Consider the following 115343-nt stretch of genomic DNA (forward strand, 5'->3'; position numbering starts at 1 on the left):
ACGAAAGAAGTGGTAGCGGGGGTTTCATTTGTGTGCGCGATGCGCTCCTGAAGTCGAGCTGCTGGCAGACAAGCTGATCTGATACGCTTTCCACACCGGCTGATCGGATCGAAAAGAGACGATTATGCACCACAATTCTGGGTACATCCATTCCTGTCGATCGCGCAAGGAAGGAACCGCTTCCGCAGTCGGATGGGAATGCACCAAGGCGAGCGGCACCATTTTGCGCGCCTGTGTCTTCGCCAGCGCATCGAGCCACTCTTGTGGGTGGACTCGATAGCTGACCTTCGGCCGTTCCGCCACGTTTTGCAACGGCAACCAGTCGAGCACATCAGCTTCTCTGCCGATCCACAGACCGACTCCCTCAAACGGCAATCGCTGTTGCAAGTCGGAAATGGTCTGTTCGATGATCGAGTCGGATACGCTCAACATCGACCGCTATTCGACAAAATCGAACTCGTACTCGCCGATACGAATCGTGTCTCCGTCTTGCGCCCCTTTTTTCCGCAGCGCTGCATCGACACCTTTTTGTTTCATGATCCGCTGGAAGCGTTTGACTGAATCGTACTGAGTGAAGTTGGTCATCACGCAGAGCTTTTCGATCCACTCGCCGTTGACCACATACACCTCGTTATCTCGGGTGATCCAAAACTTGTCCGAATCCTCTTCCAAGCGGTATACTTTCCGGTCGGGCGTCTCCTCGACTTCCTCCAGCTGCGGTTCGATCACCGGAGCTCGATCTAACGTATCGGCCACTGCGAAAACGAGTTCACGCAGCCCTTCGCGCGTCGCGCTGGAGATCGGGAAGATCGGATAGTTATCGCCCACCTGCTCGCGGAATCGCTTCAAATTCTCCTCCGCTTCTGGGACGTCCATCTTGTTCGCAGCGATCAGCATCGGTCGAGCGGCCAAGCGCTCATTGTACAGCTCCAATTCACGGTTGATCGTCACAAAGTCTTCATAGGGGTCTCTGCCTTCTGTCCCCCCCATGTCCAACACATGGACGATGACGCGCGTACGCTCAATGTGGCGCAGGAACTGATGACCCAGCCCACTGCCTTGACTTGCTCCCTCGATCAAACCTGGCAGGTCAGCCATGACAAAGTTGCGGTCATCCCCCACATCGACGACGCCAAGGTTGGGCGTGATCGTCGTAAAGTGGTAGGCGGCGATCTTCGGCTTGGCTGCCGACACAGAGGAGATCAGCGTCGACTTGCCAACGCTTGGGAACCCGACCAACCCGACATCTGCCAACAGCTTCAGCTCCAAGTTGATGTAGCGCTCTTGGCCTGGTTCGCCCTTTTCGGCGATCTCCGGCGCTTTGTTGTACATCGTCGCAAACCGCGTATTGCCACGGCCGCCGCGACCGCCGTGCGCGATGATCAACTTTTGACCATGTTCGACCAGTTCGCCGAGAAATTCATTCGTATCCTCATCGGTCACCACCGTACCTGGCGGGACTTTTATGTACATGTTCTCCGCGTTGGCACCATGCTTGTTGCTCGTCTTCCCATACTCGCCTCGCTCCGCTTTAAAGTGACGCTTGTATTTAAAGTCGAGCAGCGTGCGCAACCCTTCATCAACTACCAATACTACATCGCCGCCCTTGCCGCCATCACCGCCGGCAGGACCGCCTTCTGGAACGTATTTTTCACGCCGGAAGGAGACGATCCCGTTTCCTCCGTCGCCACCTTTTACATATACTCGCGCTGTATCTACAAACATCTCGGTCACCTCAGCCTATTCTTGCACTTGAAAGCGAATCGAATATTCGATTCCCGCTTCCTCCTGATGCTGTTTCATCACGATTCCTTGCGGAGCCCAAGCTTCTCCCCAGCGAGAAAAGTCTGGAACATCCTCAATATGTTCGGACCTGTCATAGTGCCAGCCGATCTCGAACGCTTGTCCCCACAGGACGATCGAAAGGTCGAGTCTCAGTGGTTCGAATTGTCGCATCGAATGTTGTCCAACCATATTGAGGAGGTCAAACAGCAACTCCGCCGCTTTGCTTTCGATCGACAGCGTAGGCAGTTCGGCCTGTTCACACGTCGCATGCACCTGCAACATCGGGTAGCAAATATCGCGAGACAATACGACATATGAGATCATCGAGCTTGCGATCGCCGACATTTCGGTGTGCCGCCTCGCTTCGGCGATCAAGTTCTGAATCGGCCCCTGCAGACGATCATACTTTTTCATCTGTGAATAGGAGTGGATCAACTGAACCTGATTCATCAGATCGTGGCGGTATGTTCGCAACACCTCAAGGCTGTCTTCCATCAAACTGCGAAGTTCCAGCATTTTAGTTTGCTCCGAAGGAAGTTTTTGATTCATGATCAATTCCTTTCCTCACCGTAGTTCCAACTGTGCTTCTTACACTTCGACAACCGGTAAAGAATTCCTTTGGATCGTCCTATAAAAAAAGCGACTCTCCACGAGGGAGAATCGCTTTTCGCAAAAGCTCTTACGCTTCGACAGCTTCTGCAACCACGACCGGGTATACGCTCACTTTCTTCTTGTCGCGACCCATGCGCTCGAAAGCAACACGGCCCTCAACTTTTGCGAAGAGCGTATCATCGCCGCCCTTGCCGACGTTCAGACCCGGGTAGATTTTGGTGCCGCGTTGGCGAACCAAGATCGAACCAGCGGTGACCACTTGACCGTCTGCACGCTTAACGCCCAGACGCTTCGAGATCGAGTCACGTCCGTTCTTGGAGGAACCTACCCCCTTCTTAGACGCGAACAGCTGAAGGTTCAATTTAATCATGTGTTCCACCTCCGATACTGTGGACTGTGCCCTTAACGGGACTTTTCGGTTAATTTCACAAAGTCTGGATATGCATCCGCGACTTGACGAATTCCGTAGACCATAGATTCCATAAGCAATTGGAGCTTTTCCTGCTCCACGCCTTGCAAAACAGGTACCTCGCACACGACATCGCCAGGGGCGATCTCGTCATCTGTTGCAACAACCACGCCGAGCAGATGCTCCGACGAGTTGATCGCATTCGTGACCAAGATCGAGACGGCCGCACACACGATATCATAACCGGGGTCGGCAGCTCCCGCATGTCCACGCACAGAAAACTTGGCAATCCTGCGTTGTTCGTCACGCCAAATCACCGAGGAGATCATGCGAATTACGCGTTGATCTTTTCGATTTGAACTTGGGTATACGGTTGGCGATGACCTTGCTTACGACGGTAGTTCTTCTTGGACTTGTACTTGTAAACGAGGATCTTCTTCGCTTTACCATGCTTCAGGACTTTCGCAGTAACGGTCGCGCCAGCAACAGCCGGGGAACCAACTACCACGCCGCCTTCTTTGGAAACGAGGAGAACTTCGTCAAAAGTAACAGCTTCGCCTTCAACGTTGAGCTTCTCAACGAAGATCACATCGCCCTCTGCTACTTTGTACTGCTTGCCACCAGTCTTCACGATTGCGTACATTGTGTGCACCTCCTATTACTCAGACTCACTACTCCCTAGGTAGCCATGATCGGCATTTCAACCCGGGCTATGTGGTTACAGCGTGCACGAACTATAAAACTACAGAACATCACGCTACTAGCGTATAGTATCATAGTAGGCAAGATGATGTCAACGAATGTATCACCGAGGATTGTCGATCAAGATCGCTTTGGCGTACGTGCGGAACACCTGCGAAATTTTGACCAGCACCGTCTCTCCCACATGCATGCCACCATCTTGCACATCGAGCACATAGCCCTCAAAGCGAGCGATTCCATCGCGACCGTGATGGGCATGCGGCTCATCGATCTTCGCTTCCAGCAGTTGTCCGATCTGCACCGGAAGCGCTCTCATCTCAACTTCCGCCACTGTGCCCGCCCAAAGGATGCGGTGCTCCGCGATATGCAGGCTCTCCCGCCCTTTGATAAAGATGCGCTTCTTCGTTTCTCGCTCCAACCGCTGCAGGTTGTGCCCGCTCGGACCGATCAACTGCGCTGCCACCGATGGGTGCGATTCGATCAACACCGCATCATGCTCATGCGAAGCGAGGTAGCTGATCAGCTCTCGCTCGATCCGGGCGGCGATCGTCTCTTCCGCCAATACTTTGCCCCTGCCCTCACAGTGGTGACAAGGGCGCATCAGCACTTCATCGAGCGACTGGCGCACTTTTTTGCGGGTCATTTCAATCAGTCCGAGCTGCGTCATCCCGAGCACATGCGCGCGCGTGCGATCTTTCTTCAATTGAGCTTCAAGCTCGGCCAGCACCAGCTGCTTGTTCGCCTGATCGCGCATGTCGATAAAGTCGATGATGATGATCCCGCCGATATCGCGCAACCTGATCTGGCGCACCAGCTCGCGCGCCGCTTCGAGGTTGGTTTTGAGCACCGTCTCCTCAAGCGAGGTGGAGCCGACAAATTTGCCTGTGTTGATGTCGATCGCCGTCAGCGCCTCCGTATAGTCGATCACCATAAAGCCGCCCGACTTGAGCCAGACTTTGCGCTTGAGCGCCTTCTCCAGATCCTGATCAACGCGGTAGAGGGCAAACAGGTCCTCCTTGCCATGATACAGCTTGACACGCTCCTGCAGCTGAGCGGAACCACCTTGAAGCAATTCTCGAACAGCTTCGTACGCATCGAGGCTGTCCACCCAGAACTCTTCGACATCTGCCGTAAAAAAGTCGCGCACCGAGCGGCTGATCAGATCGAGATCACGGTAGATGATCCCCGGCACTTTTACCGTCTTCGCCTGTTTTTGCACCCGCTGCCACTGGGCGTGTAAAAAGGAGTAATCGTTCAGGAACTCCGCTTCATCAGCGCCCTCTGCAGCAGTGCGGACGATCACGCCGGTGCTGTCATCGCGAATGCGCTCCGCGATAACTTTGATCCGCTCGCGCTCCGCTTCCTTCTCGATGCGACGAGAGACGCCCACATAGGGAGCGCCCGGCATCATCACCAGGATGCGCCCGGGGAGCGTCAAGTTGGTCGTCACGCGCGCCCCTTTGCTTCCGACCGCCTCTTTGCTCACCTGTACGATGATCTCCTGCCCTTCGCGCAGGAGTTCACCGATCTTTGGCTTGCGCTCAGGTGCCTGTTCACCAGGCGAGAGCGAGAGGGCATCATCTATGTATAGAAACGCGTTTTTCTCAATGCCAATATCGACAAACGCAGCTTGCATGCCAGGCAGGACGTTCGCAACGCGACCTTTGTAGATGTTTCCGACCACGCCTTCCCCATGGCTGCGCTCCAAATAATACTCAACTGTGCGACCGTCCTCCAAGATGGCCACGCGCAACTCACGTTGATCGGTTGAGACTAGGATTTGCTTGCGCATCTGCACATCCTCCTTTTCGCACCGGTTCCTTCATCGCCTACACTTCGACAGCATTTCCCGATTTCCTCTTCGCCTCAGTTGCGCTCAAGTATAGCGCCGCTCCGCCAACTGACGCAATGTGATCCGCATTCCGTTCTCTTCAAAGACACTATTCACCAAATCATCTTCCATTAAAACCACCGTCACCTTTTTTTGCTCGTTCAGCACATAGATCATGTGATAAGCGTCAGGAGCAAATCGTTCGATCACATCGCGCACTCGCATCGACTCAGGAGCTGCGAGCGTCCGCACCTCTTGGGAGCGCATCCGCTTGTCCCGCCGTTTCGCATCGAGAAATCGAATAACATCCACATGCATCTGTTTGCGAAGCTCCCAGGCGGACAGGAGCAGAAACGCGCCGAGCATCAGGAAACCGATGTTAAAATACCCCACCCACAGCGAGACGAGCCCGATGATGATGAGCAACGCTGCCATTGCATAGGACATGCGAATCGACACCTCCGTAGCTGCGCGAAACCCCCGCGCTTTTGATGCGGCTGCGCGAAGAATCCGCCCGCCATCGAGCGGCAGTGCGGGGAGCAGATTGAAAAAGCCGATCATCAGGTTGCCTTTGATAAAAAATTGGGTCAGCCACTCCGACCAAAGCCCTGCGCTGTGCAGCAAAGCGGCCACCATGATCATCAACAGGTTGTTCAGCGGGCCTGCGATCGCGATCGCCACTTCATGCGTCGGGTTCCACCCCATCGCACCATGCTCAAGCTTTGCCACCCCGCCAAATGGCAGCAGGACCATCTCGCGGATCTTGTAACCGTAGGAGATGGCGACCCACACGTGCCCCAGCTCATGGATGATGATGATCGTAAACAGCACGAGCATCTCGACAGCCAAGCCGGCTGCGATCGACAGGACGCAAAGCAGCAGGAACAGGGGATGGATTTTTACTTTCATGCCGAACGGTCGAAACATGCGCAGATTCATGATTGCACCTGCGACCTAGTTTACTTCTGGAAGCTTCAAGATGTCAGCCGGGTTGAGGAATTTATCTTCCACCTGGTAGGCAAAGAACAGCTCGCCATGCTCGCCTTTTTGGGACAAGCCGCCAATTTTTTGACCGCCCTCCACCCACGCATCTTGCTTCACATCGACGGTGACCAGATGACGGTAGATCGTCTTGCCTGTCGTTCCGTGTGAGATGGTGACCGAATAGTCTTCGCTTCCTTCCTTTTCCACCTTTTCGACCACACCTTTTGCTACCGCGCTCACGTCCGCGCCCAATGCGGTCGTAAAAGTGACGCCTTGCTGTTCGTTGCCATCGTACGGCAGCTTGACCTCTCCTGTCACCGGCAGCACAAACTTCAGTTCAAAGTCTTTCGGTCCGGTGCTGGCAGGAAGCGCCGTATCTTTCGTCACATTTTCTTGCCACCAAGCGGAAAGCGCGGAGATGTCGGTGTCTTCTGATAGCGCTTGCGTTGTAAACGTCTGCACCTTGTTGGCGAGCGGTGACTCACTTTGAAAGGTAAAATAGAGCACAGTGGTCAGGGCAACCGCACCGAGCAGTTGCATCGCACGGTGTGTGGACAGCTTCGGCTCGTCCCCGACCCCTGCGAACATTCGACGCCCGCTCACCGAATAGCTGTTGGACGGGGCAGTGTCATATAGTTTCGAGTGGTGTCCGCGAGCGCGCAAAAAATCTTCGTAGCTGCGAGGGTTGTTGCTCGGCTGTGAAGAAAATTCCGGCTTGGCGGTCATCACATCCCAATCATCATCCCCTGCCGAAAAGAGCGAAGACCGGGTGGTGTCCGCATATCGATCGATTCCTGGTTGACGCCAAGGCACCGATGTCACCTCATCAGACTGCCGTCTGCTTTTTTTCCAAAAATCCCATTTGATCATCGTTCCTCGTACCCCCTCGTCCACATGACGTTCTCTCCCATCATATGAGCGGGCACAGAAGTTTATGAGATCGAAAAACGAGCCTGCCACTTGGCAGACTCGCTCTCTTGATCCTCATTCGCTATTTTCCAAGTCCGATCATTCGCTTGACTTTGCCGAAAAATCCGGGTTGATCTTGCAGGTTGAGCAGGGGTACCGAGTCGCCCAAGATTCGGCGGGCGATGTTTCGATAGGCCATCCCCGCTTTCGCATTCGGGTTCATCACGACCGGATCACCGGCGTTTGCCCCTTTGATCACACCATCATCATCCGGCACAACCCCGAGCAGGTCGATCGCCAGCAACGAGACGATCTCATCGAGATCGAGCATCGAGCCATCTTGCACCATATGCGGTCGAATGCGGTTGACGATCAACTTCGGCTGGTTGATCTTCGCCGATTCGAGCAAGCCGATCACGCGATCCGCATCGCGCACAGCAGCCGCTTCCGGATTGGTCACCACGATCGCCTTATCCGCACCGGAGATCGCGATCTTAAAGCCCTGTTCAATGCCTGCCGGGCAATCGATGATCACATAATCAAACTGCTCTTTTAACGCTTCGATCACAACTTTGACCGCATTCGGTGTCAGCGCGGACTTATCTTTGGTCTGCGAAGCGGGCAACAGGAAAAGGTGGTCGAAACGCTTGTCTTTGATCAACGCTTGCTCAAGGCGGCACTGTTTGGAAACCACATCGACGATATCAAAGATGATTCGATTTTCCAGCCCCATCACGACATCCAAGTTGCGCAGCCCGATGTCCGTATCGACCATGCATACTTTTTTGCCAGACAGTGCGAGCGCTGTACCGATGTTCGCAGAGGACGTTGTCTTACCTACACCGCCTTTGCCCGAAGTAACTACGATTGCCTCTCCCACTTTGTTCGTTCCCTCCTCTACAAATCACGGGACCTAATGCTATATAGATGGCTGAGCTTATCAACCGCCATTTGTCGTTCGCGCAAATAGGCAAATTCCATCTCCGTCTCCAAAGGTTGCGCTTCACCCGTATCGGGAGCCCGAGAGATCACATCATGGATTCGCAATTGTGAGGGTTGAAAGAAAACGGCTGCGATGATGGCGTTCTCATCACCGGCGCTTCCTGCATGCGCCATACCGCGCAGCGTTCCCATCACAAAAATATCACCTGTTGCCAACACCTGACCCCCAGGGTTGATATCACCGATGATCACAATATCGCCGTCATGCTCGATAAGCTGTCCCGACCTTACCGTCCCGTAATAGACGCGCTGCGATCGCCTCTTTTCCAGAAGCATCGCATCCAAGACAGATTGAAACTCTTGGATGAGCAGGTTGCCGTGAGCGGAGAGCTTTTTGCGAATCAACTCTTCCTGTTCAGAGGAAAACTTGCGCGCTCCAGTCTGAACGGTCACTTTTATGATCGGTCCGACCAGCAGTTGACGGTGAGTGCCGTTCATCTTCTCTTCCAGATCCACAAGGATCTCATCCATAGAACACTCATCATGTAAGATGAAGACCAGTCCATCACGGATGCCCTTGATCGTCACGGGCGTTCTGGTTCGTAGCGCATCACATCCCGTTTGATGTCCCATGCCGATCCTCCTGTTAAAAACACTCGCCTTGCACCCTAACTACTTCGTGAAATCTTTCTATTTTCCTTCACTTATCGTCAGTTGTTTCTGTTCTTTCAAAGTGAAGAAGGCGTCGAACATCTTTTGAGCGATCGGACCGACACTATCATATGAGTGTGAGTTCGCTTTGTTATCCGGAATGATGATGGCGATTGCCACTTGCGGGTTGTCGTAGGGCGCGTAGCCGACAAACAGGGAGTTCTCCGTCCCGCGCCCAGTCTCTGCCGTACCTGTCTTGCCGGCGACCGGATAGCGGAAGTTGTGCAGAACCGAGTAGAACGTGCCGTACGGCTTCTCGACCACATCTCTCATCCCGCGCTTGACGAGGTTGATCTGCTCTTGCGTATAGGGCAGCTCATTGAGCACTTTTGGTTCGATCTTTTGGACCGACTTGTTATCCGGACCGATGATCTCGCTGACGATGTGCGGCTCCATGCGCTTGCCGTCGTTTGCGATCGTCGAAACGTATTGGGCGAGTTGCATCAGCGTGTAATGTTCCGACTGGCCGATCGAGGCGTAGGCCAGATCGGCCGGGTTTTTTTCTTCGGTGACCGAGCCTTCCACCTCGTAGGGCAGGTCGAGCCCAGTCTTCACCTTTCCCAAGCCAAACTCAGCATGGTAGGCCAAGATCTTCTTCATCGATTCTGGCAAGTAGGAGCTCAAGAAGGTGTTGACTTCCGAGTTGTTCATAAAGTCGTTGTATTTACCAAGTTTTTTAAAGATATCGATCATGAAGACGTTCGATGAGACGGCGAGCGCTTTCACCGGGTCTACATAGCCGAGCGCTTGCCAAGAGGAGATCATGTTCGGCTTCCCTCCGGTCGTCCACCCGACCTGAATGGCGCCCGAGTCGGTCAGCCCGCTGTATGGGGAGATCACGCCCTCTTTTAGCCCGATCAGCACGGACGACATCTTGATCGTCGAACCTGGCTGATAGGTCTGCTGGATCGCGCGGTTCATAATCCCCGGCAGGATCTGCTCGTTGTACTCTTTCGTGCTGAACCCTTTGATGTACAGATTGGGATCGAAGTCCGGATAGCTCGCCATCGCCAAGATCTCCCCCGTCTTCGGGTCCATGGCGATCGCCGCTCCGTGTTCCACCGTATTCACCGATCGTTTGAGCTCCACCAGCTGTTCCTTCAGCGCCTGCTCGGTCGCCGTTTGCAGATCTTTGTCGATCGTCAGGATCAGGTCATGCCCTTTGACCGGCTCTTCTGTGCGCTTTTCTTGGAGCGGTTGGTAATAGCGGTTGACCTCGACTTTCAGCGTGCCGTTGCTGCCGTGGAGGTACTCCTCATACTGCTTCTCCACGCCGGCCCAGCCGACGATCTCGTTTTGTTCATACCCTTTGTCTTTAAATGCTGCCCAGTCATCCTCGGCGATGTTGTTCAGATAGCCGAGCACATGGGATGAGGAGTTGCTATATCGATAGTTGCGGATCGGTTCTACGACCACGTTGATGCCCGGCAGCTCATTCGCATGCTCTCTGACATATGCCACCTGGTACGGCTTCGCATCGGAGATGATCTTCCGAGCGATCGTCAGACTGTATTTTTCCGCTTTCGGGTCCATCTTTTCATACATCTCTTCCGGGGTCATCTCAAAGATCTGGTACAGCTCCCCGATCAAATCCATATGATTTTGCCCAACGCCATTTAGCACCTGGTAGGTGATCGTGAACGCTGGCTTATTTCCGACAAGCTCGACCTTATCCCGGTCATAGATGCTACCGCGAGGCGCTGGAATCGACAGGTTGATAAAACGGTTGGTCTCCGCGCTCGCCAAAAACTTCTCTCCTTTGGAGAGCTGGATAAAGCTCAGTCGAAAGATCAAGACGGCGAGCGAAAAAAAGATGATCACAAACAGCAAGCTCATTCGCTTCGACGTTCCGGAAAGCTTCTCTTTGTCTTGATTGGTCACGCCATATCCTCCTCCCCCACAACATTAGCGAAAAGAGCCACGAAGGCAGCGCAAAACTTGACGTTTCGCTGTTCCACGTGGCTGATAGACAACTACAACGATTCTTCTGGCAGCTTTCGACTGCGCTCCGTTCCGAGCAGACGCAAGGACGGAACATACAGCAGCAGGGCGAGTATTCCGTTCCATATCATGATGCGAACCGTATGCGTCACCGCCGCCAACAGGTCGACATGCGCATATCCGAACAGGCGGCTCAAGCCATACGCGGCCAGATCGGCGACGAAGGAATAGCCGAGCATGATCAGGACGGCCATCACCAGTTGACGCGACCAGTAGGTGCGGAATGTCATGCCAGCAAAATAACCGACCGACGCGTACGTGTACGCATACAGTCCGAGATAGCTGCCGAACAGGATATCCTGGATCAGACCGATCACAAGCCCCGAGTAGAGCGCAACAAGCGACCCGCGCAACATGGCGACATAGAGCAACAAGACCATGACGAGGTTCGGGGCAACAAAGGAGAACGGTTGCACCTGCAGGACGGTAGACTGGATGATCAGCGCTACCATCATGGTGAGCAAAATCAGCACCAGATGCATCGACTCACCTACCTCGCATCAGACTTAGACTTTTTCACAACATAGAGATACTCCAGGCTCCCGAGGTTGGCAGCCGGTTGAATCTCCGCCGTCTGAGTCAGTCCGAGCTTGTCTTCTTGTACGCTCGCGATCTTGCCGATGTAAAGGTTCGCCGGGAAGATGGTGTAAGCGAGGCCGGATGTGACGACATTCTGGCCCTTCTCAACCTTCGTATCGAGCGTGATGCCCGTCATCTCGACCAAAATTTTATCCGTATGCGAGAGGTCGTTGGTCGCGCCGCTGACGATGCCGTAGGCGATGTTTTTCTCGTCGTTGTTCAGCACCTTTGCAGATATCCCCATCCGCTCTTTATCGGTGAGCAATAACACTTTGGAGTGATAGGGCGTCACTTCGTAAACGCGACCGACCAGACCTTTGTTGGCAGTGATGACAGCCATGTCTTTCTCGACGCCGTCCTTACTCCCCGCGTCGATGGTGATCTCTTTGTTCCAAGAGGAGGGGCTTCGTCCGACCACATTTGCCGACACCAGTTCGAACTCGCCGGAGATGTCCTTCAGCTGAAAGAGATCCTGTTTTAGTTTTTTGTTCTCTCGCTCCAACACATCGATCTGAACGGCCATCGAAGAATGTTCGTTCAGATTGGCTTTGAGCTTGGCGTTCTCCTCGTAGAGCACCTTGATGTTCTTCACATCCTCAAAGAAGTCGGCGACATGATGCACCGGTGCGTAGATGATGCCTTGCACCCAGCCGAACGCATCGATGAGGAAAGCTTCCGGCCAAGTGGGTTTCTCCCTCTCCCGCAACGTAAGTCCTACCAACGCGGCGAGCAAGATGAAACTGGCGAGGAGCGCCATCATTCTCTTGCTTGTAAAAAATCGGGTCACCCGTTACCCACATCCTTTGTAACGCCTAGTTGGGCAGGATTAGCGAACACGCCGCTTTTTGGAGTCGTTGCTCTTGAAGAGATGGCTGTAATCAAGAGACTTGCCCGTACCGATCGCCACGCAATCGAGCGGGTTCTCCGCCACGAGCACAGGCATCCCCGTTTCGCGGGAGAGCAGTCGATCGAGGTTGCTCAGGAGCGCACCGCCACCGGTGAGCACAATCCCGCGATCCATAATGTCGGCAGCCAGTTCGGGCGGCGACTTCTCCAGGGTGATCTTCACCGCTTCTACGATCGAGTTGACCGTATCGGCCAGAGCTTCTGCAATCTCCGTCGATGTGATGGTCAGCGTCTTCGGCAGGCCGGTGACAAGGTCGCGACCGCGCACGTCGATCGTCTCCTCCTTGTCGGACGGAATAGCAGAGCCGATCGTCATCTTCAGCTCTTCTGATGTGCGATCCCCGATCATCAGGTTGTACGCCTTTTTGATGTATTGAATGATCGCTTCGTCCATCTCATCGCCTGCGACGCGAATCGAACGGGAGGTGACGATGCCGCCGAGCGAGATGATCGCAACTTCTGTCGTACCGCCACCGATGTCGACGACCATGCTGCCGGTCGGCTCGCCAACTGGCAGACCCGCTCCGATCGCAGCTGCCATCGGCTCTTCGATCGTCTGCGGATCGCGTGCGCCCGCCTCGCGAGCCGCATCTTCCACAGCGCGCTTCTCCACAGCGGTGATTCCAGACGGAACGCAGATGACGACTCGCGGCTGTGAAAAGAACAGACCTTTGTTTTTCGCGGTCGCTTGGCGAATGAAGTGGCGAAGCATGGTGGCTGTCGTTTCGAAGTCGGCGATCACCCCATCCTTCATCGGGCGCTCGGCGCGAATGTTGCTCGGCGTCCGGCCGATCATCTGTTTCGCTTCTTCCCCGACCGCTTTGATCTCACCCGTGTCTGTGCGCGTCGCGACAACAGACGGCTCGCGGATGATGATTCCTTTTCCTTTTACATATACGAGGGTATTCGCCGTGCCCAGGTCGATACCCATATCTCTTGAGAACCTGTTAAACATTTTGATTACTCCTTCCCGCTACCTGAGAGGGCAAGTTATGTGAAAAACCGATTATTATACAGCATGCAAAACGGCAGTGCTCAGCTCAGAGCCAGCCCTTTTCTTGCATGCTTATGTAGCAATTTTCGCCGATGATGATGTGATCGAGCAACTCGATCCCCAAAATCTGTCCGGCTTCCACCAGACGTCTGGTCACTTTGACATCGTCAATACTGGGCGTCGGGTCACCGCTTGGGTGGTTGTGCAGGCAGATGATCGAAGCGGCACTGCGCTTCAGTGCGGTCTTGAAGATTTCGCGCGGATGAGCAATTGAGGAGTTCAGAGAGCCGATCGACACGATCTCCTCCCCGATCAAGCGATTTTTCGTGTCGAGATGAAGCACCACGAAATGCTCTTTCAGGTGGAAACGCAGACGATCCATCATGTAGTCGGCCGCATCTGCGGGCGATTCGAACGTCGGTCGCGATTCAGCTCTTACACGCACGACCCGACGCCCGATCTCGATCGCCGCCTTCAGCTCGGTCGCTTTGGCAGGACCGATCCCCGGCAAGGCGGTCAACTCATTCAGATCTGCGTCGATCAGATTGCGGATGCCGCCAAGGCGCTTTAAGATCTGTTCAGCCAGATCGACGGCCGAACAGCCGCGGGAGCCAGTGCGGAGCAAAATTGCGAGCAGCTCCGCATTGCTGAGCGAATCTGCGCCATGGAGCATCATGCGTTCACGAGGACGGTCTTCCTTGGGTATCTCGCGCACCAACACCGGCCGATGAGCATGCACCATAGCGCTCATGCTCGTCACCTGCCCTGTGGCGTTGCGAAGATCTGATACCCGAATTCGATTAAATGATCCGCTACCAACGAGACCGGCAGTCCTACCACATTAAAGTAGTCGCCATGAATCTCGGGGATGAACGTGGCAGCCGCACCTTGAATGCCATAGGCGCCCGCCTTGTCCATCGGGTCACCCGTAGCGACATAGCGTGCAATCAGCTCAGGGGACAGTTCCTTCATGCATACCTCGGTGCCGCGCACGTCCAGCGCTTCGCGCCCGCCGCCCGCTTCCACAAAGGCAACCCCTGTATACACCATATGCGCTCGTCCAGACAACTTGGACAGCATTCGTTTCGCATCTTCCTCATCGACCGGCTTGCCGAGGATCAGCCCATCGCACACGACGATCGTATCCGCACCGATGACAAGCCCGTGAGATAAAGAATTCGCAACTGCTTTCGCTTTTCTGTACGCCAATGCTTGCACGACCTCTCGCGGGTCGATACCCGGTTCGATCGTTTCATCCACATCGCTTACGATCACTTCAAATGACAATCCCAGACCCGCCAGAAGCTCTTTCCTCCGCGGAGATCCGGATGCCAGCACCAATCGCTTTTCTTGCATAGCGGCCTTCGCCTCCATGTTTTGTTTTCCCAAGCACGACTTGAAAGATCGTTTCTGACAACTCTGGAGTTATAGTCTGCCCTGGAAAAGAAAAGCTATGTCCATGCTAATATACTCTTTATCTTGTTGACTGTCCAGAACAGAACACGACCAGAACTTGGTACCAGTTTGACAAAAACATAAGAAAAACCCGCCTCTTCAGGCGGATCTTTCTGATCTACTATCATTCACCAAACAGGAGCTTACTTCCTGCAATGCCTGGAGATGTCATTTCGAATGGGTTTAAGATCACGTCGAGCTCCTCTTCGGTGAGGATGCCGCGCTCCAAGCAGATCTCGCGAACGGAGCGACCGGTCTGAATCGCTTCTTTCGCCACCAGCGTCGCCGTCTCATATCCGACATGCGGGTTGATCGCGGTGACAACCCCCACGCTCTTCTCCACCAGCTCCCGGCACCGCTCGATGTTCGCTGTCAGCCCATCGATCAAGCGCTCGCGGAAGACGACGAGCACATTTTGCAAGATGGAGAGCGATTGCAGCAGGTTGAAGACGAGAACTGGCTCCATCACGTTCAGCTCCAGCTGACCCGCCTCGGACGCGAGCGAGATCGTGTGGTCGTTGCCGATGATCTGAAACGCCACCTGATTGACGACTTCTGCCATCACCGGGTTGACCTTTCCTGGCATGATCGAGGAGCCGGGCTGTCTGGCTGGCAAGTTCAGCTCGCCAAGTCCGGTGCGGGGACCAGATGCCATCAACCTGATGTCGTTGCACATCTTCGAGAGGTTGACCGCGCAGATCTTCAGCGCGCTGGACACTTCGGTGTACGCGTCTGTGTTTTGCGTCGCGTCCACCAGATCTTCAGCTCGCTTCAGGTCGAGGCCGGTGATCGCCCGCAGGTGTTCAGCAACCTTGACGATATAGCGCGGATCGGCGTTGAGGCCGGTGCCGACCGCCGTGGCTCCCATGTTGATCTCCCGCAGGTTTTCAAGCGACCGCAACACCCGATCGTGGTCGCGCGAGATCACGCGCGCGTACGCTGCAAACTCTTGACCCAAGCGGATCGGCACCGCATCTTGTAAGTGGGTGCGGCCCATCTTGATCACCTGATCAAACTCGGTCGCTTTCTCGCGCAGCGCTTGGCGCAGCTTGTCCAGCTGTTCGATCACACCGCCAGCCAGATTGAGGGATGCGATGCGGATCGCCGTCGGAAACACATCGTTTGTCGACTGCGCCATGTTGACATGCGTGTTCGGCGAGCAGTGCAGGTATTCGCCCTTCTCACCTCCGAGCAGTTCGACCGCTCGGTTGGCGATCACCTCGTTCGCGTTCATGTTCATCGAGGTACCAGCGCCGCCTTGAATCGAGTCGACGATAAACTGATCGTAAAACTTGCCATCCAACACTTCGTCAGACGCCTGAGCGATCGCTTCCCCGATCTTTTTCTTCAGCACGCCGACTTCCATGTTCGCAAGCGCCGCCGCCTTTTTTACGGCTGCCAGCGCCCGAATCATCTCCACGTGCGGGGTGATCCCGGTGATCGGGAAGTTCTCGACCGCACGCAGGGTCTGAATCCCATAATATGCATCCTTCGGCACCTCTTTAGTACCGATCAGGTCTTTTTCAATGCGAAATTCTGTCTTCATGATGGGCAACTCCTTTTATGATCCTAGCTTTTCCTCATCGTACCATACTTTAGTTTTTTATCAATTAGAGTTCATCATAACTTTTCTTGATCACTTGACCGATAAAGCCCAGCTTGCTGTTGAGACTTAGGTAGTTGGTCTTCTGCTTGCCGGTCAGACCGACTTCGACGGTGAGCACAGTCAACCCTTGCTCTCGCTTCAAGGCGGTCAGTTCTTTCATTCGATTTTGGCTCCACCGATCCTTATTGACCACCTGCGGATCGAAATCCTCCCAGAGGATTGCGTCGAGGTAGGGAGCGGTACGGTCCTTCAGCTCGGTCAGCCCCCAGTTCTGAACGATCGTCCGCTCTGGGTAGCGGTCGCGCAGAGCTGCCACGAACGCCACCGCTCCGTCGCGCTGACGATCCGAAATGTCGGCCGGCCAGATCTGGTCATCCACATTGCCCATCGTATCGAGGAAGACACCGTGCAACCCTTTCTCCGCGATGTGCGCCGCATAGTCTTTCATCAGCAGTTCTCGATAGTGGTTGCTGTTGATGTCCATCGACCAGCTTTTCCACTCGGTGCGAAAATCGCGCGCTCCCGCAACCTTCAAATAATCTGCATCTGTCGCGCTTTTGAGCAGCTCAGCATCCTGATACTGTTCCAGCACGCTCAGGTATCCGATGACCTTGATCCCTTTTTGCTTCAGCACATCCACCTGCTCCTTCGTCCAGAGGCGGGGCTCGATCACGACCAGATCGTAGGCGGATAGCTTCTCCAGAGCGGCAGGCTTGGGCGTTCCATAAAAAATAGTATACGATTCGATGCTCGAAAGTGAGCTTGGCTTATGTACATCAACCTGAGCGGTCGCCGCACAGGCGACATTTGTCGCAGCAAAGCCCGTCACCAGCGTGACGGAGAGACAAAGGTACGAGAGGTTGCGCATCATGCTGTTCATCAGTTCTACACCCCTTGCTAGTAAATAACGCCCTCTCCAGAAAGAAAAGGGCGTTTCCATCATCCTGTACCGAAACGATCGCCAGCAACAGAGTGTGACAGAATAAGGTCTGCCCCTGCAACCTGGCGATCTTTGACGAACAATCGTCCGAAGACCCATGGCTTTGCGTCCTTGCCTTTCGACAAGTTTGCCCTTTACCGTGTGAGGTTACCCCTATTGTAATGGGGGGCTGACGCTTTGTCTACACGCTTTTCAGCAATTTGGAGACGAGCGATTCATAGCCGAGATAAAAGGCGGTCACTTTGACTTGCACAGCAAACATACCCGTTTCCGCTTTCAGCGCATCGATCGCTTCTGCCAGCGAGCGATGCATGTTTTCCAAGATCGCCTTCTCCTCGCCGCGCTTCCCTTTGTCGAGGATGTTCAAGACGTTTTTCCGCTCCGCCTCAAGTTTGCTGAACGCTTCTTGGATCGAGCTTTTCTGCTCAGCATTTATTGAAGGAAGTACGGAGAGCTGCATCGCACTCGTCGCCACTTGCAGCTCCTGCTTCAGCCCCTCGGTGACCGCTTTGGCGCCCGCCTCCCCCACGCCGATCATGCGACCGGAGCGAGCAGGGATGAGAAACTCTTTCGCATAGTGTTGAATCTCCAGCTTTTTCAGCTCCGCTTCTAGCGGCTGCGCAGCCGCCTTGTCTGCGGTGACAGCGGTGAACACTTGAAACGGGTCCTCGCCGCGGACGACAGTACCAACTCCTTTGTCGGCGACAGCAGCTTGAAGTGCTTCCGCGCGGGCACGCTCCTTGAAAACGCCGATCTGCATGGCGAATAGCGAAACGCCAGGAAGCTCTGCCTCGGCGCTCACCAGCTCCTGCTCACCGCTCTCGGCCGCCGGAGAATTGGCCGAGACGATCGACGCTGACGGTTGAACTTTAAACAAAAACAGCAAGCAGACTCCGAGCAAGGTTCCGGTCAGCGCTGCGAGCAGGAAGGGAAACACGATTTTCTCCTTGCCGAAGACGCCGCTTGACGCGCCGCTCTGTAAGCGAGACGGCAACCTCCTCGTCAACTGAGAGGTGCCAGAGTTTTTGTGATCGATGTTGCCAGCGTTCTGAGGTTTCTCCACGCACACCACTCCTCTTCATTCGAGGGAACCTCTGCAGAGGTTCCCGTCTACTTGATAGAGTCTATGAAGAGCTGTGGTAGGCTATGACAAACGATAGAGCAAAAAATAAAAAAGACACCGATTGGCGTGAAACCAATCGGTGTCTTCGTACGTCTTTATTGATAGAAGATTAATTCAGGATGTGCACTTTGACCGACCGAACTCCAAATTGAAGCGCCTGTTCGCGAGTATCAAAATGAATGTCGATGCGATTGCCAACGATCGCTCCTCCGACATCGCTTGCCACCCCATAGCCATACCCCTCGATATACAATTTCGTTCCGAGCGGAATCACTCTAGGATCGACAGCGATCGTCCCTCTGCCTGCCACCGAGCCGGTTGCAGTCCGTGAGCCAGGCATCGAGTATGCCGAAGCAGCCATCATCATCACGCGCGTACCTGTCAAGTTTTCCCCGCCACGGCTCGCCACCACGACCGGACGCTGTTGCGTCCCGTAGACGACCACCTGGTTGACCGGTTCGCTGACGACTGCACGCTCTTTTGAACGATCGACTTCTTTGCCATTTTCGATCACAATTTTCGTCGTGATCGTGGCTTTCCCTTCCACACCGGATGTCAGCACTTTCTCAGTGCCCGTGTACAAGTTGGCATCTGGCTGGCGTTCGGTCTGAAAAGGTATAGATTCTTCTGCGACTTGCACTTCTTCAGATCTGCGGATAATCGAAAGCTTTTGTCCGTTTTCAATCGAGGTTTTCAGTTCCAAGTTGGTCTTATCGCTTGCGCTCAATTCGATGCCGAGCTCTTTGATCAGCTCTTCGATCGTGCCGGCTTGCGTCTTTACTTGGATCGCTTCTTTGGTGCCGTCAAGCACCTCTACTGACTTTGCATGCTTTACTGTGATCGTAGTCCCATCTGCAAGTGCGTCTGTTATTGCTGGTTGCACCAAGTCTCCTGTTCCGATCAAAACACCCTGATCGTTCAACAGTTCTCCTACCGTTCCCACGCGGAACCCGGAGATTTCCTGCTTCTGTCCGTCCACTTCCAAGTCGATTGTCTTGTAAGTAGCGGATGCTGTTGCCGCACCTCCCAAAAGCAGTGCAACAGCTGCTGCAGATAAGCAGTAGACAGACTTTCGGTTGACCTTTAGCACTCAACCACCTCTTTTTTTGTAATTTCCCGACTGGAAACTACCCCCATTTACCTAGCGGACAAGAACTGGATACAGTATACCTTGCACTTTCATTTCTGACAATGGGTGCAAATGGAAATGACAGAATTCTTTCTTCACAGAAAAATTCGACAGCTTTTACATGTTTCTCCCTGAGAATATGCGCAAGCTCGCACGACGAGAACCTACAATCGATCGCTTGTGCCGTTTCAAAGACCTACGATACAGCTTGAACATACTGCAAAACGAGCTCCTCGCCACCGCCCCAGGCGCTCAGCGTTCCGAGCAGGATGAACGGCCCGAACGGTATTTGTTGACGAGGCTTGATCACCCCGCTCCATCTGAGCGGCAACCCGATCAGCGATCCCCACAGACAGGCGAAAAAGAGGACGAGCAGCACGCCTGGGATGCCCAACACCATGCCGATCACCGCAAACAGCTTGATATCTCCCCCACCCATCCCGTTTGCGATCAGCCCGAGCAGAGTGACGATCAGCCCTCCGCAGATAAAACCGAGCGGATATTGCCACCACGGTTCTGGATGGATGAACAGGCGCATGCTGAACAGGATCAAGCTTCCCGGGTACAAGATGCGATTCGGAATCGTCATCGAGCGCAAGTCGGTGATCGTCAAGATCAACAGCAGGCCGCACAAACTGCAGCGGACGATCGCATCTCCGCTGACTCCAACCGCCAAGAGCAGCAGCGGCAACAGCGCGACCGCGAAGAGCAAGCAGAGCGATTCGCCTATGCGAGTACCCGCTTTGCGCTCTCGTTTCAACCTCGTCCCCTTGCGAACACCTTCTCGTGTAGGTTCTGATGCTCCCATCTCTTCCTCCCCTTTCTCTGCTGGCGAACCTCTCGGTTCACTCCTTGTTCCCGATCATCTTCACCTGCGACTCGAACGCTTGCTCATCGATCACCCCTGCCCGCAACAGCTCCACCAAGTGCATCCTAAACGTCTGCATGCCAATCGATCTTCCCGTCTGCATCGCGGTGCGGAGTTGATGTGCTTTTTCTGTGCGGATCAGGTTCGCCACTGCTTGCGTGTTGATCAAAATCTCTTGGACTGCCACGCGACCACCCCCATCCGCTCGCGGCAACAAGCGCTGTGAAACCACACCGAGCAGCGCGGAGGCTAGCTGCGCGCGAATCTGCCGCTGCCCTTGCGCTGGAAAGGCGTCGAGCATGCGATCGACCGTCTGCGGCGCATCGGAAGTGTGCAGCGTGGAGAGGACGAGGTGACCCGTCTCGGCGGCGGTGATCGCCGTCGCAATCGTCTCTTGGTCGCGCATCTCCCCGAGGAGAATCACATCCGGATCTTGCCGCAGCGCCGATCGCAACCCTGATGAAAAAGATGCGGTATCGCGCCCCACCTCCCGCTGATCGATCAAGCTTCGCCGATGTTCATACACATATTCGATCGGATCTTCCAGCGTGATAATCCGACGAGCATACCGCTCGTTGATCTGCTGAAGCAGACAGGCAAGCGTCGTCGATTTCCCGCTCCCCGTCGGCCCTGTGACGAGAAACAGACCTTGGCGTCGCTCCATCAGGCTGGTCAGGGATGCGGAAAGACCTAACTGTTCTGGAGTGGGCACTCGACTCGGGATGACGCGGATGGCGAGCGCCAGATGTCCCATTCGCTGAAACGCCTGCACCCGAAATCGTATCCCGTCAGGCGATTGACAGGAAAAGTCGCTCTCCCCGCCTCCCTTCCATCCACTCGATCGCTCCTTGTCGAGCAGCGCCTCTACGAGCTGTGCTGTTTCCTCCGCCCGAAGCGGCTCGCTCCCTCGGATCGGTCGCAAATCGCCCTCCACCCGCAACATCGGAGGTGCTCCTACCGTCAAATGAACATCGGAAGCTCCCTGTCTGACCCCTTCGCGCAAAAAGTCCCAAATCTCCACGTCGATCTCTCCTCCTCCCGACGAAAGAAGGACCCTCGCAGGGGTCCTTCTTTCGCGTGCATTTAATTAGGAAAAAACAGCGCTCGTGCTTCGGAAATCATGTACAGCGAGCCCGTGCAGACGAGCGGACAACCGAGTTCTTCCGCCTGTTGTGCAGCCAGTCGAAACGCCTCCGCCACCGATTGCGCAGTGAGCACCGGAAGTTCCGAATCGAGCGACTTGACCATCTTCGCCACCTGGTCGACCTGTGCGGAGCGCGGCATGTTCGCCCGGGTGACCACGACAGCAGCGGACAGGGGAACGAGCGGTGCCAGCACCTCTGGAATCGCCTTGTCTGCCATCACGCCGACGATCAACACCACTTTTCGCTGCGGGAGCAACTCGCGAAGTGCTGCGCCAAGCGCTTGTGCGCCCTCTGGGTTGTGCGCCCCATCGAGCACCGTCAGCGGATCTTGGGCGACCACTTCGAAGCGCCCAGCCCAAGCGGTGCTCGCAAGGCCTGCTCGCACACTCGCTTCATCGATCGGATAGCCGAGTTCTTGCAACGCTTGGCAGGCGGCAACAGCAAGCGAAGCGTTGACCGTCTGATGTTCCCCGAGCATTTTGATCTGCAGCTGGGAAAGCTCCCCCTCAAAGCCTCGCCAATCGAACGTCTGCCCTTCCCAGCCGAATCTGGAGCGCTCACTGGCAAAGTCGTCACCAAACGTCAAACAGCGCGATCCATTTTGCGCGGCAGTTCGTTTGATCACCTCAAGCGCTACCCCATGTGCAGTCGTCAAGACAGGCACGCCAGGTTTGATGATTCCCGCCTTTTCGGCTGCGATCTGCTCAAGCGTATCACCTAAGATCGCCTGATGGTCCAGCCCGACGTTGGTGATCAACGAGAGCAGTGGCGTGACCACATTGGTCGAATCGAGTCGACCGCCAAGCCCAGTCTCCCAGACGACAAAATCGACCTCTTGCCGAGCGTAGTGCAAGATCGACAGCACGCTCAGCACCTCAAACTCTGTCGGGCATCCCACCTCGGTCGCCGCCACTTCCTCCACCACCGGTCGCAGCTCTGCGACGATCTGATCCAATTCTTGATCTGTGATATTCACACCGCCAACTGACATTCGGTCATGAAATTGCGTCAGATAGGGTGACGTATACAGTCCAACCTGATAGCCGACATGTTGCAGGATGTTGGCCAAATAGGAGCAGGTTGAACCTTTGCCGTTCGTACCGGCCACATGCAGAAACTTCAGTTGCTCGTGCGGGCGACCGAGTCGTTCGAGCATCGCCTGCATTCGCTCCAAACCTGGCTTGATACCGCCTCGCCCATCGAAACGGTCGAAGCTGTGAATCCACTCGATGGCTGTCACGTATTCGGTACTCCTTTAGCCGCGCAATTCGTTGATGCGGGCGCGTACTTTTTCACGCTTCTCTGCATAGTCTGCCAGTTTTGCCTTCTCCGTCTCGATCACGTCGGCCGGAGCTTTGGCAACAAATCCTTGGTTGTTCAGTTTTTTCTCGATGCGCTCTACCTCGCCGTCCAATTTCTTCTCTTCCTTTTTCAGACGCGCGATCTCAGCGTCAAGGTCGATCAGCCCTGCGAGCGGCATGAACAGCTCTGCGCCGGTGACGACGTTCGACACCGCCTTGTCAGGTGCTGCGATGTCTGTGCCGATCGTCAATTGATCAGGGTTGCAGAATCGGCGAATGTACGATTCCCCTCTGTGCAAGATCTGTTCGACCTCCGCATCTTTCGCCTTGATCTGCAAGGTGATCGGACGAGACGGCGGCACGTTCATCTCCGCACGCGTGTTGCGAACAGAGCGGATCAGGTCGATCAGCAAGTTCATCTCTTTCTCCGCTTGCGCATCTGCCAGATCGGCGTTGTACTCCGGATAGGCGGCACGCATGATCGACTCGCCAGACGCGTGAACGGGCAGGTGCTGCCAGATCTCTTCCGTCTGATACGGCATGAACGGATGCAGCAGGCGGAGCGCTTGGTCGAGCGCATAGATCAGCACGTTTTTCGTTGTGTTCTTCGCCGCTTCGTCGTCGCCGTTGAGCGGCATTTTCGCCAGTTCGATGTACCAGTCGCAATACTCGTTCCACAAGAACTCGTAGATGGCCGAACCCGCGCCGCCAAAGTCGTAATTTTCCAGGCGAGCGTTCACATCCTGTACCGTTTCGTTCAAACGATGCAAGATCCACTTGTCTGCCGTGCCGAGGTTGGTCGCACCGGCCAGACCTGCATAGTGGAAGTCTTCGCCAAGATTCATCATCACAAAGCGCGATGCGTTCCAAATTTTGTTCGCGAAGTTGCGCGCCGATTCGACCTTTTCCCAGAAGAAGCGCAAGTCGTTGCCGGGCGATGCGTTGGTCATCAGCATGAAGCGCAACGCGTCCGCACCATACTTCTCGATCACTTCGAGCGGATCGACCCCATTGCCGAGCGACTTGGACATTTTGCGTCCTTCTGAGTCGCGGATCAAGCCGTGGATCAGCACGTCTTGGAACGGCTTTGTTTCTGTAAATTCGAGCGAGGTGAAAATCATTCGCGCGATCCAGAAGAAGATGATGTCATAGCCGGTCACCAATACATTGCCCGGGTAATAACGCTTCAGATCTTCCGTCTCTTCCGGCCAGCCCATCGTCGAGAACGGCCACAGCCCGGAGGAGAACCAAGTGTCGAGCACATCTTCATCCTGGCGCAGATGATCGTGTCCGCATTTGGAGCAAGAGGTCGGCTCTTCCATCGTGACGATCGTCTCGCCACAGTGGTCACAGTACCAAGCTGGGATGCGATGGCCCCACCAGAGCTGACGCGAGATGCACCAGTCGCGAATGTTTTCGATCCAGTGCAGATAGGTTCGCTCAAAGCGCTCTGGAACGAAGCGCACCTTATCTTCCGACTTTTGCAGTTTGATCGCTTCATCTGCCAGCGGTTGCATCTTGACAAACCATTGAGTGGAGAGGAACGGCTCAACCACCGCACCGGATCGCTCCGAGTGGCCGACCGAGTGCAGATGCTCCTCGATCTTGAAGAGAACGCCGAGCTCCTGCAGGTCTGCCACGATCTTCTTGCGGCAATCGAAGCGATCGAGACCTGCATATGGGCCAGCATTTTCGTTCATCTGCCCCGCCTCATCCATCACGATGATCTGTTCGAGCTGATGACGCTGGCCGATCTCAAAGTCGTTCGGATCATGTGCAGGGGTGATCTTGACACAGCCGGTACCAAACTCTTGGTCAACATAGTCGTCGGCGACGATCGGGATCGTGCGCCCGGTGATCGGATGGGCGAGCATCTTCCCGATCATGCCTTGATAGCGCTCATCGCTCGGATGGACCGCTACTGCCGTATCGCCGAGCATCGTCTCCGGTCGCGTGGTCGCGACGACGATCTCACCCGTTCCGTCTTCGAGCGGGTAGCGCATGTGGTAGAGCGCGCCCTGAACATCCTTGTACTCCACCTCGATGTCTGACAGAGCGGTCCGAGCGGCCGGGTCCCAGTTGATGATTCGCTTGCCGCGGTAGATCAGGCCTTTTTCATACAGCTTGACAAACACGAGGCGAACCGCCTTCGACAACCCTTCGTCCATCGTGAAGCGCTCGCGAGAGTAGTCGAGCGAGAAGCCCATCTTGCTCCATTGGTTGCGAATCGTGTCGGCGTACTGCTCTTTCCACTCCCACACTTTCTCCAAGAACTTTTCGCGACCGATGTCGTAGCGGGAGATTCCCTCTTCGCGCAGCTTCCCTTCCACTTTCGCTTGGGTCGCGATGCCCGCATGGTCAGTTCCCGGCAGCCACAGCGCGTCATACCCTTGCATGCGCTTGCGGCGGATCAGCACGTCTTGCAGCGTGAAGTCGAGCGCATGGCCCATGTGCAGCACGCCGGTGACGTTTGGCGGTGGAATCACGATCGCATACGGTTCTTTCTCCGGCTCGCCGTTCGCTTTGAACAGCTCGTTTTCAATCCACCATCTGTACAGGCGGTCTTCTACCGCCTTGGGATCATACACTTTCGGAATGTTTTGCTCTTCCATAACCATCCGCCTCCTGTAGAAAATAAAAAAGTCTCCCTCGTCCTCAAAAAAGGACGAAAGAGACGCTGTTTCCGCGGTACCACCTTTTGTTCGCAAGACGGACGTCTTGCGCACTCGGGAAGATAACGGGTTCACCGGTCTTCCTTACTGGACGCGCCCATGGTGCGCGCGTTCGGGAAGACAACTCCGGGACGACGTTCGGTTCCTTCCGTCTAGGCGGCCTCTCAGCGCATCAGCCACCCTCTCTGAAGACTTTCACAACCTACTCTTTCCCTTCACAGTCAATCATTATGAAATGTTGTTTGATTCATAGTATACAACATCGTCATTTCTTGTCAAAGCAAAATCAAAGCAAAAGCACTACTTTTTCTTTTTCGTATTGCGGTAGTGTTTCTTGGTGGCATGCGGAACATACGCCTTGTTGGCGCGCCCTCTGCGCACATTGGTTGCGCGACCGCCCTTATCTCCCTTATCGCCCTTTTTCTCGCCCTGCTTCTGCTGCACTTTCGCTTCCATCTGCGCGCGCTTGCGCTCCGTCCACTCATGCGTTTTGACGAAGACCCAAGATCCGGCGATCGAGATGATCAGCACCAACAGCGGCAAGTTGAGCAGCGCGGTCTTCAAGTTGGCCGTCGCAATCTCCGCATCGAGCGTCGCATACTGATAGATGAAGAACGAGATCAACGCGATCAGAGCGGTTGCAAGCGTCACAAGGATGGCGCTCGCCAACTTGCGCTCCTTGACCCTCGGCACGATGAAGAACGATGCGAACATCATCGCGATCGGCAATGTCGTAAACAGATATTGATCGCCTAAAAATGCTGGCAACAGGCCGCTTAACAGACCCAACACGCCAGAAGTAATCAAAAGAAAACGATAGTTCAAACCTTTCACTCCACCATCACTCCATCCCGAATCGATACCACGCGGTGCGCCCGCTTCGCCAACATCTTGTCGTGCGTCACCATCACCACAGTCTTGCCCGCAGCGTTCGCCCGGTGCAGCAGCTCGATCATCTCGGACGCTGTCCGCTCATCGAGGGCACCGGTCGGCTCATCGGCGAGCAACAGCATCGGGTCGTTGATCAGCGCGCGGGCCAACGCCACGCGCCTCTGCTCCCCTCCGCTGAGCGCAAACGACCGATCCTCACCGCGATCCCCCAGTCCAACCGAAGCGAGCAACTCATCCGCCCGCCTTCGATCTGCTGTGGTGACTGCACCGCTTAATAATTTTGGCAATACTACATTTTCTCGCACATTGAGCGTTGAGACAAGACTAGGAAATTGAAAAACGAATCCGATCTGTGCAGACCTCAGCTTCGTGCGCTCCCGCTCGCCAAGCCCGCTCGTCTCCCGCCCGTCGATCAACATCGACCCTTTGGTCGGCACGCTGAGCAGTCCGATGATCGAAAGCAGTGTCGACTTCCCACTGCCAGAAGGCCCCATCACCGCGATAAACTCTCCATCTGCGATCTCCAGATCGATCCCGCGAAGCGCCCGAATGAACCCTTGAGGGCTCTTGTATGTTTTCTTCACGCCTGCAAGCTTTAGCACGCTACTCCCCCTCTCGGATCGCATCATAGGGATCTTGACGCAAGATCGACCGGATCGGCACGGCAGCTGCGATCATGCCGATCAGCGAGGTCAACAGGATCGCCATCAGCGCAAGTCCCACAGATGGCAAAAACTCTGGGAAGAGCAGCGGCAGTTGGAACAGCTTGGCGATCACCGCCTGATTGTCGGCGAGAAAGGCCGCGACGACAAACACGCCGACAGTCCCGCCGACGACGCTCGACAAGAGCGATTCGGTGAGCAAGAGCCGGTAGACAGTCCACTTTCCCGCCCCGAGCGCTCGAAACATGCCGATCTCGCGCATCCGCTCATGAACCAGCGCCGAAAACAAGGTCATCCCTTGCACCGCCGCCATCAGCAGCACCACTCCGATCATCGAGTAGGACAGCAGCCGCAGCGGGAGCAGCTGCCGTTCGATCGTCTCGCGCAACTGGCTGCCCGTGACGGCAGAAGCTTCCGGAACTTTGCGCTCGATCTGTCGCTTGACAAACTCTTCATCGCCAAGAGCCGTTTTCAAGAGCACGACCGATATGCTGTCTGGCGGAAACTGCAGCTGGTTGCGACCTGATACTCGCAGTTCTCGCGCAGCATCGAGCGTCATGAAGATCGTCTTGTCAGCCCCGGTTCCTGTGGGAAAGAGCACCCGCGCCACTTCAAAATCGCGCCCAAACAGGGTGAGGCGCTCTTGGTATGCTTTGTAGCGCAGATGGTAGATCGCATTTTTCCCACCGGCATCGCTGCCGACGATCACCTTCTCCTTCGTCAGCTCCCTGCCAGTTCCGCTGAGAAATCCGCGCAGCGTAAAATCGCGGTTCGGATCGAAGGCGATCACCGGAAATTCCCCTTCCACCTGACAGCAGGTGCCAGAAAACGTCTCCAAAAAGAGTTGCGGTGCCATCTGCTCGATCTCCGGAATCTCCCGCAGCTTGTCCAGCACAGAGGCGGGCATATAAAACGGGCTCACCTCACCGGAGATCATCAACTGCTCCGCCACTTTGCCATAGTTTTTTGGCACGACCATCACGTCGGCGCCAAATCGCGCTTCGCTTGCGGTCAGGCTCTGCTGCACAGACATCAGGAAGAAGTAGCTCAGGAACAGGATCGCCGAAGTGATCGCTGTCGAGGTGAGCAGAAGCGAGCTCCTCAGCGGTTTGCGCCACAGGTTGCGCCAAGCCCACCGAATGCGTTGCCACATCGGCTACACCTCTCCCGGCTCATCATCGACAGAAGGCCCATCGTCAAACGGGTCGTGTTTTCGCAAGATGAATACCGTAATTATTGTACCAAGCAGCAACAACGCGAACCAGATCAAATTGAAAAAAATCTCAGCCGCACCGAACATTCTGCTCCCTCCGCTCGTTCGCTCTTCTCTACGTAGTATGGGCATGAAAGCCAAAAACATCCAAGAGGGGAGCAAATGCCCCTGTTGGATGTTCTGTCGCGAGGGAGTCGCGCCTTAAAAACTGCTAGTCGACCAAGCGCTTTGCCGCTGCGATCAGCCGGCTCACATCCTCCGATTCTCGCGCTTCCGCATAGATGCGCAACAGCGGCTCTGTCCCGCTCGCCCGGAACAGGATCCATCTGCCGTCCGAAAGCTTGTATTTGACGCCGTCGAGCGTCTGCACCTCTTCGATCTGATCGCCGGCAAACGTGATCGGCTGCTGGACGAGCGATCGGAAGAGCGACTCCTTTTTCGCTTGGGCGAGCGGCAGGTCGATGCGGTCATACGCGTGATATCCGGCGAGAAACATCAGCTGATCGATCGCATCTGACAACTGCTGGCCGGAGAGCAGCAGATGCTCGATCAACAGCATCCCAGAAAAAATCCCGTCCCGCTCCGGCATGTGCAGCGGGATGCCGATGCCACCGCTTTCCTCGCCGCCGATCAGCACATCTTCCGCCTGCATCAGGCCGCAGATGTGTTTAAATCCGATCGGCACTTCATGCATCTGTACCTCGTACAGATCGGCGATTCGGTCGATCAGCCAAGTGGTGGAAAACGTTTTGACCACCGACCCCGACCATTTGCGGTCGCGCAGCAGATGCAGCGTGAGCAGGGCGAACAAGATCTGTGGCGACACATAATTGCCTTGCGCATCGACCGCCCCGAGCCGATCGCCATCCCCGTCGGTGGCGAGGCCGAGATCTGCCCCAACCTCCAGCACTTTTTCCATCAGCACGCCAAGATTTTTGGGGATCGGCTCCGGGTTGACGCCGCCAAACGTAGGATCTGGATCTGATCGAACCTGTGTGACCTGACAGCCGAGCGCCTCCAGCGCGCGGCTAAAATAGGCGCCCGCCGCACCGTGCATCGCATCGACGACAACGTGCAGCCGCAGCTCTCGATCGAGCGTCGGGGAGAGAAAGCGAAGCAGTTGATCAAAATACGGCTGATCGAGGTTGATCAGCTCGATCATTCCCAACCGCTTCGCACTGTCAAACGGGATGCTCTTCGCAGCCGTCTTGCCGAGGCGTGCGGCGATCTGCGCGATCTCTTCCTCGTTGGCCGGGCCGGCATGCGGCCCTTTCCATTTCACGCCATTCCATACGGCCGGATTGTGGCTGGCGGTGATCATCAGACCGCCGGCCGCGCCGAGATGACGAACCGCGAACGAGAGCAGCGGTGTCGGCGTGACCGAGTCGAACAGATAGACAGGGATGCTGTTCGCAGCTAAAACTTGTGCGCATTCCCGCGCAAAAACATCGGAGAGAAAACGAGTATCATATCCGACGACCACCCCGCTTTCCTGCACCTGTTTCGCGTGCAGTTCGTCGGCGATCGCTTGGCAAACCAGTCTCAGATTGCCGGTCGTAAAGGTGTCGGCGATCTGTCCGCGCCAACCTTCCGTTCCAAATTGAATGTCCATGCGGGCTGTCCCCCCTGCAACCTTGTTGTCAGTGTCTTGTAGCGTATGCAGAACCCTGGGCATTCGTCACGGACTGCGCACATCGGGCGGGCAGGAGCACATACACTGTCAAGGAAAGGATTTGGAAACGGGGGACTGACCGATGTACTTCCTGCTCTTGCGCACCGTCAAGATCCTGCTTGGCGGCGCGATCGCGATCGTGTTTCTCCGAGCGCTGTTCTTCCCGAACGTGCTCGATGTCTTCTTGTTGCTCCTGCTCTTTTTGATCATGGTCGCCATGTTTGTCGGCGCCTGATCTGCGACACCACCCGACCTGTCCGGGTGGTGTTTTTGCGCAAGCGATGCCCTTTTCCAGCCATTCCCGTCTTGTTCCTGCATCTGCCCCATGTTAGCATGAAATGCAAATATGCCGAATCTTGTCGAAAGTCAGGACAAGTACGGGGGACGCTTTACTTTGGGGTGAATGTTCTTCAACTTGGAACAAGGGAAATCCTCTTCCCGAACCCGTCAACTAACCTCGGAGGCGCTTGAGGAGGCAATGCAATAAAATGAAATCGTGGGGCACAAAGTTGGCCATCAGCGCAATTGCGATGGTCGGAATTTTTTGTCAAGTACAAGGTGATGCAGAGGCTGCCGATTCTTCGATCTACAAAGTCCAGCTGAACGACAAGCTGATCTCGTTCCCAGACGCGAAACCGTTTGTGGACGGATCGAGCCGGATGCAGGTGCCGATCCGATTTTTGACCGAGTCGATGGGCTACAAAGTCGACTGGAAGCAGGAAGGCACGCAAGTTTCTGTCACGCTGTCGAAAGGAAACGACACCGTCCAGCTAAAGACTGGGGACGCGCGGATCTTGATCAACGGACAGGCAGAGTGGATGGATACGAAGCCGGTCTTGAAGTCTGATCGCACGTTCGTGCCGATCCGCTTCGCCACAGAAGCTCTGGATGCGAACGTCAGTTGGCACGCACCGTCGCTCTCGGCGATCATCGCGACAGATGGACGGGCTCACCAAGCGCTTGCACCCACCTATGTACCGCCGAGCGAGAAGATCATCCAATCGGCAAAATCCTATCTTGGCGTGCCATACCTCTGGGGGGGCATGACGCCGAGCGGATTCGATTGCTCTGGCTTCACGCAGTATGTGTTTGCGAAAAACGGCCTTTCCTTGCCGCGCGTTTCCCGCGACCAGTACACGGTGGGTCAGTCGGTCGCCAAAAGCAATCTGAAAGCGGGAGATCTCGTCTTCTTCTCGCTCAGTCAGCCTGGCGTCGTCGGCCATGTGGGGATCTACCTCGGCAACGGAGAGTTTATATCTGCCGCCAGTTCCCGCGGTGTCAGCATCGCCAACATCAACGACCCCTATTATTGGGGCTCCCGCTACATCGGAGCGAAGCGAACTTTCTAGCACTTGTACCCAGAGATGAAAAAGACACCGCAGCTGTGGTGTCTTTTTCATCTCTTTTCGGCAGGTCACGCTTTCGCTTTGGCCAGCTTTCTCTGCTTCATCTTATTGATATAGGCGGTCGCATCTGGTGTTTTACAGGCGGTCTCCCCATGATCGACCTTCACTTTCCCAATCGCCGCCGCAAGTTGTAGCGCTTTCGCCTCCAGCAGATCGTTGCGCGACCCGATGGCGATCAGCGCCGTGTTCATCGCCTCTTTGATCCGGTTTTTGCTCTGATGGATGCCTGTCCCGATCTTTTCGAGAAAGGGTTCAAAAAACTCGTCCGGCAGCGGCTCCTTTCCGAGCGCGAGCTGCGTGAGCATCTGCCAGCCTGCCCTGCCCACCCATTCCTCTTCTGAGCGAATCCACGCTACCATCAACGCTTGGGCAAATGGGGTCTTGCTCGCCAGATTGCTCGTCAGCACATCGGTCAGCGTGTGGTCGGTCAGGCACTCCACCCAGGTGTGAAGCTGCGCTTCCTCGATCAGCTTCGGATCGGCGATCATCGTCGCAACCACTCGCGCCTCCCAATTTCCCGTCTCCCACAGCTGCTCAGTCAACCGCTGATCTTTTTTGATCTCCTTGGCCAACTTCTTCATCTCCGCAAAGGACACACCGAACATGTTGACGCCGATCCCATGTCGCCCATACACTTTTCGGTTCTGTTCCGTCCCCATCGCTTCCAGTTTGGCAAGCACTTCTGCCAGCTCCATCAGATCACCACCCTCTCGGTCAGTTCCTCTCATTATATACGATCACCTTCATCCAGCCTACGCATCGCCTGTTCCCTGACTGCCAAAGAACAGCAAAAGAGCTGCCCCTCCTGAACGGCAGCTCTGGCAGCGTTAGTTCGCTTATCGCCCCGGACGCCATGGTCCCGGCTTCTGCTTGCGGCGCGGCTTGATTCGTGGAGCAGCATCTGGCAGAACGGAGCGACTGTCCGTGCGCCGTTCCTCCAGCCCTTTTTCATGGCTGGCCAGCCGAACCTCAGACGATTCTTCCCGCTCGTGTATCGAAGCGCTTTCGGACAGATCGACCGCATGCGCTTCTGGCGCCTCCCACCCATCCGCACGGCTTTCCACCGACGAGGACTCCATCGCTTCCAGATCGTCATACGATTCCAGCCCTTCCAAATGGGGGGCGAAGGACGGGGCGGACAAGTTCAGCCCGTAGCGGGCGATCAGATCCTGTACGAACATCTCCCTGCCCTCATCGAGCGCTAACTGTTTGCGGAATCTGCTGGAAAAGCGCTCAGCATCCCAATCCCGCTTGCGCTCAAAGTACGCTTCGACCACCTCTAGCGTGCGCTTGGGAAAGGAAAGGTAGGCGGCGAGCACCGTCATCTCCTCCGCGCTGATCTCCCGCACCGCTCTGTAGACGTCGAGAATGGAGAACCCGATCGACGCTTCCCACTTAAATCGCGGCATATAACGGGTGAGCAGAGCGCCGAGGTCGTGCAGCGGGTGGCCAAAATGACAGTGATCAAAATCGACGACCGCCATCCGCTCTTTCTCCACGATCAAGTTTTGCCGCGAAAAGGAACCGTGGCAGATCGTCCTGTTTTCTCGCGCCCATTCGATGATCTGCGGGTAGGGAGAACGCGCCAGCTGCTCCGAAGCATGGTCGATCATCTTCACCAGTTCCTCGCGGTGCTGGCGATAGGAATCATCCATCCCTGTCTGTTCCCGAAGCTCTTCCAGATTCGCATCATAGCTGCTGAGCTTCGCCCGGAACTTCCCCCACTGCGCGGAGAAATCCTCGCGGGTTTCCTGCCCAAATCCGCCCCCTGCAAACCCGATGCCCGCGTTGTGCAGCTTAGCCATCGTCTCTGCCGCCAAGAAGATGTTCTTCGTCTTTTTCAGATCTGCTTCCTTGCCCGGCCTCCAATCGGTCAGGTAGTAGATCCCCGTCGAATGCACCACATAGGGATCGCCGTACTTTGTGCGAATAAAGCGCGGCGCATCGTGAAAGCCTTTGTTCGCCAGATGATCGATCACCTGTTGCACAAAGCGCACTCGACCTTCGGCGACGTTCACCTTCTTCAGCGCACGCGTTCCGACCGCCGTCTTGATTCTCAACACGCCTCGAACCTGCCTGACCTTCTCGACCTCCAGATCCCACTCGCGCAAAACGTCCGGATCGGCGCCGTAAGAATCGAACACGTCTAGCAGTTCCTTCTCCTCTTTCCTCTTCGCCATGCGCTTCCTCCCCCTTACAGAAACTCTCGCAAGTTTCGTTTTTCGATCCGCCTGACCAGATCTTTGATCTCTTGGTCGCGCTCTTTGTCAGCGACGAGGATCGCGCGGTCAGATTGCACGATCAACAGATCCCGGACGCCGATCGTCGCGATCAGCAGATCTTCGCTCTCGATGATCGAGCGGGATGTGTCGATGCCAACGTGCAACCCGTTGACAATATTGCCCGCGTTGTCGTGGCTCAAAAATCGCTCGACCGATCGCCAGGACCCCACATCATCCCAAGCAAAGTCGGCGGGGATCACCGCGACGTTTTCCGCCTTTTCCATGATCGCGTAGTCGACCGACAGCTTTTGCATCTTGGCGTACGTCTCGCGGATGACCTCCTGCTCCTCGGCGCTGCCGAGGATCTCATAGATCTGCGCCAGATGCTGATACATGTCGGGCATGTGCCGACGATACGCCTGCAAGATCTCCTGCGCCCGCCAGACAAACATCCCGGAGTTCCACAAGTATTTGCCAGCTTGCAGAAAGCGGAGCGCGCGCTCAAAATCTGGTTTCTCTGTGAACTCCGCCACGTGATACGCCCGCCTGCCGTTGTCATTGACCAGCAGGCGATCCATCTTGATATAGCCGTACCCGGTCTTCGGCTCGGTCGGACGAATGCCGAATGTCACCAGCATCTTATGATTGCGCGCAAACTCGGCTGCCCACGACAGGCAGCGCCTAAAATCTTGCTCCGAGCCGATAAAGTGATCGGATGGCAAGACGGCCATCACCGCCTGCGGATCGCGCCGAGCGAGTTTGACCGCCGCAAGTCCAATCCCAGCTGCCGTCTCCCTCGCCTCCGGCTCGATGATCAAATTTTCCGGCGGCAGCTCAGGCAGCTGTTCGCGAATCTTGTCAAAATACCGATCGTTCGTCACCACATAGATACAATCTTGACGGATCAAGGGGCGTACCCTGCCTGCTGTCGTCTGGAGCAAGCTCTTGTCCCCAAAGATTTGCAAAAACTGCTTTGGGTTTGCAGCCGAGCTTTTCGGCCAAAACCGACTCCCCACACCTCCAGCCAGGATCACCGCATACAGCATCAGGTTCGCCCTCCTCTCCCACCGAGTTGCATCGAGTTACATCCACCTCGCTCCATCCGCACCGTATACGATCGGCTTGCGGGCTCGCCCCACCTCGACCGCCCGCTCAAAACGCTCAGCAAACAGGTCGTCTCCTCGCTTCATCGTGCGGAACTGTGTCAGGTGGCGGTAAGCAGTATGTGGAAATGCCAGATAGGCATCGAGCACGATCAGCTGTTGCTCGCTCATCCCGGCCTCCTCGCCATACGCATCGAGAAATTCCCGAGCCAGCTCCTGCTCCCCCCGCTCCAAGAGCAGATGAGCGAACCGCGCCGCATCGTACAGCGGCAGATCGGAGATCGCATCATCGACGTGCAGGATGGCAACCCGTCCCGCCTCTCCGATCCGCAGTTCGCGCAGGCGATAGTCCCCGATCGCGAATTCGCATTCTGCCTCGGAGCGCCGCGAAAGGTCCTGATACTTGCCAGCAGACAGCCCTTCCACAGCCCGCGCGATCTGCTCGGCAAGCCACTCATAATGCGTGAGAAATCGCTCCTGCAACCGATTTTTCTGCCGCAGTTCCGACCAGGCGCAGTAGCGCGAGTGAAGCTCATCGCCCGCTTGGGCAAACCGCTCCATCCAGGTGCCGTGGCGCATGGGGAGTTTGATCGGCTCGTTGAGCTGCAGCCCTTTCGCCGCTCGGTGCAGCTCCGCCAGATGGCGACCACAATGGCGCACATCGTGCGGATCGAGGTCTGGCACCCTCCCTTCCCACAGATCGCTGACCGTATAAAAATGGCCCCCCTGCACGACGAACGCATCTCCGTACAGCGTGCGAATGTGGCGCGGAATGCGACGAACCCCCCGTTTTGCAAAGTGTTCCCACAGCGCGTGCCGCCGCTCCACCTTCTGTTCGTCCGTATCGATGCGGAGCACTTTCATCCCGCGATTTGTATCTAACAGCAAGGAGCGCTCATCGAGCGGCGACACGCCTGACACGCCCAAACCATAGCGGGGTACCACCGACTCGACGATCACCTCCAGCAGATCGTTGACCATACGACTCCCCTCCCTCGACTCTTGATTTCAGCCTATGCGTTCGTACCAAAGAGTAGACGAAAAACAGGCGGACGCATTCGTCTGCCTGTTTTTCCAGTCATGAGCGTCTGGTCGATGGGATGTAGAGGATCTGCCCGATATCCAGATCATGATCTTGCAAGTTGTTTGCCCGGAGCAGTTCGCTGACCGAAGTTTGGTAGCGTTCCGCAAGATCTGGCAGCGAGTCTTCTACCTGCACGACTTTAAACTTCATCGTCACCTTGCTCTCCGGCTGGCCGACCAACATCTCGCTCCAGAAGGAGTCATCGTCGAACGACTTTGTGGTGATCCCCAGAGGATGCGTTGAGGATTCGCGATCGGCAAACGAGTCGCTCTGGATTTCCAGCGCTTCCAACACTTCCGGTTCGACTGACAACGACTCCGCAATCGAATGAGTCGCACCGTGAAGTGAAGAAGATTCGCGGTCTGCAACCGAGGAGACCTCGACTTGGTGAGAGGAAGATGATTCGCGGTTGACAACCGATTGCTCCACCGCCTGATGCGTTGAGGACTCGCGCTTAGCAACCGACTCAGATGTGCTCTCCGACGCTTCTGGTGCTCCCGCTTGGACTGATGACGACTCAGGAATCTTTGCAGAGGAGGAGCTCTCACGCTCCTCCTCGCGCGACTTTGAATCGCCGAGGAGCGAGGAGAGTTTGACCGGCCAAGCGGCTCCATTTTCTCCATGCTTCGCGCCGACCGAAAGCTTCGGTGAACCGGGGGGAGTTGACTCTACCGCTTCGGTCGCCTGCCCCTGCATCGCAGCTTCAGGATCGAACACTTCGTCTTCAAACTGATACTCCGCCTCATAGGGACGATCTTCAAGCGTTTCGGCCGCTTGCGGGTAAGCTTCCGCGATTACACTTTCCTGCGCCACCGCATCCGATTCTGCTCCCTGCTGATCGCCGCTGTCCGCAGCGATGCTCCGCTCCTCCGCGCGAGCTTCTTCCACCACAAAAGCGAATTCATCCGCTTCCGCTCCACCCGCTTGCGCTTCCTCCCGTCGCGGTGGTGTCATCGAGGCGGACGGCTGCTGCTCTGCTGGTGCCTGATTGCTAAAAGCGTTCGAATCGGCAGGACCTTCCGCTTCCGTGTAATAGGAAGGGTTGACCACATGGGGACGCACGGTCTGCCTGCCATACCCAAACTCATAACTCGGCGGTGCATACGGATGAGGAGCTGACGTCCGATCGAATCCGAAGCGCACACTCGGCTGCTGCTCATCGTTCGATCGATCGGGCTCAGCGCTCGCCTGCTGCTCCTGTCTGGGCTGCCCTTGCCCGAACTGCTCCTGTCTGAACTGCACCTGCCCAAACTGCCCTTGCTCGTACTGCACCTGCCCGAACTGCTCTTGCCCAAACTGCTCCTGCCCGAACTGCTCCTGCCCGAACTGCTCCTGTCTGAACTGCTCCTGCCCGAACTGCACCAGCCCAAACTGCTCCTGTCCGAACTGCCCTTGCCCGTACTGCTCCTGTTCAGACTGGTCATGAGCGATTGAATCGTCGCGCTCTTCCAAGCGGCGCGCCCACTCCGTCCCCGGCTCGGGCATCGGGAAGACGAGGCTTGGATCGGGCGTAAAGATGATGTCCGACTCTTCCTCTTCCCCCGCCGCTTCAGCCTTCCGCGCAAAGGATGCTTCCTGCTCCTTCGCGGTGGCAGCCGGAGATTCGATCAGCCAGTCATCCTCCTCTGCCGCTTCCGGCTCGATGGCGGTGTCCGCACTGAGCCGTGCCGCCTGCTCCAGGCTCCAAATCTGATCAAACGGAGGCTCGAACTCCCCGTCAGGCTGCCCTTGCAACCGCTCAAACGAGAGCGGCTCCTCGTGGTCGAGCAGTTGATCCAGCTTGGGTGCAAAAGCGCCCTCCTCTTGTGTGCCACAGCGAAACACGTACCCTTCTCCGCCAGACAGCCCTGCGATCACCAACTCGGCCCGCAGATGCACCGTCTTTTCGCCGAGCACATGCGCATTCCACTGTCCGATCTTCGGGTTGACATCGAGAATGCCATGCTGGCGCTGATAGTCCTGCTGAGCGGCCATCGGCACCTGCAGCACGAACGGGATGCGGTGGTGCAAAGGCATCACCTGCGCCTCGGCGATCTCCGTCTGCGCGTCAAAAACGTCGCCCGCTTCCCATCCCTCTTCCTGTTCTGCTGGCAGGGATGACCGGTCCTCCCGCCGCAAAAATCCGGTAAATGACAAAGCGCCTTTTAGCACATAGGCGTCATCCTCTACATCAAACCCGGTTATCTCCGTCGCCAGGGTCGCATCTTCTACCTCTTCGCTGCCGCTCACCTCGTCGATCGTCAGCTGTTGATCTACATGAATGCGAATCGATGGAGTCATGTCCGCATCGTTCATTCGAAGTCCCTCCTTCATCGTTCGATCATAGTGCGACACTCTCAAATTTATGAGAATGCCTGTACGATTATGACTTAACAAAAAAGGGGTCGACCCGTCCGTTCGGTCGACCCGCCGCTTGCTCACGATCGTTCATCCGTTAGCCAGACTGCGATTTGGTGCGCGCATACAGCTGTTCATAAGCGGCCAGCGTCTCTTGCGCACAGCGTTTCCAAGAGAATTGATCAGCTTGTCGCAATCCGTCTTCGCTCATCTGCTCCCGCAGCGCTTGCGATCCCAGCACCCGCTTCATCTGTTCAGCCAACTCGAACAGATCGTGCGGATTGACCAACAATGCTGCATCCCCGGTCACCTCGGGGATGGAAGAAGCGTTGGAGGCGATCGTCGGCACCCCGCAAGCCATCGCCTCAAGCGGCGGCAGGCCAAATCCCTCGTAATAGGAAGGGTAGACGCACAGATCGGCCGCATTGTAGAGGTGTGGCAACTCCTGCACGGCAGCAAACCCGGTGAAGATCACCCGTTTTTGCAAGCGCAACGCCTCCACCAGCATCACCGTATCATCATAATCTCGCGCCTCTTTGCCGACGAGAACGAGCGCGTAGTTCGGATCGATCTCATCTTGAATCTCATAAAAAGCGTTGATCAGCCCTCTGACATTCTTTCGTGGGGAGAAGCCCCCGATATAGATCACATACGGTCGGTCGATGCCAAATCGATCTTTGACAAACCGCTTGGCAACTTGTCGATCGATCGGCCGGTACACGCTCTCCGGCGCTTCAGGAGTGACGACGATCTTCTCCTCCGGGATCTGAAAGATGCGCTGGATGTCCCGTTTCGAATGTTGGGACACGGTGATGATCAGATCGGACTGCTCCATGATCCGCGGCATCTCCTGCAGAAAGATCTTCAGATACCCTTTGCCAACCGTCTCCGGATAGAGATAGGGGATGAGGTCGTGCACCGTCACCACGTTGGGACAGCTTTTTTTCAGAGGAAGCCCGATGCCGTTTTGCGGTACATGATACAGATCGATCTTCTCCTGTTCCACGCTCATCGGAATGTGAACTTCTTCCCAAAATTTATCTTTGCTTCGCTCGATCGAGTTGAAGATTTCATCCACCGTCGGGTCAAGATTTTTATATTCATCTCCCGGCCAAAAAAAGCGGTACTCGTTCTCTTTGTCGTGCACGTACAAATTTTTGATCAGTTGATACGTATAGGTTCCGATACCCGTTCCGCGATACCAGATAGCACCGCGTGCGTCCAGACCGATCTTCATCCTGTCACCCCTTCACCCGAACGTGCTACCTGATCTTTCCATATTTAAATACATAGCGCGCACCAGCTTCAAACTCGTTCATAAAGCGCTCGCGCCTCGCTTTCTGTCCGATCCACTTGCGCAGTTTACCTTCCAAAAACTCGTTCGGTCTGTTTTTGGTCACATAGTGGAAGTAGCCCGCCTCATAAAAATCTTGCGGAAACCGCATCATCGCATGGAGCAATCGCTCTTCCCCTTCCTGTGGTTCCGCCAGCTCAAAATAGGATTTGACGATAAAATAGGCTGTTCGACTGTCCCATTTCACGCTCTTCATATTCCGCAAGATCAACGACGCAAGATCGTGTGCGCGGATGTCGCAGAGCGCATAATCAAAATCGATCAGCGACACGTGCTGATCGCCCGAGATCAGCACGTTGTGATGCGCATAATCATGATGGCAAAATCCCATCCGCTCGCGCTCTTCCTTGGTGATCTCCTCATAGCGCGAAGAAAAGAGCAATTCCACAGATCGCGACGCTTCTTGGATACAATATGCTGCCTCTTCGGCGAACATGCGGTCGAACACAGTCCCTCCAAGCTCCGCCAACACCATCCAATTGCGCAGCTCTTCGATCCGCTCCAGAAAGTGTCCCGTCCAAGTTCCCCATTGCTCTTTCCCCGCACAGAGCGGAGGCCAAAACCCTTGCGAAGCATCATGAAACTTTGCGAGACCGCGAGAGGCGATCGCCAGGTCGAGCGCATGATCGTACTTGCTCTCGCGCCCGGTCATCCACTCCATCACAAAATAATAGCCCTCGTCCCCTTTGACAAACGATTCCCCAGCGGAAGTGGTGAGCACTCTTGGCACCGGAAAGCCTTTCTCTCGCACATGCCGCATCGCCGCCAAGGAGAAGCTCAGCTCATCGGCCGACAGTTTAAATTTTTTCAACGCGTATTCGCCCTTTGGCGTCAGGAGACGAACCACCTTGCGAACTGGGATCGCCTGCGTGACCTCAAGTGGATACGCCTCCAACACTTCGGGGGAAAATCCGCACAGATCGAGCACCTGTGCGGTCGTCAATTCTTCCATCGCGGCTCCCCTCTTCTCCCTTAGAGTCGAGTTGGAAACGAATCGAGGAAACGCTTCCAGTTATCAAGCCGCGCCACTTCTTGGCGCATTTTTTTGATCGATCCTTCAGGGGTGTAGCGCAGAGAGAGGAACCCGCGCTCCACAGCGCGCCAGTAACGCTGCGGGAAGAACAGCACGGCGCGAAGCACTTGCAATTCATCTTCATACAGATGATCGACCTCGTGATAGGTGCGCAAGATCAGATTGCCCGTATCGACAGACCAATCGGTGCGTCGAAGCATCTTGCGCATGAAGCGAGCGAAATCATGGGCGCGCAGTTCGTGGGCGCAATAGTCAAAATCGATCACCATCATCTCGTCGTCTGGCGTCTGAATGAAATTGTGGTATGTGAAGTCGCCATGCACAAACCCTCTCAGGTTGCGCTCGCGGCGCAGCACCTCGCGATATGGCGATGCTTTTAGCTCCCGCACGCCGGTCTCCGCCATCTCAAGCATCGGTTCGACCGTCGCGAGGAACACCTCCTCCAGCTCCGATTGCGGCTGTTGACCTCGGAAGCGCTTATACGTGTCCGCAATGTCGGCCAACTCCTCTTCGAAGCGCTCGATCCACCCTGCCCATCTGGTTTTGATGTGCGCTTCCACCGATGGCTGAAACCCTCTGGATGCACGGTGCAGCTCAGCTTGTAGGCGAACGATCTGCTTCAATTGCACAAGGTCGTTGACGTTGCTTTCCTTTCCCTCGATCCAATTGCTCAGAAAGATCAGGCCGTCCTCAACTTCGATGAACGGTCGACCATCCCCCGTCTTGACAAAGCGTGGCAACTTTTGAAAGCCGTTGTTCCATAGGTGCTCTTGCGCTTCGCAAATAAACTGAAGCTTTTCCGGTTTGTGACCCACTTTTTTCAAGGCGAACGTGCCGCGATCCGTCTCGATCTTGACCACTGCGCGCACCTGATTGGCATTCAAAATCTTCAACCCGTAAGCGTCTTCTAAGTCAACGCCAGGCGCAAAATCCCTCAACTCATCGGTCAACTCTTTTTCTTTTGCCAACGCTTTCGTCCCTCCTCAACCAGTGACAGTTCACCCTCAGATTATGTAGGCGATGGCGGAATGGTGAAGGAATTTGGACAGGTTTGACGAATCAGAAATATGTATTTACATCTTTAAATAATAAAACAAGGAGGTCATTGAAATGAAGAAAGTGATGACAGCTTTGGTCGCAACCGCTTTTCTGGCGTCGCTCACTCCGACTGCCAGCGCCGAAACTTCGAAGGGCGAACCCGATTTCGCACAAGACCGCGTGCTTGTGAAGATGAAGCCGGGGAAAGATGAGAAGGACTTAACGAATCGCTACGATGTGGAAAAAGTGCTGGACTTACAGGAGTGGAAAGTGCTCAAAGTAAAGGCTGGCGATGCCAAAACGATGAAAGAAAAGCTGATCGGCGAGTGGGATGTGGCAGATGTGGAGCTCGATTACGTCGTGCATTCGGCGACCTATTGGTCGGATGATCGGTGCCCAACCCCTCCCCCCAAGCCGTTTCCAGGACCGCGCCCTCCCTATTTCGACAAGCTCAACCTGTTGAAAGCATGGGAGAAAACGCTCGGATCGAAGGAGCGGACGATCGGCCTCTTCGACACTGGTGTGGACCTAGAGCACAAGGGTTTGATCGACAAGCTGGTGTCCGGCTACGACTTTGTTGAGCGAAGCTCGAACCCGATCGATCAGAACGGCCACGGCACCTATGTGGCCGGCATCATGGCAGGAGCGGCCAACGAGGAGTTGGGTTCATCAGGCATTGACCCGAGCGCAATGATCATGCCGTTGAGAGTGCTCGATAAAGAAGGGGTCGGTTATACTTCAAACGTGCTTGAGGCGATGTATTACGCGGTCGAAAAGGGAGTGAACGTCTTTAACCTGTCACTCGCGGGCGGTGAGTACTCCGATGCGTTCCAAGACACGATCAACTACTCGTTTGAAAAAGGCGTCGTGATCGTAGCAGCCGCCGGCGACGATGGCGGGGAAAAAGCGGTGTTCCCCGCCGCGTATGAAAACGTGCTCTCGGTGGGCGCGGTCGATCAGGAGTTCAAACCAGCCGACTTTTCGAACTATGGAGGATGGGTCAGCCTCGCCGCACCTGGCGTAGGCATGGAGACTACCGCCCGAAGCGGTGGCATCGTCACCGATCTGAAGGGCTCTTCCTACTCGGCAGCGTTCGTCTCCGGGCTCACCACGCTCACTTGGTCGACCAACTTGCAGATGAGCAACAAGGAAGTAATCGAGCGATTGTTGAATACAGCCAAGCAGATCGAGGGAACTGAAAAGTACACGAAATACGGGTTGATCAATCCGTACGATGCGATCTTCTACTAGTCGGTGAAGTACCTCTCACGTTGAGAGGTACTTTTTTTGAAGATGATCGCCAGCATGTTTCTCTCCGCTATCAGGTAACATTGACCTGCCATTGGCTGATACTAGAGGGGATGAAGAGGAATGGAGGTAGACTTGGAAGATGAGCATCCGCTATTGTTCATTTCGGATCGGAGAGCTTTACGAGGCGATCGGATCGGGCGATCCGATCCTGCTGACCAAGACACAGCCTTTGCTTTCGCGCGACCCTGAGCTGTACACGGTCATTCGAGCGATCGTCCAAGATGGTCTGCTCTATCATCAGGCGTTTAGCGACGATCTGTACAATGAGGGGATTCGGAAAATCGTGCAACTGCTCCCCGCTTCCGCTCCCCCCGATCTGGACGCAAAAGACTACCAAGTGGATTATCATGACGCGTGGCGAGCGCTTCCTGAACGAAGCTTGCTCCGCCACTACTTCAACTATCTCACACACGGTCGCTATCTGTTCGACCACCCGATTCGCCCGACCACTTTGCTGCGCTATGGTTTTTTGTTGCAGGAGGAGCTGCCGCAGTTTCTCCAACTTGCCGAACAGGAGCGCTTGAGCGGCAGTCTGCCCTGGTATTTTGTACAAAATACGATCCGCCTGATTCAACATACGTGCGAGTCTGGTGACGACCTCTTCGTCTCGATCGCCATTCGCGGACGCCGTTATCGCCTGCTGCGGTCGAAGCGAAACGGGGAGAGCTAGTCCTTGCGATGAATGGAACAGGCATCTGTGCACTCTGGAACATCGCTTCCCAACCATTTTGACAGGCGAAAGCGATTTCGTGCCACATATTCGTACATTCGCTCTGCTAACCATCCGATCGGTGGCAGGTAGTAGAGCCAGACGATCAGGCGGTACCCGCGGTGCAGCTGCAGGATGCGCACCATCGCCTCCGCTCCGCCGTAGAGCTTCTCACCGTCGAGCAGGTGCATGCGCGCTTTGCAGCTCTCCTCGCGCAGCTCCGGATGGATCTGCTCCGGTGGCACCGAGCGAAAATCGACGGGGCTGACTCGCTCGCCAAGCATCGCCTGAATCCTCTTCATCGATGCGCGACATAGCGCACAATGCCCATCATAGATCACCTGAAGCGGCTCTGAATCTCTCATTCTGACTCCCTCCTTTTCTTCATCTTACGCTAAAAAAGTCGAAACCGCATCAGGGTTTCGACTTTTTTAGCTTCCCTACCAAAAGAGGTTGCGAGCTGATGATCAGCAGCACTCAGGCTCGCAAACCTCCAGTTTCAAACAATCGATCTTGCCGCGCTTCATCTTGAGATCATCGATTGTCATACAATCGCACTTCAACTTTTCGATGCGCAGGTGTTCAAAGCAGACCTCATCAAGATACACGCAGTTTGTATGACCTGCGAGCATCTCGCGCAGTTGTGCGCGAGCTTCCGCATCCAGTATCAGGGCAATCTTCATCTTTTTGATTTTCGTTTTATCAGACATGGGTTCTCCTGCTCCTCTCGTTGTGTCTCGCTGTAGGCTCTGTTTTTACCGCCCACCACACTGTACGCTCCCAAGCGCTAGGCGGTTCACCCATGACGAGCCCATATTTTGCGGATCGAGCTTGATTTGCTAAAATGATACATGTTGTTAACATGAAGAAAGTGGTGTCATCCCCATGCACTTTGCCAAAAATGGCCCGTGGCTCGAAATGCGCGTCACCAAGCGACAAGCGGGCATGTCGGTGCTCGATCTGTTGCGAGCGGAAGCAGGTCTGCCAGAAAAAATTGTGCAAGAGCTGTTCAAAACGCACAGCGTGATGATCGGGAAGGAAGAAGCACAGCCCATCGCTACCGTCGGGGCAGGAGATCGCGTGCGCTGCGTGCTGTTTCCCGAAGAGCCTTATGGCGTCGAGATTTCAACCGATCTGCTCGATGTGCTCTATGAGGACGATCACCTGCTGATCGTCAACAAAGCGGTCGGGATGAAAGTGCATCCCAACTCGGCAGCAGAAGCGGATACTCTGCTCAACGCCCTCGCCTTCCACTACCAGCTGCAAGGGGTGCAAACGCGCTGTCGGGTGCTGCACCGACTGGATCAGGAGACGTCAGGCGCTCTGCTGATTCCCAAGCATGAGATCGCCCACATCCTGCTGGACAAGCTGCTGACCGAGCGGCAGATCTCACGAGTTTATTATGCGCTGGTCGCAGGCCGGGTGCGAACAGACAAGGGATTGATCGATCAGCCGATCGGCCGTGATCGCAACCACCCGACCAGACGACGTGTTTCCAAGACAGGTAAGCCTGCCCAGACCGAGTATCAGGTGATTCGGCGCTTTTCCGATGCGACGCTCATCCAAGCAAAATTGCGAACAGGTCGGACCCACCAGATTCGCGTGCATCTGGCATGGCTTGGACACCCTTTGCTCGGTGACGAGCTCTACAGTGGGCCGACAGACCGCATCGCCAGACAGGCGCTGCACGCTCGCTATCTCAGCCTATCTCACCCGATCACAGGCGAGCTGCTGGAAGTGGAGGCTCCCTACCCGGACGATTTCGCAAATTTGATACAAAGTTTGAACTGACTCCTGTGCTATGATGAGGAATGAGGTGAACGTTTCGCCATGAAAAAATTACTGATCTTGCTAGCCCTAGCTTTGATTCCCCTTTACCTCCTGCCATTCGGCTATCACAACAAAGGCGTCCTCGAAGATCTACCCTCCTCCTATACGACGGTGAAAGTCGCGCTGGTCAACCCGGGGACGATCTTGATTCTCGGTGCGATCGTCACGCTGATCATGCAGCACCGCCGCTCGATGTGGTGGGCGATGCTCGTCACCTTCGTGTATTCCTATCTGGGTCTCGGGCTGATCTGGGGCGGTTTTGCCGGCCCGTTTGAAACAGGATTGCTCAACTATGCTGCTCTGTTTGCGGTGATCGGCTTTGTCGGCTCCCTGTTCGTCTTTATCTTTTTGACCATCTTCCGCAAGCTGATCGAAGCGAACAAAAATCCGGAGAAATTTAAAAAAGATTGGAAGAAGCCCCAATAGGCTCTCATCAGCAGATGAGAGTTTTTTTTGTGCTCAAAATCGTAAACATTCTTATTTACAAGCAGAGATTCTCGATGTATAGTAATTCGTAATCATTACGTTTTACATAAGAGGAGGATTTCTGATGAAAAAATGGTTGGGCGTTGCACTTGCAGCCAGTCTGATGCTGGCCGCTTGCAACACAGATGAGCGACCGGTCGCACAGACGGCAAGCGATAGACTGCAGGTGGTCACCACTTTCTATCCGATGTACGAGTTTACGAAACGGGTGGCCGGTGATCATGCAAACGTCACGGCGCTGGTGCCGATCGGCGTCGAACCGCACGATTGGGAACCGACAGCGAAAGACATGAGCTCTTTGGCACAGGCTGATCTTTTCGTTTTCAACGGCGCGGGGATGGAAAGCTGGACGGAGGAAGCGCTGAAAGGGATCGAGAACAGCAAGCTGATCGTCGTCGAAGCGACGGCGGGCATTGAACTGCTCGAAGGCGAGGGGCACGATCACAACCATGATGACCATGAGCATGCACAAAGTGAGCATGACAAACATGAGCACGGGGAGGACGAACATCACGAGCAGGAGGAGGGTCACCACCTCGACCCGCACGTCTGGCTCGACCCGGTGCTCGCTCAACAGCAGGTGGAGTCGATCAAACGTGCGCTGATCATGGCGGACCCCGATCATCGGAGCGACTACGAGCGAAACGCGACCGCCTATCTCGCTGAGCTCCAAGAGCTCGATCAGGAGTTTCGAACTGCTGTCCAAAACGGGAAGCGCAAAGAGTTTGTCACCCAGCATGCTGCCTTCAGCTATCTGGCGAAACGGTACGGTCTGAAGCAGGTGCCGATCTCCGGGCTCTCCCCCGAAGTGGAACCGTCAGCAGCTCAGATGGCAGAGATCGTCGCCTTCGCCAAAGAACATCAGGTCAAAACGATCTACTTCGAAACGCTGGTCTCGCCGAAGATTGCGGAGCGAGTCGCCAAGGAGATCGGGGCGCAGACGGCGGTGCTCAACCCGTTAGAAGGGCTGACCAAAGAAGAGCAAGCAAGCGGGCACGACTACATTTCGATCATGAAGCAAAACTTGAGCGAGCTGAAAAAATCTCTCGATCAGGAGTAAGGATCGATCATGCGATGATGCGGCGTTCGGGTAGCAGACGCTTCGCACGGGGGATGATCTAATTCTCCTTCCCTGACAGGCTGATCAAATTGCCCTGACTGGCGGCGTGCAGAAGCGAGTCGCGGAGCACAATCTGCTGCACGAACAGAAAAAAGCGACTCTGTGCGAGTCGCTTTTTTTGCATGATCAACGTTTAAAAGGCAGATGGCGATTCTCTTTCGCGCAAAGCGGATCAGGAGACTCGCAGACTTACGATGTAGACGACCGCCAGCGCCAGCACGGCGAAACTGGAAAGCGTGACAGAAAAGCGGGTGACCAGTTTGGAAAACTGGTTTCCTTGCGCGCCATCCGCGCCTTTCAACCGCTTGTGCGCTCTGTTGCACATCCACGTCATGATGATCAGGAAGAGCAGGATGATCATGCCTCCACCTCGTTCCATCAGCGTGATCCAAAGCGGTTTTTCGATCTCATGATAGCCGAGGCTTTGGATCAACCCACCTCCTGATGCGAGCACGACCAGCGCCGCGCCGTTCATCAGCCATTTGACCAGGCTGATCATCATCTGAAGCAAAGATTTCCCGTTCGACCGATCCTCCATGCGACCGATCTTCACCAACAGCCACACAGACACCACCATCGAGCCGATCCAGATTGCCAAACCGGCCAGATGAAGAAAATACAAGCTGGTCTCAAGCATTATCGTTCTCCCCCTATCCCATGCGTGATCGTATTCATTTTGCGCGATGATGCGGTCGGCCACCAGTTGAATCGTCCGAGCAGCACCATGATCGAAGGCATCAGCAGGGCGCGAACGAGGAACGTATCGATCAGCACGCCGAGCGCGACGACAAATCCGAACATGAACAGCTCAAGCAGTGGCTGTGTCATCAACACTGCGAATGTGGCGACGAGGATCAACCCGGCAGACGAGATCGTCTTGCCCGTCAAGGCGACGGCACGAGCGATCGCTTGCGGCAGCTCATGCTTCTGCGCTTCTTCGCGGACCCGAGACAGCAACAAGATGTTGTAGTCCACCCCGAGCGCCACGAGGAAGACGAACGAATAGAGCGGAATCCGGTAGCTGATCGCCTCATACCCGAGCAGTTCGTGAAAGATCAGCCAGCCGAGACCGAGTGCCGTCCCATAGGTCAAGAGGATCGTTCCGATCATGTACAGCGGCGCGATCAGCGAACGCGATTGGAAGATCAGCAACAGCGTGATCACGGCGATCACGACGGTGACGACGAGAAGCGTGTCCCGATCGTTGATGTCACGAGTATCCACCATCTGCGGGGTCTGCCCGGCAAAATGCAGCCGATAGCTAGACAGTTCCAATCCGCTGTCCGTGATGATCTGTTCCGCTTGCTGTCGCAACGTCTCGATCGTTTGCATCGCCTCTGTCCCGTACGGGTCATCTGCGAGCACCATCTGGAGCTGTATCGCCTGGCGATCTTCAGACAGCACGCCTTTTGGCAGTTGGCGCCCCGTCTCTTGCTGGTTGTCTGCCGTCAGATCGGGCGTGACCGACTCGACGCCTTGCACGCTCGCCAACTGCGCAGCGATCTTGCCGAGCGCGTTGTACAGTCGCTGATCAGGCTGGATCTCCTGCGTTGACTCGACGACCGCCGTGACCGGGGCGAGCGACCCTTTGGGGAACTGTCGCTCCAACGTTTCAAATCCGATCCGCGAAGAGGAGTCCTCTGGGAATGATTGCAACAGGTTGAACGAGTATTTGATGTCTGTGGTGAACAGCGAAGCTCCCACCAAGAGCAGCATGAGCACCGCCACGATCGTGCGCGGTTTGCGAATGTTGAAGCGTCCGAGCTTCGCCCAGAAGCTTCTGCCCTCCTGCTTCGTCTCCCCAACCTTCGGCACAAACGGCCAGAACGCTTTGCGACCAAGCAAAGTGAAGACAGCGGGGATCAAGGTCAGCCCGCTGAGCAAGATCACGATCAACGCGGTTGCAAACACCGGAGCAAAATGTTGATAGGGCTTGAACAGTGCAGCAGCTAACGTCAAGACGGAGACGAAGATCGTGCTGCTGCTGAAGAAGATCGGCTCGCCGACATAGTTCATCGCCACGCGCATCGCCTCAAACTGAGACGCACAGTTGCGCAGTTCCTCCCGATAGCGAGAGAACACAAACAGACAGTAGTCGGTGAGCACCGCGAACAGCAAGATCATCATGATCGACAGCGCCTGGCTGTCGACGACAAACCAATCGTTTTTGCCCGCCAAGCCGAGCAGTCGGTCGACGACCGCATAGGAAAGCCCAGCGACAAGCAGCGGAACGATCGCCAAGAGCGGCGAGCGGTAGAGCACGATCATCAGCACGAGAATCAGTGCGACGGTCGACAGCATCAGCACCAGGTCTGCATTTTGAAACACGGCGAGCGCATCTGATGCGATCCCCGCAGGGCCGGTGATCGAGATGTGCAGCTGTTCACGCAGCGCATCCGCTCGCTGATCGATCGCTTTCACCGCATCGCGAACCTGATGCGAATCGAGCCCTTTGTCAAGGTGTACAGGGAGCATCAACGTGGTGTGATCTGCTGAGAAAAACGGCTCCCAACTGCTGGGCGGCATCTGGTGGATCGGAAGCGATTGCTCCACACCCTCCGGTTTATCCTCGACCAGCCCACGGCTGAAATTGACGATCTGTTGCTGTTGATCGTCCGACAATGGCCGATCATCATGAAACACCAGCAGCGCAGTCAGCCCGCCGTCTGCTGGAAAATGCTGATCGATCGCCTGGCGCGCGAGCTCTGAAGGAACGTCTGCCGGCAGATCGGAAGCGTTCGAATTGACAGCGAACATCTTGCTCGTCGGCGCAAAAGCGGAGAGGATCAGCACGAGCGCGATCCAAAGCGCGAGCATGATGATCGCGCCTTTCTTCCTGCTTGAAAATGCGGTCACCGCCCGAAGTAACTGTGTCATCTGGTGCGACCTCCTCATCATTTCGTTTTCATAGGCTCATTCTATGGAACGAAGATGAACGAAAGATGAACGACAGATTACAGTCGAGGCAGGATGATCGTGAACGCGGTGCCGACGCCGAGCTCGCTTTTCACCTCGATCGTGCCGCGGTGCAGCGAGATGATCTTTTTTACGATCGCAAGCCCCAGCCCGCTTCCGCTGCGATCTGTGCGGTCGCGCGATGGATCGGCGATGTAGAAGCGCTCAAACACACGGGCCAGCTGATGCGGTGCGATGCCGATCCCATCGTCAGCGACTGTCGCTTTGACCTCAAACCCGTCATCTTCCAGCTGCAGAGCGATCGTCCCGCCTTCGGGCGTGAACTTGATCGCGTTGGTCAACAGATTGACCCACACCAGATGCAAAAAATTCGAATCGGCGTCAAGCGTAACTTTCGGCAACTGGAGATCGAGCTGCAAGTTTTTCTCGCGCCACTGCCATTCGAGCATCAGCACGACTTCGCGAATTTGCTCATCGAGGCGAAAGGAGGACTTTCTCACCAGCGCGCCGCCCTTGTCCAGCGCAGACAAGGTGAGCAGCTGTTGGCTGAGCGAGGAGAGGCGACGGCTTTCCTCCTCGATGATCGCCAAATGAGCATCTCGCTCTTCCAACGACATCTCCTCGGTGCGCAGCGCTTGGGAAAAACCTTGGATCGAGGTCAATGGGGATTGAATTTCGTGGGAGACGTTGGAGACGAACTCCTGCCGCATCTCCTCCAGCTTCTTTAGCTCGCTGGCCATCTTGGAAAAATGTTTCGCCAACTCCCCGATCTCATCCCCGCGCGCCACTTCGAGATCGATGTCAAACTCCCCTTCGGCGATCTGCTGGGTGGCTGCGGTCAGGCGCTTGATCGGCGACACGATGAAGCGGGTGAAGATGACGAGAAAGAGCAAGGAGATCACAAAGGTCAGCATCAGCAGCATCGCCAACAAGATCCGCACTTCGCCGAGCATCCCCTCGATGTTCGGGCGCAGAAACAGCGCATAGTTGGTGCCGTTCGCATGCAGTGGAACCCCGATGCTGTTGGCCAGCGTGTTTTCAAAAAAGCCGGTGATGAACGGCCCATGTTGACTTTCCATCACTCCGGGGTAAGGCTTACCCGCCAAGACGCTCGGCACGATCGAAGGATCAAGCTCCATCTCTTTAAAGGGCGCCCCAAACATCGTGCCCGTCCCCGTCGCATCGACAAGGTACAATTGGTAATTCAGATCGGCGACGCCGGTCAGATATTCGTGTAAGTCGATCGCAGGAAACTGCTCGTACTTTTGCACCACATCTGTCGCGATCCCCATCAGCTTCTGTTCATTGTACTGTTTGAGCTGTCCTTGGTAGTAAAAATTGCACAACAGAAAGGAAAGCACGCCGCTGCCGAGCACGATCAGGATCGTCATCAGCACGATGCGAACATAGAGCGTCTTCATCTGTCGCGCACCTCAAGCTTATAGCCGAGCCCGCGCACGGTGACGATCGAGAGATCATCCGCCGCGGCGAGCCGCTCGCGCAGTCGTTTGATGTGCACATCGACCGTCCGGCTATCCCCTTGGTAATCGACGCCCCAGATGCGGTTGATCAGCTGGTCGCGGGTCAGGATGCGGCCCGAGTTGCTCGCGAGCAGCGCCAACAGCTCAAACTCCTTGCGCGGGATCGGAAAGATATCCTCTCCGATCCGCACTTCGAAGTTGCGCAGGTCGATGACCGTCTGCTGAAAGCGGATCAGCTCCTCTGCGACCACCTGGTAGCGACGAAGCAGCGCTTTGATCCGAAACATCAGCTCGCGAGGCTCGAACGGCTTGACCAGATAGTCGTCCGTACCCGACAGGAAGCCGCGCTCCTTGTCCTCCACCTCGCGCTTGGCGGTCAATAAGATGACCGGCACATCATAGACGTCGCGGATCTCGCGGCACAGTTCCAGTCCGTCTTTACCTGGCATCATCACATCGACGACAGCCAGGTGCACCCGCTCCTGTTCCATGATCTGCGAAGCTTCCACGCCGTCTTTCGCCTGGAGCACCGCATAGCCCTCTTTTTGCAGATAAAAACGCAACAGCGTACGGATATGCGGATCATCATCAGCAATCAAGATATGTATCCTCATCACACACCTCTTGGAGAGGTGCGGCGTCCAGTCGACCGCTCGCCACACCCGGATGTACAGCATGTTCTGCAACAGCGCTTCGCTTCCCCAACTCGCCTTCATGCAACGAAAGTGTCAATCCTTTTGCGCTTGCCGAAACACGACGTGCTCCAGCAGCAAGCAGACGATCAGCCCGACGAGCAGACCGTTCGCCATCATGTTGCGCAGCCACGGCGCGAGCGATGACAGCGCGTCAGACGGCAAGAACATGATGCCGACGCCGACCATCAGCGAGATGCCGATGACGAGCAGGTTGCGGTTGTTTCCTTCCACGCCCATCAGATCGCGAACACCGAAGCCGATCATCTGGGCGAACGGGGTAAACAGAGCCGCATAAGCCACTTCTGACGGCAGCGTGGAGAAAAAATGGCCGATAAACGGAAACAGACCGCTCACCCCGACCAACACCGCTCCGAGCACAAAGGGCAGTCGCGCGCGCAATCCGGTCGTCATGATAAAACCTGCCGATACGGAGAGCGGCACCAAGCCGACGATCGACAGCGGGCCTGACAGGAGCGAGCTTACCCCGTTGCCGAGCAAACCGCGGCGATAGGTCGCAGGTTCAGCCTCTATGCCGAGCGTGTTGGCCATGACGACGATCGAGGCGATCACATTTGAGATCAAGATCACGCCGGTCAGCACAGAGGTCAGCACCATGCCGAAATCCCAGACTGGCGGCCCCCATGCGAACAGCTCCGGCCAAGCAAACCAAGCGCTTCCCGTGTCGGCCAACGCTTCCTGATCGTTCAATCCAAGCGCCGAGAACAAGACCCAGCCGAGCACGATCCCGACCAGCGGCCCCATGCTGCGCAGAATCCCTTTGCTCTTCAGCGAGATGGTCAGCACGACGACCACCACGAGCAGGGAGAGTGTCGCGATCGTCCCGTCCACATGTCCGAAGCGAGCCACGCCGAGCATTCCCTTGAAGAACGAATTGCACAGCGACAGGCATAGCAAGATCAGATAGACGCCCGTCACGATCGGCGTGAACAGCTGCCGCACTTTGCCGATGATCGGCAGCAGGCCTAAGATCACCAGCACCGCACCGGAGACGATCAAGCCCATCTCCAACTGCTGAAGCACCAATCCCTTCTCCCCCGGGATCGCCATCCCGCCCATGATCATAAACAGCGCCCACCACATGCCTGCCGCCCCTTCGATCAGCGGCAGTCGGTGGCCGAAGTAGATCTGGATCAGCGTCGCGATCCCGGTCGCCAGCAGCATCCGCTGGACGAAGGAGGAGATCTCCACAGCAGACAGATCAAAAATAGCGCCGACCACGATCGGGACGGCGATCACGTTCGCCAAGATAAAGACCATCCATTGTACACTTTGCATCCACAAGAGCGCTCCACGCGGCTGCAAGGGTGTTGTGTTTTTTACGCTCATCCGCGTTCCCTCCTGTTTGGAAAAAGCAAGCCACCTGTTCAAGACAGCTGAACAGGCGGCATCGATTGCTCTACAATTGCTTCATCGACTGATAGGACGCTTCCAGCGTGCGGTCGATGTCTTCATCCGAGTGTACCAGCGACAGGAATCCTGCCTCCAGCTGCGACGGCGCCAAATAGACGCCGCGCTTGAGCATCTCGTGAAAATAGGTCGCGTATCTTTCAAGGTCGCACAGCTTGGCCGTGTCGTAGTCGACCACTTCACGCTCCGAAAAGAACATGCCCATCATGCCGCCCACATAGGTGCCGGTCACAGGAATGCCCAGCTCTTTCCCGCTGGCGAGGAAGCCTTCGACAAGCCGTTTGCCCATCGCTTCCAGTCGGTCATACGCCCCCGGCTCGCCCAGCTTCTTCAAGGTGACATAGCCTGCGATCATCGCCAGCGGGTTGCCGGACAGCGTGCCCGCTTGATAGATCGGGCCTGCCGGTGCGATCAGCTCCATGATCTCTCGCTTCCCGCCGTATGCGCCGACCGGGAGGCCGCCGCCGATCACTTTGCCGAGCGTGGTCAGGTCAGGATCGATGTTGTATCGAGCCTGCACACCGCCATAGGCCGCCCGGAATCCGGTCATCACCTCATCGAAGATCAACAGCGATCCGTACTGCTTGGTGATCGCCCGCACTTGCTCCAAATAGCCAGGCAATGGCAACACGCAACCCATGTTCCCCGCGATCGGCTCCAAGATCACCGCCGCGATGTCTTCGCCAAACTTTTCAAACGCCAGCTTCAAGCTGTCGATGTCGTTGTAGGGCACGGTCAGCGTGTTGGCTGCGATCGACTCGGGAACGCCCGGCGAATCGGGCAGCCCGAGCGTCGCAACGCCGGAGCCAGCCTTGATCAGCAGCGAATCGGCATGCCCGTGATAGCATCCCTCAAACTTGATGATCTTGTTTCGCTTCGTATACCCGCGCGCCAACCGCAGCGCGGACATCGTCGCTTCGGTGCCCGAGTTGACCATCCGCACCACTTCGACAGACGGCATGATCGATGTGACCAGCTTGGCCATCTCCGTCTCCAGCTCGGTCGGTGCGCCAAACGAGGTGCCTTTCGCCGCCATCTCCTGCACGGCACCGATCACATCCGGATGCGCGTGGCCTAAGATCAACGGCCCCCACGACAGGCAGTAGTCGATATACGCGTTGCCGTCGATGTCGTACATCTTCGAACCCTGACCGCGCTCGACAAACACCGGGTCGCCTTTTACACCGCGAAACGCGCGCACCGGCGAGTTGACGCCACCTGGGATGATCTTTTTCGCTTCTGCGAATGCTGCTTTCGAACGTTCGTAGCCTTTATGCATCAGAAACACCTCCGGTGACTAGTAGCCTGCTTTCAGATAGCGCGCGATATCCTTCGAAAAATAGGTCAGGATCAGATCGGCACCTGCGCGTTTAAATCCGGTCATCGTCTCCATCACGACCGCTCGCTCGTCGATCCAGCCGTTTTGGGCGGCCGCTTTCACCATCGCATATTCGGCAGATACGTTGTAGGCGACGATCGGCAGGTCGTAGCGATCGCGCAGTTGGCGGATGATATCCATATAGGCGAGCGCCGGCTTGACCATCAGCATGTCGGCGCCTTCCATCACATCAGACTCCGCTTCGCGCATCGCCTCACGACCGTTTGCCGGGTCCATCTGGTAGGTCTTGCGATCGCCAAACGATGGTGCCGAATGAGCCGCATCGCGGAAGGGACCGTAAAACGCCGAAGCGTATTTGACCGCATAGGAGAGCACCGGGATGTTTTGGTATCCGTTCTGATCGAGCGTATGTCTGATCGCTGCGATCCGCCCGTCCATCATGTCGGAAGGTGCGATCAGATCGGCGCCCGCCTGTGCGTGGGACAGCGCCGTCTTCGCCAGCAACTCCAAGGAAGGATCGTTGACGATCTCCCCGTTTTCGACGATGCCGCAATGGCCTGCCGGGTTGTATTGGCAGAGGCAGACGTCTGTGGTGATCACCAGATCGGGGTTTTCCTCTTTGGCCGCACGGATCGCCTGTTGCACGATTCCTTCCTCCGCATATGCCTGCGAGGAGCAATCGTCTTTGTGATCGGGAATCCCAAACAGGATGATCGAAGGAATGCCGAGTTCCGACACCTCATTCACTTCGCGGCGGAACTGGTCGAGCGAGAAGTGAAACACGCCCGGCATCGACGGGATCTCCCGCTTCACATCGTTCCCTTCCACGACGAAGAGCGGATGGATCAGATCGTTGGTCGAAACATAGTTCTCGCGCACCATCGCGCGCATGCCTGCCGAATTGCGCAGTCGGCGATGTCGTTGAAATTCTAGCTGTTGCATCTGTGGGTCCCCCTATCGCTTGGTGGTGAAATGTTGGACGAGCGTCTCGACCAACCCTTGAATCGTATATGTATCTGCCATCAGCTCGATCTGTAGGCCGTGCCCCTGCGCCGTCTCTTTCGTCACCGGCCCGATGGCAGCGAGCACGACGTCGCCGAGCAGCGTTTTGACGTCAGAGCCGGACAGCGCCGCCACAAAGTTGTTCACCGTCGAAGAGGAGGTGAACGTGACCGCATCGATCTCTCGCGCTGCCAAGCGAGCGATCAGCTCGCTCGCCTCCCCGACGACCGGAAGCGTCCGATACGCATCGACATCTGTCACCAGACATCCTCGTTCCCGCAGCGCATCGGGCAACAGCTTGCGCGCGATGTTTGAGCGTGGGAGCAACACCTGCTGCCCCGGCGCCACCTGATCTCCCAGCGAGCGAAGCAGCCCTTCCGCAACATACTCCTCGGCGGTGACCGCCACCGTCACACCCTGTCGCTCCAGCGCAGCTTGCGTCTTGCTTCCGACCGCTGCGAACTTCGCGCGCAGGCCTGCTGGCAGAGTGCCGATCAACTGCTCGATCCGCGCAAAGAACATCTCGACGCCTGTGACGCTGGTCAGGATGATCCAGTCGTAGTCGGCAAGCTGTGCAATCGCTCGATCGAGCGGCTGAAGATCGGACGGAAAGTCGGTGCGAATGACCGGAAACTCAAACGGCACTCCTCCGAGCGCTTCGATCTGGCGACAGAGCTCGCTCGCCTGACTGCGGGAGCGGGTGACGACGATTCGCTTGCCCTGAAGCGGCTTTTGCTCGACCTCTGTCACTGATTGATCTCCTCGCGCACCTTCTCCAAGATCTCGCCTGCGCCCTTCTCGATCAGCCTTTCTGCTACCGCCTGTCCAAGCGCGACCGGATCGGTGCCGGTCGCCGTCTCTTTGAGCAGGGTGAGCCCGTCAGCAGAGCCGACGATCCCCGTCAGCTTCAGCTCTCCATCGACCGTCTCCGCATAGGCGCCGATCGGAATCTGACAGCCGCCGTTGAGCTGCCCGAGCACCGTGCGCTCCGCGGTCACGATGCGGCGCGTCTGCTCATTGTCAAGAACGGAGAGGATCTCCCGAATCTCCTGATCATCAGATCGGCACTGAATCGCCAGCGCCCCTTGGCCGACCGCCGGAATGCACAGCTCAGGCGCCAAGCGCTCTGAGATCTTGTCCGCCCAGCCCATCCGCTCAAGGCCGGCCGCAGCCAAGACGATCGCATCGAGCTCCAGCTCCTCCAGCTTGGCGAGGCGGGTGTTGATGTTCCCGCGCACCGAGACGATCTTGATGTCCGGACGCGCATGGCACAGCTGTGCAGCACGGCGCAAAGAGGAGGTCCCCACCTTCGCACCGATCGGCAAATCGGAAAAAGTCCCGCCGTTTCGAGTGATCACCACATCGCGCGGGTCTTCGCGCTCGGTGATCGCCGCCAGCATCAGACCGTCTGGCATCTCTGTGGGCATATCCTTTAAGGAGTGCACCGCAAAATCGATCTGTTTGTCGTACATCGCCTGCTCGATCTCTTTGATAAACAATCCCTTCCCGCCGACCTTCGACAAGGTGACATCCAGGATGCGATCACCTTTGGTGACGATCTTTTCCATGCCGACCTCAAGCCCTGGATGGTGCTCTTTCAGCCTTTCGATCACCCACTCGGTCTGTGTTAGCGCCAACGGACTTTTTCGGGTCCCCACTACGATTCGCTTCATTCTTCAAGTCCCTCCAATATGCGTTCCAACAACTGTTCCGCATCTTCATGCTCGCCTTGACGCATCATCGACAGCAGTTCAGAATTGACCAATTTTCTCAGCAGCAAAGTCCTTCGCTCCACCTCGGGCACTTCGGCCAACAGGCGTTTGCGCACCTCGGCGACCTTGTCCAAAAACAGCTCGATCTCCGGTCCGAGAAACGACTCCAGCTCCTCGCGCAGCTTTTTTGCCACGACGGGCGCCGCCCCTGAGGTGGAGATCGCGACCGACAGCGCACCTCGCCTGATCACAGCAGGGACGGTAAAGTTGCCGAGTGCCTGATCGTTGACCACATTGACCAAGCGGCCATTCGCCTCGCCTTCTTCATAGACCTGTCGATTGACCTCGACCGAATCGGTCGCTGCGATGATCAGTGAAAAGGGGGTGGCGTCGCCCGACTGAAACGGACGTGCCTCCCACCTTATTGTACCATCTTCCGCCCGCTTTACGATGAAATCGGTTCCTTGCGGCGCGATCACCGTCACATCTGCACCGCACTCAAGCAGGCTGATCACTTTGCGCTCCGCAACCGGCCCCCCGCCGACGACAAGGCAGCTGCGCCCCTTCAGCCGTAAAAATGCTCCGTACATCCGCTCGCCTTTCATGCTGACCTACCAGTTGTGGAACCCAGAGAAATAGGTCCCGACAAACAGATGGTTGATGATCAACAGCCCAAAAGACGCGACGTTCCACCAAGCGAGCTTTCTTCCTGACCAGTCGCTCGCCCGGCGCAGATAGAGCCAGACGACGTAAAACCCGAGCACCAGCACCGAGACGACCGGCTTGGCGTCGAGGATCAGGATGACGCCATATTGCTTGTAATACCAGTTGACGCCGAGGATCATCGCAAGCAAGAGCAAGGGGAAGCCGACCATGATCAGGCGATAGGTAAACGCGTCGAGCTTGTCGAGCGCAGGCATCCGGCGAAACATGTTGTTCCAACGCTTCTCCTTGAGCATCTTCGATTGGATCAGGTACATGATCGAAAAGATGAAGGAGATCGAGAAGGCCGCATAGCTCAAGAAGGCGAGCGTGATATGCAGCACGAGCAGATCTCCCTGCAGATTCTCCCCCACCTTGGCCGCCCCTTCACCTGCAAACAGGTGAAAGACGACGATCGTAAACCCGATCACGTTGGTAAAAAAAGCGAATAGATCGATCTTATAGAAAAAGTTAATCACCAATGAAAATGAGATCAATAACCAAGAGAAAAATAGGGTGGTCTCAAAAGGTGTCACCAGCGGTACATAGCCGACCTCCACCATGCGCGTGAAGAAAAAAGAGGTCTGCAAGCCCCACACGACGGCGAGCAAACCGAACGCAACTCGATTGAGCGTCCTGCGGTGGGCAAGGAAATCGAGAAAATACAACACGACAACAGCCGCATAGAGAAAGACCATAAAGTCGTACATCAACAGACTTCTCGTCACGATGAACACCTCCTTCTTAGCAAGCTACCTCGCTGATCACGATCCTGATCGAGTGAGCAGAATGCGCGAGGCTCCCACCGCTGCTTCTTCCTGTCGAGTCTGTTCGATCTGCCTGGCAGCAGATGCGATCACCGCCGTCATCTGGCGCACTTCTGTCTGCACCCGCTCAGGCTCCTGCTGCTCCTCTTCCAAGCCGAAGATGCGCGAGAACGCTTCCAGATACAGATCGGCCTCTTGCTCTCCCGCCATCTCCTTGACCTGCTTGATCGGCTCGTGGATCAGCTGGTTGATCATCGCATTGGTCAACTTATTGACCGTGTGCAGCTCTTTCTCGGAGAGGTTGGGCACTTTGTTGACCAAGCTTTGCATCAGGCTGGACTGCGCTTCCATCGCCTTCTCCCGCAGCTTTTGAATCAGCGGAATCGCCTCTTGCTGGTTCAGCCACATCTTGAAAGCGCCAAGCTCTTCCCCGATGATCACGCCGACCTTTTCCGCCTCCTTCTGCCGCTCTTGGAGATTGACTGCGATCACGCCTTCCAGATCGTCAATATCGTAGAGAAACACGTTGTCAAGCTTGCCCATCTCCGGGTCGAGGTCGCGCGGAACGGCGATGTCGATCAGGAACAGCGGGCGATGGCGCCTTTGCTTCATCGTCGCCTGCACATGCTCTTTGGTCACCACATATCCTTCGGCGCCTGTGGAGGAGACGACGATGTCCGCTTCCTTCAAAGCGAGATCGAGAGAATTGAGATCGAGCGCCTTGCCCTCGAACTTGTCTGCCAGCTCCTTCGCTCGTTCGTAGGTGCGGTTGACGACGAGCACGCGGGTCGCCCCGTTTGCGTTCAGGTGTTTCGCCGTCAGCTCGCTCATCTTCCCAGCCCCGATCAGCAGGACCGTCTTCTGATCGAGCGATTCGAATATTTTCTTCGCCAGCTCCACCGCCGCGTACGACACGGAGACGGCGTTCTCACCGATCTTCGTCTCCGCATGCGCTCGCTTCGCCACCGTGACGGCGCGACGAAACAGATTGTTAAAGATCGGACCGGTCGCTTGCGCACCTTGGGCAAACAAAAACGCTTGGCGAACTTGTCCCAAAATTTGTGTCTCGCCAAGCACCATCGAGTCGAGCCCGGATGCCACTCTGAACAGATGGCGAACCGCCTCTCCTTCGCCAAACTGATACAGGTGGGGCAAGAACATCTGGCGCGACACGCCGGACATCTTGCTCAGAAATGTGAATATCTCATCCTGCCCGACCACCCGTTCTTCAACCACAGCATAGATTTCGGTGCGGTTGCACGTTGAGACCAGCACAACTTCGGAAATTCTTCCGCTGCGCTTCAAGCCTTCGATCGCTTCCCCGAGATCACCAGCCGGGAGGGCGAATCGCTCGCGTATCTCAACAGGAGCCGACCGATAGTTCAGCCCCACGACCATGATGTACATTCTCTCTCACTCCCTCATCTATCTCAAAAGCCGCATGCTTCGTACATTTGAGCCCCGTCCCATAATAAACATCCTCATTATATCACAGCTCTTCGCGAACTCGCGGAGGAAATATGACATCTTTTTGTCCCTTTCAACATCCTTCGCGCGATCGCCAAGACAGACACCTGTGCACCCGCCCAATCATAGACTGTCTATCAACTTCAACGCAGATGGAGGTATTCATTTGATGAGACGTTCGATTCAGATGGTGGCGCTCTCCACGATTGCCGCCTTGTTTGCACTGACCGCCTGCGCCCCGAGCGACAACAGCGCGAGCGAAGAGAAGTTGACACAGGTGCGCGTGTCAGAAGTCATCCGCTCGATCTTTTATGCGCCGCAATATGTGGCGATCGAGCAGGGATATTTCAAAAGCGAAGGCCTCGACATCCAGCTGGACACCGCTTGGGGTGGCGACAAAGCGATGACGCGGCTGTTGGCCGATCAGGCGGACATCGCCCTGATCGGTGCGGAGACGACCGTCTATGTGGGCCAGCAAGGCGCGTCCGACAAGGTGGTCAACTTCGCACAGGTCACGCAGCGCGATGGCTCCTTTCTCGTCGCTCGCAACAAGATCGACAACTGGGATTGGTCGATGCTCAAAGGGAAATCGCTGGTCGGGTCGCGCAAAGGCTCGATGCCCGAGATGGTGTCAGAATACGTGCTGAAGCAAAATGGGGTCACGCCTTTTTCCGATGTGAACATCATTCAAAACATCACGTTTGACAACCAAGCGACCGCCTTCGCCTCCGGAACGGGCGATTTTTTGCAAGCGTTCGAGCCGAGCGGTGCGATCTTGGAACAGGCAGGGCAGGGGTATGTGGTCGCCTCTTTCGGGCAGGACTCTGGAAAGCTGCCCTATACGGTGTTCATGGCTAAAGCCAGCACGATCAAGTCTGAGCCTACAACCATCCAGAAATTCACAAATGCGGTGCAAAAGGCACAAAACTTTATCCATTCATCAACTCCCGAAGAGGTGGCAAAAGTGATCCAGCCCTATTTTGAGGGAGTGGAATCGAAAGTCCTCACCGCGGTGATCAAACGCTATCAGGATGGTGATGCTTGGGCGAAAGATGCGGTGATCGACCAGGAGGAGTTCAGCAACATGTTGGCGATCATGAAAGAGGCGGGCGAACTGAATGCGGATGTGAGCTATCAGGATCTGGTCAACACCGAATTTGCAGAAAAGGCGAAGCGGCAGTGAAGCTCGATCGGCCGCGCTCCACCTGTGTGAGCAGGAGCTGATGAGCGAGTATCGAGTTCGATCGCCCAGCACAGAGCCGTATCTCATAAAAAAGAGCCTCTTCAGCTTCGAAGAGGCTATCAAGAAAAGGAGAGGAGAAATATGGGTTTCCTCCCTATCTTCTCCGTTTGCGCACCGTTTATACATCATCGGAGGTGAAAATCGAAGTGGTCGCCATCTCGCTTGAACAGATTTCTCACAAGTATTTGACCGACTCTGGTGAAACGACGGCGCTTACAGACATCTCTTTCACGATCGAACAAGGGGAGTTTGTCGGGCTCGTCGGCCCCAGCGGGTGTGGCAAAAGCACGATTCTCTCGCTGATCGCTGGGCTGCTCTTCCCTTCTGCTGGCAAGGTCACCCTCTTCGGTGAAGCGGTCGTGCGCCCCACCCATCAGCTCGGGTACATGTTTCAACAAGATTATCTGCTGCCTTGGCGAACGATCGAGCAGAACGTTTTGCTCGGCCTTGAGATCACCGGCAGGCTGAGCCAAGCGAAGCGCGAGCGGGCGCTTCGCTTGCTCGACGAGATGGGCCTGCTGGGGACTGCCGATCGGTATCCCCATCAGCTCTCCGGTGGAATGCGCCAGCGCGCAGCACTCGTGCGCACGTTGGCGTCAGAACCGCAGGTCGTCCTGCTCGATGAACCTTTCTCGGCGCTCGATTACCAGATCAAGCTCCAGTTGGAGGCGCTGATCGCCCAAACGCTCAGCTCGCATCGACTGACCGGATTGCTCGTCACGCACGACCTCGGCGAAGCGATCGCGATGTGCGATCGAATCATCGTGATGGCCGGAAGACCGGGGCGCATCCTGCGCATCCTGCGCGTGCCCGACACCATTCGCGCGCTCTCGCCGCTGGAAGCGCGCGAATCTGCCGAATTTCATGGACTTTTCCGCCAAGTCTGGAGGGACTTTCAGGATGAAGCATAACCTGTTGACCCGCGGTGCAAAATCGCCAGACCATGCGCAGTTCCTGCGCAAAAAGCGATTGCGCTCAGTCGGAATCCTCACCGCCCAACTGCTGATCGCCGTCGCCTTCCTGCTGCTCTGGGAAATCGGAGCGAGAGAGGGCGTTATCAACTCCTTTCTCTTCTCCCAGCCTTCGAAGATCGGCGAGCAGTTGATCAGCATGCTCGCGAGCGGAACGCTGTTGCCCCACATGTGGATCACCATCTGGGAGACGATCGTCGGTTTCCTGCTCGGGACGGCAGCTGGCACGCTGCTGGCGATCCTGATCTGGGCCTCGCCGGTGCTCGGTCGCATTCTCGATCCGTACATCGTCCTCTTCAACGCGATGCCGAAAGTTGCGCTCGGCCCGATCTTCATCGTCGCGTTCGGCCAAGGGTTTCTCTCGATCGTGATGATGGCGGTGGCCATCTCGGTCGTGGTCACCACCATCGTCGTCTACACATCGTTTCGCGATGTGGATGCCAACATGATCAAGCTCGTTCAAACGTTTGGCGGCAACAAATGGCACGTGTTTCAAAAGGTCGTTTTTCCCGCCGCCTTGCCGACGATCCTCTCCACGCTGAAAGTGAATGTCGGGCTCTCCTTCGTCGGGGTGATCGTCGGGGAGTTTCTCGTCGCCAAAGCGGGCTTGGGCTACCTGATCATCTATGGCTTCCAAGTGTTCAACCTGACGCTCGTCATGCTCGCCCTGTTTCTGATCCTGTTCGTCTCCGCGCTGATGTATCATGCGGTCGCCTTCTTGGAGCGCCGCCTGCTCAACTGGCGCAACTGAGCGACCGGTTGGCTATTGACTGTCTCTCGCGTTCTATGGAAGAATGATTCTGTATCTTTGCAGGATCATTCTTTCATTTTCCCAGCTTGGAGGCACAGCATCGATGAGAAGAACCTGGTTGGCCGACCTCGTGTTGCTCGGAGTGACATTTTCATGGGGGGCCACTTTTGTCATGGTCAAGGAAGCGGTGGACAAAATGCCGCCCTTCACCTTCCTTGGCGTTCGATTTTTGATTGCAGCACTGATCTTAGGTCTGTTGATGATCCTCTTTTTCCGCAATGCCCTATCGAGCATGAACAAGCAGATCTGGTTGGTCGGCAGCGGCATCGGGCTGCTGCTCTTTGCCGGCTACGCGTTCCAAACGTTCGGATTGATTTACACCACTCCCTCAAACGCCGGATTTCTCACCGGGCTGTCGGTGGTGATCGTACCATTGTTCGCCTTATGGATCTTAGGTCAGCGCATCAAGCGCAACGCGATCTATGGCGTGATCCTGGCGGCGATCGGCTTGGCGATGCTGACCTTGAACGGCTTTCAGATCAACATTGGCGACGCGCTCGTCTTCATCTGCGCGATCTGCTATGCGCTGCACATCACCTATGTCGGCAAATATACGAGCGGATTTCATGCGCTGCCGTTCGCCTTCGTCCAGATCCTCTCCTGCGGCATCTTCAACATGATCGGCGCTCTGCTGTTCGAAGATGTATCCGCCTCCATGTCCAGCGAGGTTCTGCTCGACTACTCGGTGCTCTCCGCGCTGATCATCTGTTCGGTCATCGCGACCGCTTTCGCCTTCGTGGCACAAAATCAGGTTCAGAAGTTCACCACGCCCGCTCGCACGGCGTTGATCTTCGCGACAGAGCCCGTCTTTGCGGCTGCGACAGGCTATCTGTGGGCGGGGGACCGGCTGACTGCGATCCAAGTGATCGGTTGTCTGTTAATCCTCGGCGGCATGCTGATCGCCGAGCTCGGGGGAAAAAAGAAGCGATCGAAAAAAGAAACCTCTTACGCCTAGTGGCGGCAAGAGGTTTCTTTGCGCTTTATTTCGATTTGACCAGCGAGATCGAGCCGGTGTTGGTCGACAGCGTCACCTGACCTGTGCTCCCATCACCGATCTGCCCTTGAACCGATTTGCTCGGTCCGAGACGGCGCTCGTTGAGCGAGAACTCCGAGTCGAGCGCTCCCACGTTCGTCTTCGCATCGACCTTGAGGTTCTCTTTCTCCGACAGAGCCAACTTCAGCGCGCCCACATTTGAGGTCACCTCGATCGCTTTGACCTCTTTTCCACCTTGGATCGAGATCGCCCCCGTGTTGTTTTTCACATGGAGCGTGCCCTTAAAACCGTCGATGTCGATCTTCGCCACGTTCGCGATCACAGTCAGGTCGCTCTGCAAGCCAGAGGTTGTGATATCACCAACTTTTGTGTCTAACTCGATGGCGATCGCTGGCGGCACGACCAACTCATAGTCGACGCGAAACTGTTTGAGCAACGAGTCGGACAGATAGCGACCCGATTGCACGAGCATCGTCGCCTCTCCCGCTTCATGCACATCGATCGTCACCTGCTTCAGCCGCTCCTGCGCTTCTTGTCGCGGCTCATTCGTGTTGAGCTTTTTGGTGTACTTTAACGTGGCCTGTTTCGCGTTGGCATCGGCAGTCACTTTGATCTGACCGACATTGTTCTCCAGCTTGATCTTCTTGATCTGCTCAAGCTCGATCGTCTGCGACCCCATCTCGATCACCAGATTCCCATCGCTAAATCCTTCTGCCAACTTCTCCATGCTCGCTCCGAAGCGATCCATCTCCTCACCGAATCGCTCCATGTTGCTCCCGATTCGCTCGACGCCAGCCTCCACTTTTGCTGCCACAAGTTCATCGAGATGAATCATTTTGCTGACAGATGATGTGAGCATGACCAGTCCGAAAACGATCAGTGCGTAGCCCCAACTTTTATGCAATCTCATCGATCGATCACTCCTCCGCGAAACTTCTTCTGCCCTTATAGACGATCATTGCGGAGCATACCCTTCATCAACTTTCACTCCATCGACAAAAAACCCTCCGAACGATTATTCGGAGGGTGCGATGATTTCTTCTACGCCAACATACTTGGCGATCAGATCCCAGACTTCCTGCTTGCCCAGCCCAGTCTCTGCGGAGGTGAGGATGATCGGCGTGCCAGGCAATACGCCCAGCGTCTGCCGAATGATCTTCACATGCTTTTGATACTGCCCACGGGCAACCTTGTCCGCCTTGGTCACGATGATCGCATGCGGGCGCGCATAGTGGGCCAAATACTGGTACATCTCCACATCCTCTTTAGAGGGAGCGTGGCGAATATCGACCAGTTGCATGACCAGCTTTAAGTTTTCCCGCTTGTCGAGATAGGTGCCGATCATCTTGCCCCATTGCGCCTTGACATCCTTCGGCACCCGCGCAAAGCCATAACCAGGCAGATCGACAAAGTAGAAATCCTCGTTGAGCAGGTAATAGTTCAGCTGCTGCGTCTTGCCCGGCGTTCCTGACGTGCGAGCAAGGCCGCGACGGTTGAGCAGGCGGTTGATCAAGGATGACTTTCCGACGTTTGAGCGACCTGCCAGCGCAACTTCGGGCAGGTCGCCTTCCGGATACTGCTCCGGTTTCACGGCGGAGATGATAAACTTCGCATCTCTGATAATCATATCGGTCGTACCAGCGCTTCCTTCAACACTTGATCGATCCGTTCCACCAGCACGATCTGCAGCTCTTCACGAACGCTTTCCGGGATGTCTTCAATATCCTTTTTGTTCTCGATCGGGAGCAGCACCTTTTTGATCCCCGCGCGATGCGCCGCCATGCATTTCTCCTTGACGCCGCCGATCGGCAACACGTGGCCGCGCAGGGTGATCTCGCCTGTCATCGCCACTTCGCGCGAGACGGGAACGCCTGTCAGCTGCGAGATGAGCGCGGTGCACATCGAGATGCCGGCAGACGGTCCATCTTTCGGGATCGCGCCTTCGGGAATGTGCAGGTGAATGTCCGTTTTCTCCAAGAAATCAGGGTCTACGCCGAGCGCATCCGAACGGGAGCGGATGTAGGAGAACGCAGCCTGCGCCGACTCTTTCATCACATCGCCCAGCTGTCCGGTCAAGGTCAATTTGCCCTTGCCGGCATAAGTGGTCGCCTCGATCACCAGCGTCTCACCGCCGACTGCCGTCCAAGCGAGCCCAGTCACCACACCGATCTGATCCTCTTTCTCAGCAAGACCGTGGCGGAAGCGCGCGCCTCCGAGGTAGTCGGGCAGGTTTTCAGGTGTGATCTGCACATGCTCCACTTCGCCTGCCACGATCTTTTTCGCCGCTTTGCGGCACAGGGAAGCCAGTTGACGCTCCAAGCTCCGAACGCCCGCCTCGCGGGTATACCCGCGAATGATCTCGTAGATCGTCTCATCGACAATCTCCACCTGCTCAGGCTGTAGACCGTGGTTTTCCAGCTGTTTCTTCAGCAGATGGTCTTTTGCGATATGCAGTTTCTCCACTTCGGTGTAGCCGGACAGGTTGATCACTTCCATCCGGTCCATCAGCGGTTGAGGTATGTTGTGCAACACGTTGGCGGTGGTGATAAACATCACTTTGGACAGGTCATACGGAATTTCTATGTAATGGTCGCTAAACGTGTTGTTCTGTTCCGGGTCGAGCACTTCCAGCAGTGCGGACGAAGGGTCGCCGCGAAAGTCGGACGTCATCTTGTCGATCTCGTCGAGCAGGAACAGCGGGTTGACTTCGCCTGCCGACTTCATGCCCTGGATCACACGGCCTGGCATCGCGCCAACATATGTTCTTCTGTGCCCGCGGATCTCCGCTTCATCGCGCACGCCGCCCAGCGAAACGCGGACAAACTTGCGGTTGAGCGCTTTGGCGATCGAGCGTGCCAGCGAGGTTTTCCCCACGCCGGGCGGCCCTGCGAGGCAGAGGATCGGCCCTTTGAGCTTTTTGACCAGCTTTTGCACGGCGAGATATTCGAGGATGCGCTCCTTGACCTTCTCCAAGCCGTGATGCTCTTCATCGAGCACTTGCTCCGCTTTGAGGATGTCGATCTCTTCGACGCTTTCCTCCGTCCACGGCACAGCCAACAGCCAGTCGATATAGGTGCGAATCACGCTGCCTTCCGCCGAGGAGGTCGGCATCTTCTCCAAGCGGTCGATCTCTTTCTCCACTTTCTCTCGCACATCTTCTGGAAGGTTTTTCTTCGCAGCCAACTCGCGAAGCTCTTCCGCCTCGCCACCGCGACCTTCCTTGTCGCCAAGCTCCTTTTGAATCGCCTTCATCTGTTCGCGCAGGTAGTATTCCTTCTGCGTCTTCTCCATCTGTTTGCGCACGCGCTGGTTGATCTTGCGCTCAAGCTCCAGCACTTCTCGCTCATCAGAAAGGATTTTCAACAAGCGCTCCAAACGCTCTTTCACATCGACCGCTTCCAGAATCTCCTGCTTGTCGGTGATCTTCAGCGTCAGGTGCGAAGCGATCGCATCGGCCAGTCGCCCTGGCTCATCGATGTCTGTCACAGCAGCCAACGTCTCCTGCGTGATCTTCTTCGAAACTTTGATATATTGTTCGAACTGATGGAGTACGGCGCGCATCAGCGCTTCTGCCTCCGAATCGTACTCGGTCGGCTCCGGCAGTTCCTCCACTTCTACAACATAACATTCTTCGCGCTCCACATAGCTTGCAATCGAGGCGCGATGCAATCCCTCGACGATGACGCGCATCGTGCCGTTGGGCAGTTTGAGCATTTGCTTGACCTTGGCGACCGTACCCACTTCAAACAGGTCATCCGGTTCCGGGTCGTCAATCTGGGTCTCTACTTGCGATACGAGGAGGATCAGGTTTTCGCCTACCATCGCCCGTTCCACCGCTTTGACCGAAACTTCGCGCCCGACGTCAAAGTGCATGACCATGGTGGGATAGACAATTAGTCCGCGCAGCGGCAGCAACGGGAGCGTGCGCTTCGTGCTGATTCCCATCGTGTTCACCTCCATCACTTAAAAAGAAAAAAAGTACCTGCTTCTGCTAGTATGCCAATTGTACCGTATGGCATGTTGTTTGTCTAATCTTGACCTTAAAATGAAATTCCGTCCATTGAAACAGGCAAAGGCGGGGAGCCTCTCTCCCCCCGCCAAGCTGCTTTGTATTTTATGACAGTCACTTCGACATGTTGACAGTGGGTACGGGAAGCAGGTTGGACGGAGCTTGTGCTGGTGCCAGACTCTTCTCCGACACCTCCTCCATCAGCGCCAGATCGATCACCTGTTCGATGCGCTCGACAGGGATGATCTCGATTCCTTCGGCCGACTTGAAGATATCTTGCCAGTTGTCCTTCGGAATCACCACTCTTGTGGCGCCTGCCTGCTTGGCCGCCTCCACCTTGGCGATGACCCCGCCGATCGGCTTGACAAACCCTCTGATCGACACCTCCCCGGTCATCGCCACGCGGTTGTCGACCGGAGTTCCCTTGATCGCAGAATAGATGGCGGTCGCCATCGTGATCCCAGCAGACGGCCCATCGACCGGAATCCCGCCTGGGAAATTGACGTGCAGATCGTAATCGAGCGGGTCGACCTGCATCGTGCGGCGCAACACGGTCATCACGTTTTCGACCGACCCTTTCGCCATCGACTTGCGGCGCGTGCTTCTGGCCCCGCCGTTTGTCTGTTCCTCTTCGACGACACCCGTGATGTTCAGCGTGCCCTTGCCCGTCTCTGTCGCTTTGGTCGCCGTCACCTCGATCTCAAGCAGCATGCCCTGATTGGGACCATAGACGGCAAGGCCGTTGACAAATCCGACCTGCGGCAAATCTGGCACGCGCTTTTCCGGACGCGGCGAGATCTGGGAGCAGTTGATCACCCATTCCACATCGGCTGTGGTGATCACCATTCTCGACTCCCCGATCGCAATGCCTGCCGCCGTCTGCACCACATTGACCGCCTCTCGTCCGTTGGTCGCATATTTGGCGATCGTCTGCACAGCACCCGCTTCCATCTCGAACATGATCTTGCTGGCCGCAGTGGCGACGATCGACTTGATCTCCTCCTGCTTGAGCGCGCGGAAGAATATCTCCACACAGCGCGACCGAATCGCCGGCGGAAGTTCATCTGCCGAACGGGTGGTGGCACCGATCATCCGAAAGTCTGCCGGCAGACCGTTTTGAAAAATATCGTGAATGTGACCGGGGATCTGGTTGTCGTCTGCAGAATAATAGGCGCTCTCCAAAAACACTTTTCGATCTTCCAGCACTTTTAACAGCTTGTTCAGTTGAATCGGATGCAGCTCGCCGATCTCATCGATGAACAGCATCCCGCCGTGCGCTTTGGTCACAGCACCTGGCTTGGGCTGAGGAATTCCCGCCATGCCCATCGCGCCCGCCCCCTGATAGATCGGATCGTGCACCGAGCCGATCAACGGGTCGGCGATCCCCCGCTCATCAAAGCGAGCGGTGGTCGCATCGAGTTCAATAAACTTGGCATTTTCACCGAACGGAGAGATCTTGTTCTTTTTCGCTTCTTCAAGCACGAGGCGCGCAGCTGCCGTCTTGCCGACACCTGGCGGGCCATAGATGATCACATGTTGCGGGTTGGGGCCGCAAAGCGCAGCCCGCAGCGCTTTGATGCCATCTTCCTGCCCGACGATCTCTTGGAACGCTGCCGGGCGCGTCTTTTCGGCCAACGGTTCGGTCAGCGCAATCGCCCGCAGCTTGCGGAGTTTCTCCAGCTCTCGTTTCGACTCGCTTTCGATGGCGGAACGGTTGTTTTGTTGGGCTTTCAACTGGTTCCAAAAATAGAGCCCGATGACGACAGCAAAAAAGACTTGCACGAGACTCAAGATCATTGTGAAACTCATCGGATCGCGATACCTCCTCTTCCTTTCACGCGCCTTTGCATTGAAATTAGTATGTCCTCCGGGAAGCCAAGTAAAACCTATCTTGGCACGAAAAAGAACCGACCCCAGAAAGGAGTCGGTTCTCATCTTGCCAACAGGCTTATGCAGTCTCTTCTTGCTTCGATTTTCCGTCTTCGGTGATCAAAGTCGGCGTCTTGCCTTCGGTGATCGCCTCTTGGGTGATCACACATTTGACCACATCTTCGCGAGCAGGCAGATCGAACATCACATCGAGCATCGTCGATTCGATGATCGCTCGCAACCCCCGAGCACCGGTCTTGCGCTTGATCGCCTCTTTAGCGATCTCTTCCAGCGCCTCTTCGGTGAACTCAAGCTCCACATTGTCCATCTGGAGCAAGCGGTTGTACTGCTTGACGATCGCGTTTTTCGGCTCGGTCAAAATGCGTTTTAGCGCTTCGACATCGAGCGGCTCCAGCGCAGTCAGCACCGGCAGACGACCGACAAACTCGGGGATCAGCCCGTAGCGCTGCAGGTCTTCCGGCATCAGCTTGGCAAGAACAAACTCTTGCTCTTCCTTCTTCTGACCTTCCTTGCCGAATCCGATCACCTTTTCACCCATCCGGCGCTTGATGATCTGTTCCATGCCATCGAACGCACCGCCGCAGATAAACATGATGTCCTTCGTATCGATCTGGATGAACTCCTGATGCGGATGTTTGCGGCCGCCTTGCGGTGGCACGCTTGCGGTCGTACCTTCCAGGATCTTCAGCAGCGCTTGCTGAACGCCTTCACCCGATACATCGCGCGTGATCGAAGGGTTCTCCGACTTGCGAGCGATCTTGTCGATCTCGTCGATATAGATGATGCCCTTTTGCGCCTTCTCCACATCGTAGTCGGCCGCCTGAATCAGACGAAGCAACACGTTCTCCACATCTTCGCCCACATAACCAGCCTCGGTCAGCGAGGTCGCATCGGCGATCGCGAACGGAACGTTCAGAATCCGCGCCAACGTCTGGGCGAGCAGCGTCTTCCCGCTGCCGGTCGGACCGATCAGCAGGATGTTCGACTTGGAAAGCTCGACATCTTCCGCCTTCGATTGGGTGTTGATGCGCTTGTAGTGGTTGTAGACCGCCACAGCCAGCGCCTTTTTCGCCTGATCCTGACCGATTACATATTGGTCGAGAATCTCCCGAATCTCAGTCGGCTTCGGGATGTCTTTCATCTCAAACTCTTCTTCTTCGCCAAGCTCCTCTTCGACGATCTCGTTGCACAGCTCGATGCATTCGTCACAAATATAGACACCTGGTCCAGCGACCAGTTTGCGCACTTGGTCTTGAGTCTTGCCGCAGAACGAACATTTCAACTGCCCTTTGTCATCATTGAACTTGAACATCGTAGCCCTCCCTTACATAAAGTGCCCGCGACAACCTGCCAACTGCAAAAATCGACTCGCATTATGTATTTTGGAAAAACAAGGCACCTTTTGCAAAGTGCCTTGTCTCCCCTGAACATATTGGAACTCTGTTATGTGAGAACTACTCTACTTTTGCAGACTCGACGAGAACTGCAATCGTTTTGCGAGTTTTGATGTCGTTGTGCAGGTTGGACAGACCCGGATCACGCGCTTCCAAGATCTCTTTCACGCGCTCAACTTCCATTTTCGCAGAAGTTGCGATTTTCTCCAGCTCTGTATTGATTTCGCCTTCGGTCGCTTCGATTCCTTCCGCAGCGGTGACCGCTTCCAGAACCAGACCTGTGCGGACACGGTTGACCGCTTGACCGCGGAACTCATCCTTCAAGCTTTCCACGGAAGAGCCGGTGAACTGAACGTACGCGTCAAACGGGATGCCTTGCTGTTGCAGGCGCTGTTTGAAGTCGTCCATCAGGAACTCGATCTCGTTGTCGATCATCGCTTCCGGAATTTCGATGGTCGCGTTTTCGACAGCTTGCGAGATCACCGATTCCTCGATGTAGACCTTCTCGTCGTTCACCGCTTTTTCTTTCAGCTTATTCTCGATGTCTGCCTTCAATTCATCGAGGGTGTTAAACTCGGAGATATCCTTGACGAACTCATCATCGAGCGCCGGCAGTTGCTTGCGCTTGATCTCGTTCAAGGTGACCTTGAAGACAGCCGGCTGACCAGCCAGCGTCGCAACGTGGTACTGCTCCGGGAAGTTGACGTTGATCTCCTTCTCTTCGCCTTTCTTCACGCCGACGATCTGCTCTTCAAAGCCCGGGATGAAGGTGTTGGAGCCGATCTCCAACTGGTAGTTGTCCGCTTCGCCGCCTTCGAACGCTTCGCCGTTGACGAAGCCTTTGAAGTCGATGATGACGAGATCGCCGTTCTCAACAGCAACCCCATCCTCTGCGACCACGATGTCAGCGTGCGAGCCTTGCAGGTTTTTCAGCTCTGCATCGACCGCATCTGCGCTGACGGTGAAGTCTTTCTTCTCGACAGCCAGACCTTTGTAAGCGCCCAGTTCAACTTCCGGCTTGACGGTGACGGTCGCCTTGATCACAGCAGACTCACCTTTGCCAAATTGAACGATATCGATCTCCGGACGATCGACCGGAACGAGGTTCGCCTCTTGAACAGCCGCTGTGTACGCTTCCGGTAACAGGATGTCCAGCGCGTCTTGATATAATACCTCTACGCCAAAGCGGTTTTCGAAGATCGAACGCGGCACTTTGCCTTTGCGGAACCCTGGCACGGAGACGGTTTTCACCGCTTTTTGGAACGCTTTGTCAAGTGCGGAGTTGACCTCTTCCACGCCCACTTCAAATTCGAGAACGCCAACGTTCTTCTCTATTTTTTCCCATTTTTTAACTTCTACTGCCATCTGAAAATCCTCCCTTGAATCACCGATGCGAAAAACGCTGCCTTTGTATGTAGTACTGTGGCTTGTCCACGCATGTTTCCTATGTAGACTGATAGACCACCACATTATATCACAAATGGAGATAAGTTCAAATACAAAAACACCCTCGTCTTCGCGACGAGGGCATCCATTTTCAGGAATATGGTATTGGCTGGGGAGGAAGGGATCGAACCTTCGCATGACGGAGTCAAAGTCCGTTGCCTTACCGCTTGGCGACTCCCCAATCTTGGGGCGACCGATGGGAATCGAACCCACGAGTGCCAGAGCCACAATCTGGTGCGTTAACCACTTCGCCACGGCCGCCATAAAAGATGGCGTCCCAGGAGGGATTCGAACCCCCGACCGACCGCTTAGAAGGCGGTTGCTCTATCCAACTGAGCTACTGAGACATCGTTTGGAGCGGGTGATGGGAATCGAACCCACGCGACCAGCTTGGAAGGCTGGAGTTCTACCATTGAACTACACCCGCATGATGAAGATGATACACTTGCGTTGCAACGAGAGTTAGTATACAACAAGACGAATCGCTACGTCAACTCTCAAAATGCGGGAAACTGAAAGTGAATCGACCGTCGCCTCCCCTGAGCGCGACGGTCGATCGATGGCGGCAGATCATGACGAAAAGGTGTGCTGAAGCGCAAAGCTTGCGATCTGATGTCCGTCCAACGCGTAGAAAGAAAAGTCGGCGCGCGTCCGCCCTTCCTCGCGCTCAAGCTGCAAGAGCGCGTAGGTGCACACAGTAAATCCGCGTGGGGTGGACAGGCTCCCCGGGTTGAGAAAGACCCGATCCGCTTCGACGAACAGCGTTGGCGTGTGCGTGTGCCCGAAGACGGTCAGCTGCGCACTCTGCTCGATCGCCCGATAGACCAGCGAAAGCGGCGTGCTTTTCACCTGGACCGTATGACCGTGCAGGAGCAGCGTTTTGACGCCGAGCAGATCGATCGTCTTTTCTTCCTCCTCGCAGCCTATTGGATCGCAATTCCCACAGACGGCGATCGCAGGGTCGTACTTCTGCCCGCTCACATCTTGCGCATGATCGCCTGCGTGCAGGAGCAGATCGTAGCCGCCGATCCGCTCGGTGACCTGCTCGATCGCGCGATCGATTCGCTCGGTGCGCCCATGCGTGTCGGAGATGATCAGCACCCGCAGGCGATCACTCATCGCCCGCTTCCATCTTCAACATCTCGATCATGCTGCGCAGCGCGTTCGCCCGATGCGAGAGGCTGTTCTTCTCGGCGAGCGAGATCTCCGCCAGCGTCCGGTTTCTGTCAGCCAGCAAAAACAGCGGATCATAGCCGAACCCTTCTGTCCCGCGCTCGGCAAACAGAATGCTCCCTTCCACCGTGCCGAAGGAGACGAGCGTCTCTCGTCCCGGACGAGCGAGTGCGATCGAGGAGATGAAACGAGCCCCGCGGCTCTCCTCGCCGACATTCGCCAGCTCCGCGAGCAGCTTTTGGTTGTTTTGCTCATCGCTCGCATCTTCGCCTGCGAAGCGCGCCGAATAAACCCCTGGCCGACCGCCGAGCGCATCGACCTCCAAGCCGGAGTCGTCCGCAAGCGCCGGCATGTTGTAATGCTTGGCGATCTCCTCCGCCTTTTTGATCGCGTTTCCAGCAAACGTGTCCCGGTCCTCCACGACGTCTGGCGCCCCTTGCGGCACCGCCTCAACATCCCAGCCGAGCTCGGCGAAAAAATGTTGAAACTCCTTCACCTTGCCTTGGTTTTTCGTGGCAAGCCACAGTTTTGTTCGAATCTCTCCCATGATGATCCTCCGCCTACGCTTCCTATGTAATCTCGTCTCCTATGCGTTTTGCATCGCGCTTTGCGCGATTCGATTGGCAATCTCCGCGCCCAAGACCTCTTTTTGTAGCGCGATCCACTTCTCGGTGCCAACCTTGCCGAGCGAAAGCATCTGGTTGAGCTCATCGCCGGAGAAAGTAGCCTCTTCTCCCGTCCCCTGCAGCTCGACAAAGCGACCCGCGCCGGTCATGACGATGTTCATGTCCACCTTCGCCTTCGAATCCTCTTCGTAGTTCAGATCGAGCACAGGCTGGTCACCGACGATGCCGACTGAGACGGCCGCCAAAAAATCGGTGATCGGCAGCTGTTGGAGCGAACCTTTTTTCACCTGCTCGTTGAGCGCATCAGCCAGTGCGACAAACGCGCCGGTGATCGATGCGGTGCGAGTGCCTCCGTCCGCTTGAATCACGTCGCAGTCCAGCCAGAGCGTCTTCTCCCCGAGCGCCTTCAGATCGACGACCGCTCGCAGCGACCGACCGATCAATCGCTGAATTTCCATCGTGCGGCCACCAACTTTGCCGCGCGACGACTCGCGCTGGTTGCGCGTGCCGGTCGAGCGGGGCAACATTCCATATTCGGCTGTGATCCAACCGGTGCCAGAGTTGCGCAAAAAGGGTGGCACCTTGTCCTCGACCGTCGCCGTGCAGATCACTTTTGTATCCCCGACCGAGATCAAAACTGACCCTTCTGCATGCTTAATATAGTTTCGCACAATCGTAATCGGGCGGGTTTCGTTCGATTGACGTCCATCCACTCGCATCTTTTAAAGACCTCCCCTTGTTCCCATAAGCTACTCTGATAGGATAACCTTAAACTGGCGATTCCACTACCCCAAACTTTTACAGAGAAAAACCAACGGAACAGCCCTCCATCCCGTTGGTCGCTCTCATGCGCCGTGCTACATCTGGTGCTCGTTGATCGTCGGCGGAACTGACACCGGCTTGCTCAAGTCGAGACCGCCACCGGTTGCTGGCGCTTTTTCCCCGACGGTGAACATCACTTTTTCCACGCCAGCGTTTGCCGAAAGCGACAGCACGATCGAGTTGATCACATGCACCGCATCTGCTCCCTCTTTGATCAGTCCCTGTGAAAATTCGAGGTTGGCCACCCGATCGGCAATGCTTGATTTGGCGAGCTTCAAGTCGGGGGAGAGCAGCGGTTCCAGCCCCGCGTTGTTCGGGCCTTTGGCCAGTTCTGCCACCGTCAGCTCCACCCGGTTTTGATCCTTGATCTGCGGGACCATCCGGGTCACCGGCACGAGATAGGAGAACTTCGCGTCGTTGCTCTTGCCGAGGAAATACAAGGTGACCGCAGTCGATTGGCTCGGCGAGACGTTTGACGTCACCTGCAGGTTGATCCCGTTGGCGCGCGAGATCGGCTCGCCGACCGGCGTCCCGTTCTTTAACGTCGGTTGGACATGACCGTCGATCATCAGCTGCACCTTCTTGATCCCATCCAGACCGGTCAAGCTCCAGACGATCCCATCGACCATGCGCTGCTCCGCTAAAGCTGAGTCAAAACTGTTCGCCTGCTTGGTCAGATCGACCTTCGCCACCCCGTCGTTGATCGAGATGCCTCTGATCTCCGTACCTTTCGGAAGCACATTTTGAAAGCCAGAGCTGACCAGTGATGCGTCGCCCGACCCGCCTGTGATCATCTGCTTTAAAGTTCCAAGCGCGATCTGATCTGTTTTCTCAATCTTCACCTGCAAGGGAACGACAAATCCGTTCTGATCTGCTACATAGACTGTCGTCGGCATCACGTTTGCCGTCTGTTCACCTTGGCTTGCCCCGTTTGCCCCCTCCGAGCTCGACGTCGTCTTCGGCGAACATCCTGATGCCAGAGCAATCGACACCGCGAGGACACCGACTAACGCCAGTTTGCCTTTGCGCATGTTTCCCCTGTCCTCCTCCACATCGTTTCATGTTACATGTATACGAGCCCGTGGAGGAGTTATGCTTGTGTTTTGTCCAACCGCTCAATCGTCCAACTTGATTCCGGCCACCTCGATGCTTCGCTTCAACCAGCGCGAACCGACTTCGCAGAAATAGTCAGGGTTGCCCGTCGTGTAAAAGCGGTGCGACGGATGCGGGTTCTGTTCATTGAGCATCTGTTTGACCTGCAGGATCGCGCTCGCTTCACGCGCCGTCTCCTCGGCGGAGGAGATCAGCGTAATCCCCTCCCCCATCACCTCGCCGATCACCGGAGCGAGCAGCGGATAATGGGTGCAGCCGAGGATCAGCGTATCGATCTGCTCTTCGCGAATGGGAGCGAGATAATCCCTGACCAAAAGCCTCGCTTCTGCCGAGTCGGTGCGATCCTCTTCCACCAGCTGGACAAATGGCGGACAGGATCGATTGACCACGTGCAGCTGCGGGTTGATGCGATGGATCTCCCGGCGGTACGAGTCGCTGCGAATCGTCACCTCCGTCCCGATCACACCGATCCGCCCCCGCTGCGTGGCAAAGATCGCAGCGCGGCTTCCAGGCGTGATGACGCCGAGCACAGGGATGTTGTACCGGCTCTTCGCCGCTTCAAGCCCGGCAGCGGTCGCCGTGTTGCAGGCGATGATGATCATTTTCACATCTTGTTCAGCCAAAAAATCCATGATCTGAAACAGGTAGCGCTTCACTTCCTGCGGCTCGCGCGATCCGTAGGGACAGCGGAGGTTATCCCCGACATAGACGATATCTTCCTGCGGCAGTTGCCGAAACACTTCGGACACTACCGTCAGGCCACCAAATCCAGAATCGAGCAAGCCGATCGGTCGTTTTGAAGACATGAAGACTCTTCCTTTCTTTCCCTTCGTACAGTGCGACCAGAAAAGAAAAAGCGCTCTCCAGTCAGAAACTTCCTCTGGAAAACGCTAGGCTTTTATGGTCAATCGCTGATATGAGTATAGATTTCCTTCAGCGAAGCGACGAGCGGTTGCAGATCTTCTACTTGCACAAATTGTAGCGCTTTGCCCACATGTTCACGGCGCTTCACCAATACGCGCTCGATCAGATCGCGACCTTTCTCCATCATATGCAGGCGAACGACGCGACGGTCACTCTTGTCACGTACTCGTTCTACCAGTTGATTGCGCTCCATTCGGTCCACAAGGTCGGTCGTCGTGCTGTATGCCAAATAAAGTTTGGAACTGAGTTCGCCGATCGTCAGGTCGCCGAATTCGTGCAGATAGATCAGCGCATCAAACTGCGGCGGCGTGATGTTAAAATCGGACAAAGTCTCGCGTCCTCTGCGTCGAACCTCTTTCGAAATCATGCGCAGAACAAGCTCGATCTCTTCGACAAGATCGGCATGAATTATTGGCTTAGTCATCTATCAGAGCCTCCTGTGGATACTACTGCCCAACCATTCTACCATAGTTGAAGTTGAAAAAAAACCCTGCGCATTAGCACAAGGTTTAAGAATCGAAGTGACAAACTCCTAAAATGTGACCGTCCGGGTCGCGAAACTCAAACCACTCGACATTCTCGTCGCGCTGAATCGGATCGACATCTACCCCGCCAGCTGTCAGACTTTCGTGCGCTCGCTGCAGGTCAGCTGCAAACAGGTTGAAGACGCAGTGACCAGAAGTTCGCACTTCCACCCCTTTTGCGGCGCGAGCGAGGGTGAGCGGCGTCTCCCCGCTTCCGATGTCGAGCGCCGTATATCCAGCCTCCTCCATCTGCCAGCGCACTTGAAAGCCCAAGTGTTTCACATACCAGTCGGTCGAGCGCTCAAGGTTGCTGACCGTGAGAAAGATCGTATCGATCCTCGCAAACAGTTGTGGCATCTGTTGTTCCTCCGCTTCTCTCGTTTCGGTTCCACTCCGCCCCGCAGATATTCAACATCATCAGCTGAAGCGTTTTTGAAACCGAATCTTTTGTATTTTCACACCATTTTATCCTGCCCATCGACCAGCGTCAAACCTTCCCTTCGGCTCACGCTTCGCTCCCACCGCGCAACGACCCACCGGCCACGAGCGGTCTCCGAAAAAAGGTCGATCAAAGCCTCCAAAACGACCAAAAGAGCGCAGATGAGCCTCCATGAGGTCTGCGCTCTTTTCGCTTTGCTGACGTTTGGCAAAACGGCGTTTCCCGCCCCTGCGCACGCTCGACCAAACGATCATCGAGCTGTGGGAAGACCGTTTGCGCGAATCAGTGTTCAGGTCGGTGATACACATCGAGCACATCTTGCACCAGCGTGACGCCTTGCGACATCGCAGCACCTCCACCAAAGGCGCCGCAGACGCCGATCGTCTCCAACACTTCCTGCTCAGAAGCGCCGGTGGCGAGCGCTGCGTGCGCATGATACATGATGCAATATTCATCCTGCGCACAGATCGCAATGCCGAGCGCGATCAGATGCTTGCTGCTTTCGGAGAGCGCCCCCTCGTGAAAACAGGCGGCTGTGAACTCCAAGTACCTCTCGCCAACATCGGGAAGCTTTTCGCTAAAATCGGCCAGCCCGCGCTTGTACTCGCGGATCGAATCTACAATATAAGAGCTGTACTCCTGTTCATTCATCGATCGCTCACCCTTTCCTCAGATGTCCAGGTTAGTGTGAGCCAAGCTCGATCAAGCTATCCCACCTCGCAACACCGCTCTGAACTGTCCAGCGAGGTTCGTAGCTCAATTCTGAACACCAGCGCAGAAGACGTGCGGCGACCTGCTGATCTGGCACCTCCTCCAGCGTGACGGAGATCTTCGCATAGGTGCCCGCCTGCCGATTGCGATTGACAGCGGTGATCGCATCGTGCGTCCGCTCCATAAAGGCTCGATACGACTCCTGATCGCGCCAGAGGCCAGCGAGGTGCGCTTGCCATCCCTGCTGCTCTTTCTTCCATCCTCCGACCTGCCCGCAAAACCCGTCGACGCCACGCAAGCTCCTCCACCCTTCCTGCGCTTGAGAAAAAGCGGGCCGCATGTCGGGCTCGACCGAGCAGGTGATCCATTTGACGATCATGATATCCCTCCGTTTGCAACATATCTAAGAGGAGGCAGTATGCTCTTTTCCTTTCGCCGCCCCGCCCGTCTTCGGAACGACCAGCATGGCGACCAAACTGATGAACACCGTCCCTGTCCCGGCGATGAGAAAGACGCCGCCAGTTCCCCACCATTCGGCGATCATCGCACCGATCGCCGGCGCGAGAAACATGGACAGGTTTTGAATCGCGTTTGCCGTACCCGTTACACGCCCGATGATGCCAGATGGCGTTTCTTTTTGCAGCACATAACCGTACGGCACGGACGAGCCTGCCCCGATCGCGCCGACCAAGAAAAACAAGGTGGTCCAGAGGATGACGTTGGGTGGCACCCATCCGAATGAACCAAAGCTGAGCAGGATGACTCCCAGCCCGCTGATCGAGGCTGTGATCGACATCATCTGGATCGGCTTGGCGCTCCAGAAGCTCCATTGACCCACCACCACCGTGCCGATGACGGTGCCAAGTCCAACCGCGCCGAGGAAGATGCCGAAATACTCCTCGCCCATCCCGATATCTTTCCCCCAGAGCACGAGCAACCCATCATAGAGAAAGATCAGAAAAAAGCGGACCGCCATCAGGACGATCGCAGTTGCCAAAATGCGATTCTGCCCGATATAGCGCAACCCTTGCTTAAATTGTTGCCAAAATTTAGACTCGTCCGCCATGCCCTCCTCCACATATGTTTCGACCTTCATCTTCGGCAAGCGCGAGATAAAATAGATCGAGAAAAGGAAGAGCGCCGCTTCGAGCAGGAAGACGAGCGAGGGCGACGAGACAGCGATGATCACCCCGCCCAACACCGGCGCGGCAACTTTAGTTACGTTTAAAGACAGTTGCGAAAGCGAGCTGGCCTGCAACAGCACCGCTTCTGGCACCAATGTACGGATCGCCCCTTGACGCGCTGGATCGAACAGGGCGGACAGTGCTTCCTTCAGAAAGACCAGAGGAAGCAGCACGTACAGATTGGGCGCTACGACAAAGCCGAGCACGACGAGCATGCGCAGCAGATCGCAAGCGATCATCATCCCTTTGCGCGGCAGGCGATCGACCCAGACGGAGGCAAAAGGTCCTACGACGACCCAGGGCAAGCCGATCACGATCGTGAGCAAGGCGAGTTCAACAGCGCCTTTGCCCCACGTATAGGCGACCAGCACGGACAAGGCGAGCAAGTCCAACCAAGTACCGAGATCAGAAAAGAGCTGTCCGTAAAACAGCATGCGATACGGGCGATGTTGAAGAGGTGAAAAGATCGATGTACGACTCATATGTACCTCCTGATCTGGCGAAAAAATCTTGCTAACACCTTCAGATTTCTCTAAGAATAAACGCTTTACCGATTATAAGTCAATAAATTTCGAATTTTATTTTACTATTTCCTTAATAAAGAACCCGCACTCTTAGCGTGCGGGTGCCCTTGATTTAAAATACGCTTCGCAACAGATTGAGCACCGCCTCAGGTGGGAGTGACGACATGACCGGCTCCCCCTGCTCATCTTGAAAGGAGAGCACGATGGGAAACTTGCGCCCCTTGATCGTCGAGAAGGGGGAAAGCTCTGTGACCAACGTCCAAGTTCCTTCGCTTTGCTCCTGCTCTTGAAGTTGCACAACGGCAGATTCAAGCGCTGCATACCCGTAGTAGTAGCCGTTCGTGCTCCCGCGAAACGTAAAGCCTGGTGCGCGCCATCTCCGCTCCGTATCTGCCCACATGTAGCCGGGATACCAAAGGTCGTAATACGTGCCGCCGCTGCTTTGCGCCGAGACGAGGTGTACGGCCTCCGGATCGAATTTGCACCTCACCTGCGGAAGCAACCACATCGTGTCGCCGATCGCCTCATTAAAGTCGGGAACGCAGAGCGCTTTCTGCAGATCGCGCTCGACCAGCTCTGCCCCCAGCGCGTAGTGCACCAGCCGCTCGGAGACGACTTCCCGCTTGATCTCGCCCGATTCCACCCGCCGAAGCGAAGCTTCGAATCGCCGAATGCCCTCCTCAACCTCCGATGCTGTTTCCGGGTGCTCGATCAGTTGGAACACCTTTTCAAAACAGCGCTCGTAGATCGTCCCAATATCTTCTTGCTCCGCTTCCAAGCGATCCATGCACAGCGTCAACCCTTGAAACAAGATCTGTGCGGGCCTTTCCCCATAGCCAGCGAAATCACCCATCTCCGCCGCCTTGATCAGCGTATCGCGATGTTTCAGCGCAAATTGTGCGTGTACGAGCGAAAAGACGGACAGCACTCCGTCAACATCGAGATGATTGTTGATCGCCAAATCCCAACCGTCTGTCGAGCGTTCCGCCACAAAGTTTAAGCAGATTTCCGTCGAAGTATCTGCCCGATATTCGATCGGGGTACGATTGGGAATCCAGTGGCTCAGCTCCAGATCGATCCCTTCCCGAAACGTCTTGTCTGCCGAACCGTCGGCAAAGATCGTCCGCCTGCTCGACGGTCGTCCCGCTTTGCTCCCGATAATAAAAAAGTTTGGAATCATCCGAAATCTCCTCCCTCAACATCCTTCCCACTTAGTATATATTCAACTTAGAATATATACAATACATTTTTGTATGTAAAGTTGATTTCCGCTTGCTGTTGATTACCAGATCTCCCCATCAAATCCGACCGAATCGAACCACTGCCCCGCTCTGTAATTGTTGAGCGCTCTTTTGATGTAGGGGACGAGATTGTCAGGCAGATCGCTCCATGCAAACCAGCTCAGGTCGTCACACTTGTCAGGTTCCATGTTGCGCACTTGACCTGTCCAGCGCTTGATTTCGACAAAAAAATCGACTCGCTCCTCATTCGACAGGCGGTGCATCACGCCGACCACCTGCACATCGTCAGGTTGAATCTCCACCCCCGCCTCTTCGCGAGCCTCGCGAATGGCAGCCTGGATCACCGCTTCTTCGCCATCGATATGACCCGCTACCACGCTGTAATTGCCATCCTCATAGCCCGTATTGGCGCGCCTGAGCAGCAACACGCTCTCTCCTTGCACAAAAAAAAGATGAACAGCCGGGATCAATTTGAAACGCTCTGCCATTTTCAATTCCTCCTTGTTACACCTGCTAAAAAGCCTCGCGTAAAAAACCTCGCTCCACTTGCCAACTGTTCGTATCGATCACCGATAGAGCGGGCAAGGGGATCGACTGCCACTCCTTTTGTCCTAAACGACGACCGAGCAGATAGGAATAAAGCACCGTGAGGATTCGGCCATGTGTGACCAGTGCGACCGAGTCCCCTTTTGCCTCCTCCACGATCTCTCGCACGGCGCTCACGATCCGCGCTTGGGCATCGCCGTACGGTTCGAACGCAGGATCATCCTTTCCCAGCAAGTAGGCGCCTACACGCGCCCGAAATTCATGCTGTGGCAAGAACCCTACGTCGGCTGCCAATTCGCGCAGACCTGCGTGCATTCGCACTTCGAGCGATGCGCGCTCAGCGATCACCTGCGCCGTCTGCAGCGCTTTTGGCTCCGGTGAATGCCAGATCTTTTTGACTAGATCAAAGGACTCACTCGCCGCCAACGCTTCGGTCGAGCGAACCCCTGCTTCTGACAAGTTCCACTGCGCAGACGGGACGTTCGGCTCAATTTTCACTTGCGCATGCCGGACGATATACAGCTTGCCCATCTCACCACTCCTTCGCCACAGATGGTTGAAACGTATAGATTCGCCATCTAACACAAAGACCCTGCCCGGAATATCGGGCAGGGTGTCAATCATACAGAGAGCGTCAGATTTGCAGTTCTCCGAGTCGAACCAACTCAACCACCGCTTGTGAACGACCTTTCACATTCAACTTCTTCATCACATTCGAGATATGGTTGCGTACCGTCTTCTCGCTGATAAACAGCTTCTCTGCGATGTCTTTCGTCGTTTTGTCTTGTACCAGCAGTTCAAACACTTCACGCTCACGGGTGGTAAGTAGGGATTTTCCTCGTGCGTCCTTGCCCGCTGTCACTCTCGATCCCTCCTTGCTCGGGTCATGAATACAAGGTCTAGGGATATGGTCAAGTTATCATATGAGCCTTGTCAGAGGTTGGTGCGAGCCGTACGATCGAAATGGATATTCGCCTATGATATGCCTCTGTCTCGAACTATCCTATACAAAAGCGTGTTGTTTGGTGAAACAAACAGCCCCTACTCGATCAATAATTTGATTTCGAGGATGCCGAGCTCTTGCAATTCGAGCGGGACTGTATAGGCGATCTCTTGAATCGGCTGGATGAGTGACTCGCCCATCTGGACTTGGGGTGGTGTGATGTCGATCGACATCCCATTGTTTGACAATTGCATGCAGGCATTCCCACTGATCATGTTCGCCAACTCAGCCACCGCGCTCTTGCTCATCTCGTCAAAATGACTCAACTCGAAACCGCCCATCATCGCCGAGGCGATCTTCATCGCCATCTCAGGCGCCAATCCGAATGCAACTTGTCCATCAACGTCGCCTTTTAGATCAATTCGAATCCATACGTGGTGCAAATGAAGGTCCGGGGCTGCGCTTGCGACCGTTCCCGGAGTTAACGCAACAGCTGTCATCATGGTCAACACTTGCTGCGCAGACTCCAGAAAAGGTACAATGATCTGTCCGTGCATGAATCAATCTCCCCTTTTATACATCTCTCTCTTTTTCTCATCTTCGCCTTTAACATCTCTAATTTTCATTATTATAAACTGTAGGCTCTTTTTCGACAATCCCCGACTGATTTACGACAAAAAAAGACCATCCTCGCGGATGGTCTTTTTTCGTTTAGCGTTTCAGCCAAGACATGATCGCATGGCGGTTGACAGCACCGTTCATCGCGGCGATCGAAGTGGTGAGCGGAATGCCTTTCGGGCAAACCTGCACACAGTTTTGCGAGTTGCCGCACTCATGGATACCGCCTTCGCCCATCAGAGCTTCCAGACGATCTTCCTTATGCATCTCACCGGTCGGATGCGTGTTGAAGAGACGAACTTGCGAGATCGCAAACGGTCCGATAAAGGATGTGCGCTCGTTGACGTTCGGACATGCTTCCACACATGCTCCACAGGTGAAGCATTTCGACAGCTCGTACGCCCATTGACGATCGCGTTCTGCCATGCGCGGGCCTGCGCCCAGATCGTACGTACCGTCGATCGGCACCCATGCTTTTACCTTTTGCAGCGCTTTGAACATGCGGCTTCTGTCGATCACCAAGTCGCGAACGACCGGGAACGTACGTGCCGGCTTCAGGCGAATCGGTTGTTCAAGCTGATCGACCAGAGCGGAGCACGCTTGGCGCGGCTTGCCGTTGATGACCATCATGCACGCGCCGCAGATCTCTTCCAGACAGTTCGATTCCCAAGCGACCGGCGCGCTTTGCTTGCCGTTCATGTCGACCGGATTGCGCTGGATCTCCATCAGACAGGCGATCACGTTCATGTTCGGGCGATACGGAAGGCGGAACTCCTGCGTATACGGCTGGCTGTCCGCACGGTCTTGACGTTCGATAATCACGTGGATTTCTTTCTTGCTCATGCGAGCCTCCCCCTTTCTTGTCGCAGTCCTTAGTTCTTGTCAACCGCGTAGTTGCGCAGACGCGGCTGGATCAACGAAACATCGACATCTTCATAGGAGATTTCCGGGCCGTTCGGCGTCCACGTTGCGATGGTGGTCTTCAAGAACTTCTCATCATCGCGCTCCGGGAAGTCTGGCTTGTAGTGTGCACCGCGAGACTCATCGCGCTTCAGTGCGCCGATGGTCATCACGCGTCCGAGCTCCAGCATGTTCCACAGCTGGCGGGTAAACGGAGCCATCATGTTCTCCCAACGGGACTTATCTGCCATGCCGATGTGATGCCAACGCTCCATCAGCTCTTGAATCTTATCGTCCGTCTTCTGCAAGCGGTCGTTGTAACGAACGACCGTCACGTTGTCGGTCATCCATTGGCCGAGCTCACGATGCAGCGCGTACGGGTTCTCCGTACCTTCCATCTTGAGGATGCTCTCGTACTTCTGCTCTTGCTTCTTCGTCTCCGTCTCGAAGATCGACTGCGCAACATCGGCAGACGATTTTTTGAGACCTTTGATGTAGCGAACTGTGGACGGACCTGCCACCATACCGCCAAAGATCGCAGAGAGCAACGAGTTCGCGCCCAAGCGGTTCGCACCATGATATTGATATTCACATTCCCCTGCTGCGAACAGACCCGGAATGTTTGTCATCTGCTCATAGTCGACCCACATGCCGCCCATCGAGTAGTGAACGGCCGGGAAGATCTTCATCGGAACTTTGCGCGGGTCATCGCCGGCAAACTTCTCGTAGATCTCCATGATACCGCCCAGCTTCACATCGAGCATCTCTTTCGGGATGTGCGAAACGTCGAGATAGACCATGTTCTCGCCGTTGATGCCCAGTCCGAGGTCGACGCATACGTGGAAGATCTCACGCGTCGCGATGTCGCGCGGAACAAGGTTGCCGTACGCCGGATACTTCTCTTCGAGGAAGTACCACGGTTTGCCGTCCTTGTACGTCCAGACTCGACCGCCTTCACCGCGCGCCGATTCGGACATCAGGCGAAGTTTGTCATCGCCCGGGATTGCGGTCGGGTGGATCTGAATGAACTCACCGTTCGCATATTTGACACCTTGTTGATACGCTGCCGATGCAGCAGTACCGGTGTTGATGATCGAGTTGGTGGAACGGCCGAACACGAGGCCCGGGCCGCCGGTAGCCAGGATGACAGCATCGCCGACAAAGGAGTGCATCTCCATCGAGCGCAAGTCTTGCGCCACGATACCGCGGCAAGTGCCCTCATCGTCGAGGATAGCTTGGACAAATTCCCAGCCTTCATATTTTTGAACCAGACCTTGCGATTCAAAACGGCGCACTTGCTCATCGAGCGCATAGAGAAGCTGCTGCCCGGTAGTAGCACCTGCAAACGCGGTGCGGTGATGCTTCGTGCCGCCGAAGCGACGGAAGTCGAGCAGTCCTTCTGCGGTGCGGTTGAACATGACGCCCATGCGGTCCATCAGGTGGATGATCCCAGGCGCCGCATCGCACATCGCCTTAACCGGCGGTTGGTTCGCCAGGAAGTCACCGCCGTAGACGGAGTCATCAAAGTGCTCCCACGGGGAATCCCCTTCGCCTTTTGTGTTGACGGCGCCGTTGATGCCGCCCTGTGCACAGACGGAGTGAGAACGTTTTACAGGTACTAAAGAGAACAGATCGACCGGAATCCCGGACTCGCAAACCTTGATGGTCGCCATCAGGCCCGCAAGGCCGCCGCCGACAACTATAACTCGTTGGTTGCTCATTGCGCTTCCTCCCTTAGGCTTTCATTAGGCAACTGCTGCGCGGAACGCGTTCAGCGCGAATACGCCGACTGCAGACAACACGACGAACAGCCCCATCATCACATACGCGGAAACGCGTTGTGCGCGCGGGCCGACGGTGAGGCCCCAGTGGATGAAGAATCCCCACAGGCCGTTTGCCAGATGGAACACAGCAGAGACGGTACCGATGATCATAAACCAGTAGCCAAACGGGCTGGTGACGATCTGTACGACCATATCAAAAGACGGAGTATCGCCAGAAAAGCGAGTCGTCCAAAGGTGATAGATGATAAAGATAAAGGTGAACACGCCGGTGATGCGCTGCAGGGCGAACATCACGTTGCGTCCCCACGAGTATCTCGATGCGTTGTAACCGGACGTGTACGCTACGTACATACCGTAGATGCCATGATACAACAGCGGCAGGAAGATGAAAACGAATTCAATAAACGGCAAAAAGGGCATACCAGAAATGGTTGCTACCTTGTCATTAAACGCTTCCTCTCCGCGGGTTGCAAACGAGTTGGTGAACAGGTGGAAAAACAAGAACAAAGTGACCGGGATGACACCGAGTAACGAGTGCATCCGGCGAAACAAAAACTCTCGGCTAACTTGCTTGTTGGCCACGTTCGATCCTCCTTCCAAGAATCCCTGTGATAACAGGTCTCACGACGTTTTTTCTGTTGCGACATGCGCAGCTTTCCGCATGCCCTTCTCTCCTAACTCCCCATCCGATGCGATACGGTGCCCCCCTTTTTTCCTTTGACCGTCCCGTCCAATACCCGGAGGGGCTCGGGCGGCCGAATCAATGCAACCTAAATTGTACTGTTTCGATAGAAGTAATGTCAAGAAACTGTCAAGGACGACAAGTTTTGACCCACTTGATCTTTCCTACAGAATTACGTTGCACGATCCGACCGGCTTTTACGCATAGCGGGCGCTTTTTTCGTAACCCGAAGCTTCTGACTCCCATTCTACACCCGGTTCAATTTCACCATCAACGTGCAAAACCAGCGCCGACAGATGCTCAGCGGCGATCTGCGATACATTTTCCACCAATCTGTTCACCTGCGCTTCTGTAACGCCCCCGATAAGCCAAGCTTGATGCAATCGCTCCGCATCTGCCAGCGATTCGTAGCGCGCGACATGCCCGCCCGCTCGCTTCACCTCTCCGACCAGCGCTTCGCAGAGCGGCCGTTCCTGCTCCTGGGAGGCAGACCAGGCGAGATAGAACGCGCCCGCATCCTGCTCGGTACATCGGTGATTCATCGCGCGCTCCCAGTTCGGGCGACGGATGTTTTCACGCTGCGTAAGCAGCGCAGTCAGATCCTCGATCACCGCGCTCGCGGTCGGAAATTCGCCAGCGCCGCGACCGATCAGCGTCAGGTCGCCCACAACGTCTGCTCGCAGCGTGACCGCGTTGAACACATCGTTTACGCGAGCCAGCGGATGCGCGTCGGGCAACAGGTGCGGACGAACGGAGAGCTGAAGCGCTCCTGCCTGCTCCTTGGCGTTGCCGATCAGCTTGATCGCATATCCCATGCGCTCGGCGAGCGCCAGATCGGCACCTGTCAGCTGGGAGATGCCCTGGCGATCGATCGTCGCGATGTCCACGCACGCGTCATAGGCGAGGTTGGTCAGGATCGCCAGCTTGTAGGCTGCGTCAAACCCTTCCACATCGGAGGTGGGGTCCGCTTCCGCATATCCGAGCGCCTGCGCTTCGGCGAGCACCTCGGAGAAGCTTTTGCCCGTCTTGCTCATCTCCGACAAGATGTAGTTGCTCGTGCCGTTCAAGATGCCGCAGATCTCGTGCACGCGGTTGGCTGTCAGATATCCCTGCAGCATATGTATCACCGGAATGCCGCCCGCGACGCTCGCTTCGAACAGCAGATGGACTTCATTTTCTTGAGCCAATCGGAGCAGATCAGCACCGTGTTTGGCCATCAGCTCTTTGTTGGCTGTGATGACATGCCGCTTGCTCCGCAGCGCCTGTTCGATGATTTCCTTGGTCGGATGAATGCCGCCGATCACTTCAATATAAATGTCTATCGTCTCATCCTTGAGCAAGTTCTCCGGCTCAAGGGTCAGCCGTTTCGCATCCACGTCAAACCCGCGCTCCTTCTCCCGATCGCGCACCAGAATGTTGACCACTTCCACTTCACAGCCGGTGCGGGTGAGGATCGTCTCTCTGTTTTTCAACAGGGTTTTGTACACGCCACCGCCGACGGTGCCCAATCCTAACAGCCCTACTCGAACTTGCTTTTTTCCCATCTTCTCCACTCCTCCATCATGATAAAAATTCTCCAACAAATCTGCTCATCTGCTCGCCTTCGATCAAAAAGGCGTCGTGGCCGAACGGTGATTCGATCTCCCGGTAGATCACTCGCTTTCCGCGCTCCGCGATGCGGTTTGCCCAGTCGCGCTGCTCCTGTGCCGGGTAGAGGTGGTCTGTGTTGATCCCAATCCATAGCACATCCGATTCGATCCGATCGAGCGCCGCTTCGATCCCCCCACGGTCGCGTCCGACATCGTGCAGATCCATCGCTTTCAGCAGGCAGAGGTAGCTGTTCGCATCAAAGCGTCCGATCAGCTTCTGACCCATGTGCTCAAGATAGCTTTCGATCTGAAAGACCCGCTCCGCAAGCGGCGCTTCTGGCCGTTTTGACGCTCTGCCAAAACGCTCTTGAAAGAGGTCAAAAGAACGGTAGGTGATCATGCCAATCTTCCGCGCGAGCGCAAGCCCGCTCACCCCATCGCTCTTGATCGCCGTTCGCATCACATGGTTGTAAGCGATGGCGAGCGCAGAGAGCTGACAGGAGGTTGCGATCGGGATGCAGCGCTTGACGAACGAGGGAAAGGTCACCGCCCACTCGATCGCCTGCAAACCTCCCATCGAGCCGCCGATCACCGCATGCAAGCTCGTGACGCCGATGCTTTCCACCAGCCGCCTCTGCGCATGCACCATGTCTCGGATCGTGATCAGCGGAAACGGGTCGCACGACCTCGGTCCTGTCGAGCCGGCGCACCCGCCGAGCACGTTGGAGCAGATCACATAATATCGATCTGTGTCCAGCGTTTTGCCTGGCCCGATCAACGATCCCCACCAAACGCCAGCCTGCGCGTCGCCGGTCAGCGCATGGCAGACGAGAATCGCGTTGTCCCCTCGCGCATTTAACTCCCCATACGTCTCAAAGGCGATCTTCACATCGCGCAGCTGTTCACCGCCCTCAAGGGCGAATCGGTCAAGTCGAAACGTCTGACAGCCCCCCATGACCTTCACACTCCTTCAGACACGCTTTGCAGCCGCTTTGGCTCCATGCCGATCTGCGTGCCATGCCCATCATGAAAGGAGGAGCGAACGATCACCGGAACGCGATGAAGCTTTGCTGTTTCCACTGCCCGAGGATGAAGGACGACTGCGCCGAGCACCGCCATCTCCATCATCTCGTCATAGGTGAGAAATTCGATCTTCTGCGCGCTCGGCACCTCTCGCGGGTCGGCGGTGTACACGCCGTCCACATCTGTACAGATCTCACAGAGCTCTGCTCCGAGCGCGGCTGCCAGCGCCACCGCCGAAGTGTCGGAGCCGCCCCGACCTAGCGTCGTCGGATCGCCTTGCTCGGTCACCCCTTGAAAACCGGTGACGATCGCTACCTTGCCCTGTTGCAATTCGGCATGGATTCGGGCCGGATCGATCTTGCAGATCTGCGCATTGCCATGATCCGCCTCTGTGCGAATGCCTGCGAGCGCGCCTGTCAGCGAGACGCTCGGCACGTCGTGCGCTTGCAGCGCGATGGCAAACAGCGAGGCTGCCACCTGTTCTCCTGTGACCAACAACATGTCGAGTTCGCGTGCAGACGGTCGCTCGCATAGCTCTTCCGCCTGTGCGAGCAACCGATCGGTGGTATGCCCCATCGCCGAGACGACGACCACCACCTGATTGCCCTGTTGCACCGCCTTTTGTACGCGCGATGCTGCACGTCTGATGCGCTCAGGGTCTGCGAGCGAGGTGCCTCCAAATTTCTGTACGATCAATGCCACCCTGTGTTCACTCCGTTTCGTCTGTCAGGGGCATCGATTTGAAGAGACAAATCAAAAACCCCCGCTTCATGTAGAAGAGGGGGTCCCATAAATGGTTCCACACCTCTTATCTTCCAGACCTGTGATGGTCTGCTGGATTTAGCACCTCTTCGCCTGCTCAGTAAATGCAGGCGAGGTTGCCGGGCTTCATAGGGCCAGTCCCTCCGCCGCTCTCGATAAGAGATTCGTAAGTTGCAATCAATATGAAGTTGTTTCTATCTTACTATGCATCGAAAAGGCTGTCAATTCCAGTTATTCGAGCTCGTTTACGCCGGAGACGACCGCTTCCACCGCCCCATCGAGGCCGAAAGAGGTGTGCAAAACCCGCACCGCTTCCAGCGCGCTGCTCTTTTCGACGACACAGGAAACTTTGATCTCCGAAGTGGAAACCATCTTGATCTCGATCTCCGCCTCTGCCAACGCGCCAAACATCTGGGCGGCCACCCCTGGATTGGAGATCATCCCCGCACCGACGATCGAAACTTTTGCCAGCTCTTCTTCTCGTTCGATGAGCGGATCGCCAAACTCGGGCAACAGCGACTCCAACACGGGAAGCGCCACCGACAGATCGCCATGCTCGATCGTAAACGAGATGTCAGACACTCCGTCCTGCACGACCGAGGTGACGATGATGTCGACGTTGACAGACGCTTCTGCCAGCGCTTGGAAGATTCTGTACAGGTTGCCCTTGCGACTTTTCACACCGATCAGCGAGACTTTTACCACATTGAGATCGTGGGCGATCCCACGGACGATCCTTCCTTGTTCCATCTGTGCTTCCTCCTCCACAAGCGTGCCTGTCTTTTCATGGAAACTGGAGCGCACCATCAGCGGCACTCCATGCTGTTTTGCAAACTCCACCGCCCGGGGATGCAACACGCCCGCTCCCAGGTTGGCCAGTTCGAGCATTTCGTCGTAGGAGATGCGGTCCAGCTTCTGCGCCGCTTTCACCACGCGCGGATCGGTGGTGTAGACGCCCTCGACATCCGTATAGATCTCACAGAGGTCCGCCTTTAAGGAAGCTGCCAGCGCCACCGCCGTCGTATCAGAACCACCCCGTCCGAGCGTCGTGATGTCACCGATCTCGCTGATCCCTTGAAAGCCTGCGACGATCACCACCCGATCTACGGCCAACTCGCTCAGGATGCGCCTCGGCACGATGTCGGTGATCCGCGCCTTCCCCGCGATCGGCTCGGTGAGGATCCCCGCCATGCCTCCCGTCAGCGAGATGCTGTCCACACCGAGCGCCTGAACGGCCAGCGCCAGCAGCGCGATCGAAATCTGCTCGCCTGTGCTGAGCAGCATGTCCATCTCCCGAGCGGACGGACGTTCGGTCAGTTGCTCCGCAAGCTCGATCAGATCATCTGTCGTGTCACCCATCGCGGAGACGACGACCACCACCTGATGACCCGCTGCCACAGTCTTCGCGACACGGTTGGCGACACGCTTGATCCGCTCCGGGTTGGCAACGGAGGAGCCACCAAATTTTTGTACGATCAATGCCACAGTTTCTCCACTCCCATCTGCATATCTGTCACCATCGGGACGGAGGGTCACGAAATCAAAAAACAGCCATAGAAGGGTCAGCTTCTATGGCTGTGCATAGTCGTGGTAATCCCTCTCTCCCCAAATGTGAGATAGTTCTCCACACCGAGACGGGGGTCGTCTCGGTGTGACAGTCCTGCACCTGTTCGATGCAGACCCAGCCGTGGACGCTCCGGAAGCTGCCCAGACTTCGGCGATGATCCCTTTCCCCAACGGTTCTAAGAGCTGCTCGGACTCTCCCCGCCGTACTGATGATTCATCGCGCCTCTACTCACCTCGCAAGAGATGAGGTCGTACTATTTAACTGCCGTTGATTTTATCATACCGCTTACACTTGTGCAAGATAGGCGAGGATGTCCTTGGCCAGTTTGTCGCCGATGCCGATTTTGCGAAACTCTTCGACGCTCGCCGCTTTGATCGCCGGCAGCGAGCCAAAGTGCTTCAGCAGCTGCTTGCGACGCTTTTCACCGACGCCCGGAATGTCGTCGAGCAAAGAGCGGATCGCATTCTTCCCATGCTGCTGCCGATGGAAGGTGATCGCAAACCGATGCACCTCTTCCTGCACCCTCGTCAGCAGGTAGAACGCCTGCGACGTGCGGTCGATCTGCACCGGAGTCGGATCGTCGCCTAAGAACAGCTGCGACGTGCGGTGCTTCTCATCCTTGGCCAGCCCACAGACCGGGATGTTGAGACCGAGCTCATCTTCCAGCACTTCAAGCGCCGCGTTGATGTGACCTTTCCCACCGTCGATGACGACCAGATCGGGCAGGCGAGCGTTCTCTTTGAGCAGGCGGGTATAGCGGCGGCGCACCACCTCTTGCATCGAAGCGTAATCATCCGGCCCGACGACCGTCTTGATCTTGTATTTGCGGTATTCTTTCTTGTTCGGGCGGCCGTCATCAAACACGATCATCGCCGCCACCGCATCTGCCCCTTGAATGTTCGAGTTGTCAAACGCCTCGATTCGTCGCGGCGGCTTGATCAGCAGCAGGTCGCCCAGCTCTTCGATCGCTTTGACGGTGCGGCTCTGATCGCGATCCATCAGCTTGAAGCGCTCTTCCAGCGCGATCCTCGCGTTTTCGTTCGCCAGATCGACCAGCTGCTTTTTCGGTCCGCGCTGCGGATAGCGCACTTTGACCGAGGTCAGCCACTGTCCGATCAGCTCAGTGCCTTCCCCTTCGCGCGGCAGCAAGATCTCATCTGGAAGGTCGTGGTTGTCGATGTAAAACTGCGCGACATAGGAGAGAAAGTCTTCCATCTCCTCGCCGTGAAAGTGGAAGATCTCGCTGTCCCGCTCGATCAGCTTGCCCTGGCGCATGTAGAACACTTGCACACACATGTATTCTTTATCCGAATGATAGCTGAAGATGTCGCGATCCACGTTGTCGTGCAGATCCATCTTTTGCTTTTGCATCACCCGATCGATCTGACCGATCTGGTCGCGCAGCTCTTTGGCGCGCTCAAAGTTCAGCGCTTCTGCTTCCTGCATCATCTTCTCCTGCAGGCTCTTCTTGATCTCTTCGTGTCCGCCGTTCAGGAACTTGCTGATCTCTTTGATCATGCTCGCATACGTTTCCTGTTCGACCGGAAATTCACAAGGAGCGACGCACTGGTTGATATGATAGTACAGACAGACCTTGTCTTTTATCGTCTTGCATTTGCGCAGCGGGTACAGGCGGTCGAGCAACTTTTTCGTCTCGGTGGCTGCGCTCGCATTCGGGTAGGGGCCAAAATATTTGCCCTTGTCCTTCAAGACGCGGCGCGTGATCTCCAGTCGCGGATGCTCATCGCCCGTGATCTTGATGTAGGGATATGTCTTGTCATCTTTCCAGTTGATGTTGTAGAGAGGACGATGCTTTTTGATCAAAGTCCCTTCGAGCACCAAAGCTTCCACTTCGGTGTTGGTGACGATATATTCAAAATCGGCGATGTTGGAGACGAGAAGCTGTGTTTTGCCGGAGTGCGCACCGTTGAAGTAGGAACGCACTCTGTTTTTCAACACTTTCGCCTTTCCGACATAGATGATCTCGCCGCTCGTATCTTTCATCAAATAGACGCCCGGATGGTCGGGCAGCAGCTTCAATTTTTCACGAATCTGTTCGCGTTCTGTCATCGCTCTCCCCCCTCCTCCCATTCGATCATACCACAAAAAAAGCACCGCCTGCGCGCGATGCTCAGAGATGCGGTCTGATCAGGTCAAGCAGTGCCTCTTTCGACTGAAAGCCGTGAATTCTCTCGATCGGTCGACCGCCCTGATAGAGCACCAGCAGCGGGATGCTCATCACCTCAAAGCGAACGACGAGCGGACCTGCGACATCCACATCGACTTTGAAGATCTCAAGCCGCCCTGACAGCTCTCGATCCAGCTGTTCGAGAATCGGGGTCAGCATCCTGCAGGGCCCACACCAAGACGCCCCGAACTCGACCAACACCGTTCCTTTGGCGATCAGCTCATCAAAGTTCGAATCGGTGGCGTTTCGAATCAACTATAGCCCTCCCATCTCTACACATCGGCTCTATGTATGCGATGAAGCGCAGATCACCCATACTATATCTGGCCCTCGCACATCGATCGAACCAAGATATATCGGACAGGAGTGATCCTATTGAACCTTGTACCTATTGACGGGATTCGCCATCTCTACCACGATGGAGTGCTTCCCCTGCTGCACAAGCTGATGCCTTACGGGGATCTCGGCCCGCGGGTGGAAGTCCACCAGACAGAAGCGGCGATCGTCGTGACCGCCGAGATCCCCGGCCTGCAACATCCGGAACACATCAAATTGCTCGTGCAAGGGACGACGCTCACAATCCGAGGCGAACTCAGCCGAGAACTGTCGACAGAGGGTGAAAACGAGCTGTTCTACTCGGAGCGAATCTATGGGAAGTTCTCGCGCACCGTTCCGCTCCCCGTCACCGTCGATCAAGAGCGAGCTGCGGCAACATACAAGCGAGGTCTGCTGATCGTCACCCTGCCCAAATGCACCGAGCCACCGGGGACGCGCGTCGCTGTCGACTTCCAATGAGGCTGATCCGCACGGAGACCTATCCTCACTGAGACTCCCATCAAAAAAAAATTCTGGCAGACGCTTGAAAATCCCTGCCCAATTTTAAGGGGCAAGGATTTTTTTCTTTCTTTTCATATCGACCCGCTCTTTGATTTTTACAATCTCTTCTGGCGTGAGCAGCTGTTCAAACGAGCGAAAGGCAGCCAGTTGAAAGCCGTGCTTGCGGGCGAGCGCGTCGATCTCTCGCACCTGCTCCACCCCGATCGACCTGCCGAGCGTAAAGCATTCGAAGCGTCGCTCCAAGGCGAGGAGCATCGTCTCCGCCATGCAAGCGTAGACGATGCCGTGCGGAAGCCCAAACGAGAAGGGCTTGCCGTCCCAACCGCTCGGCACTTCGACTAGGCCGCCTTCGATCACCAGCACATCGTCGCGCAAGGTGGCCACCCGCCTCGACACGTCGCGGGGGCGCGCCACATCGCAGATCACAGCACCCGGCTTCAAATCCTCAGGGTGGATCAACTCTTCGGCAGCCGACGAGACGGCCAAGATGATGTCCGCTTCTCGCACCGCCTCGCGCAGATCGGTCTGGATGTCTGCCAGCACCGAAGACTCCGAAAAGATCATGCCCGCCAGCCCTTCCAGCTTCTGCTCATCGCGGGCGGTCAAAACCAAGCGCCCGACAGAGGCGGCCATCATCCGCGCACAGACCGCCCCGATCGCACCGGTCGCACCGATCACGCAGAGGTTGGCTCGCCCAAGCGAAATCCCCATCAGCGAAGCGGCCTGACAGGTGGCTTGGATGGCGGTGGCGACCGTATACGAGTTGCCTGTTGTCACCGGAACTTTCAGCTGACGGGCGATCGAGATGCCCGCATCCCCCACCACCGAGGTCAGAGCGCCCAGCCCGATGATCTGCGCGCCTTTGCGCTCCGCTTTTTTGCAGGCGGCGACGATCTTGCGCAACACGAACGGAACGGGGAGCTCCACCAGCTGACGAGCGGTCAGCGTGGTCGCGACCAACCAGCCCTCCGCATCCGCTCCGCTCGCCCTGATGTTCTCCATATGCGAGGCGAGCAGCGGGGGCGAATGCTTTAAAAAGGATTCGACCAACGGGGCGGAGAAGCGGTTCACAAACGGGAACTTTCGCGCCAGATCGAGCGCGTCGAACGGATGGATCACAAATCCGAACTTTCCCATCTACTGTTGCCCCGCTTCACAGCGCGACTTGATCGCCCGCAGCATCGCCTCACCATTTTGCCGGAGCTTCAGCGAGGCGACCGGATTGAGCAGGGTCGAAAGCATCGGCACGCCAAAATCAAAATCGACTTTCAGCGTCACCTTGACTCCCGATGCGGCCTCTTCGACCAGCCACTCCCCTTGAAACGTCTTCAGATCCCCTGCCAGTTGACGATAGGAGATGCGGTGATTGTCAGGGTCGAATTCATCCCGCTCCAACCAGCGAAACGTCAGTCCAGAAATCGAAGTATCCCAGGAGGTGACCGTCCAGCCGTCCCCCTTTTCCACAACTTCCAGCCTGTTGAGCGACGGCATGAAGCGCGGATAGGATTCCATGTCGGCGATCAGGTCATAGACGCGACTCTTTTCTCCCAGGATCGTTTCTGTCACTTCCACACTCGGCATATGCCCTCACCTCTCTTAGGAGATTTGCAACTGTTCCCGCCCCGATTGCAGCGCGCATTCCAGCACCTCGACCACCCGATCCAACTCTCGCTGACCGATCGTCAGCGGCGGCTCGATGCGGGTGACGCTCAGGTTGTTCAGCGCGAACGCGGTCAGCACGCCACCTGCGATCATCTCGCTCATAATCAGCGCACCGAGCGCATCTGACGTGAACTCCAACCCGATCATCAACCCCAGCCCGCGCACCTCGTGGATCGTGCCCGGATAGCGGTCTTGCAGATCGCGCAGCTTGGCCAACAGGTATTCGCCTTTCCACTTCGCCTGCTCAGCCAGCCGATCCGCTTCGAGCACTTCAAGCGCCGCCAGAGCTGCTGTGCAGGCGAGCGGGTTGCCTCCGAACGTGGAAGTGTGCAAGAGCGGCGCCGATTCGTACCGTTCATACAGCTGCGGGCGTGCCACCATCGCGCCGATCGGCATCACGCCGCCGCCGAGCGCTTTGGCCAAGCAGAGGATGTCAGGTACGACCGCTTCGTGCTGGACGGCAAATCGCTCGCCCGTTCGACCAAGCCCGGTCTGCACTTCGTCGGCGATCAACAGCGCTCCGCTCGCCTCACAGATCTCCCGCACCCGCCTGAGATACCCGCGCGGCGGCAGGATCACGCCCGCCTCCCCTTGCACCGGCTCCAGCATCACCGCCGCCGTGTTTTCGTCCACCAGCTGTGCCAGCAGCTCCGCATCGCCAAACGGCACGTGCACAAAATCGGGGAGCAGCGGTTGAAAAGGCTCGCGGTAGACCTCGTTGCCCGATGCGGAGAGCGCGCCGAACGTCTTGCCGTGAAAGCTCCCGATGGCGGTGATCACCTTGTTCCTGCCCGTGGCGAGCCGAGCCGTCTTCAGCGCCGCTTCCACCGCCTCCGCTCCCGAGTTGCAGAAGAATGAGTATTGCAGATCGCCCGGGGTGAGCTCCGCCAGCTTTTCTGCGAGGTCGGCCATCGGCTGAGACAGCAACAGCTTGCTCGAAAGCGGCATGCGGTGCAGTTGAGCGGACACCCGCTCGACGATCTTTGGATGTCGATGCCCAAAGGAAAAGGTGCCATACCCGCCCACACAGTCCAGATAGAGCTTGCCCTCGCGGTCGCGGACATGCACTTCGCGCGCCTCATCCTCCACCTGGGCCAGCCCCATCACGCGCAACAGCCTCGCCAGCCCTGGGTTGATATAGCGCTCATACTGTTCGATCACACGATCTTTCATCGAGTCACACCTCCAAGCAGGATGTTCAAACTGCTACTTTCGCGTCGGATCGCTCGGATGTAAAATCTTCGGGCGCTTTGTATTCCATTCGACCGGCGATCTGAACAGCACATGGACCAACGCATTCCAATTGAACGGCAACAGCGGCCAAAAGTAGGGCGTGTCGAGCGATTTGGTTCGCACGAGCAAAAACAGCCACAGCACCACGCCGATCACAAACCCCCAGAAGCCGAAGATTCCGGTGATCACCAACAGCAGCAAGCGGATCAGCTGATTGGCGAGCGACAGTTCATAGCTCGGCGTGGCAAACGTTCCGATCGCCGCGATCGACGTAAAGAGGATCACTTCGCTGGTAAAAAAGCCGATGTCGATCGCCACCTGCCCGACCATCAGAGCGGCGACCAGCCCGAGCGCCGCCCCGAGCGGGTTGGGCGTATGGATGGCAGCCATTCGCAGCAAGGCCAACCCGGTCTCCGCAAACAGCAGTTGCCAGAGCAAAGAGACGGCCAGCGCCTTTTCCGGCACGGTCCACTTCATAAAGTTGGGCAGGTAGGCCGGATCCATCACCAGCGCCATCCAGAACGGGCTGAGCAGGATGGAAAAAAGGATCGCCAGAAAGCGCAACCAGCGCACATAGACGCCGATGATCGGCTTTTGACGGAACTCTTCCGCATGCTGAACATGATGAAAAAAAGTCGTCGGCGTGATCATCACGCTTGGCGAGGTGTCCACATAGATCAGCACATGCCCTTCCAAAAGATGTACCGCCGCCACATCGGGACGCTCCGTATAGCGCACCAGCGGGTAGGGATTCCAATTCCTGCCGAACATCAGCTCTTCGATCGTCTTCTCCGCCATCGGCAGACCGTCGATCTCGATCTCGTGCAGCTTGTTGCGGATCAGGGTGACCAGATCGGGATTGGCCACATCTTCAAGGTAGGCGACGACAATATCCGTCTTGGAGCGCTTGCCGACTTGAACGTACTCCATGCGCAGCTGAGGATCGCGGATGCGGCGACGGGTGAGCGCGGTGTTGAAGATCATCGTCTCGACAAAGCCATCGCGCGACCCGCGCACGACGCGCTCCAGATCGGGCTCGGCGGGACCTCGCGCCGGATAGGTTCGCGCATCGACTGCGATCGCCTGCGCCTCCCCATCGATCAGAAAGACGAGCGGCCCAGAGAGCACCGCCGTCTTCACCCCTTCCAAGTCGCCTACGATCTCCACCTCAAGGTAGCCGATCTGCGTCTCCAGCAGCTTTTTGATCGCCTTTGCATGGAGCGCATGTGAGCCGAGCAGCGCGAGGTGCTCCATGATCCGATTCATGATGTCATCTTTGGCCAAGCCATCGACAAAATAGAGTGCTACCCGCTTGCCGCCATATTCCAGTTCACGGCAGAGCAGATCGAAACTTTTTTCTACGCCCAGCTCTTGGTTGAGCATGTCGACATTCTGTTGGATGTCGGTGCTGAGCGGTCGCTTCTCTTGTGGCGTGAGCAGGTCTGGCACAGATCGCACCTCCTTATTGCTTCCATCCGATACTCCCCAGTATGAACCTGGGATGAAGCGGTTCAAACATGGGGAAGCTATCTTGCAGAATTGGAGGTGGAACTGATGGCAAGGAAAGGGAAAAAAAGCTGGTTTCGCAATTCGGAGCTCGAATATGTGCAGTCGATCCGCAATACGGTTGTGCCAGAGGAGTTTCCAGAGGGCCCCTATGGCTCGACCGTGTTCCTCGATCAACCGTTAGGCAAATCTACCCCATGGGAGCCAGGTCAACAGGTCACCTCCCGCTTTTTCGACGAAAATCCAGCGTTCACCGACACGCTTGCACGCCCGCCCGAAGCGGATCAGCCCGAGCTATAGCCTCCCACGCAAACAGCCCTGCTCCATCTTGAGCAGGGCTGTCCTATCTATCCAAATCACGTTCGAGAGAAATCTGCTTCCTCTCTATCTTTTTCTGACCGTTTGCTTATTTGTTCAATCGTGCTTTCAACGCTTCCAGTTCAGCATCGATGCCCGACGTGTCCTTTTTGTTCAACTCGGCAAACTCGCGGTCGAGCGATTTGCTGCCCGACATCTCCTGCGAGGCTTCCGCTTCTGCTTCCAACTGGAGCACTTTCTCCTCCATGCGAGAAAATCCTTTCGCCGCATTGTCGGTGCCGATGCCGGAGAGCGTCTGGTTGATCTGCTTCTGCGCCTTGGCAGCTTCTGCGCGAGCTTTCAGGGTATCGCGCTTGTTTTTCATCTCCGAAAGCTGATCTTTCATCTCGCCCAGCTTGCCGCGCAGCCCATCTGCCGTCACTTTTGCCGATTCGTATTGCGCCTTAAAATCGGCCGCTTTGTCGGTCACCGCCTTCTTATCCACCAGCGCGCGGCGCGCCAAGTCTTCATTGCCCGCTTCCAACGCTTGCAGCGCTTGTGCTTCTCGCTTGGTTGCCAGCTCTTCCGCCTCTTGGTACTGCTGCTTCAGCTTTTTCTCGACGGCGATCTGCTTGGCCACCGCAATCTCTGCATCTTGCACATCCTCTTCCATATCGCGCAAGTACTGATCGAGCATCTTCACCGGATCTTCCGCTTTGTCGAGCAGTGCGTTGATGTTCGCCATCGTCAAATCGCGCAGTCGTTTAAAAAGTGCCATGTATTTTCTACCTCCCGAGTAATTTGGTTGGGGTCGTTTCCTTATGCTATGTAATACGGTTAACTCTGGCGGCGGTTTCACCCATTCTGCACAATTTTTTGGAAACCGAGCCTGCAGACGAAAAAACACCTCTGCAAGACGCGCAGAGGTGTTCCGATTGTAAACGTACGACCTGCAGAACATGATTGCACGTATACAGGCTACAACTGATGATCAAGTGCCGATCGCTTCACTCAATGATCGTCAGGGGAGCGGGATCTCCGAAATCTTTTGATCCTGATCCTCGATAAACGCTGCGACGAGCGCTTTGAAATGTGACAGCATGCGTTCGATCGTCTCACGTTTAAACAGCTCGACGCTGTACTCGAACGACCCGACCATGCGTCCATTCGCCTCCGTCATGCCGATCGTGAAGTCAAATTTTGCCCCTTCCAGCTGCGCTTCCATCGCGCGCACCTCAAGTCCGGGCAGTTTTGCTGCCGGCGTGGGGAAGTTCTGCACCACCAACATCGACTGGTACAGCGGGGTCGTGCGCTCAAGCGCTTGGGAGATCAGCAATTGTGGAATCATCTGGTGTTCGAACGCGCCAAGCGTCGCCGTGCGCATCCGGCGCAGTAGCTCGCCAACAGTCGGGTCGCCGGAGAGGTCACCGCGAATCGACGCGTTGCCGATGAAAAAGCCGATCAAGTTTTCCAGCTCTTGGCGATAGCGCCCGGCGATCGGCGAGCCGACCGTGATGTCATCACCGCCGCCGTTGCGCATCTGCATCGTCTGGAACGCGCCGAGCAACAGCATGAACAGCGTGATCCCGTTTTGCGCACAGAACAGTTTCATGCGCTCGGTGAACGACTCAGAAAAGTCGAAGGGGATCAGGCCGGCCGTCCGCTCCATCTGTTCCGGCCGCGGGAAGTCGGTCGGGAAGTTCGGTGGCTTGGCAGACCCGAGGTGGTTCACCCAGTACGCCATCTTGCGCTCATAGAACTCGCCTTGCATCCAGCCGCGCTGCCAAGCTGCAAAATCTGGGTATTGAATCGTCAATTCTGGCAGCGGCGAAGGCTTGCCCTCCACAAAGGCGGTATACAGTTCGGCAAACTCGCGGGAGAAGACGCCCACCGACCAGCCATCGGTGATGATATGATGCATGTTGAGCATCCACAGGTGCTCTTCCTCACTAAACTTCATCAGCGCGCTGTAAATCGGCGGTGCCGCCTCTAAGTCGAAGTTGCGGTTGGCCTCTTCCGCGAGGAAGCGCTTCACTTCTGCGCTTCGTTCCTCTTCGCTCAGGCCGAGCTTCTCGATGATTTCCAGCTGTTGCTGTCCCGGAGCCAGAACTTTCTGCCGCACGCCCTCCCCGTTGTCATACAACACGGTGCGCAGCGACTCATGCCGCCTGATGATCTCATCGAACGCTCGCTTCAACACCGCCACATCGAGCTTCCCTGTGAACAGCATCGCCATCGGAACGTTGTAGATCGGCGTGCCTGGCATCATGCGATCGAGCTGCCACACCCGCTCCTGACCTACAGAGCAGAGCAATTCGCCATCCCGAGAGACAGAAACGATCGGCGGGAAGTCCTCCCCGCGCTTGCTGGTGAGCGCGATCGCCACCTGCTCGGCCAGCTCAGCCACTGTCGGCGCTTCGAACATGACGCGCAAAGGCAGCTGCACGTCGAACGATTCGTTGATGCGCGAGATCGTCTGCGTCGCCAACAGCGAATGTCCGCCCGTCTCGAAGAAGTTGTCGCGAATGCCGATCCGATCGTGTCCGAGCACGATCTGCCAGATCAGCGCCAACCGCTCCTCGACCTCGTTGCGCGGCGCTTCGTATCGACCTTGCATCCCGTAATCGGCCGCATCGGGAGCGGGCAAAGCGCGGCGATCCACTTTGCCGTTTTGCGTGAGCGGCAAGGACGGAAGCAAGACGAAAGCGGACGGCACCATGTAGTCGGGCAGAATCGTTTTGAGATGTGCGCGCAGCTCGGCGGTCGTCACCTCGGCGCTCTCCACCCCGACCACATAGGCGACCAGACGCTTGTCGCCCGGACGGTCTTCACGCGCCAGCACGATCACCGACTGCACAGCAGGATGATCGCCGAGCACGCTCTCGATCTCCGCCAGCTCGATGCGGAAGCCGCGAATCTTCACCTGATGGTCGATGCGCCCTAAAAACTCTAAGCTCCCATCTGCCAGCCAGCGCACCAAGTCGCCCGTCTTGTACAAGCGCGACCCATCTGTGCGGAACGGGTTGGCGATGAACATCTCTTCGGTCAGCTCCGGGCGGTTCAGATAGCCGCGCGCAAGCCCTGGGCCTCCGACGAGCAACTCTCCTGGCACTCCGACAGGCACAGGCTGCAGCTGGCGGTCGAGCACGTACAGCTCATTGTTCTTGATCGCAGGCCCGATCGGCACCACCGGAGGCACTTGATCAGGATGCGTCAGCCAGAGCGTAGCGGACGCCACCGTGTTCTCCGTCGGCCCATACGCGTTGGCGAGCACGCAGCCGGGCAGCTTTTGCAGAAATTTTTTCGCATGCGGTGCGGACATCACATCGCCGCCGACCGAGAGCAGTTTGAGGTGCTGGATGCTGTCCAGCTCCGCCTCGGCCAGCTGCGGCAACAGCCCTGAGGTCAGGAGCGCTACCGTCACCCGCTCTTCTGCGAGCACCCGCACCACCTCATCGATCGTCGGCACCTGCGCGGGGAACACGACCAGTTTGGCGCCGTTGAGCAACGCGCCCCACACTTCCGGCGTGGCAGCATCAAAGGAGATCGCCGCCAGTTGCAGGAACACCTCGTTCGCACCGAAGATCAGATAGTTGCTGTTCTTCACCAAGCGCGCTACCCCGCGATGCGGGATCAGCACGCCCTTCGGCTTGCCTGTCGAGCCGGAGGTGTAGATCATGTAGGCGAGATGATCGGGCGTCAGCTGCGTTTCGGGAGCTTCCACACTCTCCTCAGCCATCTGCGGCCAGTCGCGGTCGAGACAGATCACCTCGGCGCGATGTTCCGGCAGGTCGGCCAACAGCTTTTCCTGTGTCAACAGCACGCTGACACCGCTGTCCTCCAGCATGTAGGCGAGACGATCTTTCGGATAGGACGGATCGAGCGGCACGTACGCCCCGCCCGCTTTGACGATGCCGAGCAGCCCGACCACCATCTCCAGCGACCGCTCCGTGCACAGGCCGACCAGCACATCCTCTCTGACCCCTCTTTTCTGCAGCGCGTGCGCCAGCGCATTGGCCCGCTCGTCCAACTCGCGGTAGGTGAGCACCGCGCCTTCAAACGAGACGGCCGCTTTGTCAGGATAGAGCGCTGCCTGCTCCGCAAACATCTGTGGAATCGTCTTGTCCTGCGGATACTCCACCGAGTTCCGATTCCAAACGACCAGCTGTCGGTGCTCCTCTTCTGCGCTCAACAGCGGCAGCGTCGCGATCGGCGCGTCCGGATTGGCCACGATGCCTTCGAGCAGCCTGATCAGATGGCCGACCATTCGCTCGATCGTCGGCGCTTCAAACAGGTCGAGGCTGTACACGAACGAGCCGCCCATCCCCTTCTCGTGCTCGTTGATCGTCAAGTTCAGATCAAACTTCGCGGTGCTCTGTCCCGTCTCCAGCCCGCTCATCGAAAGCGCCGATACTTTCGTCGCCTTGGAAGTGCTGGCGTTTTGCATGCCGAACATCGTCTGGAACAGCGGTGTGTAGCTCATGTTCCGCTCCGGTTGAAGCTCCTCCACCAGCTTTTCAAACGGAAGATCTTGATGGGCGTACGCCTCAAGCGCTGTGGTGCGCACCCGCTGCAGCAGCTCGCGGAACGTTGGCAGTCCAGACACATCGGTGCGCATGACGAGCGTGTTGACAAAAAATCCGATCAAGCCCTCGATCTGCCCCATGTTGCGGCCGGCGATCGCCGAGCCGATCGCGATGTCTTCCTGCCCGGAGTAGCGGCAGAGCAGCGCAGAGTAGGCTGCCAGCATCGTCATGTAGAGCGTGGCGCCTTCCTTTTTCGAAAGCTCGACCAGCTTCTCTGCAAGCTCGTCCGGCAAGGAAAAGATCTCCACTCCGCCTCGATGGCTCGGCAGCGGCGGACGAGGACGGTCTGTCGGAAGCTGCAACATCGGCGGATGATCGCCGAGCTTCTTCTTCCAATAAGAGACTTGACGCTCCAGCTCTCCGCCGGACAGGTGCTCCAACTGCCAGCTCGTATAATCGACATACTGAATCGGCAAATCGGGCAGCGGCGAGGGCAGATTGCTTGTAAACGCCTCGTACAGCACAGCCACTTCTTTCATCAACACGCCGAACGACCAAGCGTCAGAGATGATGTGGTGCATCGTCAACAGCAGGACATGGTCCTGCTCGTTCAACTTCAACAGCGTCGTGCGCATCAGGGGCCCTGTTTCCAAATCGAATGGGCGACTCCCATCTGCTAGAGCCAATTTGCTCACATGATCCATCCGCGATTCTTCTGGCAGATAACTCAAGTCCAGCACCGGCATCGCAAACGGTACATTCAACTGCACAACCTGCATCGGCGCGCCGTTCTCCTCGATAAACACGGTGCGCAGCGTCTCATGGCGATCCACGATCTCCTGCAGACTGCGCGCCATCGCATCCACATCTAGCTTGCCAACCATGCGGGTAGCAAACGGTATGTTATACATCGAACTGCCCGGCATCAGCTTGTCCAAAAACCACAACCTCTGTTGGGCAAACGATGCTGGAAAGACAAATCTCTCTTCGGTCAACATCTCCTGGCTTTCTGTCTGTTCCACGCTTTCGACCTCCTGACTCGATCAAACTCATTTGTTCAACTGTAATCTGATAAGTGCAAACTCTCTCTTCCACCTACTTCTTTATTAAAGCGATCTAAACCTTCTTGAAAATCTAAAGTTCAGAAAAAAAGCCTCCCGCACAAGAGCGTGCGGGAGGCTTTTCCACAAAAACTATCCGATCGGATCGATGTTCAGAATCGCTTCCACCGATCCGTCTTTCCTTCCAAATATCGCTTCTTCAGCAAGCATTTCGAAGTCGAACTCGCTGCGCCTAGTCTTCCATCGTCGACAGGTCGCCGGTCGGAAGACCCAATTCCCACGCTTTTAACACGCGGCGCATGATCTTGCCGGAGCGCGTCTTGGGCAGCTTGTCGCGAAACTCGATCTCGCGAGGTGCAGCATGTGCGGCCAGCCCCTGTTTCACAAAGTCGCGGATCTCCTGGATCAGCTCCTCGGTTGGCTGATACCCTTCGCGCAGTGCGACAAACGCTTTGATGATCTCGCCGCGCAACGGATCGGGCTTGCCGATCACGCCCGCCTCGGCGATCGCCGGATGTTCGATCAGCTTCGACTCCACCTCAAACGGCCCGACGCGTTCACCCGACGTGTTGATCACATCGTCGATCCGCCCTTGAAACCAGAAATAGCCGTCCTGATCTTTGTACGCCGAATCGCCGGAGATGTACCACGGCTGCAAGTGAAAATACTCCTCATACTTGGTCGGGTTGTTCCAGATGCGCCGCATCATCGCGGGCCAGGGTGCGCGAATCGCCAAGTTGCCCATCGTGTTCGGCGGCAGTTCATTGCCCTGATCATCGACGATCGCAGCGTAGATGCCTGGGAATGGCTTGCCCATCGAACCCGGTTTCATCGGCATCGACGGATAGTTGGAGATCATCTGCCCGCCCGTTTCGGTCATCCACCAGTTGTCATGAATTCGTTTGCCGTACACTTTCAATCCCCAGCGCACCACTTCTGCGTTCAGCGGTTCGCCGACCGAAAGGATGTGGCGAAGGGCGGACAGATCGTAGCGGGCGACCAGCTCACCGCCTGCCCCCATCAGCATCCGAAAGGCGGTCGGTGCCGAATACCACACGCTCACCTTGTAGCGGGCGAGCGTCTCATACCAGTCTTCCGGCGAGAAGCGACCGCCGCGAATGACGTTGGTCACCCCATGCAGCCAAGGCCCCCAGATGCCATATGCGGTCCCGGTGACCCAGCCCGGGTCGGCTGTGCACCAATAGACGTCGCCGCGCTTCAGATCGAGCACCCATTTTGCCGTCTGGTAATGCTGGATCATCGCGTTGTGCACGTGCAGCACACCTTTCGGCTTGCCGGTCGAGCCTGATGTGTAGTGCAGCACAAGGCCATCCTCGCGATCGACCCACTCGATATCCAACGAGTCGGATGCTGCGCTCATCTCCTGCTGAAAATCGATCTCCCGCTCCCCTAGCTCGCCCTCCGCACCGACGAGGAACAGATGGCGCAGCTCCGGCAGGTCTTGCACCGGGATGCGATGCTTCAGCTTCGGCGTGGTGATGATCGCGACCGCCGCCGCATCTGCCAACCGATCTTTTACAGCGCCTTCCATAAACGCTTCGAACAGCGGCCCGACGATCGCCCCGATCTTCACCGCCCCGAGCAAAGCGGCATATAGCTCCGGCGAGCGCGGCATGAAGATAAACACGCGATCGCCCTTTTGTACTCCATATTTTTTCAACACGTTGCCGAATTTGTTCGACAGTGCTTTCATCTCTGCAAACGTATAGCGTTCATCGCGAGCCGGATCGCTGTAGTACAGCGCGATGTCATCCCCGCGACCATTTTCCACATGTCGGTCGATCGCCTCATAGGCGGCGTTGACGCGCCCGGTCTCATGCCAGCTAAACTCTTTTTCGACATCCTTCCAGTCAAACGTCGCATACGCTTCTTCGTACGCCTTCATGTTGTATTCGGAGGCCATAACTTCAATCAGGTCTTGATTTTGTGGATCAGACATTCTCCGGTTCCTCCTTCATGTCCGAAATATTCAAATAATACCATTGCAACACATTGTATCACATCGCCACAAACAGCCACAACGAATAGTTTCCCTCTCACTGGTAGATTCTATGTTCGGTTTCGACAAAAAATTATCAGAACCAGGGCGCCGATTCTCTTTTATAATGAAGAGAGCACATGGAGGTGAGTCCATCGATGGAACATCCCAAATCCTACTTTTCAAAACAGATCACAACCGCGATTGGCGACCTGATCATCGAAGGCCCGATCGAGCCACATCTGCTCGAAGGGTTCGATTTTCATGAAGGTTTAAAAGCGTTTCGCATACCGGAGAAGCAAAAAAAGGCGTTGATCGGCATCGCCGGACTGCCGGAAGGGCGGATCATCATCGCCCGCCACGATCGGACGATCGTAGGCTATGTCACCTATCTCTACCCTGACCCGATGGAGCGCTGGTCGGAGGCGAAGTTGGACAATCTGATCGAGTTGGGCGCGATCGAAGTCGCCGCCCCCTACCGCGGCGTGCGCATCGCCAAAGCGTTGCTCGACATCTCATTTGCAGACGATCGGATGAACGACTACATCGTGATCTCCACCGAATATTATTGGCACTGGGATCTGGAAAGCACCGGTCTCACCGTCTGGGAGTACAAAGAGGTGATGAAGTCGATCATGGGATCGGTCGGCATGGAGATGTACGCGACAGATGATCCGGAGATCACTTCCCATCCGGCCAACATGCTGATGGCGCGCATCGGCTCGCGAATCGACCTGGATACGATCGAAACATTTAATGAAGTCCGTTTCAAAAATCGCTTTTTCTACTAATCGAGGGGGGCTATGCAAATGCTCGTAGAACAGATCATGACAGCAGACGTGGTGACGCTCTCGCCGGACAACACGCTGCAAGAAGCGTTTGACATCTCATGGAGACATCGCATTCGGCATCTGCCTGTGGTCAAAGACGGTACGCTGGTCGGTCTGATCTCCGACCGCGACCTTCGCCATGCGGCCCCATCCCCCCTCGACAGCACGAGCGAATCGGGAGCTCTCTGCCACGTCTCCGTCGAGCGGTGGATGGTCAAGGATGTGATCACCGCTCATCCGTTCGATTTTGTGGAAGATGCGGCTGCCCAGATGTACAAGCATCGCATCGGGTGCCTGCCGATCGTCTCCAAAGGTCGCTTGCTCGGCATCATCACCGAGCGGGACATCCTGCGAAATTTGGTCGAGATGATGGGGGTCAACGCGCCGACTTCGCGCATCGAAGTGGAGGTGCCCGACCGGACAGGCATGCTGGCCAACATCGCCGACCTCCTGCGCGCCCGCCGCATCAACACCTCCGCGGTGATGGTGTTTCCAAGCCAGCGGGAAGGATACAGAACGATCGTCTTTCGCATTCGGACGATGGACCCGCGCCGCTTCATCCAAGACATCGAAGCGGCCGGCTATCGCGTCGTCGGTCATCCTTCCGCTCTGCTGGACGGCGAGGTGTAGCTGATGGCGCCCAACCAAAACTGCGCATTTATCTACACCGATTCATTCACCCGTTACAAGCTGTCTGACGAACACCCGTTCAATCCGAAACGGCTGGAGATCACCTACGATCTGATCAAAGAGCTCCGCTTGCTCGATCCCGCGCAGATCGTCGCGCCAAGACCTGCCACCTTCGAAGAGCTGGCTCGCGTCCACGACTCCCGCTATCTGCAGGCGGTTCAATCCGCCTCGCTCGCAGGCGCCGACCCCGATTCGTTTTCCCGCTTTGGGCTCGGCACCGAGGATACGCCGATCTTCGTCGGCATGCACGACGCAGCATCGCTGATCGCAGGCGGAACCCTGGTCGCTGCCGAGCTGGTGATGTCCGGACAGCATCGGCGAGCGCTGAACATGGCGGGTGGGTTGCACCATGCGCGGCGGACGGAAGCGTCCGGATTTTGCGTGTACAATGACATCGCGGTGGCGATCGCCCACGTCCGGGAAAAGTACGGGGCGCGCGTCGCCTACATCGACACCGACGCGCATCATGGAGATGGCGTGCAGTGGATCTTCTATGAGGACCCGGACGTGCTGACCATCTCGCTTCACGAGACGGGCAAATATCTCTATCCTGGGACGGGAGAGATCGTCGAGCGCGGCGAAGGGCGCGGATACGGCTATGCGGTCAACGTCCCGCTGGAAGCATTTACGGAGGATGACTCCTGGATGAACGCGTTTCGCTCGGTGGTCGTCCCGATCCTGCAAAAGTTTGAGCCAGACCTGATCATTCACCAAAATGGCTGTGATGCGCACGCGTATGATCCGCTGACTCACCTTTCGGCGACGACGACCATCTATCGCGAGATGCCCCGGCTGATGCGACAGCTGGCCGATCAGGTGTGCGAAGGTCGCTTGGTCGCCGTCGGCGGTGGCGGCTATGACATCTGGCGCGTCGTACCTCGCGCTTGGACGATGCTCTGGGCGGAGCTAAACGAACTCGCCCTCGCGGAGCGCTTGCCCGACGCTTGGCGCTCCCGCTGGCAATCGGAAGCGCTGTTTGAACTGCCCGAATTTTTTATCGATCCGCCGGGAACGTTCGACCCGATCCCGCGCCGTGCAGAGATTGAAGAGAAAAATGAGATCACGGTGAGACGGGTGCTCAGAGGCACTCCCTTCCTCCTCTAAGCCCTGCTGTTTACGCAACCTGTTCCCAAGCAAAAAGGCACTCGACCCTCTAGGCGTCGAGTGCCTTTTTGCTTGCCAGTTTCAGGGGTTTTGCACGCCGAGCGCCTCATCGAAATGTTGCGCGAGGCTCTCCAGGGTGCTTGGGCCGACGATGCCATCGACGACGAGGTCTTTGTCCGCTTGAAACGATCGGACGGCCGCCGCTGCGCTCGGGCCATAGAGACCATCGATGTCCCCTTTGTAATACCCGAGGTTTTGCAACATCCGCTGCACCTCGATCACATCGCCGCCGTACGGCACCCCGATGCGCAGGATGCGCGCCGTCTGGACTTTTCCGGAGATCTTGACCAGCGTGCCGATCGGCACCGTCTCGTACAGCTCTTCCACATCTTTGTTTTGCATGCGCACACACCCGTGCGAAACCGCTTTGCCGATCGAATATGGATTGTCCGTCCCGTGAATGCCATAACCGCCAAAGGGAATCGACAACCGCATCCAGCGCGTGCCGAACGGCCCGCCTGGGTTGAGCGCCTTCTGCGTGATCTTCCAGTCGCCGAGCGGTGTCGGCAAGACGGCAGTTCCGACAGCTACCGAATACGTTTTGACCAGGTGACCCGATTTATAGAGATAGAGCACATAGCGCTCCGTGTCGATGTGGATGCGGTGCTCCCCTGCCGGCGCATTTTGCGCAGGAAGCGCCGGCTCGCTCATGCCGAGCGCCGACCATGTCTGGGGGCCGACCACCCCATCTTGCTGCAGCGCCTGCATCTCCTGAAAGCGGCGAACCGCATCGAGTGTCAGCGGTCCGAACACTCCGTCCGGCGCGTTGTACATCAGCCCAAGCTCGACGAGCCGCTCCTGCAGCGCCTGCACATCCGGGCCGCTCATATAGGGGCTGACCAGCCGCAAAAAGCGAGTCGCGTAGATCATCGGCCGCTCCTCCTTCCACGCTCCTACTTGCACTCCTCTACTACACTATGCCGGTCCGTCCTCCCGCATGCCAGCCATGCATAGTCCTTTCACCATAGGGAACATTTTAAAGGAACCCAGTTCTCGGCATTCTTGCAAGTGAAAGGAGATTCAACCATGGCACAAAGCGCCACCACCGCTCTTTCCGCCTATCCAAAAGGCAGCGCGACTGTGAAGTTTTTCTTCTACTTCTCTCTGTTTTACTTGCTGCTCAGCATGGTGATGGGATTGATCGTCGCCTTAAAGTCGGTCAATCCAGACTTTTTGACCGGCTCCCGCTTCTTGCAAGAAATTTTGAGCTATGGTCGCCTGCGACCGACGCATGTCAACACGGCTGTCATCGGCTGGCAGACCACCGCCTTTCTCGGCATCATGTTCTATGGCGTTCCGGTCTTGGCCAAAGCTCCTCTGTACAGCGAGAAGATGGGAATGTTCACAGCCGTCTATTGGAACCTGAACTACATCATCGGCGCCGCCTCGATCCTCTCCGGATACCAGACGGGCGTCGAATATGCGGAGATGCCGCTCCTGTTTGATATCGGGGTGGTGATCTGCGTCGTCCTCACCTTCTGGAATCTGTTCCAGACGCTGGTGCGCCGCAACGAGCGGATGCTTTACGTGTCGATCTGGTACTGGATGGCATCGATCATGTTTTTGGGCATCGTCTACATCATCGGCAACATCCCCGCCGGATGGGCAGGCTCTGGCGCCGCACAGATGGGCTACTACTATTTCTACATGCACAACATCATCGGGCTTTGGATCACAGTCGTCGGGGTCGGCACGCTCTACTACCTGTTGCCCAAGCTCTCCGATCGACCGATCTACTCGCACAAACTCTCGCTGATCGGGTTTTGGACGATCGCCGCGTTCTACGTCTGGAACGGCCCGCATCATCTGATCAACGGTCCGATCCCCGTCTGGCTGATGAAAGCGGGCATCATCCCTTCGCTCCTGTTGCTGATCCCCGTCTGGTCGGTGCTCGCCAACGTGATCGGGACGATGAAAGGCGTCTGGTACAAAGTGTCGCAAAACGCCCCCTTAAAATTTCTTTTGACCGGCGCCCTGTTCTACGGTCTCGCCTGCATCCAGGGGCCATTCCAATCGCTGATGGGGCCACATGCGATCTTGCACTTTACCTATTGGACGGTCGGACATGCGCACATGCCGCTGTTTGGCGGCTTCTCGCTGATCCAGTTCGCCGCCATCTACTACATCCTGCCGCGGATCGCCTACCGACACATCTATTCCCGCCCGCTGATGAACTGGCACTACTGGCTGTCGGTGCTCGGGTTTATCATCTTCGGGTTTGCCATGTGGACGGCAGGCATCATCCAAGGGTTCGAATGGATGGACGGCAAACAGCTCGGCGCCTCGTTTGTCGAGATGATGCAGTCGTTGCACATCTTCCTGATCTCGCGCGCCGTCGGCGGTTCGTTGATGTTCCTCGGCCAGATCATCTTCGTCTGGAACGTGTACAAGACGGTCAAATCGGGGCGTCTCATCGAGGCTGATGATCCGATCCTGCGGAAGACATCCTAAAGAATTGAGGTGATCTCACTTGGCGAACAATGCGGAGAAAAACCCTGGCCTGCTGTTGTTCGGAGCCGCTTTTCTGGTGATCATCGGCGTGATCGGCACCATCGCCCTCCCCTATTTCGATGAAGGGATCACCACGCCGACGGAGACAGCCAAGCTCAAAAACTATCCGGCCGACTCGGCAGAGGCGCGCGGCCGTCACGTCTACATCCGCGAAGGCTGCCAATATTGCCATTCGCAGTCGGTGCGACCTGTTCGCGCCGACTCCAAGCTCGGACAGCCTTCGCTGCCGGGGGACTATTATTACGATGCTCCCGTCCTCGTGATGACCCAGCGCACTGGCCCGGACTTGACCTGGGTGGGGCAACGCTATTCGGCCGACTGGCAGCACGCCCATCTGCTCAACCCGCAGGAGATCGGCGGCGCAGGATCGATCATGCCGAAATACGACTATCTGTCCCAGCAGGACCGCGACGATCTGGTCGCCTATCTCTTGAGCTTAAAACCGGCTCTGAAGACGAAAGACTAGGGCGCATGAAGGAGGAACGATTGGGATGACAACCGCAGCTTGGCTGCTGATCGCAGTCTGCCTGTGCATGACAGGCGGTTCTGGCTTGATGATCTGGTGGTCCTATCGAAACGGACAATTTGCAGATATAGAGGCGGTCAAACATCGAATGTTGCAAGATGACCTGTTGCCAGACGAGCAATGATCTTGAGAAAGGAGGAGCGCGCAGATGGCCGATCCGCAAGATCCTAAAGACCAACCGGAAAAGTTTGCGGAAGACCCTGACAGACAGTCCCCCTCTACACCTGCGCCGACCGAGCAATCGCAATCTTTTATGAGCGAGGAAGAGGTCGAGCCCCATCGGGACAAAGGTCACTATGAGGTCGTGTCCGACATCAAGATGGGACATGCCAAAGTCCCCACCTTTTTAAAAATCGTCTACGCTACCCTTGCCGTCTGGGCGCTGTACTACGCCCTGTTCGCACAGCCGATCGATGACAAGATGGAGGCAGCCCCTTCCACCGAACCGTCTGTCGAAGCGGGGGCGGAAACGTTTGGCACCTCGTGCGCAGCCTGCCACAACGCGACAGCCGAGCGCAAGATCGGGCCGGGGCTCGCCGGCTCCTTCGAACGCCTCGGCGAAGAGGAGTTAAAAAAGGTGTTGCACAACGGCCGCCCGGACAAAGGGATGCCCGCACCGCCGAGCCTCGGTCTGAACGATAAGCAGATCGAGTCGCTCCTGCTCTATATCAAAAGCTTAAAATGAGGTGTGATCGGGATGACACAGCATGTGTTTGGATTGTTCGAGAGAGAAGAGGCGGTGCGGGCGATGATCGGTACGCTCGCGCCCTATGTTCCGACGGAGAAGATTTCGGCGATCACCAAAGCGGACCAACTGCCCGACTATGTGGAAAAGCAGTACGAGACTGACAACATCGTGGACGGAACGCTGATCGGCGCTGGCATCGGCGCTGTGCTCGGCATCACCGCCGGATTTGCAACAGCGCTCTATCCGACAGCGGGCAGCCTGTTGATCACGCTCGGCCCCTTGGCGGGTGCCGCCTACGGATCGTGGAGCGGCGGCATGGTCGGTGCGCTGGTCGATCTCGGCATCTCGGCGCCGAACGCTGAACACTACCATCGGGAGGTGGCCAGCGGCAAAATCCTCCTCTCCGCCGAAGTGACGGACGACAATCGCGAGCTGGTGCAGCAGCTCTTTTTGGATCATGGCGCCGATGGTGTGATCGTCAGGTAAGCGATTGCCAACCGAGGAGCAGAATGGTACGGTAGAACATGATTCTACCAACAAAAGGACGGTTCTGATGACCTACCGCACATTAAAAACGTTCACCGTGCT

111 protein-coding genes, 4 tRNA genes, 4 riboswitches and 2 other annotated features (1 of these 121 running past the window's edge) are annotated in these 115343 nt (G+C 56.3%); of the genes, 22 read left to right on the forward strand and 93 right to left on the reverse strand.

Going from position 1 to position 115343, the window contains the following annotated elements; genetic code table 11:
* Positions 1 to 24: 24 nt before the first annotated feature.
* The 29 genes from ACFSOY_RS02960 to ACFSOY_RS03100 all read right to left on the reverse strand — a co-directional run bounded on the left by ACFSOY_RS02960 (position 25) and on the right by ACFSOY_RS03100 (position 29982).
* Positions 25 to 432, reverse strand: coding sequence for a M67 family metallopeptidase (locus tag ACFSOY_RS02960; protein WP_386044031.1), 408 nt, complete (start codon positions 430 to 432; stop codon positions 25 to 27).
* Between the two features lie 6 nt (positions 433 to 438).
* Positions 439 to 1725 carry a GTPase ObgE gene (gene obgE, locus ACFSOY_RS02965; RefSeq protein ID WP_386044032.1) on the reverse strand — a complete coding sequence of 429 codons (1287 nt, stop codon included), beginning with the start codon at positions 1723 to 1725 and terminating at the stop codon, positions 439 to 441.
* A gap of 15 nt (positions 1726 to 1740) precedes the next feature.
* Positions 1741 to 2334: a Spo0B domain-containing protein gene (locus ACFSOY_RS02970; protein WP_386044033.1), complete on the reverse strand. Its 594-nt coding sequence runs from the start codon at positions 2332 to 2334 to the stop codon at positions 1741 to 1743.
* Between the two features lie 130 nt (positions 2335 to 2464).
* Complete coding sequence (rpmA, locus tag ACFSOY_RS02975) at positions 2465 to 2767, reverse strand: 50S ribosomal protein L27 (RefSeq protein ID WP_386044034.1); 303 nt, start codon at positions 2765 to 2767, stop codon at positions 2465 to 2467.
* 32 nt (positions 2768 to 2799) lie between these two features.
* On the reverse strand, positions 2800 to 3123 hold the full coding sequence (locus tag ACFSOY_RS02980) for a ribosomal-processing cysteine protease Prp (protein WP_386044035.1): 324 nt from the start codon (positions 3121 to 3123) through the stop codon (positions 2800 to 2802).
* A 17-nt stretch (positions 3124 to 3140) separates the two neighbouring features.
* The gene (gene rplU, locus ACFSOY_RS02985) at positions 3141 to 3449 is read right to left on the reverse strand and encodes a 50S ribosomal protein L21 (protein ID WP_386044036.1); all 309 of its coding nucleotides are present in this window, start codon (positions 3447 to 3449) and stop codon (positions 3141 to 3143) included.
* Between the two features lie 11 nt (positions 3450 to 3460).
* Positions 3461 to 3536 (reverse strand) — a sequence feature (ribosomal protein L21 leader region).
* A 75-nt stretch (positions 3537 to 3611) separates the two neighbouring features.
* Positions 3612 to 5300, reverse strand: a complete 1689-nt coding sequence (locus ACFSOY_RS02990; protein WP_386044037.1) for an Rne/Rng family ribonuclease — start codon at positions 5298 to 5300, stop codon at positions 3612 to 3614.
* An 84-nt stretch (positions 5301 to 5384) separates the two neighbouring features.
* Positions 5385 to 6278: a M50 family metallopeptidase gene (locus ACFSOY_RS02995; RefSeq protein ID WP_386044038.1), complete on the reverse strand. Its 894-nt coding sequence runs from the start codon at positions 6276 to 6278 to the stop codon at positions 5385 to 5387.
* 15 nt (positions 6279 to 6293) lie between these two features.
* Entirely contained in the window at positions 6294 to 7193 is a 900-nt protein-coding gene (locus tag ACFSOY_RS03000; protein WP_386044039.1) for a peptidoglycan DD-metalloendopeptidase family protein, read from the reverse strand.
* A 121-nt stretch (positions 7194 to 7314) separates the two neighbouring features.
* Positions 7315 to 8112: a septum site-determining protein MinD gene (gene minD / locus ACFSOY_RS03005; protein ID WP_386044040.1), complete on the reverse strand. Its 798-nt coding sequence runs from the start codon at positions 8110 to 8112 to the stop codon at positions 7315 to 7317.
* A 17-nt stretch (positions 8113 to 8129) separates the two neighbouring features.
* Complete coding sequence (locus ACFSOY_RS03010; RefSeq protein ID WP_386044041.1) at positions 8130 to 8807, reverse strand: septum site-determining protein MinC; 678 nt, start codon at positions 8805 to 8807, stop codon at positions 8130 to 8132.
* A gap of 57 nt (positions 8808 to 8864) precedes the next feature.
* The gene (locus ACFSOY_RS03015; RefSeq protein ID WP_386044042.1) at positions 8865 to 10766 is read right to left on the reverse strand and encodes a peptidoglycan D,D-transpeptidase FtsI family protein; all 1902 of its coding nucleotides are present in this window, start codon (positions 10764 to 10766) and stop codon (positions 8865 to 8867) included.
* A 92-nt stretch (positions 10767 to 10858) separates the two neighbouring features.
* Positions 10859 to 11368 carry a rod shape-determining protein MreD gene (mreD, locus tag ACFSOY_RS03020; protein ID WP_386044043.1) on the reverse strand — a complete coding sequence of 170 codons (510 nt, stop codon included), beginning with the start codon at positions 11366 to 11368 and terminating at the stop codon, positions 10859 to 10861.
* A gap of 8 nt (positions 11369 to 11376) precedes the next feature.
* The gene (mreC, locus tag ACFSOY_RS03025; protein WP_386044044.1) at positions 11377 to 12252 is read right to left on the reverse strand and encodes a rod shape-determining protein MreC; all 876 of its coding nucleotides are present in this window, start codon (positions 12250 to 12252) and stop codon (positions 11377 to 11379) included.
* A 39-nt stretch (positions 12253 to 12291) separates the two neighbouring features.
* Positions 12292 to 13326, reverse strand: a complete 1035-nt coding sequence (locus ACFSOY_RS03030) for a rod shape-determining protein (RefSeq protein ID WP_386044045.1) — start codon at positions 13324 to 13326, stop codon at positions 12292 to 12294.
* An 85-nt stretch (positions 13327 to 13411) separates the two neighbouring features.
* The gene (gene radC, locus ACFSOY_RS03035; RefSeq protein WP_386044046.1) at positions 13412 to 14116 is read right to left on the reverse strand and encodes a RadC family protein; all 705 of its coding nucleotides are present in this window, start codon (positions 14114 to 14116) and stop codon (positions 13412 to 13414) included.
* Between the two features lie 5 nt (positions 14117 to 14121).
* Positions 14122 to 14721, reverse strand: a complete 600-nt coding sequence (locus ACFSOY_RS03040; RefSeq protein WP_386044047.1) for a Maf family protein — start codon at positions 14719 to 14721, stop codon at positions 14122 to 14124.
* A 223-nt stretch (positions 14722 to 14944) separates the two neighbouring features.
* The gene (aspA, locus tag ACFSOY_RS03045) at positions 14945 to 16366 is read right to left on the reverse strand and encodes an aspartate ammonia-lyase (protein WP_386044048.1); all 1422 of its coding nucleotides are present in this window, start codon (positions 16364 to 16366) and stop codon (positions 14945 to 14947) included.
* A 64-nt stretch (positions 16367 to 16430) separates the two neighbouring features.
* Positions 16431 to 17306: a glycoside hydrolase family 191 protein gene (locus ACFSOY_RS03050; RefSeq protein WP_386044049.1), complete on the reverse strand. Its 876-nt coding sequence runs from the start codon at positions 17304 to 17306 to the stop codon at positions 16431 to 16433.
* A gap of 113 nt (positions 17307 to 17419) precedes the next feature.
* Positions 17420 to 17508, reverse strand: a riboswitch (cyclic di-GMP riboswitch).
* 39 nt (positions 17509 to 17547) lie between these two features.
* Positions 17548 to 18429 (reverse strand): SPOR domain-containing protein, encoded by an 882-nt coding sequence (locus ACFSOY_RS03055; protein ID WP_386044050.1) that lies wholly within the window; start codon positions 18427 to 18429, stop codon positions 17548 to 17550.
* Positions 18430 to 18598: 169 nt separating this feature from the next.
* Positions 18599 to 19579 (reverse strand): 3D domain-containing protein, encoded by a 981-nt coding sequence (locus ACFSOY_RS03060; protein WP_386044051.1) that lies wholly within the window; start codon positions 19577 to 19579, stop codon positions 18599 to 18601.
* Between the two features lie 235 nt (positions 19580 to 19814).
* On the reverse strand, positions 19815 to 20426 hold the full coding sequence (locus ACFSOY_RS03065; protein WP_386044052.1) for a prepilin peptidase: 612 nt from the start codon (positions 20424 to 20426) through the stop codon (positions 19815 to 19817).
* Positions 20427 to 20463: 37 nt separating this feature from the next.
* Positions 20464 to 21507 carry a type IV pilus twitching motility protein PilT gene (locus ACFSOY_RS03070; protein ID WP_386044053.1) on the reverse strand — a complete coding sequence of 348 codons (1044 nt, stop codon included), beginning with the start codon at positions 21505 to 21507 and terminating at the stop codon, positions 20464 to 20466.
* 62 nt (positions 21508 to 21569) lie between these two features.
* Positions 21570 to 22871 (reverse strand): bifunctional folylpolyglutamate synthase/dihydrofolate synthase, encoded by a 1302-nt coding sequence (locus ACFSOY_RS03075; RefSeq protein WP_386044054.1) that lies wholly within the window; start codon positions 22869 to 22871, stop codon positions 21570 to 21572.
* Positions 22872 to 22886: 15 nt separating this feature from the next.
* Complete coding sequence (locus tag ACFSOY_RS03080) at positions 22887 to 25544, reverse strand: valine--tRNA ligase (protein WP_386044055.1); 2658 nt, start codon at positions 25542 to 25544, stop codon at positions 22887 to 22889.
* Between the two features lie 46 nt (positions 25545 to 25590).
* Positions 25591 to 25832 (reverse strand) — a binding site (T-box leader).
* Between the two features lie 72 nt (positions 25833 to 25904).
* Positions 25905 to 26429, reverse strand: coding sequence for a hypothetical protein (locus ACFSOY_RS03085; protein WP_386044056.1), 525 nt, complete (start codon positions 26427 to 26429; stop codon positions 25905 to 25907).
* Between the two features lie 5 nt (positions 26430 to 26434).
* A complete protein-coding gene (locus tag ACFSOY_RS03090) occupies positions 26435 to 27097 on the reverse strand; it encodes an ABC transporter ATP-binding protein (protein WP_386044057.1) in 663 nt (220 codons plus the stop codon).
* Between the two features lies 1 nt (position 27098).
* Complete coding sequence (locus tag ACFSOY_RS03095; protein ID WP_386044058.1) at positions 27099 to 28310, reverse strand: ABC transporter permease; 1212 nt, start codon at positions 28308 to 28310, stop codon at positions 27099 to 27101.
* Between the two features lie 271 nt (positions 28311 to 28581).
* Entirely contained in the window at positions 28582 to 29982 is a 1401-nt protein-coding gene (locus ACFSOY_RS03100; RefSeq protein WP_386044059.1) for a phosphoglucomutase/phosphomannomutase family protein, read from the reverse strand.
* 142 nt (positions 29983 to 30124) lie between these two features.
* On the opposite strand from ACFSOY_RS03100, the gene ACFSOY_RS03105 reads away from it, so the two are divergent.
* Together ACFSOY_RS03105 and ACFSOY_RS03110 are read left to right on the forward strand one after the other, a co-directional pair.
* The gene (locus ACFSOY_RS03105; RefSeq protein WP_386044060.1) at positions 30125 to 30277 is read left to right on the forward strand and encodes a hypothetical protein; all 153 of its coding nucleotides are present in this window, start codon (positions 30125 to 30127) and stop codon (positions 30275 to 30277) included.
* A gap of 102 nt (positions 30278 to 30379) precedes the next feature.
* A riboswitch (cyclic di-AMP (ydaO/yuaA leader) is annotated at positions 30380 to 30523 on the forward strand.
* A 7-nt stretch (positions 30524 to 30530) separates the two neighbouring features.
* Complete coding sequence (locus tag ACFSOY_RS03110; protein ID WP_386044061.1) at positions 30531 to 31391, forward strand: C40 family peptidase; 861 nt, start codon at positions 30531 to 30533, stop codon at positions 31389 to 31391.
* 65 nt (positions 31392 to 31456) lie between these two features.
* On the opposite strand, the gene ACFSOY_RS03115 is transcribed toward ACFSOY_RS03110, so the two are convergent.
* The 8 genes from ACFSOY_RS03115 to ACFSOY_RS03150 all read right to left on the reverse strand — a co-directional run bounded on the left by ACFSOY_RS03115 (position 31457) and on the right by ACFSOY_RS03150 (position 41549).
* Positions 31457 to 32143 (reverse strand): DNA alkylation repair protein, encoded by a 687-nt coding sequence (locus tag ACFSOY_RS03115; protein WP_386044475.1) that lies wholly within the window; start codon positions 32141 to 32143, stop codon positions 31457 to 31459.
* A gap of 141 nt (positions 32144 to 32284) precedes the next feature.
* Entirely contained in the window at positions 32285 to 33628 is a 1344-nt protein-coding gene (locus tag ACFSOY_RS03120; protein WP_386044062.1) for a CotS family spore coat protein, read from the reverse strand.
* 14 nt (positions 33629 to 33642) lie between these two features.
* Positions 33643 to 34716 (reverse strand): mannose-1-phosphate guanylyltransferase, encoded by a 1074-nt coding sequence (locus ACFSOY_RS03125; protein ID WP_386044063.1) that lies wholly within the window; start codon positions 34714 to 34716, stop codon positions 33643 to 33645.
* A gap of 36 nt (positions 34717 to 34752) precedes the next feature.
* Positions 34753 to 35754 (reverse strand): hypothetical protein, encoded by a 1002-nt coding sequence (locus ACFSOY_RS03130; protein WP_386044064.1) that lies wholly within the window; start codon positions 35752 to 35754, stop codon positions 34753 to 34755.
* Between the two features lie 97 nt (positions 35755 to 35851).
* Positions 35852 to 38152: a LysM peptidoglycan-binding domain-containing protein gene (locus tag ACFSOY_RS03135; RefSeq protein ID WP_386044065.1), complete on the reverse strand. Its 2301-nt coding sequence runs from the start codon at positions 38150 to 38152 to the stop codon at positions 35852 to 35854.
* A gap of 139 nt (positions 38153 to 38291) precedes the next feature.
* Positions 38292 to 39431: a glycosyltransferase family 4 protein gene (locus ACFSOY_RS03140; protein ID WP_386044066.1), complete on the reverse strand. Its 1140-nt coding sequence runs from the start codon at positions 39429 to 39431 to the stop codon at positions 38292 to 38294.
* A gap of 25 nt (positions 39432 to 39456) precedes the next feature.
* The gene (locus ACFSOY_RS03145) at positions 39457 to 40500 is read right to left on the reverse strand and encodes a CotS family spore coat protein (RefSeq protein ID WP_386044067.1); all 1044 of its coding nucleotides are present in this window, start codon (positions 40498 to 40500) and stop codon (positions 39457 to 39459) included.
* 20 nt (positions 40501 to 40520) lie between these two features.
* Positions 40521 to 41549 (reverse strand): CotS family spore coat protein, encoded by a 1029-nt coding sequence (locus ACFSOY_RS03150; RefSeq protein ID WP_386044068.1) that lies wholly within the window; start codon positions 41547 to 41549, stop codon positions 40521 to 40523.
* 142 nt (positions 41550 to 41691) lie between these two features.
* Here ACFSOY_RS03150 and ACFSOY_RS03155 point away from each other — a divergent pair, with 142 nt between their 5' ends.
* Both ACFSOY_RS03155 and ACFSOY_RS03160 read left to right on the forward strand, forming a co-directional pair.
* Complete coding sequence (locus ACFSOY_RS03155; protein ID WP_386044069.1) at positions 41692 to 42870, forward strand: S8 family peptidase; 1179 nt, start codon at positions 41692 to 41694, stop codon at positions 42868 to 42870.
* Positions 42871 to 43009: 139 nt separating this feature from the next.
* The gene (locus ACFSOY_RS03160; protein WP_386044070.1) at positions 43010 to 43600 is read left to right on the forward strand and encodes a hypothetical protein; all 591 of its coding nucleotides are present in this window, start codon (positions 43010 to 43012) and stop codon (positions 43598 to 43600) included.
* On the opposite strand, the gene ACFSOY_RS03165 is transcribed toward ACFSOY_RS03160, so the two are convergent.
* Positions 43597 to 44004, reverse strand: a complete 408-nt coding sequence (locus tag ACFSOY_RS03165; RefSeq protein WP_386044071.1) for a thiol-disulfide oxidoreductase DCC family protein — start codon at positions 44002 to 44004, stop codon at positions 43597 to 43599. The two genes, ACFSOY_RS03160 and ACFSOY_RS03165, sit on opposite strands and share 4 nt — an antisense overlap.
* A gap of 102 nt (positions 44005 to 44106) precedes the next feature.
* Positions 44107 to 44349 carry a hypothetical protein gene (locus ACFSOY_RS03170; RefSeq protein ID WP_386044072.1) on the reverse strand — a complete coding sequence of 81 codons (243 nt, stop codon included), beginning with the start codon at positions 44347 to 44349 and terminating at the stop codon, positions 44107 to 44109.
* A 175-nt stretch (positions 44350 to 44524) separates the two neighbouring features.
* Here ACFSOY_RS03170 and ACFSOY_RS03175 point away from each other — a divergent pair, with 175 nt between their 5' ends.
* The 3 genes from ACFSOY_RS03175 to ACFSOY_RS03185 all read left to right on the forward strand — a co-directional run bounded on the left by ACFSOY_RS03175 (position 44525) and on the right by ACFSOY_RS03185 (position 47015).
* A complete protein-coding gene (locus ACFSOY_RS03175) occupies positions 44525 to 45430 on the forward strand; it encodes an RluA family pseudouridine synthase (RefSeq protein WP_386044073.1) in 906 nt (301 codons plus the stop codon).
* Between the two features lie 39 nt (positions 45431 to 45469).
* Positions 45470 to 45895, forward strand: a complete 426-nt coding sequence (locus ACFSOY_RS03180) for a hypothetical protein (RefSeq protein WP_386044074.1) — start codon at positions 45470 to 45472, stop codon at positions 45893 to 45895.
* Between the two features lie 124 nt (positions 45896 to 46019).
* Complete coding sequence (locus tag ACFSOY_RS03185; protein ID WP_386044075.1) at positions 46020 to 47015, forward strand: metal ABC transporter substrate-binding protein; 996 nt, start codon at positions 46020 to 46022, stop codon at positions 47013 to 47015.
* Between the two features lie 232 nt (positions 47016 to 47247).
* Here the strand turns inward: ACFSOY_RS03185 and ACFSOY_RS03190 are convergent, their stop codons facing one another.
* The 12 genes from ACFSOY_RS03190 to hemA form a co-directional block, all read right to left on the reverse strand.
* The gene (locus tag ACFSOY_RS03190; protein ID WP_386044076.1) at positions 47248 to 47712 is read right to left on the reverse strand and encodes a hypothetical protein; all 465 of its coding nucleotides are present in this window, start codon (positions 47710 to 47712) and stop codon (positions 47248 to 47250) included.
* Positions 47712 to 49952, reverse strand: a complete 2241-nt coding sequence (locus ACFSOY_RS03195) for an MMPL family transporter (RefSeq protein ID WP_386044077.1) — start codon at positions 49950 to 49952, stop codon at positions 47712 to 47714. Before ACFSOY_RS03195 ends, ACFSOY_RS03190 begins: the two co-directional genes overlap by 1 nt.
* A 77-nt stretch (positions 49953 to 50029) precedes the next feature.
* The gene (locus ACFSOY_RS03200; RefSeq protein ID WP_386044078.1) at positions 50030 to 51412 is read right to left on the reverse strand and encodes a sensor histidine kinase; all 1383 of its coding nucleotides are present in this window, start codon (positions 51410 to 51412) and stop codon (positions 50030 to 50032) included.
* Positions 51409 to 52086 (reverse strand): response regulator transcription factor, encoded by a 678-nt coding sequence (locus ACFSOY_RS03205; RefSeq protein ID WP_386044477.1) that lies wholly within the window; start codon positions 52084 to 52086, stop codon positions 51409 to 51411. The genes ACFSOY_RS03200 and ACFSOY_RS03205 overlap by 4 nt, the downstream gene beginning before the upstream one ends.
* 114 nt (positions 52087 to 52200) lie before the next feature.
* Positions 52201 to 53514, reverse strand: coding sequence for a purine/pyrimidine permease (locus tag ACFSOY_RS03210; RefSeq protein WP_386044079.1), 1314 nt, complete (start codon positions 53512 to 53514; stop codon positions 52201 to 52203).
* A gap of 70 nt (positions 53515 to 53584) precedes the next feature.
* A complete protein-coding gene (hemL, locus tag ACFSOY_RS03215; protein WP_386044080.1) occupies positions 53585 to 54874 on the reverse strand; it encodes a glutamate-1-semialdehyde 2,1-aminomutase in 1290 nt (429 codons plus the stop codon).
* 18 nt (positions 54875 to 54892) lie between these two features.
* Positions 54893 to 55876 carry a porphobilinogen synthase gene (hemB, locus tag ACFSOY_RS03220; protein ID WP_386044081.1) on the reverse strand — a complete coding sequence of 328 codons (984 nt, stop codon included), beginning with the start codon at positions 55874 to 55876 and terminating at the stop codon, positions 54893 to 54895.
* A 12-nt stretch (positions 55877 to 55888) separates the two neighbouring features.
* Positions 55889 to 56686: a uroporphyrinogen-III synthase gene (locus ACFSOY_RS03225; protein WP_386044082.1), complete on the reverse strand. Its 798-nt coding sequence runs from the start codon at positions 56684 to 56686 to the stop codon at positions 55889 to 55891.
* Positions 56683 to 57609, reverse strand: coding sequence for a hydroxymethylbilane synthase (gene hemC, locus ACFSOY_RS03230; protein ID WP_386044083.1), 927 nt, complete (start codon positions 57607 to 57609; stop codon positions 56683 to 56685). Before hemC ends, ACFSOY_RS03225 begins: the two co-directional genes overlap by 4 nt.
* Positions 57606 to 58253 (reverse strand): precorrin-2 dehydrogenase/sirohydrochlorin ferrochelatase family protein, encoded by a 648-nt coding sequence (locus ACFSOY_RS03235; protein ID WP_386044084.1) that lies wholly within the window; start codon positions 58251 to 58253, stop codon positions 57606 to 57608. Before ACFSOY_RS03235 ends, hemC begins: the two co-directional genes overlap by 4 nt.
* Positions 58254 to 58259: 6 nt before the next feature.
* Positions 58260 to 59078, reverse strand: a complete 819-nt coding sequence (locus ACFSOY_RS03240; protein WP_386044085.1) for a cytochrome C assembly family protein — start codon at positions 59076 to 59078, stop codon at positions 58260 to 58262.
* Positions 59079 to 59114: 36 nt separating this feature from the next.
* Entirely contained in the window at positions 59115 to 60524 is a 1410-nt protein-coding gene (gene hemA, locus ACFSOY_RS03245) for a glutamyl-tRNA reductase (protein ID WP_386044086.1), read from the reverse strand.
* A gap of 229 nt (positions 60525 to 60753) precedes the next feature.
* On the opposite strand from hemA, the gene ACFSOY_RS03250 reads away from it, so the two are divergent.
* The 4 genes from ACFSOY_RS03250 to ACFSOY_RS03265 all read left to right on the forward strand — a co-directional run bounded on the left by ACFSOY_RS03250 (position 60754) and on the right by ACFSOY_RS03265 (position 64564).
* Complete coding sequence (locus ACFSOY_RS03250; RefSeq protein ID WP_386044087.1) at positions 60754 to 61767, forward strand: ABC transporter substrate-binding protein; 1014 nt, start codon at positions 60754 to 60756, stop codon at positions 61765 to 61767.
* Positions 61768 to 61973: 206 nt separating this feature from the next.
* On the forward strand, positions 61974 to 62738 hold the full coding sequence (locus ACFSOY_RS03255) for an ABC transporter ATP-binding protein (protein ID WP_386044088.1): 765 nt from the start codon (positions 61974 to 61976) through the stop codon (positions 62736 to 62738).
* Positions 62728 to 63549, forward strand: a complete 822-nt coding sequence (locus ACFSOY_RS03260; protein ID WP_386044089.1) for an ABC transporter permease — start codon at positions 62728 to 62730, stop codon at positions 63547 to 63549. Before ACFSOY_RS03255 ends, ACFSOY_RS03260 begins: the two co-directional genes overlap by 11 nt.
* Positions 63550 to 63652: 103 nt before the next feature.
* On the forward strand, positions 63653 to 64564 hold the full coding sequence (locus tag ACFSOY_RS03265) for a DMT family transporter (RefSeq protein ID WP_386044090.1): 912 nt from the start codon (positions 63653 to 63655) through the stop codon (positions 64562 to 64564).
* A gap of 25 nt (positions 64565 to 64589) precedes the next feature.
* Here ACFSOY_RS03265 and ACFSOY_RS03270 read toward each other — a convergent pair whose 3' ends face one another.
* From ACFSOY_RS03270 to ACFSOY_RS03435, 34 genes are all read right to left on the reverse strand, one after another.
* The gene (locus ACFSOY_RS03270) at positions 64590 to 65513 is read right to left on the reverse strand and encodes a DUF4097 family beta strand repeat-containing protein (protein WP_386044091.1); all 924 of its coding nucleotides are present in this window, start codon (positions 65511 to 65513) and stop codon (positions 64590 to 64592) included.
* 105 nt (positions 65514 to 65618) lie between these two features.
* On the reverse strand, positions 65619 to 66230 hold the full coding sequence (gene yihA, locus ACFSOY_RS03275; protein ID WP_386044092.1) for a ribosome biogenesis GTP-binding protein YihA/YsxC: 612 nt from the start codon (positions 66228 to 66230) through the stop codon (positions 65619 to 65621).
* A complete protein-coding gene (gene lon / locus ACFSOY_RS03280; RefSeq protein WP_386044093.1) occupies positions 66227 to 68548 on the reverse strand; it encodes an endopeptidase La in 2322 nt (773 codons plus the stop codon). Before lon ends, yihA begins: the two co-directional genes overlap by 4 nt.
* Before the next feature lie 178 nt (positions 68549 to 68726).
* Entirely contained in the window at positions 68727 to 70421 is a 1695-nt protein-coding gene (gene lonB / locus ACFSOY_RS03285) for an ATP-dependent protease LonB (protein WP_386044094.1), read from the reverse strand.
* A gap of 139 nt (positions 70422 to 70560) precedes the next feature.
* A complete protein-coding gene (clpX, locus tag ACFSOY_RS03290) occupies positions 70561 to 71814 on the reverse strand; it encodes an ATP-dependent protease ATP-binding subunit ClpX (RefSeq protein WP_386044095.1) in 1254 nt (417 codons plus the stop codon).
* A 142-nt stretch (positions 71815 to 71956) separates the two neighbouring features.
* The gene (gene tig / locus ACFSOY_RS03295; protein ID WP_386044096.1) at positions 71957 to 73261 is read right to left on the reverse strand and encodes a trigger factor; all 1305 of its coding nucleotides are present in this window, start codon (positions 73259 to 73261) and stop codon (positions 71957 to 71959) included.
* A 187-nt stretch (positions 73262 to 73448) separates the two neighbouring features.
* Positions 73449 to 73523 (reverse strand) — tRNA-Gln (locus ACFSOY_RS03300).
* Positions 73524 to 73527: 4 nt separating this feature from the next.
* Positions 73528 to 73603, reverse strand: a tRNA-His gene (locus ACFSOY_RS03305).
* A 9-nt stretch (positions 73604 to 73612) separates the two neighbouring features.
* A tRNA-Arg gene (locus tag ACFSOY_RS03310) sits at positions 73613 to 73689 on the reverse strand.
* Between the two features lie 6 nt (positions 73690 to 73695).
* Positions 73696 to 73769: transfer RNA gene (locus ACFSOY_RS03315), tRNA-Gly, on the reverse strand.
* A gap of 143 nt (positions 73770 to 73912) precedes the next feature.
* Entirely contained in the window at positions 73913 to 74461 is a 549-nt protein-coding gene (locus tag ACFSOY_RS03320; RefSeq protein WP_386044097.1) for a metallophosphoesterase family protein, read from the reverse strand.
* Entirely contained in the window at positions 74454 to 75062 is a 609-nt protein-coding gene (locus tag ACFSOY_RS03325; protein WP_386044098.1) for an XTP/dITP diphosphatase, read from the reverse strand. The genes ACFSOY_RS03320 and ACFSOY_RS03325 overlap by 8 nt, the downstream gene beginning before the upstream one ends.
* A 39-nt stretch (positions 75063 to 75101) precedes the next feature.
* Positions 75102 to 75860 carry a ribonuclease PH gene (rph, locus tag ACFSOY_RS03330; RefSeq protein ID WP_386044099.1) on the reverse strand — a complete coding sequence of 253 codons (759 nt, stop codon included), beginning with the start codon at positions 75858 to 75860 and terminating at the stop codon, positions 75102 to 75104.
* Between the two features lie 138 nt (positions 75861 to 75998).
* Positions 75999 to 76994 carry a GerMN domain-containing protein gene (locus ACFSOY_RS03335; RefSeq protein WP_386044100.1) on the reverse strand — a complete coding sequence of 332 codons (996 nt, stop codon included), beginning with the start codon at positions 76992 to 76994 and terminating at the stop codon, positions 75999 to 76001.
* An 84-nt stretch (positions 76995 to 77078) separates the two neighbouring features.
* Positions 77079 to 77882 carry a glutamate racemase gene (gene racE / locus ACFSOY_RS03340; RefSeq protein ID WP_386044101.1) on the reverse strand — a complete coding sequence of 268 codons (804 nt, stop codon included), beginning with the start codon at positions 77880 to 77882 and terminating at the stop codon, positions 77079 to 77081.
* A gap of 98 nt (positions 77883 to 77980) precedes the next feature.
* Positions 77981 to 78424: a MarR family winged helix-turn-helix transcriptional regulator gene (locus tag ACFSOY_RS03345; protein WP_386044102.1), complete on the reverse strand. Its 444-nt coding sequence runs from the start codon at positions 78422 to 78424 to the stop codon at positions 77981 to 77983.
* A gap of 85 nt (positions 78425 to 78509) precedes the next feature.
* Entirely contained in the window at positions 78510 to 78881 is a 372-nt protein-coding gene (locus ACFSOY_RS03350) for a VOC family protein (RefSeq protein WP_386044103.1), read from the reverse strand.
* 364 nt (positions 78882 to 79245) lie between these two features.
* Complete coding sequence (locus ACFSOY_RS03355; protein ID WP_386044104.1) at positions 79246 to 79614, reverse strand: carboxymuconolactone decarboxylase family protein; 369 nt, start codon at positions 79612 to 79614, stop codon at positions 79246 to 79248.
* A 31-nt stretch (positions 79615 to 79645) separates the two neighbouring features.
* Positions 79646 to 80053, reverse strand: coding sequence for a DUF4937 domain-containing protein (locus ACFSOY_RS03360; protein WP_386044105.1), 408 nt, complete (start codon positions 80051 to 80053; stop codon positions 79646 to 79648).
* Positions 80054 to 80077: 24 nt separating this feature from the next.
* Entirely contained in the window at positions 80078 to 81340 is a 1263-nt protein-coding gene (locus tag ACFSOY_RS03365; protein ID WP_386044106.1) for an MFS transporter, read from the reverse strand.
* Between the two features lie 154 nt (positions 81341 to 81494).
* Positions 81495 to 82562 carry a DUF6687 family protein gene (locus ACFSOY_RS03370; protein WP_386044107.1) on the reverse strand — a complete coding sequence of 356 codons (1068 nt, stop codon included), beginning with the start codon at positions 82560 to 82562 and terminating at the stop codon, positions 81495 to 81497.
* A gap of 102 nt (positions 82563 to 82664) precedes the next feature.
* Entirely contained in the window at positions 82665 to 83111 is a 447-nt protein-coding gene (locus tag ACFSOY_RS03375) for an NUDIX hydrolase (protein WP_386044108.1), read from the reverse strand.
* Between the two features lie 25 nt (positions 83112 to 83136).
* A complete protein-coding gene (locus tag ACFSOY_RS03380) occupies positions 83137 to 83700 on the reverse strand; it encodes a histidine phosphatase family protein (RefSeq protein WP_386044109.1) in 564 nt (187 codons plus the stop codon).
* A gap of 103 nt (positions 83701 to 83803) precedes the next feature.
* Positions 83804 to 84031 carry a helix-turn-helix domain-containing protein gene (locus ACFSOY_RS03385; protein WP_087458694.1) on the reverse strand — a complete coding sequence of 76 codons (228 nt, stop codon included), beginning with the start codon at positions 84029 to 84031 and terminating at the stop codon, positions 83804 to 83806.
* Positions 84032 to 84210: 179 nt separating this feature from the next.
* Positions 84211 to 84669: a chemotaxis protein CheX gene (locus tag ACFSOY_RS03390; protein WP_386044110.1), complete on the reverse strand. Its 459-nt coding sequence runs from the start codon at positions 84667 to 84669 to the stop codon at positions 84211 to 84213.
* Between the two features lie 154 nt (positions 84670 to 84823).
* Complete coding sequence (gene sdhB / locus ACFSOY_RS03395) at positions 84824 to 85573, reverse strand: succinate dehydrogenase iron-sulfur subunit (RefSeq protein WP_386044111.1); 750 nt, start codon at positions 85571 to 85573, stop codon at positions 84824 to 84826.
* 29 nt (positions 85574 to 85602) lie between these two features.
* Positions 85603 to 87351: a succinate dehydrogenase flavoprotein subunit gene (gene sdhA / locus ACFSOY_RS03400; protein WP_386044112.1), complete on the reverse strand. Its 1749-nt coding sequence runs from the start codon at positions 87349 to 87351 to the stop codon at positions 85603 to 85605.
* 24 nt (positions 87352 to 87375) lie between these two features.
* The gene (locus tag ACFSOY_RS03405; RefSeq protein WP_386044113.1) at positions 87376 to 87996 is read right to left on the reverse strand and encodes a succinate dehydrogenase cytochrome b558 subunit; all 621 of its coding nucleotides are present in this window, start codon (positions 87994 to 87996) and stop codon (positions 87376 to 87378) included.
* A gap of 297 nt (positions 87997 to 88293) precedes the next feature.
* Entirely contained in the window at positions 88294 to 89640 is a 1347-nt protein-coding gene (locus ACFSOY_RS03410) for a homoserine dehydrogenase (RefSeq protein ID WP_386044114.1), read from the reverse strand.
* Between the two features lie 16 nt (positions 89641 to 89656).
* Complete coding sequence (gene metX / locus ACFSOY_RS03415) at positions 89657 to 90640, reverse strand: homoserine O-acetyltransferase MetX (protein ID WP_386044115.1); 984 nt, start codon at positions 90638 to 90640, stop codon at positions 89657 to 89659.
* A gap of 5 nt (positions 90641 to 90645) precedes the next feature.
* Positions 90646 to 91410: an aspartate kinase gene (locus tag ACFSOY_RS03420; RefSeq protein WP_386044116.1), complete on the reverse strand. Its 765-nt coding sequence runs from the start codon at positions 91408 to 91410 to the stop codon at positions 90646 to 90648.
* Between the two features lie 103 nt (positions 91411 to 91513).
* A riboswitch (SAM riboswitch) is annotated at positions 91514 to 91632 on the reverse strand.
* 69 nt (positions 91633 to 91701) lie between these two features.
* Entirely contained in the window at positions 91702 to 92955 is a 1254-nt protein-coding gene (locus tag ACFSOY_RS03425; RefSeq protein WP_386044117.1) for an aspartate kinase, read from the reverse strand.
* 124 nt (positions 92956 to 93079) lie between these two features.
* Positions 93080 to 93272: riboswitch (Lysine riboswitch) on the reverse strand.
* Positions 93273 to 93322: 50 nt separating this feature from the next.
* On the reverse strand, positions 93323 to 95107 hold the full coding sequence (gene uvrC / locus ACFSOY_RS03430; RefSeq protein WP_386044118.1) for an excinuclease ABC subunit UvrC: 1785 nt from the start codon (positions 95105 to 95107) through the stop codon (positions 93323 to 93325).
* 61 nt (positions 95108 to 95168) lie between these two features.
* Positions 95169 to 95480, reverse strand: coding sequence for a thioredoxin family protein (locus tag ACFSOY_RS03435; protein ID WP_386044119.1), 312 nt, complete (start codon positions 95478 to 95480; stop codon positions 95169 to 95171).
* A 120-nt stretch (positions 95481 to 95600) separates the two neighbouring features.
* Here ACFSOY_RS03435 and ACFSOY_RS03440 point away from each other — a divergent pair, with 120 nt between their 5' ends.
* Complete coding sequence (locus ACFSOY_RS03440; RefSeq protein WP_386044120.1) at positions 95601 to 96020, forward strand: Hsp20/alpha crystallin family protein; 420 nt, start codon at positions 95601 to 95603, stop codon at positions 96018 to 96020.
* A gap of 84 nt (positions 96021 to 96104) precedes the next feature.
* Here the strand turns inward: ACFSOY_RS03440 and ACFSOY_RS03445 are convergent, their stop codons facing one another.
* Genes ACFSOY_RS03445 through ACFSOY_RS03460 form a run of 4 tightly spaced genes read right to left on the reverse strand, consistent with a single transcriptional unit; the run spans position 96105 to position 100406 of the window.
* Positions 96105 to 97199: a shikimate dehydrogenase gene (locus ACFSOY_RS03445; protein ID WP_386044121.1), complete on the reverse strand. Its 1095-nt coding sequence runs from the start codon at positions 97197 to 97199 to the stop codon at positions 96105 to 96107.
* Positions 97200 to 97643 (reverse strand): type II toxin-antitoxin system RatA family toxin, encoded by a 444-nt coding sequence (locus ACFSOY_RS03450; protein ID WP_386044122.1) that lies wholly within the window; start codon positions 97641 to 97643, stop codon positions 97200 to 97202. It lies immediately after the preceding gene.
* Positions 97644 to 97658: 15 nt separating this feature from the next.
* Entirely contained in the window at positions 97659 to 98897 is a 1239-nt protein-coding gene (locus tag ACFSOY_RS03455) for an aspartate aminotransferase family protein (RefSeq protein WP_386044123.1), read from the reverse strand.
* Positions 98898 to 98930: 33 nt separating this feature from the next.
* A complete protein-coding gene (locus tag ACFSOY_RS03460; RefSeq protein WP_386044124.1) occupies positions 98931 to 100406 on the reverse strand; it encodes a spore germination protein in 1476 nt (491 codons plus the stop codon).
* 105 nt (positions 100407 to 100511) lie between these two features.
* On the opposite strand from ACFSOY_RS03460, the gene ACFSOY_RS03465 reads away from it, so the two are divergent.
* Positions 100512 to 100763, forward strand: a complete 252-nt coding sequence (locus tag ACFSOY_RS03465; protein ID WP_386044125.1) for a hypothetical protein — start codon at positions 100512 to 100514, stop codon at positions 100761 to 100763.
* Between the two features lie 106 nt (positions 100764 to 100869).
* Here the strand turns inward: ACFSOY_RS03465 and ACFSOY_RS03470 are convergent, their stop codons facing one another.
* The 3 genes from ACFSOY_RS03470 to acsA form a co-directional block, all read right to left on the reverse strand.
* Positions 100870 to 101538, reverse strand: coding sequence for a PspA/IM30 family protein (locus ACFSOY_RS03470; protein WP_386044126.1), 669 nt, complete (start codon positions 101536 to 101538; stop codon positions 100870 to 100872).
* A gap of 243 nt (positions 101539 to 101781) precedes the next feature.
* Positions 101782 to 106308 (reverse strand): amino acid adenylation domain-containing protein, encoded by a 4527-nt coding sequence (locus tag ACFSOY_RS03475; protein WP_386044127.1) that lies wholly within the window; start codon positions 106306 to 106308, stop codon positions 101782 to 101784.
* A gap of 271 nt (positions 106309 to 106579) precedes the next feature.
* Positions 106580 to 108307, reverse strand: coding sequence for an acetate--CoA ligase (gene acsA, locus ACFSOY_RS03480; protein ID WP_386044128.1), 1728 nt, complete (start codon positions 108305 to 108307; stop codon positions 106580 to 106582).
* A gap of 197 nt (positions 108308 to 108504) precedes the next feature.
* On the opposite strand from acsA, the gene ACFSOY_RS03485 reads away from it, so the two are divergent.
* From ACFSOY_RS03485 to ACFSOY_RS03495, 3 genes are read left to right on the forward strand one after another with little or no spacing between them, the layout of a single operon-like run.
* Positions 108505 to 109137 carry a GNAT family N-acetyltransferase gene (locus ACFSOY_RS03485; RefSeq protein WP_386044129.1) on the forward strand — a complete coding sequence of 211 codons (633 nt, stop codon included), beginning with the start codon at positions 108505 to 108507 and terminating at the stop codon, positions 109135 to 109137.
* 18 nt (positions 109138 to 109155) lie between these two features.
* Positions 109156 to 109806 (forward strand): acetoin utilization AcuB family protein, encoded by a 651-nt coding sequence (locus ACFSOY_RS03490; RefSeq protein ID WP_386044130.1) that lies wholly within the window; start codon positions 109156 to 109158, stop codon positions 109804 to 109806.
* 3 nt (positions 109807 to 109809) lie between these two features.
* Positions 109810 to 110970 carry an acetoin utilization protein AcuC gene (locus tag ACFSOY_RS03495; protein WP_386044131.1) on the forward strand — a complete coding sequence of 387 codons (1161 nt, stop codon included), beginning with the start codon at positions 109810 to 109812 and terminating at the stop codon, positions 110968 to 110970.
* Positions 110971 to 111051: 81 nt separating this feature from the next.
* On the opposite strand, the gene ACFSOY_RS03500 is transcribed toward ACFSOY_RS03495, so the two are convergent.
* Complete coding sequence (locus ACFSOY_RS03500) at positions 111052 to 111900, reverse strand: L,D-transpeptidase family protein (protein WP_386044132.1); 849 nt, start codon at positions 111898 to 111900, stop codon at positions 111052 to 111054.
* Positions 111901 to 112056: 156 nt separating this feature from the next.
* Between ACFSOY_RS03500 and ACFSOY_RS03505 the strand changes: the two genes are divergently transcribed.
* The 6 genes from ACFSOY_RS03505 to ACFSOY_RS03530 form a co-directional block, all read left to right on the forward strand.
* The gene (locus tag ACFSOY_RS03505; RefSeq protein ID WP_386044133.1) at positions 112057 to 113481 is read left to right on the forward strand and encodes a cbb3-type cytochrome c oxidase subunit I; all 1425 of its coding nucleotides are present in this window, start codon (positions 112057 to 112059) and stop codon (positions 113479 to 113481) included.
* Positions 113482 to 113500: 19 nt separating this feature from the next.
* Positions 113501 to 114007 (forward strand): cbb3-type cytochrome c oxidase subunit II, encoded by a 507-nt coding sequence (locus ACFSOY_RS03510; RefSeq protein ID WP_386044134.1) that lies wholly within the window; start codon positions 113501 to 113503, stop codon positions 114005 to 114007.
* Positions 114008 to 114032: 25 nt separating this feature from the next.
* A complete protein-coding gene (gene ccoS / locus ACFSOY_RS03515; protein WP_386044135.1) occupies positions 114033 to 114191 on the forward strand; it encodes a cbb3-type cytochrome oxidase assembly protein CcoS in 159 nt (52 codons plus the stop codon).
* A 24-nt stretch (positions 114192 to 114215) separates the two neighbouring features.
* A complete protein-coding gene (locus ACFSOY_RS03520; protein WP_386044136.1) occupies positions 114216 to 114752 on the forward strand; it encodes a c-type cytochrome in 537 nt (178 codons plus the stop codon).
* A 12-nt stretch (positions 114753 to 114764) separates the two neighbouring features.
* Positions 114765 to 115241 (forward strand): hypothetical protein, encoded by a 477-nt coding sequence (locus tag ACFSOY_RS03525; protein WP_386044137.1) that lies wholly within the window; start codon positions 114765 to 114767, stop codon positions 115239 to 115241.
* Positions 115242 to 115308: 67 nt separating this feature from the next.
* On the forward strand, positions 115309 to 115343 hold the start of the coding sequence (locus ACFSOY_RS03530; protein WP_386044138.1) for a sensor histidine kinase. It continues 772 nt past the right edge of the window; the window shows 35 of its 807 coding nt (coding positions 1-35); the start codon lies at positions 115309 to 115311; its stop codon lies beyond the right edge, outside the window.

Source organism: Tumebacillus lipolyticus, assembly GCF_042682745.1.
Classification (GTDB): Bacteria; Bacillota; Bacilli; order Tumebacillales; family Tumebacillaceae; genus Tumebacillus_A; species Tumebacillus_A lipolyticus.

What these genes read in the sequence shown, in the direction of transcription:
- ACFSOY_RS03130 (WP_386044064.1), bottom strand. Translation starts at nt 35,754, where the DNA reads ATGGTCAACGATCTGCTGGAGGTGATCGTCGAGTCGGTGGTACCCCGC.
- sdhA (WP_386044112.1), bottom strand. Translation starts at nt 87,351, where the DNA reads ATGAGCAACCAACGAGTTATAGTTGTCGGCGGCGGCCTTGCGGGCCTG.
- ACFSOY_RS03485 (WP_386044129.1), top strand. Translation starts at nt 108,505, where the DNA reads ATGGAACATCCCAAATCCTACTTTTCAAAACAGATCACAACCGCGATT.
- hemC (WP_386044083.1), bottom strand. Translation starts at nt 57,609, where the DNA reads ATGAAGCGAATCGTAGTGGGGACCCGAAAAAGTCCGTTGGCGCTAACA.
- ACFSOY_RS03160 (WP_386044070.1), top strand. Translation starts at nt 43,010, where the DNA reads ATGAGCATCCGCTATTGTTCATTTCGGATCGGAGAGCTTTACGAGGCG.
- ACFSOY_RS03250 (WP_386044087.1), top strand. Translation starts at nt 60,754, where the DNA reads ATGAGACGTTCGATTCAGATGGTGGCGCTCTCCACGATTGCCGCCTTG.
- ACFSOY_RS03265 (WP_386044090.1), top strand. Translation starts at nt 63,653, where the DNA reads ATGAGAAGAACCTGGTTGGCCGACCTCGTGTTGCTCGGAGTGACATTT.
- obgE (WP_386044032.1), bottom strand. Translation starts at nt 1,725, where the DNA reads ATGTTTGTAGATACAGCGCGAGTATATGTAAAAGGTGGCGACGGAGGA.
- ACFSOY_RS03140 (WP_386044066.1), bottom strand. Translation starts at nt 39,431, where the DNA reads ATGAAGATCGGTCTGGACGCACGCGGTGCTATCTGGTATCGCGGAACG.
- yihA (WP_386044092.1), bottom strand. Translation starts at nt 66,230, where the DNA reads ATGATTATCAGAGATGCGAAGTTTATCATCTCCGCCGTGAAACCGGAG.
- tig (WP_386044096.1), bottom strand. Translation starts at nt 73,261, where the DNA reads ATGGCAGTAGAAGTTAAAAAATGGGAAAAAATAGAGAAGAACGTTGGC.
- ACFSOY_RS03270 (WP_386044091.1), bottom strand. Translation starts at nt 65,513, where the DNA reads ATGAGATTGCATAAAAGTTGGGGCTACGCACTGATCGTTTTCGGACTG.
- rph (WP_386044099.1), bottom strand. Translation starts at nt 75,860, where the DNA reads ATGCGAGTGGATGGACGTCAATCGAACGAAACCCGCCCGATTACGATT.
- ACFSOY_RS02960 (WP_386044031.1), bottom strand. Translation starts at nt 432, where the DNA reads ATGTTGAGCGTATCCGACTCGATCATCGAACAGACCATTTCCGACTTG.
- sdhB (WP_386044111.1), bottom strand. Translation starts at nt 85,573, where the DNA reads ATGAGCAAGAAAGAAATCCACGTGATTATCGAACGTCAAGACCGTGCG.
- ACFSOY_RS03105 (WP_386044060.1), top strand. Translation starts at nt 30,125, where the DNA reads ATGTACTTCCTGCTCTTGCGCACCGTCAAGATCCTGCTTGGCGGCGCG.
- ACFSOY_RS03050 (WP_386044049.1), bottom strand. Translation starts at nt 17,306, where the DNA reads ATGAACAGCATGATGCGCAACCTCTCGTACCTTTGTCTCTCCGTCACG.
- ACFSOY_RS03095 (WP_386044058.1), bottom strand. Translation starts at nt 28,310, where the DNA reads ATGTGGCAACGCATTCGGTGGGCTTGGCGCAACCTGTGGCGCAAACCG.
- ACFSOY_RS03235 (WP_386044084.1), bottom strand. Translation starts at nt 58,253, where the DNA reads ATGAAAGGCGAGCGGATGTACGGAGCATTTTTACGGCTGAAGGGGCGC.
- ACFSOY_RS03125 (WP_386044063.1), bottom strand. Translation starts at nt 34,716, where the DNA reads ATGCTGTATGCGGTGATCCTGGCTGGAGGTGTGGGGAGTCGGTTTTGG.
- ACFSOY_RS03115 (WP_386044475.1), bottom strand. Translation starts at nt 32,143, where the DNA reads ATGGAGCTGGCAGAAGTGCTTGCCAAACTGGAAGCGATGGGGACGGAA.
- ACFSOY_RS03145 (WP_386044067.1), bottom strand. Translation starts at nt 40,500, where the DNA reads ATGGAAGAATTGACGACCGCACAGGTGCTCGATCTGTGCGGATTTTCC.
- ACFSOY_RS02970 (WP_386044033.1), bottom strand. Translation starts at nt 2,334, where the DNA reads ATGAATCAAAAACTTCCTTCGGAGCAAACTAAAATGCTGGAACTTCGC.
- ACFSOY_RS03450 (WP_386044122.1), bottom strand. Translation starts at nt 97,643, where the DNA reads ATGCCGAGTGTGGAAGTGACAGAAACGATCCTGGGAGAAAAGAGTCGC.
- ACFSOY_RS03360 (WP_386044105.1), bottom strand. Translation starts at nt 80,053, where the DNA reads ATGATCGTCAAATGGATCACCTGCTCGGTCGAGCCCGACATGCGGCCC.
- rplU (WP_386044036.1), bottom strand. Translation starts at nt 3,449, where the DNA reads ATGTACGCAATCGTGAAGACTGGTGGCAAGCAGTACAAAGTAGCAGAG.
- ACFSOY_RS03410 (WP_386044114.1), bottom strand. Translation starts at nt 89,640, where the DNA reads ATGGGAAAAAAGCAAGTTCGAGTAGGGCTGTTAGGATTGGGCACCGTC.
- hemL (WP_386044080.1), bottom strand. Translation starts at nt 54,874, where the DNA reads ATGCATAAAGGCTACGAACGTTCGAAAGCAGCATTCGCAGAAGCGAAA.
- radC (WP_386044046.1), bottom strand. Translation starts at nt 14,116, where the DNA reads ATGAGCGCTATGGTGCATGCTCATCGGCCGGTGTTGGTGCGCGAGATA.
- ACFSOY_RS03210 (WP_386044079.1), bottom strand. Translation starts at nt 53,514, where the DNA reads ATGAGCGTAAAAAACACAACACCCTTGCAGCCGCGTGGAGCGCTCTTG.
- ACFSOY_RS03455 (WP_386044123.1), bottom strand. Translation starts at nt 98,897, where the DNA reads ATGAAAGATCGTGTGATCGAACAGTATGAGCGCTATATCAACCCAGGG.
- ACFSOY_RS03010 (WP_386044041.1), bottom strand. Translation starts at nt 8,807, where the DNA reads ATGGGACATCAAACGGGATGTGATGCGCTACGAACCAGAACGCCCGTG.
- ACFSOY_RS03120 (WP_386044062.1), bottom strand. Translation starts at nt 33,628, where the DNA reads ATGGCGAAGAGGAAAGAGGAGAAGGAACTGCTAGACGTGTTCGATTCT.
- ACFSOY_RS03445 (WP_386044121.1), bottom strand. Translation starts at nt 97,199, where the DNA reads ATGGGAAAGTTCGGATTTGTGATCCATCCGTTCGACGCGCTCGATCTG.
- lon (WP_386044093.1), bottom strand. Translation starts at nt 68,548, where the DNA reads ATGGGAATCAGCACGAAGCGCACGCTCCCGTTGCTGCCGCTGCGCGGA.
- lonB (WP_386044094.1), bottom strand. Translation starts at nt 70,421, where the DNA reads ATGAGTTTCACAATGATCTTGAGTCTCGTGCAAGTCTTTTTTGCTGTC.
- acsA (WP_386044128.1), bottom strand. Translation starts at nt 108,307, where the DNA reads ATGTCTGATCCACAAAATCAAGACCTGATTGAAGTTATGGCCTCCGAA.
- ACFSOY_RS03350 (WP_386044103.1), bottom strand. Translation starts at nt 78,881, where the DNA reads ATGCCACAACTGTTTGCGAGGATCGATACGATCTTTCTCACGGTCAGC.
- ccoS (WP_386044135.1), top strand. Translation starts at nt 114,033, where the DNA reads ATGACAACCGCAGCTTGGCTGCTGATCGCAGTCTGCCTGTGCATGACA.
- ACFSOY_RS03345 (WP_386044102.1), bottom strand. Translation starts at nt 78,424, where the DNA reads ATGACTAAGCCAATAATTCATGCCGATCTTGTCGAAGAGATCGAGCTT.
- ACFSOY_RS03380 (WP_386044109.1), bottom strand. Translation starts at nt 83,700, where the DNA reads ATGGGCAAGCTGTATATCGTCCGGCATGCGCAAGTGAAAATTGAGCCG.
- racE (WP_386044101.1), bottom strand. Translation starts at nt 77,882, where the DNA reads ATGTCTTCAAAACGACCGATCGGCTTGCTCGATTCTGGATTTGGTGGC.
- ACFSOY_RS03205 (WP_386044477.1), bottom strand. Translation starts at nt 52,086, where the DNA reads ATGAGGATACATATCTTGATTGCTGATGATGATCCGCATATCCGTACG.
- ACFSOY_RS03175 (WP_386044073.1), top strand. Translation starts at nt 44,525, where the DNA reads ATGCACTTTGCCAAAAATGGCCCGTGGCTCGAAATGCGCGTCACCAAG.
- ACFSOY_RS03110 (WP_386044061.1), top strand. Translation starts at nt 30,531, where the DNA reads ATGAAATCGTGGGGCACAAAGTTGGCCATCAGCGCAATTGCGATGGTC.
- ACFSOY_RS03505 (WP_386044133.1), top strand. Translation starts at nt 112,057, where the DNA reads ATGGCACAAAGCGCCACCACCGCTCTTTCCGCCTATCCAAAAGGCAGC.
- ACFSOY_RS03100 (WP_386044059.1), bottom strand. Translation starts at nt 29,982, where the DNA reads ATGGACATTCAATTTGGAACGGAAGGTTGGCGCGGACAGATCGCCGAC.
- clpX (WP_386044095.1), bottom strand. Translation starts at nt 71,814, where the DNA reads ATGTTCAAGTTCAATGATGACAAAGGGCAGTTGAAATGTTCGTTCTGC.
- hemA (WP_386044086.1), bottom strand. Translation starts at nt 60,524, where the DNA reads ATGTACATCATGGTCGTGGGGCTGAACTATCGGTCGGCTCCTGTTGAG.
- ACFSOY_RS03185 (WP_386044075.1), top strand. Translation starts at nt 46,020, where the DNA reads ATGAAAAAATGGTTGGGCGTTGCACTTGCAGCCAGTCTGATGCTGGCC.
- ACFSOY_RS03370 (WP_386044107.1), bottom strand. Translation starts at nt 82,562, where the DNA reads ATGATTCCAAACTTTTTTATTATCGGGAGCAAAGCGGGACGACCGTCG.
- ACFSOY_RS03135 (WP_386044065.1), bottom strand. Translation starts at nt 38,152, where the DNA reads ATGAACGATGCGGACATGACTCCATCGATTCGCATTCATGTAGATCAA.
- ACFSOY_RS03190 (WP_386044076.1), bottom strand. Translation starts at nt 47,712, where the DNA reads ATGCTTGAGACCAGCTTGTATTTTCTTCATCTGGCCGGTTTGGCAATC.
- aspA (WP_386044048.1), bottom strand. Translation starts at nt 16,366, where the DNA reads ATGAAGACAGAATTTCGCATTGAAAAAGACCTGATCGGTACTAAAGAG.
- ACFSOY_RS02990 (WP_386044037.1), bottom strand. Translation starts at nt 5,300, where the DNA reads ATGCGCAAGCAAATCCTAGTCTCAACCGATCAACGTGAGTTGCGCGTG.
- ACFSOY_RS03200 (WP_386044078.1), bottom strand. Translation starts at nt 51,412, where the DNA reads ATGAAGACGCTCTATGTTCGCATCGTGCTGATGACGATCCTGATCGTG.
- ACFSOY_RS03525 (WP_386044137.1), top strand. Translation starts at nt 114,765, where the DNA reads ATGACACAGCATGTGTTTGGATTGTTCGAGAGAGAAGAGGCGGTGCGG.
- hemB (WP_386044081.1), bottom strand. Translation starts at nt 55,876, where the DNA reads ATGCAACAGCTAGAATTTCAACGACATCGCCGACTGCGCAATTCGGCA.
- ACFSOY_RS03500 (WP_386044132.1), bottom strand. Translation starts at nt 111,900, where the DNA reads ATGATCTACGCGACTCGCTTTTTGCGGCTGGTCAGCCCCTATATGAGC.
- ACFSOY_RS03000 (WP_386044039.1), bottom strand. Translation starts at nt 7,193, where the DNA reads ATGATCAAATGGGATTTTTGGAAAAAAAGCAGACGGCAGTCTGATGAG.
- ACFSOY_RS03365 (WP_386044106.1), bottom strand. Translation starts at nt 81,340, where the DNA reads ATGAGTCGTACATCGATCTTTTCACCTCTTCAACATCGCCCGTATCGC.
- ACFSOY_RS03260 (WP_386044089.1), top strand. Translation starts at nt 62,728, where the DNA reads ATGAAGCATAACCTGTTGACCCGCGGTGCAAAATCGCCAGACCATGCG.
- ACFSOY_RS03355 (WP_386044104.1), bottom strand. Translation starts at nt 79,614, where the DNA reads ATGAATGAACAGGAGTACAGCTCTTATATTGTAGATTCGATCCGCGAG.
- ACFSOY_RS03470 (WP_386044126.1), bottom strand. Translation starts at nt 101,538, where the DNA reads ATGGCACTTTTTAAACGACTGCGCGATTTGACGATGGCGAACATCAAC.
- ACFSOY_RS03040 (WP_386044047.1), bottom strand. Translation starts at nt 14,721, where the DNA reads ATGCAAGAAAAGCGATTGGTGCTGGCATCCGGATCTCCGCGGAGGAAA.
- ACFSOY_RS03375 (WP_386044108.1), bottom strand. Translation starts at nt 83,111, where the DNA reads ATGGCAGAGCGTTTCAAATTGATCCCGGCTGTTCATCTTTTTTTTGTG.
- ACFSOY_RS03170 (WP_386044072.1), bottom strand. Translation starts at nt 44,349, where the DNA reads ATGTCTGATAAAACGAAAATCAAAAAGATGAAGATTGCCCTGATACTG.
- ACFSOY_RS03080 (WP_386044055.1), bottom strand. Translation starts at nt 25,544, where the DNA reads ATGGAAGAGCAAAACATTCCGAAAGTGTATGATCCCAAGGCGGTAGAA.
- mreD (WP_386044043.1), bottom strand. Translation starts at nt 11,368, where the DNA reads ATGCATCTGGTGCTGATTTTGCTCACCATGATGGTAGCGCTGATCATC.
- ACFSOY_RS03465 (WP_386044125.1), top strand. Translation starts at nt 100,512, where the DNA reads ATGGCAAGGAAAGGGAAAAAAAGCTGGTTTCGCAATTCGGAGCTCGAA.
- ACFSOY_RS03065 (WP_386044052.1), bottom strand. Translation starts at nt 20,426, where the DNA reads ATGGGAGCATCAGAACCTACACGAGAAGGTGTTCGCAAGGGGACGAGG.
- ACFSOY_RS03335 (WP_386044100.1), bottom strand. Translation starts at nt 76,994, where the DNA reads ATGCGCAAAGGCAAACTGGCGTTAGTCGGTGTCCTCGCGGTGTCGATT.
- ACFSOY_RS03030 (WP_386044045.1), bottom strand. Translation starts at nt 13,326, where the DNA reads ATGTTTAACAGGTTCTCAAGAGATATGGGTATCGACCTGGGCACGGCG.
- metX (WP_386044115.1), bottom strand. Translation starts at nt 90,640, where the DNA reads ATGGGGGGCTGTCAGACGTTTCGACTTGACCGATTCGCCCTTGAGGGC.
- ACFSOY_RS03495 (WP_386044131.1), top strand. Translation starts at nt 109,810, where the DNA reads ATGGCGCCCAACCAAAACTGCGCATTTATCTACACCGATTCATTCACC.
- ACFSOY_RS03520 (WP_386044136.1), top strand. Translation starts at nt 114,216, where the DNA reads ATGGCCGATCCGCAAGATCCTAAAGACCAACCGGAAAAGTTTGCGGAA.
- uvrC (WP_386044118.1), bottom strand. Translation starts at nt 95,107, where the DNA reads ATGACAGAACGCGAACAGATTCGTGAAAAATTGAAGCTGCTGCCCGAC.
- ACFSOY_RS03490 (WP_386044130.1), top strand. Translation starts at nt 109,156, where the DNA reads ATGCTCGTAGAACAGATCATGACAGCAGACGTGGTGACGCTCTCGCCG.
- ACFSOY_RS03195 (WP_386044077.1), bottom strand. Translation starts at nt 49,952, where the DNA reads ATGACACAGTTACTTCGGGCGGTGACCGCATTTTCAAGCAGGAAGAAA.
- ACFSOY_RS03390 (WP_386044110.1), bottom strand. Translation starts at nt 84,669, where the DNA reads ATGCACGGACAGATCATTGTACCTTTTCTGGAGTCTGCGCAGCAAGTG.
- ACFSOY_RS03325 (WP_386044098.1), bottom strand. Translation starts at nt 75,062, where the DNA reads ATGGGAGAGATTCGAACAAAACTGTGGCTTGCCACGAAAAACCAAGGC.
- ACFSOY_RS03155 (WP_386044069.1), top strand. Translation starts at nt 41,692, where the DNA reads ATGAAGAAAGTGATGACAGCTTTGGTCGCAACCGCTTTTCTGGCGTCG.
- rpmA (WP_386044034.1), bottom strand. Translation starts at nt 2,767, where the DNA reads ATGATTAAATTGAACCTTCAGCTGTTCGCGTCTAAGAAGGGGGTAGGT.
- ACFSOY_RS03165 (WP_386044071.1), bottom strand. Translation starts at nt 44,004, where the DNA reads ATGAGAGATTCAGAGCCGCTTCAGGTGATCTATGATGGGCATTGTGCG.
- ACFSOY_RS03180 (WP_386044074.1), top strand. Translation starts at nt 45,470, where the DNA reads ATGAAAAAATTACTGATCTTGCTAGCCCTAGCTTTGATTCCCCTTTAC.
- ACFSOY_RS02995 (WP_386044038.1), bottom strand. Translation starts at nt 6,278, where the DNA reads ATGAATCTGCGCATGTTTCGACCGTTCGGCATGAAAGTAAAAATCCAT.
- ACFSOY_RS03320 (WP_386044097.1), bottom strand. Translation starts at nt 74,461, where the DNA reads ATGAGTGATCGCCTGCGGGTGCTGATCATCTCCGACACGCATGGGCGC.